Source organism: Enterobacter sp. KB-280D8, from assembly GCF_041399405.1.
Taxonomy (GTDB): Bacteria; Pseudomonadota; Gammaproteobacteria; order Enterobacterales; family Enterobacteriaceae; genus Enterobacter; species Enterobacter cloacae_N.
Genome location: NZ_JBGKEC010000009.1, coordinates 1 through 108151, shown reverse-complemented (window position 1 = coordinate 108151; position 108151 = coordinate 1). Strand labels below are relative to the sequence as shown.

General features: G+C 56.1%; 96 protein-coding genes and 1 riboswitch. Of the genes, 47 read left to right on the top strand and 49 right to left on the bottom strand.

The features are described 5' to 3' along the window. Positions 1–222: 222 nt before the first annotated feature. On the bottom strand, positions 223–1074 hold the full coding sequence (murI, locus tag AB8818_RS19510; RefSeq protein ID WP_116344063.1) for a glutamate racemase: 852 nt from the start codon (positions 1072–1074) through the stop codon (positions 223–225). Continuing rightward, positions 1019–2866: a TonB-dependent vitamin B12 receptor BtuB gene (btuB, locus tag AB8818_RS19505; protein ID WP_192984563.1), complete on the bottom strand. Its 1848-nt coding sequence runs from the start codon at positions 2864–2866 to the stop codon at positions 1019–1021. The genes murI and btuB overlap by 56 nt, the downstream gene beginning before the upstream one ends. Positions 2867–2931: 65 nt before the next feature. Continuing rightward, positions 2932–3108, bottom strand: a riboswitch (cobalamin riboswitch). A 104-nt stretch (positions 3109–3212) separates the two neighbouring features. Between btuB and trmA the strand changes: the two genes are divergently transcribed. Then, positions 3213–4313 carry a tRNA (uridine(54)-C5)-methyltransferase TrmA gene (gene trmA, locus AB8818_RS19500; protein ID WP_192984565.1) on the top strand — a complete coding sequence of 367 codons (1101 nt, stop codon included), beginning with the start codon at positions 3213–3215 and terminating at the stop codon, positions 4311–4313. 90 nt (positions 4314–4403) lie between these two features. Here trmA and AB8818_RS19495 read toward each other — a convergent pair whose 3' ends face one another. Together AB8818_RS19495 and fabR are read right to left on the bottom strand one after the other, a co-directional pair. Next, on the bottom strand, positions 4404–4763 hold the full coding sequence (locus tag AB8818_RS19495; protein WP_008501783.1) for a YijD family membrane protein: 360 nt from the start codon (positions 4761–4763) through the stop codon (positions 4404–4406). Between the two features lie 9 nt (positions 4764–4772). After that, on the bottom strand, positions 4773–5411 hold the full coding sequence (fabR, locus tag AB8818_RS19490) for an HTH-type transcriptional repressor FabR (RefSeq protein WP_008501784.1): 639 nt from the start codon (positions 5409–5411) through the stop codon (positions 4773–4775). A 196-nt stretch (positions 5412–5607) separates the two neighbouring features. Here fabR and sthA point away from each other — a divergent pair, with 196 nt between their 5' ends. Continuing rightward, entirely contained in the window at positions 5608–7008 is a 1401-nt protein-coding gene (sthA, locus tag AB8818_RS19485) for a Si-specific NAD(P)(+) transhydrogenase (protein WP_061096478.1), read from the top strand. On the opposite strand, the gene oxyR is transcribed toward sthA, so the two are convergent. The 4 genes from oxyR to argC form a co-directional block, all read right to left on the bottom strand. Then, on the bottom strand, positions 6991–7908 hold the full coding sequence (gene oxyR / locus AB8818_RS19480; protein ID WP_023309664.1) for a DNA-binding transcriptional regulator OxyR: 918 nt from the start codon (positions 7906–7908) through the stop codon (positions 6991–6993). The genes sthA and oxyR overlap by 18 nt on opposite strands. A gap of 325 nt (positions 7909–8233) precedes the next feature. Then, positions 8234–9607 carry an argininosuccinate lyase gene (gene argH, locus AB8818_RS19475; RefSeq protein WP_116344060.1) on the bottom strand — a complete coding sequence of 458 codons (1374 nt, stop codon included), beginning with the start codon at positions 9605–9607 and terminating at the stop codon, positions 8234–8236. Positions 9608–9684: 77 nt separating this feature from the next. Beyond that, positions 9685–10461 (bottom strand): acetylglutamate kinase, encoded by a 777-nt coding sequence (gene argB, locus AB8818_RS19470; RefSeq protein WP_090420882.1) that lies wholly within the window; start codon positions 10459–10461, stop codon positions 9685–9687. 6 nt (positions 10462–10467) lie between these two features. After that, positions 10468–11472 (bottom strand): N-acetyl-gamma-glutamyl-phosphate reductase, encoded by a 1005-nt coding sequence (gene argC, locus AB8818_RS19465; protein ID WP_192984567.1) that lies wholly within the window; start codon positions 11470–11472, stop codon positions 10468–10470. A gap of 88 nt (positions 11473–11560) precedes the next feature. Here argC and argE point away from each other — a divergent pair, with 88 nt between their 5' ends. The 3 genes from argE (at position 11561) to AB8818_RS19450 (ending at position 16577) form a co-directional block, all read left to right on the top strand. Further along, on the top strand, positions 11561–12712 hold the full coding sequence (gene argE / locus AB8818_RS19460; RefSeq protein ID WP_116344059.1) for an acetylornithine deacetylase: 1152 nt from the start codon (positions 11561–11563) through the stop codon (positions 12710–12712). Between the two features lie 271 nt (positions 12713–12983). Then, positions 12984–15635: a phosphoenolpyruvate carboxylase gene (ppc, locus tag AB8818_RS19455; RefSeq protein ID WP_116344058.1), complete on the top strand. Its 2652-nt coding sequence runs from the start codon at positions 12984–12986 to the stop codon at positions 15633–15635. Positions 15636–15728: 93 nt separating this feature from the next. Further along, positions 15729–16577 (top strand): AraC family transcriptional regulator, encoded by an 849-nt coding sequence (locus AB8818_RS19450; protein WP_116344057.1) that lies wholly within the window; start codon positions 15729–15731, stop codon positions 16575–16577. Here the strand turns inward: AB8818_RS19450 and AB8818_RS19445 are convergent. The 5 genes from AB8818_RS19445 to AB8818_RS19425 are packed head-to-tail and all read right to left on the bottom strand — an operon-like array spanning position 16564 to position 21525. Beyond that, positions 16564–16920 carry a PTS fructose-like transporter subunit IIB gene (locus AB8818_RS19445; RefSeq protein ID WP_116344056.1) on the bottom strand — a complete coding sequence of 119 codons (357 nt, stop codon included), beginning with the start codon at positions 16918–16920 and terminating at the stop codon, positions 16564–16566. The two genes, AB8818_RS19450 and AB8818_RS19445, sit on opposite strands and share 14 nt — an antisense overlap. Before the next feature lie 2 nt (positions 16921–16922). Next, positions 16923–17798 carry a [formate-C-acetyltransferase]-activating enzyme gene (locus AB8818_RS19440; RefSeq protein WP_116344055.1) on the bottom strand — a complete coding sequence of 292 codons (876 nt, stop codon included), beginning with the start codon at positions 17796–17798 and terminating at the stop codon, positions 16923–16925. Beyond that, entirely contained in the window at positions 17764–20058 is a 2295-nt protein-coding gene (locus tag AB8818_RS19435) for a formate C-acetyltransferase (RefSeq protein ID WP_116344054.1), read from the bottom strand. Before AB8818_RS19435 ends, AB8818_RS19440 begins: the two co-directional genes overlap by 35 nt. 52 nt (positions 20059–20110) lie before the next feature. Further along, entirely contained in the window at positions 20111–20431 is a 321-nt protein-coding gene (locus tag AB8818_RS19430; protein ID WP_163330985.1) for a PTS fructose-like transporter subunit IIB, read from the bottom strand. A gap of 14 nt (positions 20432–20445) precedes the next feature. Continuing rightward, positions 20446–21525: a PTS fructose transporter subunit EIIC gene (locus AB8818_RS19425; protein ID WP_166712618.1), complete on the bottom strand. Its 1080-nt coding sequence runs from the start codon at positions 21523–21525 to the stop codon at positions 20446–20448. A 302-nt stretch (positions 21526–21827) separates the two neighbouring features. On the opposite strand from AB8818_RS19425, the gene ptsP reads away from it, so the two are divergent. The 3 genes from ptsP to AB8818_RS19410 are packed head-to-tail and all read left to right on the top strand — an operon-like array spanning position 21828 to position 26122. Beyond that, entirely contained in the window at positions 21828–24329 is a 2502-nt protein-coding gene (gene ptsP, locus AB8818_RS19420; RefSeq protein WP_192984570.1) for a phosphoenolpyruvate--protein phosphotransferase, read from the top strand. A 14-nt stretch (positions 24330–24343) separates the two neighbouring features. Further along, positions 24344–25006: a fructose-6-phosphate aldolase gene (fsa, locus tag AB8818_RS19415; protein ID WP_116344050.1), complete on the top strand. Its 663-nt coding sequence runs from the start codon at positions 24344–24346 to the stop codon at positions 25004–25006. Between the two features lie 12 nt (positions 25007–25018). Continuing rightward, positions 25019–26122 (top strand): glycerol dehydrogenase, encoded by a 1104-nt coding sequence (locus AB8818_RS19410; RefSeq protein WP_192984572.1) that lies wholly within the window; start codon positions 25019–25021, stop codon positions 26120–26122. 79 nt (positions 26123–26201) lie between these two features. Here AB8818_RS19410 and katG read toward each other — a convergent pair whose 3' ends face one another. The 4 genes from katG to metB form a co-directional block, all read right to left on the bottom strand. Further along, a complete protein-coding gene (gene katG, locus AB8818_RS19405) occupies positions 26202–28382 on the bottom strand; it encodes a catalase/peroxidase HPI (protein ID WP_116344049.1) in 2181 nt (726 codons plus the stop codon). A 147-nt stretch (positions 28383–28529) separates the two neighbouring features. Next, a complete protein-coding gene (gene metF / locus AB8818_RS19400; RefSeq protein ID WP_008501796.1) occupies positions 28530–29417 on the bottom strand; it encodes a methylenetetrahydrofolate reductase in 888 nt (295 codons plus the stop codon). Between the two features lie 214 nt (positions 29418–29631). After that, positions 29632–32064: a bifunctional aspartate kinase/homoserine dehydrogenase II gene (locus AB8818_RS19395; RefSeq protein WP_116343780.1), complete on the bottom strand. Its 2433-nt coding sequence runs from the start codon at positions 32062–32064 to the stop codon at positions 29632–29634. A 2-nt stretch (positions 32065–32066) separates the two neighbouring features. Further along, on the bottom strand, positions 32067–33227 hold the full coding sequence (gene metB / locus AB8818_RS19390) for a cystathionine gamma-synthase (RefSeq protein ID WP_045909121.1): 1161 nt from the start codon (positions 33225–33227) through the stop codon (positions 32067–32069). A gap of 275 nt (positions 33228–33502) precedes the next feature. On the opposite strand from metB, the gene metJ reads away from it, so the two are divergent. Next, entirely contained in the window at positions 33503–33820 is a 318-nt protein-coding gene (metJ, locus tag AB8818_RS19385; RefSeq protein WP_003862042.1) for a met regulon transcriptional regulator MetJ, read from the top strand. Positions 33821–33868: 48 nt separating this feature from the next. Here the strand turns inward: metJ and rpmE are convergent, their stop codons facing one another. After that, positions 33869–34081 carry a 50S ribosomal protein L31 gene (gene rpmE, locus AB8818_RS19380; protein ID WP_003862040.1) on the bottom strand — a complete coding sequence of 71 codons (213 nt, stop codon included), beginning with the start codon at positions 34079–34081 and terminating at the stop codon, positions 33869–33871. Between the two features lie 200 nt (positions 34082–34281). Here rpmE and priA point away from each other — a divergent pair, with 200 nt between their 5' ends. The 7 genes from priA to rraA all read left to right on the top strand — a co-directional run bounded on the left by priA (position 34282) and on the right by rraA (position 42238). Further along, a complete protein-coding gene (priA, locus tag AB8818_RS19375) occupies positions 34282–36477 on the top strand; it encodes a primosomal protein N' (RefSeq protein WP_192984575.1) in 2196 nt (731 codons plus the stop codon). A 119-nt stretch (positions 36478–36596) separates the two neighbouring features. Beyond that, positions 36597–37622, top strand: coding sequence for a DNA-binding transcriptional regulator CytR (gene cytR, locus AB8818_RS19370; protein ID WP_080330329.1), 1026 nt, complete (start codon positions 36597–36599; stop codon positions 37620–37622). A 93-nt stretch (positions 37623–37715) separates the two neighbouring features. After that, positions 37716–38702 carry a cell division protein FtsN gene (gene ftsN, locus AB8818_RS19365; protein ID WP_192984578.1) on the top strand — a complete coding sequence of 329 codons (987 nt, stop codon included), beginning with the start codon at positions 37716–37718 and terminating at the stop codon, positions 38700–38702. Positions 38703–38796: 94 nt separating this feature from the next. Beyond that, positions 38797–39327: an ATP-dependent protease subunit HslV gene (gene hslV / locus AB8818_RS19360; protein ID WP_008501802.1), complete on the top strand. Its 531-nt coding sequence runs from the start codon at positions 38797–38799 to the stop codon at positions 39325–39327. Between the two features lie 9 nt (positions 39328–39336). Next, positions 39337–40671 carry an HslU--HslV peptidase ATPase subunit gene (hslU, locus tag AB8818_RS19355; protein WP_116343777.1) on the top strand — a complete coding sequence of 445 codons (1335 nt, stop codon included), beginning with the start codon at positions 39337–39339 and terminating at the stop codon, positions 40669–40671. 62 nt (positions 40672–40733) lie between these two features. Further along, complete coding sequence (gene menA / locus AB8818_RS19350) at positions 40734–41660, top strand: 1,4-dihydroxy-2-naphthoate polyprenyltransferase (RefSeq protein WP_162875001.1); 927 nt, start codon at positions 40734–40736, stop codon at positions 41658–41660. A gap of 92 nt (positions 41661–41752) precedes the next feature. Beyond that, a complete protein-coding gene (gene rraA / locus AB8818_RS19345; RefSeq protein WP_014885702.1) occupies positions 41753–42238 on the top strand; it encodes a ribonuclease E activity regulator RraA in 486 nt (161 codons plus the stop codon). 81 nt (positions 42239–42319) lie between these two features. Here rraA and zapB read toward each other — a convergent pair whose 3' ends face one another. Then, positions 42320–42559, bottom strand: a complete 240-nt coding sequence (gene zapB, locus AB8818_RS19340; protein ID WP_010436935.1) for a septal ring assembly protein ZapB — start codon at positions 42557–42559, stop codon at positions 42320–42322. 398 nt (positions 42560–42957) lie between these two features. On the opposite strand from zapB, the gene AB8818_RS19335 reads away from it, so the two are divergent. From AB8818_RS19335 to fpr, 4 genes are all read left to right on the top strand, one after another. Then, entirely contained in the window at positions 42958–43803 is an 846-nt protein-coding gene (locus AB8818_RS19335; RefSeq protein ID WP_116343775.1) for an MIP/aquaporin family protein, read from the top strand. Positions 43804–43824: 21 nt separating this feature from the next. Next, positions 43825–45333, top strand: a complete 1509-nt coding sequence (gene glpK, locus AB8818_RS19330) for a glycerol kinase GlpK (RefSeq protein ID WP_062936027.1) — start codon at positions 43825–43827, stop codon at positions 45331–45333. Between the two features lie 177 nt (positions 45334–45510). Next, the gene (glpX, locus tag AB8818_RS19325) at positions 45511–46521 is read left to right on the top strand and encodes a class II fructose-bisphosphatase (RefSeq protein WP_192984580.1); all 1011 of its coding nucleotides are present in this window, start codon (positions 45511–45513) and stop codon (positions 46519–46521) included. 96 nt (positions 46522–46617) lie between these two features. Next, the gene (gene fpr / locus AB8818_RS19320) at positions 46618–47364 is read left to right on the top strand and encodes a ferredoxin--NADP(+) reductase (protein WP_192984583.1); all 747 of its coding nucleotides are present in this window, start codon (positions 46618–46620) and stop codon (positions 47362–47364) included. On the opposite strand, the gene AB8818_RS19315 is transcribed toward fpr, so the two are convergent. Next, on the bottom strand, positions 47365–47784 hold the full coding sequence (locus AB8818_RS19315; RefSeq protein ID WP_028014847.1) for a DUF805 domain-containing protein: 420 nt from the start codon (positions 47782–47784) through the stop codon (positions 47365–47367). Between the two features lie 112 nt (positions 47785–47896). Between AB8818_RS19315 and AB8818_RS19310 the strand changes: the two genes are divergently transcribed. Both AB8818_RS19310 and tpiA read left to right on the top strand, forming a co-directional pair. Continuing rightward, positions 47897–48493 carry a DUF1454 family protein gene (locus AB8818_RS19310; protein WP_192984586.1) on the top strand — a complete coding sequence of 199 codons (597 nt, stop codon included), beginning with the start codon at positions 47897–47899 and terminating at the stop codon, positions 48491–48493. Positions 48494–48604: 111 nt separating this feature from the next. Further along, entirely contained in the window at positions 48605–49372 is a 768-nt protein-coding gene (gene tpiA, locus AB8818_RS19305) for a triose-phosphate isomerase (RefSeq protein WP_006808674.1), read from the top strand. 48 nt (positions 49373–49420) lie between these two features. Here the strand turns inward: tpiA and AB8818_RS19300 are convergent, their stop codons facing one another. The 6 genes from AB8818_RS19300 to cpxP form a co-directional block, all read right to left on the bottom strand. Further along, the gene (locus AB8818_RS19300; protein WP_192984588.1) at positions 49421–50725 is read right to left on the bottom strand and encodes an SLC13 family permease; all 1305 of its coding nucleotides are present in this window, start codon (positions 50723–50725) and stop codon (positions 49421–49423) included. 73 nt (positions 50726–50798) lie between these two features. Continuing rightward, complete coding sequence (locus tag AB8818_RS19295; protein ID WP_116343769.1) at positions 50799–51542, bottom strand: CDP-diacylglycerol diphosphatase; 744 nt, start codon at positions 51540–51542, stop codon at positions 50799–50801. 107 nt (positions 51543–51649) lie between these two features. Next, positions 51650–52639 carry a sulfate ABC transporter substrate-binding protein gene (locus tag AB8818_RS19290; RefSeq protein WP_116343768.1) on the bottom strand — a complete coding sequence of 330 codons (990 nt, stop codon included), beginning with the start codon at positions 52637–52639 and terminating at the stop codon, positions 51650–51652. A 134-nt stretch (positions 52640–52773) separates the two neighbouring features. Next, positions 52774–53736 (bottom strand): 6-phosphofructokinase, encoded by a 963-nt coding sequence (gene pfkA / locus AB8818_RS19285; protein WP_028014852.1) that lies wholly within the window; start codon positions 53734–53736, stop codon positions 52774–52776. Between the two features lie 174 nt (positions 53737–53910). Next, entirely contained in the window at positions 53911–54804 is an 894-nt protein-coding gene (fieF, locus tag AB8818_RS19280) for a CDF family cation-efflux transporter FieF (RefSeq protein WP_028014853.1), read from the bottom strand. A gap of 153 nt (positions 54805–54957) precedes the next feature. Continuing rightward, entirely contained in the window at positions 54958–55461 is a 504-nt protein-coding gene (gene cpxP / locus AB8818_RS19275; RefSeq protein ID WP_061096505.1) for a cell-envelope stress modulator CpxP, read from the bottom strand. Positions 55462–55611: 150 nt separating this feature from the next. On the opposite strand from cpxP, the gene cpxR reads away from it, so the two are divergent. Continuing rightward, positions 55612–56310 carry an envelope stress response regulator transcription factor CpxR gene (gene cpxR / locus AB8818_RS19270; RefSeq protein ID WP_006179159.1) on the top strand — a complete coding sequence of 233 codons (699 nt, stop codon included), beginning with the start codon at positions 55612–55614 and terminating at the stop codon, positions 56308–56310. Then, positions 56307–57680, top strand: coding sequence for an envelope stress sensor histidine kinase CpxA (gene cpxA, locus AB8818_RS19265; protein WP_015569937.1), 1374 nt, complete (start codon positions 56307–56309; stop codon positions 57678–57680). The genes cpxR and cpxA overlap by 4 nt, the downstream gene beginning before the upstream one ends. Positions 57681–57785: 105 nt before the next feature. Here the strand turns inward: cpxA and yiiM are convergent, their stop codons facing one another. Next, entirely contained in the window at positions 57786–58460 is a 675-nt protein-coding gene (yiiM, locus tag AB8818_RS19260) for a 6-hydroxyaminopurine reductase (RefSeq protein ID WP_163331010.1), read from the bottom strand. Positions 58461–58531: 71 nt separating this feature from the next. Then, positions 58532–59152, bottom strand: a complete 621-nt coding sequence (sodA, locus tag AB8818_RS19255; RefSeq protein ID WP_192984591.1) for a superoxide dismutase [Mn] — start codon at positions 59150–59152, stop codon at positions 58532–58534. A 287-nt stretch (positions 59153–59439) separates the two neighbouring features. Here sodA and rhaT point away from each other — a divergent pair, with 287 nt between their 5' ends. Next, entirely contained in the window at positions 59440–60474 is a 1035-nt protein-coding gene (rhaT, locus tag AB8818_RS19250) for an L-rhamnose/proton symporter RhaT (RefSeq protein ID WP_163331009.1), read from the top strand. Here rhaT and rhaR read toward each other — a convergent pair whose 3' ends face one another. Continuing rightward, entirely contained in the window at positions 60475–61323 is an 849-nt protein-coding gene (gene rhaR, locus AB8818_RS19245) for an HTH-type transcriptional activator RhaR (RefSeq protein ID WP_116343763.1), read from the bottom strand. Between the two features lie 73 nt (positions 61324–61396). Next, positions 61397–62233 (bottom strand): HTH-type transcriptional activator RhaS, encoded by an 837-nt coding sequence (rhaS, locus tag AB8818_RS19240; RefSeq protein WP_116343762.1) that lies wholly within the window; start codon positions 62231–62233, stop codon positions 61397–61399. A gap of 301 nt (positions 62234–62534) precedes the next feature. Here rhaS and rhaB point away from each other — a divergent pair, with 301 nt between their 5' ends. The 5 genes from rhaB to rhaM all read left to right on the top strand — a co-directional run bounded on the left by rhaB (position 62535) and on the right by rhaM (position 67718). Next, complete coding sequence (rhaB, locus tag AB8818_RS19235) at positions 62535–64004, top strand: rhamnulokinase (RefSeq protein ID WP_192984594.1); 1470 nt, start codon at positions 62535–62537, stop codon at positions 64002–64004. Continuing rightward, positions 64001–65260 carry an L-rhamnose isomerase gene (gene rhaA, locus AB8818_RS19230; protein ID WP_116343760.1) on the top strand — a complete coding sequence of 420 codons (1260 nt, stop codon included), beginning with the start codon at positions 64001–64003 and terminating at the stop codon, positions 65258–65260. The genes rhaB and rhaA overlap by 4 nt, the downstream gene beginning before the upstream one ends. A 121-nt stretch (positions 65261–65381) precedes the next feature. After that, entirely contained in the window at positions 65382–66212 is an 831-nt protein-coding gene (gene rhaD, locus AB8818_RS19225; protein WP_163331005.1) for a rhamnulose-1-phosphate aldolase, read from the top strand. Between the two features lie 46 nt (positions 66213–66258). Continuing rightward, positions 66259–67407: a lactaldehyde reductase gene (gene fucO / locus AB8818_RS19220; protein ID WP_192984596.1), complete on the top strand. Its 1149-nt coding sequence runs from the start codon at positions 66259–66261 to the stop codon at positions 67405–67407. Beyond that, a complete protein-coding gene (rhaM, locus tag AB8818_RS19215) occupies positions 67404–67718 on the top strand; it encodes an L-rhamnose mutarotase (RefSeq protein WP_116343757.1) in 315 nt (104 codons plus the stop codon). Before fucO ends, rhaM begins: the two co-directional genes overlap by 4 nt. Here rhaM and AB8818_RS19210 read toward each other — a convergent pair. From AB8818_RS19210 to AB8818_RS19195, 4 genes are all read right to left on the bottom strand, one after another. After that, positions 67706–68983 carry an MFS transporter gene (locus tag AB8818_RS19210; protein ID WP_192984599.1) on the bottom strand — a complete coding sequence of 426 codons (1278 nt, stop codon included), beginning with the start codon at positions 68981–68983 and terminating at the stop codon, positions 67706–67708. The genes rhaM and AB8818_RS19210 overlap by 13 nt on opposite strands. Positions 68984–69027: 44 nt before the next feature. Further along, positions 69028–71151: an alpha-galactosidase gene (locus AB8818_RS19205; protein WP_192984602.1), complete on the bottom strand. Its 2124-nt coding sequence runs from the start codon at positions 71149–71151 to the stop codon at positions 69028–69030. A gap of 104 nt (positions 71152–71255) precedes the next feature. Next, a complete protein-coding gene (locus tag AB8818_RS19200) occupies positions 71256–72251 on the bottom strand; it encodes a LacI family DNA-binding transcriptional regulator (RefSeq protein WP_192984605.1) in 996 nt (331 codons plus the stop codon). A 17-nt stretch (positions 72252–72268) separates the two neighbouring features. Further along, positions 72269–72817: a helix-turn-helix domain-containing protein gene (locus AB8818_RS19195; protein ID WP_116343753.1), complete on the bottom strand. Its 549-nt coding sequence runs from the start codon at positions 72815–72817 to the stop codon at positions 72269–72271. A 103-nt stretch (positions 72818–72920) separates the two neighbouring features. Here AB8818_RS19195 and AB8818_RS19190 point away from each other — a divergent pair, with 103 nt between their 5' ends. After that, a complete protein-coding gene (locus tag AB8818_RS19190) occupies positions 72921–73580 on the top strand; it encodes an AzlC family ABC transporter permease (protein ID WP_116343752.1) in 660 nt (219 codons plus the stop codon). After that, complete coding sequence (locus AB8818_RS19185; RefSeq protein ID WP_192984607.1) at positions 73580–73903, top strand: AzlD domain-containing protein; 324 nt, start codon at positions 73580–73582, stop codon at positions 73901–73903. The genes AB8818_RS19190 and AB8818_RS19185 overlap by 1 nt, the downstream gene beginning before the upstream one ends. Before the next feature lie 39 nt (positions 73904–73942). Here the strand turns inward: AB8818_RS19185 and AB8818_RS19180 are convergent, their stop codons facing one another. After that, complete coding sequence (locus AB8818_RS19180) at positions 73943–74155, bottom strand: DUF1471 domain-containing protein (RefSeq protein WP_192984610.1); 213 nt, start codon at positions 74153–74155, stop codon at positions 73943–73945. Positions 74156–74268: 113 nt separating this feature from the next. Next, positions 74269–75105: a formate dehydrogenase accessory sulfurtransferase FdhD gene (gene fdhD, locus AB8818_RS19175; protein ID WP_192984612.1), complete on the bottom strand. Its 837-nt coding sequence runs from the start codon at positions 75103–75105 to the stop codon at positions 74269–74271. A gap of 371 nt (positions 75106–75476) precedes the next feature. On the opposite strand from fdhD, the gene fdnG reads away from it, so the two are divergent. The 5 genes from fdnG to AB8818_RS19150 all read left to right on the top strand — a co-directional run bounded on the left by fdnG (position 75477) and on the right by AB8818_RS19150 (position 82236). Next, positions 75477–78527 carry a formate dehydrogenase-N subunit alpha gene (gene fdnG, locus AB8818_RS19170; RefSeq protein ID WP_166712631.1) on the top strand — a complete coding sequence of 1017 codons (3051 nt, stop codon included), beginning with the start codon at positions 75477–75479 and terminating at the stop codon, positions 78525–78527. Between the two features lie 12 nt (positions 78528–78539). After that, positions 78540–79442, top strand: coding sequence for a formate dehydrogenase subunit beta (fdxH, locus tag AB8818_RS19165; protein ID WP_003861960.1), 903 nt, complete (start codon positions 78540–78542; stop codon positions 79440–79442). Continuing rightward, positions 79439–80074, top strand: coding sequence for a formate dehydrogenase cytochrome b556 subunit (gene fdoI / locus AB8818_RS19160; protein WP_008501832.1), 636 nt, complete (start codon positions 79439–79441; stop codon positions 80072–80074). The genes fdxH and fdoI overlap by 4 nt, the downstream gene beginning before the upstream one ends. Next, a complete protein-coding gene (fdhE, locus tag AB8818_RS19155) occupies positions 80071–81000 on the top strand; it encodes a formate dehydrogenase accessory protein FdhE (RefSeq protein WP_116343748.1) in 930 nt (309 codons plus the stop codon). Before fdoI ends, fdhE begins: the two co-directional genes overlap by 4 nt. 315 nt (positions 81001–81315) lie before the next feature. After that, positions 81316–82236, top strand: coding sequence for an alpha/beta hydrolase (locus tag AB8818_RS19150; protein ID WP_192984614.1), 921 nt, complete (start codon positions 81316–81318; stop codon positions 82234–82236). A gap of 8 nt (positions 82237–82244) precedes the next feature. Here the strand turns inward: AB8818_RS19150 and fabY are convergent, their stop codons facing one another. The 6 genes from fabY to AB8818_RS19120 all read right to left on the bottom strand — a co-directional run bounded on the left by fabY (position 82245) and on the right by AB8818_RS19120 (position 86438). Continuing rightward, a complete protein-coding gene (gene fabY, locus AB8818_RS19145; RefSeq protein WP_162875000.1) occupies positions 82245–83186 on the bottom strand; it encodes a fatty acid biosynthesis protein FabY in 942 nt (313 codons plus the stop codon). 44 nt (positions 83187–83230) lie between these two features. After that, positions 83231–83668 carry a D-aminoacyl-tRNA deacylase gene (gene dtd / locus AB8818_RS19140; RefSeq protein WP_008501836.1) on the bottom strand — a complete coding sequence of 146 codons (438 nt, stop codon included), beginning with the start codon at positions 83666–83668 and terminating at the stop codon, positions 83231–83233. Continuing rightward, positions 83665–84546 (bottom strand): virulence factor BrkB family protein, encoded by an 882-nt coding sequence (locus AB8818_RS19135; RefSeq protein ID WP_045260235.1) that lies wholly within the window; start codon positions 84544–84546, stop codon positions 83665–83667. Before AB8818_RS19135 ends, dtd begins: the two co-directional genes overlap by 4 nt. Then, positions 84540–85139, bottom strand: coding sequence for a glucose-1-phosphatase (yihX, locus tag AB8818_RS19130; RefSeq protein WP_116343744.1), 600 nt, complete (start codon positions 85137–85139; stop codon positions 84540–84542). Before yihX ends, AB8818_RS19135 begins: the two co-directional genes overlap by 7 nt. 88 nt (positions 85140–85227) lie before the next feature. Continuing rightward, positions 85228–85698, bottom strand: coding sequence for a hypothetical protein (locus AB8818_RS19125; protein WP_116343743.1), 471 nt, complete (start codon positions 85696–85698; stop codon positions 85228–85230). Further along, positions 85695–86438, bottom strand: coding sequence for a winged helix-turn-helix domain-containing protein (locus tag AB8818_RS19120; RefSeq protein ID WP_192984616.1), 744 nt, complete (start codon positions 86436–86438; stop codon positions 85695–85697). Before AB8818_RS19120 ends, AB8818_RS19125 begins: the two co-directional genes overlap by 4 nt. 547 nt (positions 86439–86985) lie before the next feature. On the opposite strand from AB8818_RS19120, the gene AB8818_RS19115 reads away from it, so the two are divergent. Together AB8818_RS19115 and AB8818_RS19110 are read left to right on the top strand one after the other, a co-directional pair. Next, a complete protein-coding gene (locus tag AB8818_RS19115) occupies positions 86986–87603 on the top strand; it encodes a helix-turn-helix transcriptional regulator (RefSeq protein WP_163330998.1) in 618 nt (205 codons plus the stop codon). A 71-nt stretch (positions 87604–87674) separates the two neighbouring features. Beyond that, a complete protein-coding gene (locus tag AB8818_RS19110) occupies positions 87675–90605 on the top strand; it encodes an autotransporter outer membrane beta-barrel domain-containing protein (RefSeq protein ID WP_192984618.1) in 2931 nt (976 codons plus the stop codon). Between the two features lie 54 nt (positions 90606–90659). Here AB8818_RS19110 and typA read toward each other — a convergent pair whose 3' ends face one another. Then, positions 90660–92483, bottom strand: a complete 1824-nt coding sequence (gene typA, locus AB8818_RS19105; RefSeq protein ID WP_028014891.1) for a ribosome-dependent GTPase TypA — start codon at positions 92481–92483, stop codon at positions 90660–90662. A gap of 378 nt (positions 92484–92861) precedes the next feature. Between typA and glnA the strand changes: the two genes are divergently transcribed. The 4 genes from glnA (at position 92862) to AB8818_RS19085 (ending at position 97135) form a co-directional block, all read left to right on the top strand. Beyond that, positions 92862–94271: a glutamate--ammonia ligase gene (glnA, locus tag AB8818_RS19100; RefSeq protein ID WP_008501856.1), complete on the top strand. Its 1410-nt coding sequence runs from the start codon at positions 92862–92864 to the stop codon at positions 94269–94271. A gap of 169 nt (positions 94272–94440) precedes the next feature. After that, positions 94441–95490 (top strand): nitrogen regulation protein NR(II), encoded by a 1050-nt coding sequence (glnL, locus tag AB8818_RS19095; protein ID WP_116343739.1) that lies wholly within the window; start codon positions 94441–94443, stop codon positions 95488–95490. 11 nt (positions 95491–95501) lie between these two features. Further along, positions 95502–96914, top strand: coding sequence for a nitrogen regulation protein NR(I) (glnG, locus tag AB8818_RS19090; RefSeq protein ID WP_028014893.1), 1413 nt, complete (start codon positions 95502–95504; stop codon positions 96912–96914). Positions 96915–97024: 110 nt separating this feature from the next. Beyond that, positions 97025–97135 (top strand): YshB family small membrane protein, encoded by a 111-nt coding sequence (locus tag AB8818_RS19085; RefSeq protein ID WP_023331639.1) that lies wholly within the window; start codon positions 97025–97027, stop codon positions 97133–97135. A gap of 67 nt (positions 97136–97202) precedes the next feature. Here the strand turns inward: AB8818_RS19085 and hemN are convergent, their stop codons facing one another. Both hemN and yihI read right to left on the bottom strand, forming a co-directional pair. After that, positions 97203–98576: an oxygen-independent coproporphyrinogen III oxidase gene (gene hemN, locus AB8818_RS19080; protein WP_116343737.1), complete on the bottom strand. Its 1374-nt coding sequence runs from the start codon at positions 98574–98576 to the stop codon at positions 97203–97205. A 188-nt stretch (positions 98577–98764) separates the two neighbouring features. Then, positions 98765–99280 (bottom strand): Der GTPase-activating protein YihI, encoded by a 516-nt coding sequence (gene yihI / locus AB8818_RS19075; RefSeq protein ID WP_116343735.1) that lies wholly within the window; start codon positions 99278–99280, stop codon positions 98765–98767. Positions 99281–99857: 577 nt separating this feature from the next. Here yihI and yihA point away from each other — a divergent pair. Next, positions 99858–100487 (top strand): ribosome biogenesis GTP-binding protein YihA/YsxC, encoded by a 630-nt coding sequence (gene yihA, locus AB8818_RS19070; RefSeq protein WP_116343734.1) that lies wholly within the window; start codon positions 99858–99860, stop codon positions 100485–100487. A gap of 312 nt (positions 100488–100799) precedes the next feature. On the opposite strand, the gene polA is transcribed toward yihA, so the two are convergent. Then, a complete protein-coding gene (gene polA, locus AB8818_RS19065; protein ID WP_163330995.1) occupies positions 100800–103592 on the bottom strand; it encodes a DNA polymerase I in 2793 nt (930 codons plus the stop codon). Between the two features lie 440 nt (positions 103593–104032). Here polA and AB8818_RS19060 point away from each other — a divergent pair, with 440 nt between their 5' ends. Next, positions 104033–104941 carry an acyltransferase gene (locus AB8818_RS19060; protein WP_166712640.1) on the top strand — a complete coding sequence of 303 codons (909 nt, stop codon included), beginning with the start codon at positions 104033–104035 and terminating at the stop codon, positions 104939–104941. A 23-nt stretch (positions 104942–104964) separates the two neighbouring features. Here the strand turns inward: AB8818_RS19060 and dsbA are convergent, their stop codons facing one another. The 3 genes from dsbA to AB8818_RS19045 form a co-directional block, all read right to left on the bottom strand. Continuing rightward, positions 104965–105588, bottom strand: coding sequence for a thiol:disulfide interchange protein DsbA (gene dsbA, locus AB8818_RS19055; RefSeq protein WP_028014899.1), 624 nt, complete (start codon positions 105586–105588; stop codon positions 104965–104967). A gap of 27 nt (positions 105589–105615) precedes the next feature. Then, the gene (locus tag AB8818_RS19050; protein ID WP_116343732.1) at positions 105616–106602 is read right to left on the bottom strand and encodes a serine/threonine protein kinase; all 987 of its coding nucleotides are present in this window, start codon (positions 106600–106602) and stop codon (positions 105616–105618) included. Between the two features lie 75 nt (positions 106603–106677). Then, the gene (locus AB8818_RS19045) at positions 106678–106947 is read right to left on the bottom strand and encodes a YihD family protein (protein WP_008501866.1); all 270 of its coding nucleotides are present in this window, start codon (positions 106945–106947) and stop codon (positions 106678–106680) included. 68 nt (positions 106948–107015) lie between these two features. Here AB8818_RS19045 and mobA point away from each other — a divergent pair, with 68 nt between their 5' ends. Together mobA and mobB are read left to right on the top strand one after the other, a co-directional pair. Further along, positions 107016–107600, top strand: coding sequence for a molybdenum cofactor guanylyltransferase MobA (mobA, locus tag AB8818_RS19040; protein WP_192984620.1), 585 nt, complete (start codon positions 107016–107018; stop codon positions 107598–107600). Further along, a complete protein-coding gene (mobB, locus tag AB8818_RS19035) occupies positions 107597–108100 on the top strand; it encodes a molybdopterin-guanine dinucleotide biosynthesis protein MobB (RefSeq protein ID WP_116343729.1) in 504 nt (167 codons plus the stop codon). Before mobA ends, mobB begins: the two co-directional genes overlap by 4 nt. Positions 108101–108151: the final 51 nt, after the last annotated feature.

Sequence of the window (108151 nt, the reverse complement as noted above, 5' to 3'; positions counted from 1 at the left end):
AGCTCACCGTTGCGAGGTCCCGTATATTACGTTTTCCTCATTCAGAGTCAAGCGATTATTTTCACTTTTCTCTGTTGGCGTTCATCTCTGAACTCCGCTAACCCGGCGGCTTGCAAGCCGTTGTTCCGTGTCAGTGGAGGCGCATTATAGGGAGTTCTCAGACGTTGACAACCCCTCTTTAAAAAAAAACTTTCAACCGTCTCTTTTTTGCTCAAAACCGTGCTACAGCGCCAGTTTTTCGAGCGTTTCAAAGCCATAACGGCGTAAAACGGGTAAAAGTTGCTCAGTCTCTTTCGTAATGGCCATGCAAAACGCGATATTCGCATCGGTAGATTTCGCATCCGGCGCTTCATGCTCCAGCAGCCAGGCCGTACGACGGGCGATTGCCGCACCGGAATCCACCAGCCGCGTTCCCTCCGGAAGCACTTCTAATAGCTCTTCCTGCAATAGCGGAAAGTGGGTGCAGCCCAGCACAACCGTATCCGGTGGTTCGGGCATACGCAGCCACGGACGTAGAATACGACGCAGCTCTTCAAGCGATACCGTCTCGCCGTGCAGTTTCGCTTCCGCCATCTCCACCAGCTCTGCGGAGCCAAGCATTGCAATCTGGCATTCGTTAGCAAAACGGTCGATCAGCTCGCGGGTATAAGGACGCTTCACCGTGCCACGCGTGGCCAGTAACCCTACGATGCCGTTAGCCGTGAGGCGCGCGGCAGGCTTTATGGCAGGAACAACGCCCACAACCGGGAACTGGAATTTTTCACGAAGGGCGGGAAGAGAAACGGTGCTCGCCGTATTACAGGCAATGACCGCCAGCGAAAGGGGATAGCGTTTTTGTACCGCGGTGACGATTTCAACCACACGCTCAACGATAAAGTCTTCACTCTTTTCCCCATACGGGAAAGCGACGTTATCGAAGGCGTAGATGTAATGGAGATCCGGCAGGAGATGCCGAATCTCATCATAGACCGAAAGCCCACCGACGCCGGAATCAAACACCAGCACGGTGGGACGCGGATTAGAAGGTGTAGCTGCCAGACAAGGTGTATTCCCGTCCTGCAGTTTGGTAGCCATAAACTGTCTCGTAATCTTTATCGAACAGGTTGGCTATTTTACCACGAACTGTGAGATGTGAGGTGACAGGATATGAAACTGCGACATCCCAAAGGCTCACACCGCCCATTTTCACTTTCTCTGACGGATACGAACCAAAATTAGTGTCGTAACGCGTGCCGAGATAGTGATACGTCAGGCTCCAGTCGAAATCATAGATCTGCGTATCGAGCTGATATTTCACCTGCTGCTTAGCACGACGGTCCAGAAGTTCGTTGGTCGCTGCATTGCGGGCATCCACATAGTCGTAGCCAACGGTATGCGTCAACGGACCCGTATCAAATGAAGCTGTCGCCTCCACACCCTTAATGCGTGCTTTGCCGACGTTGTAATACTGCTGAAGGTTATTATTGAAGTCGATGAGATTTTCAACGTCATTACGATAGCCGGACACGCGCCAGCTCACGCCTGCCGTCAGGCCTTCAAACGCCCCTTCCCACTGCTTGCTCTCTTCTGGATCAAGATGGTCATTGCCATAGAAGCCATAGAGTTGCCCCAGATTCGGTGCTTTATAGGCCGTGCCATAAGAAGCAATGAAGCGGTAACCGTCCACGAACTCCCACGCTGCACTGCTTTGCCAGGTGCCGTGGCGACCAAACTGCGAGTTGTCATCGCTACGAACCGCCCCTTCCAGGGTGAAATCACCCAGCTGCTGCAGTCCGGTCAGGTAGACGCCGGTATTACGCAGGTCGTAGCCGTTGGTAACGTAGTTTGTACCCGGCTCGGTGCTCTGCTTCTGCCAGTCAACGCCCGCGCCAATGTTCCCGTGGCCCACATCAACGGAGTTGAGCCACTGAACGTTGTACTGTTTGATTTCATCCAGTGTGGCCGTTGAATCGTAACGGCCCAAATTTGGATCGTAGTTATAGTCCTTGCTATGGCTATAGCTGGTGAGCAGCTGTGAATGGAAGATGTCACCGTTGAAGCGTAATCCTGCGTCCCAGGTCTGGCTATAGAGCTGGCGGGTATCGACCAGTACGTCAGGGGTAAATGAACTGTAGTAACCGTCGTAGGCCGTACGGTTGCTGTAGCCAAAGCCGCGAACAAATCCGCTCCACTGGTCTGAGAATGCGTGATCCAGTGCGCCGTAGAGCGTTTTATTCATAAAGCCGTCGCGATCGGTCTGGGCAAGGCCGCCATTGTTGCCGTCCGCAACCACATCAAAACCTTTGGTATAAGTGTAATCACCCGCAAGCGTGACGCGCGTGCTGTCGCCCAGCGTTTGCTGGGTACTGCCGCCATAATTCTGATAGCCGTGCGAGCCTACGCCGGCATTCAGCGTCGTACCATCCTTCGCGCGGGTGGTAATAATGTTGACTACACCGCCAATTGCGTCAGAACCGTACACCGCCGAACGCGGTCCACGAACATATTCGATACGCTGCACCAGGGAGATTGGGAACTGGCTGAGATCGGACGACCCCGTGACGCCCGCCTGGTTAAGGCGGACCCCGTCAACGAGAATCAGCACGTGGCTGGAGTTGGTGCCACGAATAAAGAGAGAAGAGAGTTGCCCCATCCCGCCATTTTGCGCCGTATCCACGCCAGGCAGGCGACGCATAACGTCCAGCACCGAGGTTGACTGCCAGCGGTCAATATCGGCACGCGTCACCACCGAGGTTGCTGCCAGAATAGTTTTTTCAGGTTGTTCAAAACGATTTGCCGTCACCACCAACGAGTCAGCGCTATCCTGCGCCCAGCCCGAAAATGCCGTGACGGACAGCGCCGTCAACAGCGATACTTTTTTAATCATTGTTAAAGCATCCACAATATAAGAAGGATGCCGCAGGCCTCATCTATAGCACGCGATGATGAAACCAAATGCGACGTGATCCCGGCAGGTCTTCGGGCTGGGTGGCGTTATACGGATGAAGACTTCCCATTTTCACAGTGTCTACAGCTCTCATCCCGCCAGTCTTTACCGCTGCGCGTCAGCTCCAGATTTTCACTGGATTCCCTTTTCACTCTCAGGAGACCGGAAACAGAATGCTACAATTAGACACGTATAGATGTCCAGACAGCTATTGGCCATTAAATCTGGACATCCACTGCACAATCCCTACAATCCCCGCGTAATTCTTTATCATTCAGGACGCATCATGACCCCCGAACACCTCCCGACAGAACAGTACGACGCGCAGCTTGCAGAGAAAGTTGTCCGCCTGCAAAGTATGATGACGCCTTTCAACGCGCCCGTTCCCGAGGTGTTCCGCTCCCCTGTCAGCCACTACCGCATGCGCGCCGAGTTCCGCATCTGGCACGACGGCGACGACCTGTATCACATCATTTTCGATCAGCAGACCAAATCCCGCATTCGCGTGGACAGCTTCCCGGCAGCGAGCGAGCTCATCAACCAGTTGATGACGCTGATAATTGAAGGCGTGCGCAACAATCCGGTGCTGCGCCACAAGCTGTTCCAGATTGACTATCTGACCACGCAAAGCAATCAGGCGATTGTCTCTCTGCTGTACCACAAAGCGCTGACCGACGAATGGCGCGAGCAGGCCGAAGCCCTGCGCGATGCGCTGCGCGCGCAGAACATCAACGTGCACCTGATTGGCCGCGCGACCAAAACCAAAATCATGCTGGATCAGGATTACGTCGACGAACGTCTGCCGGTGGCGGGTAAAGAGATGATTTACCGTCAGGTGGAGAACAGCTTCACCCAGCCGAACGCGGCGATGAACGTGCAAATGCTGGAGTGGGCGCTGAAGGCGACGGAAGGGTCTAAGGGCGACCTGCTTGAGCTGTACTGCGGTAACGGCAACTTCTCGCTGGCGCTGGCGCGTAACTTCGATCGCGTCCTGGCAACCGAAATCGCCAAACCGTCGGTGGCCGCCGCGCAGTACAACATTGCCGCCAACCATATCGACAACGTGCAAATCATTCGTATGGCCGCAGAAGAGTTCACGCAGGCCATGAATGGCGTGCGGGCGTTTAACCGCCTGGAAGGGATCGATCTCAAGAGCTACCAGTGTGAGACGATTTTTGTCGACCCTCCACGCAGCGGCCTGGACAGCGAAACTGAAAAGATGGTGCAGGCGTACCCGCGCATTCTGTACATCTCCTGCAACCCGGAGACGCTGTGCAAAAACCTGGAAACATTAAGCCAGACGCACAAGGTTGAACGTGTGGCGCTGTTCGATCAGTTCCCGTATACGCACCATATGGAGTGCGGCGTACTGCTCACGGCAAAGTAATGTGGGCCTTGTAGGGTAGGTAAGTGAAGCGCCACCTGCCAAAAAAGCCGGATGGCGCTTCGCTTATCCGGCCTACAATGACAAAACCCTTTACTCCGGCAGTTGGCTCTTACGGCTACGCATGCGCGAGCCAATCCAGAACACCAGCGCCACAGACAGTACCGCAGGGAAGAAGTTAGAGCCGATATCCGGATACTCCGCGCGAACCACGGTGCTATACAGCAATACGCCCAGAATAAAGCAGGCGGCGGCCAGCCCCGGTAACCCCACCGGCATGGTGCGGTTCAGGTAACGTTGATGCAGGCAGTAAACCGTCAGCACCAGCGCAATAAGCGGGAAAATCGAAAATGGAACGATTGAGCTAAAAATAGCGGCAAACGTGCCATTAATGGATAAGCCAGCGATCAATGCCAGCAACAGCGTCCCTTTATCCTGACCTGACTGTTTCATTACTCACCTTCACTCTTCGGTTTGATGTGCCAGTTTCTCTTGTTCACGGCGATACCAGTAATACGCGCCTTTGGAGATCATCCTGAGCTGCAGTACCAGTCGCTCTTCGAGCTGCTTGCGTTGTTCAATGCTGACATCCAGCGCTTCGGCACCCGCGCTGAATACAATCGTCACCATCGCTTCGGCCTGTGCTTCGGTAAACGCACGCGGCATATGGTTTTCGAGTTCAAGATAATCGGCAAGTTCCGCGATGAAGTGCTGAATTTCCCGCGCGACGGCGGCACGAAACGCAGCCGATGTGCCCGAACGTTCGCGCAGAAGCAGACGAAACGCGTTGGGGTTATTGCCGATAAATTCCATAAAGGTCGACACGGAGGTACGGATCACGCTGCCTCCTTTGGCGATACGCTGACGCGCCTGGCGCATCAGCTGGCGCAGCATGAGTCCGCTCTCGTCGACCATGGTCAGGCCCAGTTCATCCACGTCACGAAAGTGACGATAGAAGGACGTTGGCGCAATCCCGGCCTCGCGAGCGACTTCGCGCAGGCTCAAACTGGCAAAACTCCGCTCAGCACTCAGTTGACTGAATGCGGCTTCCACCAGCGAACGCCGGGTTTTCTCTTTTTGTTGTGCTCTTACGCCCATCACAATAGTTGAATCCTTCCAAAGGCCTGATGGCACTATACCAGAGAATAAAATTAATCTGTTTGCCCAGCTTTGTGAATGATTGTTTACGTGCGGTTTGTGCTCCACTGCCGGAAAAAAGCACAACGATAATTGGGTTACCCTGGTAATGATGTTATGATTCTGTTGCTTTTATGTATAAGAACAGGTAAGCCTTACCATGCCACATTCCTACGATTACGACGCAATAGTTATTGGTTCCGGCCCCGGCGGCGAAGGTGCTGCTATGGGTCTGGTGAAACAGGGAGCCAGAGTAGCGGTCATTGAGCGCTACCATAATGTCGGCGGCGGTTGCACCCACTGGGGCACCATCCCTTCGAAAGCCCTCCGCCACGCCGTTAGCCGCATCATCGAATTTAACCAGAACCCTCTTTACAGCGACCACTCCCGACTTCTTCGTTCCTCCTTTGCCGACATCCTGAATCACGCGGATACCGTCATTAACCAGCAGACGCGCATGCGTCAGGGCTTTTATGAGCGTAACCACTGTGAAATTCTGCAGGGCAACGCGCATTTTGTGGATGAACATACCCTGGCACTCGAATGCCACGACGGATCGGTTGAGACAATCACCGCTGAAAAATTTGTTATCGCCTGTGGTTCACGCCCTTACCATCCGGCCGACGTCGACTTCTCGCACCCGCGCGTCTACGACAGCGACTCGATTCTGAGCCTGCACCATGAACCCCGCCACGTCATTATCTATGGCGCAGGGGTCATCGGCTGCGAATATGCGTCGATCTTCCGCGGAATGGATGTGAAAGTAGACCTGATCAACACCCGGGATCGCCTGCTGGCGTTCCTCGATCAGGAGATGTCAGACTCCCTCTCCTACCACTTCTGGAACAGCGGCGTGGTGATTCGCCACAACGAAGAGTACGAGAAGATCGAAGGCTGCGATGACGGCGTGATCATGCACCTGAAGTCTGGTAAAAAGCTGAAGGCAGACTGCCTGCTGTACGCCAACGGCCGTACCGGCAATACCGATTCATTGCGGCTGGAAAATATCGGGCTTGAGACCGACAGCCGCGGCCAGCTGAAGGTCAACAGCATGTACCAGACCGCGCTGCCGCACGTTTACGCGGTCGGCGACGTGATCGGCTACCCGAGCCTGGCATCCGCCGCTTACGATCAGGGCCGCATTGCCGCTCAGGCGCTGGTGAAGGGTGAAGCAACGGCGCACCTGATTGAAGATATCCCGACGGGTATCTACACCATCCCGGAAATCAGTTCCGTGGGGAAAACCGAGCAGCAGCTGACGTCAATGAAGGTGCCTTACGAGGTGGGTCGTGCGCAGTTTAAACATCTGGCGCGGGCGCAAATCGTGGGGATGAGCGTGGGAACGCTGAAGATCCTGTTCCACCGCGAGACGAAAGAGATCCTCGGGATTCACTGCTTTGGTGAACGCGCGGCGGAAATCATTCATATCGGCCAGGCGATAATGGAGCAGAAAGGCGGTGGTAACACCATCGAATACTTCGTTAACACCACCTTTAACTACCCGACCATGGCGGAAGCCTATCGGGTAGCCGCGCTGAACGGCTTAAACCGCCTGTTTTAACGCGCTGTCGAAATGGCCATCCATCGAACCACGGATGGCCTCTGCCAGCTGCTCATAGCGGCTGCGCAGCGGTGAACCCGGACGATACACCAGACCAATAGTGCGACGCGGTTCCGGCTTAATGCACGGCAGGTACACCACGCCATCACGCTTACGCTCGCGCGGCACGGCCAGCGCAGGCAGCAGCGTAATACCGCTTCCCGCCGCCACCATATTACGCAGCGTTTCCAGGCTGGTTGCGCGGAAATGGGTATCTTCATCGGCACCCGCTTCGAAGCAGAAGCCCATCGCCTGATCGCGCAGACAGTGGCCGTCTTCCAGCATCAGCAGCTTTTCCCCGGCCAGATCGGCCATCGGTACGCGATCGCGGTTCGCCCATGGGTGATCTTCATAGATCGCCAGCATCATCGGCTCATCGAACAGCGGCACTTCGATAAAGGCTTCACTCTCTTTTACCAGCGCCAGAATGGCGCAGTCGAGCTTGCCGCTGTCCAGCTGCGCCAGCAGCTGATGGGTTTGCGCTTCATGCAGGTACATTTCGAGTTTCGGGAACGTCTGGTGCAGCATCGGAATGATGTGCGGCAACAGGTACGGGCCAACGGTTGGGATCAGGCCAATATGCAGCGGGCCGGACATCGCCTCCCCCTGCTGGCTTGCCATTTCCTTGAGCACTTTGACCTCGCGCAGCACGGTGCGCGCCTGATCCACCAGCAGCAGACCGGCCTGGGTGAACAGCACCTTACGGCTGGTGCGCTCCAGCAGCATCACGCCCAGCTCGTCTTCCAGCTTGCGGATCTGGCCGCTCAGCGTCGGCTGGCTGACGTGGCAGGAATCTGCCGCGCGGCGAAAGTGACGATGCTCGGCTAACGCTACCAGGTATTCAAGATCACGAATATTCATTATTCATCCTCCGTCGCCACGATAGTTCATGGCGATAGATAGCATAGCAATGAACGATTATCCCTATCAAGCATTCTGTTGAATAATACACCACATAGACGAGGCGGCCCGTGTTTGACCCTTGACGTCCCCGCACCGTCATCGAGTTTCTCTCAAAACTCGAACAACTAAAGCCAACGTGAACTTTTGCGGACCCCGTGGTCCGCTTTTTTTTGCGTAAAAAAGCCCGAGGTAAAAGCAAAATGGCAACCGAAGTTGCCATTTTTAGTGTTTGCTCCCTCTCCTTGTGGGAGAGGGCCGGGGTGAGGGCACCAGCCCGCACGGTTCAAACCAACCGGTTTTTCGCATCCGCAATCGCCTGCTCCACCTGCTTCGGCGACACGCCGCCTTTTGCAGCACGCTTATCCAGGCAAGACTGCAGCGCCAGAATCGGATACACATCATCCCCGATAACCGCGCTGAACTTCTGCAGATCGGCCAGCGCCAGATCTTCCAGCGGTTTACCCTGACGAATGGCTTCCACTACCGCTTCACCCACAATATGGTGCGCTTCACGGAACGGTACGCCTTTCGCGACAAGGTAGTCCGCCAGCTCGGTAGAGTTGGCATAGCCCTGCTGCGCCGCATCCTGGCAGCGCGGACGTTTCACCTGAATGCCGTCCAGCACCAGCGCGCCCATATGCAGACAGTCCAGCCAGGTGTCGAGCGCGTCGAACAGCCCTTCTTTGTCTTCCTGCATGTCTTTGTTGTACGCCAACGGCAGCCCTTTCAGGGTCATCATCATGCCGGTCAGCGCACCCTGCACGCGGCCACACTTGCCGCGGATCAGCTCAAGCGCGTCCGGGTTTTTCTTCTGCGGCATCAGGGATGAGCCTGAGGTCACGCGGTCGGACAGTTCAACGAAACCCGCTTCGCCAGAGTTAAAGAAGATCAGATCCTCGGCAAAGCGCGACAGGTGCACCATTCCGATAGACGCATTGGAGAGCAGCTCCAGCACGTGGTCGCGGTCGGAGACGCTATCCAGGCTGTTACGGGTGGCGGAGGCAAAGCCCAGCCAGCCTGCCAGCTGCTCACGGTCGATTTCATACGCCGTACCGGCCAGCGCGCCGCTGCCCAGCGGGCTGACGTCCAGACGCTTCAGGGTATCCTGCAGACGGCTTTCGTCACGCGCCAGCATCTCAACGTAGGCCAGACACCAGTGCGCAAAAGTCACCGGCTGCGCGCGCTGCAGGTGGGTATAACCCGGCATCACCGCGTCCTGGTTGTTCTGCGCGGTCTCCACCAGCGCGCTCTGCAGCTGACGGTTGGCCGCCAGCAGTTCGCCAACGGTCTCTTTACACCACAGCTTCAGATCGGTCGCGACCTGGTCGTTACGGCTGCGGCCAGTGTGCAGCTTTTTACCCAACTGGCCAACTTTGTCGATCAGCTTGCCTTCCACCCAGCTGTGAATATCTTCGGCATCGCTCTGCAGGATTTGCTGCGGATCCAGACGCACCTCTTCCAGCAGGTTGTTCAGCGCCTCTTCCAGCTGCTGCTGCTCGTCTGCGGTCAGCACGCCAACGGTCACCAGCGCTTTGGACCAGGCCACAGAGCCGACGATATCCTGTTCGGCCAGGCGGTAGTCGAAGCGCAAAGAGTCGTTGAACTGTTTGAACCGCTGATCCGCTGCCTGTGTAAAACGCCCACCCCAAAGTGCCATAACATGCTTCCTTAATATCTTTGAATTTCATTGCCCGGTGGCGCTGTGCTTACCGGGCCTACAAAACATTAAATCGATTACGCTAAAATACGCGTGCCAATCGGCGTGCCGTTAAACAGTGCCGGGAGCTGCTCCGCGTGACGCCAGGAGGCGATATCCACCGGGCGGCCCAGCGTACGTGCGGCATCCAGCGCGGCGTTCACTTTGACGATCATGCCGTCGGTAATAATGCCCTGAGCAATCAGCTGCTCGGCTTTCTCAGCCGTCATTTCCGCAATGCGCTGGCCTTTACCGTCCAGAATGCCGCTCACGTCGGAGAGCAGGATCAGGTCCGCGCCCAGCGTTGCCGCCAGCGCGGTTGCCGCCTGGTCCGCGTTAACGTTCATCAGCTCGCCCTCTTCGGTCACGCCGATAGAGCTCACCACTGGCAGGAACCCCCCTTCCAGCAGCGTGTTAATCAGCTTAGGCGAACCTGGCTGCGCCAGTCCAACGTGGCCGAGCTCTTCGTCGAGCTGGGTCACTTTTACGCTGTCGCCATCGCCCAGATAGAGGCCCACGGACGCGATGTGGTGTTTCTTCGCCCACGCCAGCAGCGTTTTGTTCGCCGTACCCGCCAGTGCGCCGGTAATGATGTCGATCTGGTCAGCAGGCGTCACGCGCAGGCCGTTCTTCTTTTTCACCGGCAGGTTGAGACCTTTCATCAGCTCATCCACCACGCAGCCGCCGCCGTGCACAATCACCAGCGGACGCTGGTGGGATTCGCGATAGTTCACCAGCGCGGTAAACAGACGCTCCAGCGCTTCTTCGCTGTCCAGCAGTACACCACCGAGTTTGATAATTAATGGGTTCATCATCACACCTTAAATAAGAGCCTGCGTTTCAGGGAAGCCGAAACGAATATTTGCACACTGCATTGCCTGTGCGGCAGCGCCTTTGAGTAAGTTATCTTCTGCGGCGACAACGATGAGATGCTCGCCCTGCACAGCAAAGCCGATGTCGCAGAACGGCAGACCAACCACGTTTTTCAGCGCCGGAACGCCTTTGTCGTAAAGTCGCACCAGCGGTTTATCCGCATACGCCTGGGTGAAGGCCTCGTTCACCTGCTCTTTGGTCACGCCAGGCTTCAGGCGGCAGGTGATAGTTTCGAGGATCCCACGCGGGAAGCTGCCCAGGTGCGGGGTGAAAATCACCTCGGCGCCCAGATGCGTCGTGATTTCAGGGTGATGACGGTGATTAAACACGCCATACGGCTGAAGGCTCACTTCGCAGAAGCTGTTTGAGATAGCGGCCTTGCGACCTGCTCCGCTCACGCCGCTGGTGGCGTTGATCACCGGCCACTGGCTCAGATCCAGCAGACCCGCGTCGATCATCGGCTTCAGGGAAAGCTGCGCCGCCGTCGGGTAGCAGCCCGGCACGGCAATCAGGTCCGCTTCCTTTAGCTTGTCTGCGCTCCACTCCGCCAGGCCGTACACCGCTTTTTCAAGCAGATCCGGATGCTGGTGGGTGAAACCGTAATATTTTTCATAGAACGCGCCGTCGTTAACGCGGAACGCGCCGGAGAGGTCGAACACCACGCAGCCGGCAGCCAGAAACTGCGGTGCCAGGTCGTGACTGACCTCGTGCGCTGTGGCTAAAAAGACCACGTCAACGCCGTCGGTAAACTCGCTGATGTCAGACATGGGCTGCAAAGGCAGATCGACAATGCCCTTAAGCTGTGGATGCAAATCGGAAATTAACTTTCCTGCATCATTGCTTTGCGCTGACACGGTCAAAGCGGTTATGGTCATATGTGGATGGCGATTCACGTAGCTTACAAGCTCTGCGCCCGCATAACCGCTAGCGCCTACAATCAGCGTATTCAACATCGGGTTCCTTTATGCTCAACGTTAATGTATTTTTATTCACATTTATTGCATGAATATTGATACTATCACGACCTAAGGTGTGTCAACAATGAAAATGAACTTACCGCCATTTATCGAGATCTACCGCGCCCTGATTGCCACTCCGTCCATCAGCGCAACGGAAGAAGCGCTGGATCAGAGCAATGAGTCTTTAATCAATCTGCTGGCGGGTTGGTTTAGCGATCTTGGGTTTAACGTTGAGGTTCAGCCCGTCCCCGGAACACGCCACAAATTTAACCTGCTCGCCAGCACCGGAAACGGTGCGGGCGGCCTGCTGCTGGCCGGTCATACTGACACCGTACCGTTTGACGATGGCCGCTGGACGCGCGATCCGTTTACCCTGACCGAGCACGACAACAAGCTCTACGGTCTGGGCACCGCCGACATGAAAGGCTTCTTCGCCTTTATCCTCGACGCGCTGCGTGACGTAGACGTGACGAAGCTGAAAAAACCGCTCTACATTCTGGCGACCGCCGATGAAGAAACCAGCATGGCGGGCGCGCGCTACTTCTCTGAAAACACGTCGATTCGCCCGGATTGCGCGATCATCGGCGAGCCAACCTCTCTGCAGCCTATCCGCGCGCACAAAGGTCATATTTCTACCGCCGTGCGCGTGCTGGGCCAGTCCGGCCACTCCAGCGATCCGGCGCGCGGCGTGAACGCCATTGAGCTGATGCATGATGCCATCGGCCGCATCATGACCCTGCGCGACGATCTGAAAGAACGTTATCACTACGAGGCGTTCACCGTGCCGTACCCGACCCTGAACCTGGGCAGCCTGCACGGCGGCGATGCCTCGAACCGTATCTGCGCCTGCTGCGAACTGCATATGGACATCCGCCCGCTGCCGGGAATGACCCTGAGCGATCTCGACGGCCTGCTGAACGAAGCGCTGGCTCCGGTAAGCGAGCGCTGGCCTGGCCGTCTGACGGTCTCCGAACTGCATCCGCCGATCCCGGGTTACGAATGCCCGCCGGACCATCAGCTTGTTGAAGTCGTGGAAAAGCTGCTCGGTGAGAAAACCGACGTGGTGAACTACTGCACCGAAGCGCCGTTTATTCAGACGCTGTGCCCGACGCTGGTCCTTGGCCCTGGCTCCATTAACCAGGCCCACCAGCCGGATGAATATCTGGAAACTCGCTTCATCAAGCCGACCCGCGAACTGATTACCCAGGTTGTGCATCACTTCTGCTGGCATTAAAACCGCACCGAAGAGTCCCCTCTCCCTTTGGGAGAGGGTTAGGGTGAGGGCAACAAATCGCATGATCTCTGTCACATTTCCATAAGCATCTCTTATCTGACGCAATGCGAATTAAATTTCGTAAATTGCCCGCATTTATTCGTTTGCTGAACCGTTTTCGCAGCAATTGACGACGGGGGTTTTACGTGGCTTTATAAAGGGAGATGACAAAATAATGTCCAGAAGATTTTCGCCTGGGCATAAACAAAAATGATGGGGTGACTGGGTTTTTATGAACGAACAATATTCCGCGTTGCGTAGTAATGTCAGTATGCTCGGCAAAGTGCTTGGAGATACCATCAAAGATGCGTTGGGGGAGAACATCCTCGACCGCGTTGAAACCATCCGCAAGCTATCTAAATCTTCCCGTGCCGGTAACGAGGCCAGTCGTCAGGAGCTGCTCACCACCTTGCAGAACCTCTCTAACGATGAGCTGCTGCCCGTTGCACGCGCATTCAGCCAGTTCCTGAACCTGGCCAACACCGCTGAGCAATACCACAGCATTTCGCCAAACGGCGAAGCGGCCAGCAACCCGGAAGTCATTGCCCGCACCCTTCGTAAACTGAAAGACCAGCCAGACCTTAACGAAGCCACCATCAAAAAAGCGGTGGAGTCCCTTTCGCTGGAGCTGGTCCTGACCGCACACCCAACCGAAATTACCCGTCGTACACTGATCCACAAGATGGTGGAGGTGAACAACTGCCTCAAGCAGTTGGATAACAAAGACATTGCCGACTACGAACGCAACCAGCTGATGCGACGTCTGCGCCAGCTGATTGCTCAGTCCTGGCACACCGATGAAATTCGTAAGCATCGCCCAAGCCCGGTCGACGAAGCCAAATGGGGCTTTGCGGTGGTAGAGAACAGTCTGTGGGAAGGGGTGCCTAACTACCTGCGCGAGCTGAACGAACAGCTGGAAGCAAACCTTGGCTACCGCCTGCCGGTCGACTTTGTTCCGGTGCGCTTCACCTCCTGGATGGGCGGCGACCGCGACGGTAACCCGAACGTGACCGCGGAAATCACCCGTCACGTCCTGCTGCTGAGCCGCTGGAAAGCGACCGACCTGTTCCTGAAAGACATTCAGGTGCTGATCTCCGAGCTGTCGATGGTGGAAGCAACGCCGGAACTGCGCGCGCTGGCCGGGGAAGAGGGTGCCAGCGAGCCGTACCGTTTCCTGATGAAAAAACTGCGTGGGCAGCTGATGGCCACCCAAGCCTGGCTGGAAGCGCGCCTTAAAGGCCAGCGCCTGCCGAAGCCGGAAGGCCTGCTGAGCCAGAACGAGCAGCTCTGGGAGCCGCTCTACGCCTGTTATAAATCGCTGCAGGCCTGCGGGATGGGCATCATCGCCAACGGCGAACTGCTCGACACCCTGCGCCGCGTGAAGTGTTTCGGCGTGCCGCTGGTGCGTATCGACGTGCGTCAGGAAAGTACCCGCCATACCGAAGCCCTGGGCGAGCTGACCCGCTATCTCGGCATCGGCGACTATGAAAGCTGGTCCGAAGCCGACAAACAGGCCTTCCTGATCCGCGAGCTGAACTCCAAGCGCCCTCTGCTGCCGCGCAGCTGGGAGCCAAGCAACGAAACCCGCGAAGTGCTCAACACCTGCAAAGCGATCGTTGATGCACCGAAAGGATCGGTGGCCGCCTACGTGATCTCCATGGCGAAGACCCCGTCCGACGTGCTGGGCGTACACCTTCTGCTGAAAGAAGCGGGTATCGACTACGCCCTGCCGGTCGCCCCACTGTTTGAGACCCTCGACGACCTGAATAACGCCAACGACGTCATGACTCAGTTGCTGAATATCGACTGGTACCGCGGCTTTATTCAGGGCAAACAGATGGTGATGATTGGCTATTCCGACTCCGCAAAAGATGCGGGCGTGATGGCGGCATCCTGGGCGCAGTATCAGGCGCAGGACGCGCTGATCAAAACCTGCGAGAAAGCCGGTATTGAGCTGACCTTGTTCCACGGACGTGGCGGCTCCATTGGCCGCGGCGGCGCGCCTGCTCACGCGGCATTGCTGTCACAGCCGCCGGGAAGCCTGAAAGGCGGCCTGCGCGTCACCGAGCAGGGCGAGATGATCCGCTTCAAGTACGGCCTGCCGGAAGTGACCATCAGCAGCCTGTCGCTCTACACCAGCGCGATCCTGGAAGCCAACCTGCTGCCGCCGCCGGAGCCAAAAGCGTCCTGGTGTCATATCATGGACGAGCTGTCTGACATCTCCTGCGATCTGTACCGCGGCTACGTGCGTGAAAACAAAGATTTCGTCCCTTACTTCCGCTCGGCCACGCCTGAGCAGGAGCTGGGTAAACTGCCGCTGGGCTCGCGTCCTGCGAAGCGTCGCCCGACCGGCGGCGTCGAATCTCTGCGCGCCATTCCATGGATCTTCGCCTGGACGCAGAACCGCCTGATGCTGCCCGCCTGGCTGGGTGCCGGTGCCGCGCTGCAAAAAGTGGTGGAAGACGGCAAACAGAACGAACTGGAAACCATGTGCCGCGACTGGCCGTTCTTCTCTACCCGTCTGGGCATGCTGGAGATGGTCTTCTCGAAAGCGGACCTGTGGCTGGCGGAATACTACGACCAGCGTCTGGTGAAACCGGAACTGTGGGCGCTGGGTAAAGAGCTGCGCGAGCTGCTGGAAGGCGACATCAAAGTGGTGCTGGATATCGCCAACGACTCGCATCTGATGGCGGACCTGCCGTGGATTGCCGAGTCTATTCAGCTGCGTAACATCTACACCGACCCGCTGAACGTTCTGCAGGCAGAGCTGCTGCACCGTTCGCGTCTGGCGGAAGAAGAAGGTAAAGAGCCGGATCCGCGCGTCGAACAGGCGTTGATGGTGACGATTGCAGGCGTTGCGGCAGGTATGCGTAACACCGGCTAATGCTTTATGCCCGGCAGCGCTGCGCTTGCACGGGCCTACGTTAAGTAGGCCGGGTAAGCGTTAGCGCCACCCGGCAATACCCTGGTATCCACCATGCACCACGACATTACCCACATCCTGACTGACCTGATCAACGGCACAACGACGCTGCGTCAGGTGCATTTTGCAAACCCAGCCATCTCCGCACCCGACCTTGCCTTAAAAGTTGATTTCCCACGTCTGGAAATCGTGCTCGACGGTTCGGTGAAAGACCAGGCAGCTTCCGTTTTACAGCAGGGTGATGTTTTATACGTCCCGGCTGGCGGCTGGAACGATCCACAATGGCAAACACCCGCGACGACGTTGAGCATCCTGTTTGGCAAACAGCAGCTTGGGTTTAGCCTTTTGCACTGGGATGGTGTTGAAGTGCGTAACCTGGCAAAGCAGCACGTTGCTCGCCGTGGCCCCCGCATTGGCTCCTTCCTGCTACAGACGCTTCATGAAATGCAGATGCAGCCGCACGAGCAGCAAACCGCACGCCTGATCATCGCCAGCCTACTTAGCCATTGCGTCGATTTGCTGGGTAGTCAGATCCAGACCGCCTCACGTAGCCAGGCTCTGTTTGAAGCCATTCGCGTTTATATTGATGAACATTATGCGACCCCGCTAACCCGGGAATCCGTCGCCCAGGCGTTTTATATCTCTCCGAACTATTTATCGCATCTTTTCCAGAAAACAGGCGCGGTAGGTTTTAATGAATACCTGACTCACACCCGGCTGGAGCACGCGCGTCAGTTGCTGAAAGGGTATGATTTAAAGGTGAAGGAGGTGGCGCATGCCTGCGGGTTTGTCGACAGTAATTACTTCTGCCGCTTATTCCGTAAAAATACGGAACGTTCGCCGTCAGAGTACCGTCGCCAGTATCACAGCCAACTGACAGGGAAAGCGGTCAGTCCAGAATGACCTGAGTATGCTGCGGCGCGGATACCATTTTACGTACTGCAGCCATGACCTTGTGCGGATCGCGCAGGAAAGCATTAATCCCGCACTTCACATAGCGGCAGGATTCAAATCGCTCGCTGCCCGCCAGCTCAATATCCGTAATAAGCAATACGACATCAGCGCGCCGGATATCGTCCTCCGTCAATTCACTTTCAATGCCTAACGCCCCCTGAGTCTCAATGCGGGCTGACCATTTCTCCTGCTGGCAAATCCGCTCCAGCCGTTCTGCGGCCATGTAAGTATGCGCCACGCCGCTCACGCATGCGGTTACCGCCACCAGATGACGCACTGCCGTTACTGTCATTTTCAACCTCCCACGGTGACATGAAACCCTTTACGTTCCGCCATACGGCGAAAGACTGCAACTTCGTCAGTTGTCGGAGGTATCACCTCCCGCATCACCCATTGTTGCCCAAGCAGGCGGTATTTTGGTTCGCCATACGCGTGAAACGGTAATAAATGCAGCTGACGTATCCCTGTAGGCAGCAAAAATGCCAGCACGCGCGCCATGTTGGTTTCCGTCAGCGTATAGCCAGGAATAAGCGGTACGCGGGGGATGACGTTTATGCCTTCCGCCACCAGTTGCTTAATGTTATCCAGCACTCTTGGCAGATTCACCGCCGTCACCGAACGCGCCTGCTCTGGATCCATAATCTTCAGGTCAAACAGTACTTCATCGCACTGTCGTGTCAGCGGTAGCAATCGTGACAGGGGCGCATCTCCCGCCGTCTCAATGGCGGTGCGTATACCGTAACGGCGCAAACGCGCAAGCAGCTGCGTCGCAAAAGGTGCCTGCATCAATACTTCCCCGCCCGACAGCGTCACTCCGCCACCCGAAGAGCGGAAGAAAACATCGTCTTTCATCACCTCGCGTTCAAGCTCGTCCAGCGTCACGTCGCGTCCGATGCGCTCAAACGCACCGGAAGGACATTCGTCCGCATCACGCAGGCAGGGCGTGCAGCGCAAACATTTACTCTCCCGGCGAACCGTCTCAATTTTTGGGGAGATCGACTCCGGGTTGGCACACCACGGGCAGCGGTGAGGGCAGCCTTTAAAAAAGACCACCGTGCGAATACCCGCCCCGTCGTTTAACGAATAGCGCTGAATATTGAAAATACGCGCCACGTCGGCGCGTGTTTCAACGACGTCACAGCTGATGCGCGGTGCGGCGGATAATGTCATCCTGGATCTCCTTCGACAGCTCAACAAAGAAGGCGCTGTATCCGGCAACGCGCACCACCAGCCCAGCAAAATCCTGTGGACGCCGCTGCGCTTCACGCAGGGTTTCCGCGTTCACCACGTTGAACTGGATGTGTTGCAACTTAAGCTGCGTGAACGCACGCAGGAAATCTGCCAACTTTTGCAGCCCTGTGTCGCCTTCCAGCGTCGCCGGTGTGAATTTAACGTTTAATAGCGTACCGTTAGATAACAGATAGTTATCCAGCTTACTCACCGATTTGAGTACCGCGGTTGGGCCCTGCATATCTTGCCCAAGCATCGGTGAAAGCCCGCCGTCCGCCAGTTGCTCACCGGCAAAGCGTCCATCCGGTGTTGCCCCCACAACCGCCCCCAACGGCACGTGTGCCGATACGGTATAAGACCCCGGCGTAAATTGCCCGCCGCGCGGGTTACGGTATTTTTCGACCTCTTTGCAGTAGTGGCGCAGCAGTTCAGCGCTGATGTTGTCGACATCATCGATATCATTGCCGTATTTTTCGAAGCGATTGATCAGCCTTGCTCGCACTTTTTCGCCCTCCGGGGTGGCAAAGTTCGCTTTTAACACGGCTAAGAGCTCATCAAAACTTAAGCGTTGCTGTTCAAAGACCAGCCCTTTCAGGGCATGCAGTGAATCGCTCAGGTTGGCTATTCCGATCCCTTGTACACCAGAGAAGTTATAGCGCGCCCCGCCGTCGGTAATGTCTTTCCCAGATGCCAGGCAATCGCTGATAAAAGAAGAGAGCAACGGCACCGGAGCCCAATCACGATGGCCGATATCGCAGATATTGCTCCCCTCAACCATCAGCGCAATGTAGTGATTAATTTTGGCGCGAATATTCTCCAGCAAGCCTTCATAACTCAGCCCTGCGTTGCCTTCGTTCTCGTGCATCGCGATTTCCATCACCTTCAGCAGGTTAAACATGGCAATATCGTGCAGACCGTAGGTTTTACCCGGAATCGACAGCTCAACACAGCCGACGACAGCGTAGTCGCGCGCGTCCTCCAGCGACACGCCGCGATTGAGGAAGGCAGGCACCACCACTTCATCGTTAAAGATCTGCGGAATGCCGGTGCCCAGGCGAATGGTCTCTGCGGTTTTAAGCAGGAAAGGCTGGTCGATAAGTTCATTCACCCGCACGCCGAGGTTCGGCTGAGGAAGCTGAACGCTTTGGTAGGCATCCAGGCACAGGAAGGAGAGCACGTTTACCGCACTACGGCCGCTTTCCGTCAGGCCGCCTAACAGTGCGGTATACCCGGTCGGGAACCCGGCGAAATAGCGGGCGCTGCTGGTCGAGCGTAAAAGCACGACGTCATTGCACTTCACCCACAGCGACTCAAGAATCTCTTTCAGGAACGCGGGCTCATCGCCTTGTGAGAGCGAGGCCTGATAAAACGGCAGCATGTACTGGTCAAAGCGCCCGATAGAGAGCGAACTGGCGTTGGATTCGTACTGCAAAATGATGTTCATGTACCAGAAAAGCTGACACGCCTGCCAGAACGTCTGTGGCTTCTGCTGTGCGTTGTGCCGCGAGATGTCGGCAATTGTCAGCAGTTCCTCTCGCCGCGGCACATCGCTGACCCAGGCCAGCTCTTCAGCCAGCGCCGCGTAGCGCAAAATATGGCGCTGGGAAGCCTCAAGCAGGATCAGTGCCGCTGCATAGAAAGTGTTATGGGGATCGCGGGCGCAGTGTTCACGCAGTTCCTCCACCAGCACACCCAGGCCGTTATTAAGCAGGCGTGGATAATCAATAATGATATGCCCCTGCCCTTTATCCGTCTGGTTGATGCTGAAAATCTGCGTCCCTACCGCGGTTTTCACCTCATCTGTCATCTGGCTGTTGATGAAATCCTTCATTGACCGGTTTTCCCAGTAGGGGTACAGCACGTCACGGTAGGTCTGCTTATCCTCATCGCTGATTTCAAAGCGGTCCTGCGGACGTGTGGCAAACTGATCCAGCTCCTTAAGCAGCCAGTACGGATCCATCTCCGGAGACATAATGCCTGCACGCGGTTTAACGGTGCGGTTCCCGGCAATCAGCTCCTCATCACGAATCGCGATTTTTACATGGTCGAGTATGTACGCCGTCGCTTTCGCGCGCCGGATAATCACCGGCTCACCTTCCGTCTGCTGGTGGCTGGCGGTATAGAGCAAAGCACGCTCAAGCGAGATTTCACGCGGGCTGGCAAAAAGAGCGTCTTTCAAACGCTGGGTACGATTCGTCATGAGGGAACTCCTGTAACGGTAAAACGAGCCCGCCCCGAAGGGCGGGAGAGCATCAGGCGGTTTGTGCCAGGTGGGCATCAATTTTGTTCATGATGGCGTCGGCACGTTTTACCGCGTCGCTGATATTGACGCGTACGATGGTTTTTCCGGCAAAACGCTCTTCAAATTTAATGCCAATATCCTTGGTCAGGATCACCACATCCGCGGCGGCAACGTCTTCTGCCGTCAGCTCATTCTCAAGACCGATCGATCCCTGTGTTTCTACTTTCACTTCCCAGCCTTTCGCTTTTGCGGCGCTTTCCAGCGCTTCAGCAGCCATATAGGTATGGGCAACGCCAGACGGACATGCTGTTACTGCGATAATTCGGGCCATGTTCTCTTCCTCACTCAGTTAATTTCGAAATCCAGATCCAGGTCATCCTCTTTTTCCTCGACCTGTTTTGTATTCTTACGGGCAATACGCTTCAGCACGTTGACGCTGATTGCCGTTACCACTGCGCCCACAGCAACTGCCGCGATATAGCCGAGCTTGCCGTCCACCACGGGAAGCACAATCAACCCACCCCAACCGGCATAGCATTGCGCGCCCATCACGGCAGCCGTGACCGCACCACACGCGGAACCCAGCATGATTGAAGGAATCACGCGCAGAGGGTCAGCAGCGGCAAACGGAATTGCCCCTTCGGTGACGCCAACACAGCCCATCACCAGCGCCGCTTTCCCCGCTTCACGTTCTTCATCGGAAAAATTCTTGCGGCCGACTAACGTTGCCAGGCCTAACCCCAGCGGCGGTATGCAAATAGCCGCGGCGGCAATCGCAACGACGGTATAGACGCCCTGCGCAACGCAAATCAGCATGAAGGCATACGCCACTTTGTTAACCGGGCCGCCCATATCGAACGCCAGCATAAGGCCGAGAATGATGGCAAGTACCACGATGCTGCCCTGCTGCATGCCTTGCAGCCACTGAGTGAGGCTGGTGGTCAGCGCGCCTACAGGCTCGCCAAGACCCCACATCATGATGCCCGCGGTAATAAAGGTGCCGATAATCGGGATGATGAAGATAGGCATGACGGAACGCAGCACTTTCGGGACCGGCAGTTTTTTCAGGTACCAGACGATAATTCCACCGAAAATCCCGGCGATAATCGCGCCGAAGAACCCCGCGCCAAAGCTGTTGCCCACCCAGGCGGCAATGGCACAGGGAGCCAGCGCGGCGCGTTCTGCAATCGAGTAGCCAATGTAAGCCGCCAGGAAGGGCACCATCAGCGTTAAACCCGCCACACCAATATCAAAGAGCTTTTTCAGATTGGGATCGGTTGCGGCATCCGGTACCGCGCCCTTGCCGTATAGCATTACTGAAACCGCCAGCAGAATGCCGCCCGAGACCACGAACGGGATCATATGCGACACCCCGGTCATCAGATGCTGCCGCGTGTTCTTGAGAATGTGCACCAACGCTTTCATATGTCGCTCCAGGCCTAAAACCATAAAGATGTTGTGGCAAACAATAGGCAATCAGAAAGACGGCGGACAGGAGACAAAAAGGCCATTTACTGGATTTTTGTAATATCGAAATAAAAATGCGATCCGCCTCGACATTTCACACCGGCGATGCATTACGCAAAACGTCAGAACCTGTGAGTGAAATCTCATTTTTAGCGTCACATTACATTTGTCCAGCTTTTGGCAGTTTTGTCACATGGCGTGCCTCATCCTCACGCTCGTATGCTCTTTCGCATCATTGACGATTGGTTTCAGGAGTGTGTATGGCTCTGGTAGTGGAATTTACCTGTGAATTGCCCAACGGTGTTCACGCGCGTCCGGCAAGTCATGTGGAAACGCTGTGCAATACGTTTGTCTCGCAAATCGAGTGGCATAACCTGCGTACGGACCGTAAAGGCGATGCCAAAAGCGCGCTGGCATTGATTGGTACCGATACGCTGGCAGGCGATCCCTGCCGTCTGGCAATCTGCGGTGAAGATGAGCAACATGCCCATCAGCGGCTGGAGCAGTGGCTGAGAGAGGAGTTCACGCACTGTGACGCACCGCTTGAAGGAGTTATCAGCACGGAACTGGAGCCCTTACCAGAATCACTGACACGCCTGAACCCGACGCTTTTTCGCGCCACTCCGGTATGCAGCGGCAGTGGGCAGGGCATCCTGACGGTACTGACCTCGCTGGATCTCAACGCCCTGACCGATTTACCCGAAGCACAAAACGTGGAAGCTGAGCAATCGGTGCTGGATACCGGTCTGACGCTGCTGGTCAAACACATTGAGCTGCACGCGCTGGAAGGCGACAGCACCGCCAGCGCCATTCTTGAAGCCCACCGCTCGCTGGCTACAGATACCTCGCTGCGCCAGCATCTCCTGTCAGGGGTCAACCGGGGCTTAAGCTGCGCCCAGGCCATCATCGCCACGGCCAACCATTTCTGCGAGACGTTCTCTCGTTCCAGCAGCGCATATTTGCAGGAACGCGTGCTGGACGTGCGCGACGTCTGCTATCAGCTTTTACAGCATATCTACGGTGAAGCTTGTTTCCCGTCTCCGGGGCAGCTGACGCAACCGACCGTCTGCCTTGCTGACGACCTCACTCCCGGCCAGTTCCTGGAACTGGATAAAACCATGCTCAAAGGGTTGCTGTTAAAAAGCGGCGGAACCACCTCGCACACCGTGATCCTCGCGCGCTCCTTTAATATCCCGACGCTGGTGGGCGTCGACGGTGAAAGCCTGCTGCAATGGCGCAATCAGTCTGTCTTTGTGGATGGCAATGCCGGTGCGGTCGTAGTCAATGCCAGCGATGCGGTGACGCGCTACTACCAACAAGAAGCGCGGGTACAACAGGCGATACGCGAGCAGCAGCGCATCTGGCTCGATCGTGAAGCCAGAACGGCCGACGGTCTGCGCATAGAGATTGCCGCGAACATCGCCCACGCGGTGGAAGCCCAGGGGGCATTTGGCAACGGCGCCGAGGGCGTGGGCCTGTTCCGCACTGAAATGCTTTATATGGATCGCACCAGCGCGCCCGGCGAAAACGAGCTATACAACATCTTCTGTCAGGCGCTGGAGATCGCAAACGGGCGGAGCATTATTGTACGCACCATGGATATTGGCGGTGATAAGCCGGTGGAGTATCTGAATATTCCGGCAGAGAACAATCCGTTCCTCGGTTACCGCGCCGTGCGCATATATGAAGAGTATGCAACCCTTTTCACCACCCAGCTTCGGGCGATCCTGCGCGCCTCTGCTCACGGCAATCTGAAGATCATGATCCCGATGATCTCCTCGATGGAAGAGATCCTGTGGGTCAAAGAGAAACTTGCCGAAGCGAAACAACAGCTTCGCAATGAACATATTCCGTTTGATGAGAAAATCCCGTTCGGCATTATGCTGGAAGTGCCTTCGGTGATGTTCATCATCGATCAGTGCTGCGAAGAGATTGATTTCTTTAGTATTGGCAGCAATGACCTGACGCAGTATCTGCTGGCCGTCGACCGCGACAACGCCAAAGTCACGCGCCACTACAACAGCCTGAATCCGGCCTTCCTGCGCGCGCTGGATTACGCGGTGCAGGCAGTGCATCGCCAGGGGAAATGGATTGGCCTCTGCGGTGAACTGGGCGCGAAAGGGTCAGTGCTGCCGCTACTGGTAGGTCTTGGTCTGGACGAGCTCAGCATGGGCTCACCTGCCATTCCCGCTACCAAAGCGCGCCTGGCCCAGCTTGATAGCCGCGCCTGTCGCCAGCTACTGAACCAGGCTATGGCGTGTCGTACATCGCTCGAAGTGGAGCATCTGCTCGCCCAGTTCCGCATGAATCAGCAGGATACGCCGCTGGTGACGCCACGCTGCATCTCTCTGGATAACGACTGGAATAGCAAAGAAGAGGTCATGAAAGGGATGACTGATAACTTGCTGCTCGCCGGGCGTTGCCGCTATCCGCGCAAGCTGGAAGCCGATCTGTGGGCACGCGAGGCGGTCTTCTCCACCGGGCTGGGTTTTGGTTTCGCCATTCCACACAGCAAATCGGAGCATATTGAGCAATCCACCATCAGCGTTGCACGCCTGAAATCCCCCGTCATGTGGGGAGATGAAGAAGCACAATTCATCATCATGCTGACGCTGAACAAACACGCCGCGGGCGATCAGCATATGCGTATTTTCTCCCGCCTGGCCCGCCGCATCATGCATGACGATTTCCGCAGCGCGCTGGTCAACGCCAGCTCAGAAGAGGCTATCGCCTCCCTGCTACAACACGAATTAGAACTCTGAAACGAGGAAGAGTAATGGAACTGTACCTGGATACCGCCAACGTGGCGGAAGTAGAACGCCTGGCGCGCATTTTTCCCATAGCGGGCGTCACCACAAATCCGAGCATCATTGCCGCCAGCTGCGAATCCATCTGGGACGTGCTGCCGCGTCTGCAAAAAGCCATTGGACCGGAAGGCACGCTGTTTGCTCAAACCATGAGCCGCGACGCCGAAGGCATGGTGGCGGAGGCCAAACGCCTGAGTAACGCCATCCCGGACATCGTGGTGAAAATCCCTGTCACGGCTGAGGGCCTTACCGCGATTAAGGCGCTGCAAAAAGAGGGCATTACCACGCTGGGCACTGCCGTTTATAGCGCCGCACAGGGTTTGCTGGCCGCGCTGGCAGGCGCGAAATATGTGGCCCCCTATGTAAACCGTGTCGACGCACAGGGCGGCGACGGTATTCGCATGGTCCAGGAGCTGCAATCCTTGATGGAAATGCACGCGCCGGAAAGCAGGGTGCTGGCTGCCAGCTTTAAAACGCCACGTCAGGCGCTGGACTGCCTGCTTGCCGGGTGCGAGGCAATCACGCTTCCCTTAGACGTAGCGCAACAAATGCTCGGCACCCCGGCGGTAGAGTCAGCCATAGAGAAGTTCGAGCAGGACTGGAAAAACGCGTTTGGTAACCTCAACCTCTAAGGGAGAAACGTTATGGACCGTATTATTCAATCGCCGGGGAAATATATTCAGGGCGCTGAAGTGCTTACTCGCCTCGGTGACTATCTGAAACCCCTGGCCAATCGCTGGCTGGTGGTCGGAGATAAATTTGTGCTGGGTTTTGCTGAAGAGACCCTACGTCAGAGTTTCAAAAAAGCCGAACTGCACGCTGAAATCGCGCCGTTTGGCGGCGAATGTTCGCAAAATGAAATCGATCGCCTGAAAAAGCTGGCAGACAGTGCCGACTGTCTCGCGGTGCTGGGCATCGGCGGCGGTAAAACGCTGGATACCGCCAAAGCGCTGGCGCATTTCATGGACGTGCCGGTGGCCATTGCGCCGACCATTGCCTCTACCGATGCGCCGTGCAGCGCCCTTTCCGTCATTTACACCGACAGCGGCGAGTTCGATCGCTACCTGATGTTGCCGCACAACCCGAATATGGTCATTGTCGACACCAAAGTGGTGGCGGGTGCGCCTGCGCGCCTGCTGGCCGCCGGGATAGGCGATGCGCTCGCGACCTGGTTTGAAGCACGCGCCTGCTCGCGCAGCGGCGCAACCACCATGGCGGGCGGCAAGTGCACCCAGGCGGCGTTAGCGCTGGCCGAGCTGTGCTACAACACGCTGGTTGAAGAGGGTGAGAAAGCAATGCTGGCTGCGGAACAGCACGTGGTAACGCCAGCGCTGGAACGCATTATCGAAGCCAACACCTATCTCAGCGGCGTGGGCTTTGAAAGCGGCGGGCTGGCGGCGGCACACGCCATTCACAACGGCATGACGGCAGTGCCGGATGCGCATCACTTCTATCACGGTGAAAAAGTGGCGTTTGGCACGCTGACGCAGCTGGTGCTGGAGAACGCCCCGGTTGAAGAAATAGAGACCGTCGCCGCGCTTTGCCACAGCGTGGGGTTGCCGATCACGCTGGCACAGCTGAATATCAAAGAGGATATTCCGGCCAAAATGCGTCTGATCGCGGAAGCGTCCTGTGCCGAAGGGGAGACCATTCACAACATGCCGGGCGGCGTGACCCCGGATCAGGTTTACGCGGCGCTGCTGGTGGCTGACCAGTATGGACAGCGGTTCCTGCGGGAGTGGGAGTAATAAAAAGCCGGGCGGCGGCTGCGCCTTACCCGGCCTGTATTATTGGCAAAAATATCCCCGCCGTGGCGGGGATATTTATTTACCGCAGATCAAAACGATCCAAATCCATCACCTTCGCCCAAGCGGCAACGAAGTCACGGACGAACTTCTCGTGCGCATCGCTGCTGGCGTAAACCTCTGCCAGCGCGCGCAGGACAGCGTTCGAGCCAAAGACCAGGTCGGCGCGGGTCGCGGTATATTTCACTTCACCGCTGGCGCGATCGCTTCCGGCAAACAGTTCATTGGATTCGTCGGTCGCCTTCCACTGAGTGTTCATGTCCAGCAGGTTCACGAAGAAATCGTTGCTCAGCACGCCTTCGCGGTTGGTGAATACGCCATTCTTGCTGCCATCGAAGTTTGTACCCAGCACGCGCAGGCCGCCGATCAGCACCGTCAGTTCAGGCGCGGTCAGGGTCAGCTGCTGGGCCTTATCAATCAGCAGTGACTCCGTCGTGGACACATCCACCTGCGCACGGTAGTTGCGGAAGCCGTCGGCAACCGGCTCGAGCAGGTTGAACATCTCGATATCCGTCTGGTCCTGACGGGCATCCACGCGACCCGGGGTGAACGGTACGTTGACATAAACGCCCGCCGCTTTCGCCGCCTGCTCAACGCCCACGACGCCCGCCAGCACGATAATATCGGCCAGCGAGGCTTTATTGGTGGTGCGCTGGATAGCTTCCAGAGCCGGCAACGCGCGAACCGCCGCGGCGTTCACATCCCAGTCGCGCTGAGGAGCCAGCGCCAGACGCGCGCCGTTGGCACCGCCGCGCTTGTCGCCGCCGCGGAAGGTCGATGCAGACGCCCAGGCAACGGAAACCAGTTCGCTCACGGAGAGGCCGGAGGCCGCGATTTCCGCCTTCAGGCTTTCAATGTCCTCTTTCGACGGATTGAACACCGCCTGCGGCAGCGGATCCTGCCAAATCAGATCTTCTTTCGGCACTTCCGGACCGATGTACCGTGCTTTTGGCCCCATATCGCGGTGGGTCAGTTTGAACCACGCACGCGCGAAGGCTTCGTTAAAGGCCTGCGGATCGTTCAGGAAGCGACGGGAAATTTTCTCGAATTCCGGGTCAAAACGCAGCGTCAAGTCGGTGACCAGCATGGTAGGTTTACGTTTCTTCGACGGGTCGAACGGATCGGGCATGATTTCCGGCGCATCCACGGCTTCAAACTGAATCGCGCCTGCCGGGCTACGGGTCTGCACCCATTCGTATTTGAACAGGTTCTCGAAGAAGTAGTTGCTCCACTGGGTCGGAGTTTGTGACCAGATGACTTCCAGCCCGGAGGTGATAGCATCAGCGCCAATACCGGTGCCGTGCGTGCTTGCCCAGCCTAAGCCCTGCGCTTCAATCGGCGAGGCTTCCGGGTCGGTACCAACGTGCGTGGCTTCACCCGCGCCGTGGGTTTTACCGAGCGTATGGCCGCCTGCAATCAGCGCGACGGTCTCTTCGTCGTTCATCCCCATGTTGCCGAAGGTTGCGCGAATTGCCGCAGCCGCCGACAGCGGTTCACCGCTGGCGTTTGGCCCTTCCGGGTTCACGTAAATCAGGCCCATTTCAGTGGCACCCAGAGGACGCTTCGCCAGCGCTTCCGGGTCACGGTGGGTCAGCCAGGCTTTTTCATCGCCCCAGTTCACGTCCAGATCCGGTTCCCAGACGTCTTCACGACCGGCGCCAAAACCAAAGGTGCGGAAGCCGGAGTTCTCCAGCGCCACGTTACCCGCGAGGATAAACAGGTCGGCCCAGGAGATTTTTTGTCCGTATTTTTGCTTGATTGGCCACAGCAGGCGGCGCGCTTTATCCAGGCTGACGTTATCAGGCCAGGAGTTCAGTGGCGCAAAGCGCTGCTGACCGCGTCCGGCACCGCCGCGTCCGTCAACGGAGCGATAGGTACCGGCACCGTGCCAGGCCATGCGAATAAACAGGCCAGCATAGCTGCCCCAGTCGGCAGGCCACCAGGGTTGAGAGTCGGTTAACAGGGCTTTGAGATCGCCCTTGAGGGCGGAATAGTCGAGCTTGCTGAATTCTTTGCGGTAGTCGAAGTCTTCACCCAGAGGGTTAGAACGGTTGGAATGTTGATTTAGAAGATCGATGCGGAGTTGTTTAGGCCACCACTCTTTACTGCCGGTACCTGCGCCCGCGCTGTGATCGACGCCGCCCTGATGGAACGGACATTTGCCGGCGGATGCCGCGTTATTGGTCTCGTCTGACGTGCTCATCGCTATGCTCCCTTTACAGTGTTACCGTTACGATATACACCACTAGCAATAAGATATAGTTGAATTAATCCACAGATTCGATAGTTAATACCTTTTAACTTTCTACCTGACTAAAAAGCCCTCTATTTCATGAGGGCTTTTTACTGATTATGCCGGACGAACGCCGAGCGTGTGACAAATGGCGTAGCTCATCTCCGCACGGTTCAGCGTGTAGAAGTGGAAATCTTTCACCCCTTCGCGACTTAAAATCTTCACCATGTCCATCGCGATGTTGGCCCCCACCAGCTTGCGGGTTTCCGGGTCATCGTCCAGCCCTTCGTACATTTTGGACATCCACAGCGGAATGCGCACGTTGGTCATATCGGCGAATTTCTTCGCCTGTTTGAAGTTCGAGACCGGCAAAATGCCAGGAATGATTTCGACGTCGATACCAGCCGAGACGCAGCGGTCGCGGAAGCGCAGATAGCTTTCCACGTCAAAGAAGAACTGGGTGATGGCGCGGTTGGCACCGGCCTCCACCTTACGCTTCAGGTTAAGCAGATCCGCCTGGGCGCTTTTCGCTTCCGGATGAACTTCAGGGTAGGCGGCCACGGAGATATCGAAGTCGGCCACCTCTTTCAGCAGCCCGACCAGGTCGGCCGCATACATCTCTGGCTTGCCGCTGCCGGGAGGGAGATCGCCGCGCAGGGCAACGATATGGCGAATACCGTTGTTCCAGTAGTCCTGGGCAATGGCGCGCAGTTCATCGCGAGTGGCGTCGATACAGGTCAGGTGCGGTGCCGCTTCCAGACCGGTTCTGTCCTTAATGCCTTTAATTATGCTGTGCGTACGGTCACGCTCGCCGGAATTCGCACCGTATGTCACGGAGACAAACTTTGGCTTCAGGCTGCTCAGGCGATCGATAGAGCTCCACAGGGTTTGCTCCATTTCACTGGTGCGCGGCGGGAAAAATTCAAAAGAGACGTTAATCTGGCCGTTTACTTCGGCCAGGCTCTGATTCAGTGCTTCCCGCTGGTTGGCGTGAAAAAAGCTCATACCTTACCTCTATCTTTCGCGTGTCGTTGTCTGTTGTGTTGTGAACTTCTATACGTTTAGACGTCCAGATGTAAAAATGACGGAAAAGCGGAGGGACGTCAACATAAATAATCAACAATAACGGTGAGGTTTGCTCAGGGAAGATGAGAGAAGTTCATGATGAGATGGAAAAGCAGTCCCCTCTCCCCTTTGGGGAGAGGGTTAGGGTGAGGGGTTACAGCAGCTTAGCCAGACGGTTAATGTCGGACTGGATCGCCCCGGCGGTGACGTCGCGCCCCGCGCCCGGACCGCGGATCACCAGCGGGTTATCACGGTACCAGCGGCTTTCAATGGCGAAGACGTTATCGCACGGCAGTAGCGCCGCCAGCGGATGGTCAGGACGTACCGCTTCGACACCCACGCGCGCCTTACCGTTCGCCTCGAAACGCGCCACGTAGCGCAACACCAGCCCCATCTCGTTTGCCGCTTCCAGACGCTGCACCATCTGGTCATTCAGCTCGTCACCGTTCTCGAAGAAATGGTCAACGGACCCTTCCTCGCAGCCCGCAGGGACCAGCGACTCGACGCGTACAGAATCCGGCTCGATGTCATAACCGGCTTCGCGCGCCAGGATCACCAGCTTGCGCATCACGTCTTTACCGGAGAGATCAACGCGCGGATCGGGCTCGGTTAAGCCCTGCTGCCAGGCCTGATCCACCAGGTCGGTGAATGGTACAGTGCCGTCAAACTGCAGGAATAGCCAGGAGAGCGTGCCGGAGAAGATCCCGCTCAGCGCCAGAATGCTGTCGCCGCTTTCAATCAGGTCGCGCACGGTGTGGTTAACCGGCAGGCCCGCGCCAACAGTGGCGTTATAGAGCCAGTGGCGGCCCGTTTTTTCGAACGCGTCGTGGATCTGGCGGTATTTATCGGTGCTGCTTGCCCCCGCCAGCTTGTTGGCGCTGATGACGTGGAAACCGTGGCTGGCGAAATCCAGATACTGATCGGCAAGCTGTTCGCTGGCGGTAACGTCCAGCACCACCAGATCGTCATACGGGTGCGCGCGCATCCACAGGAACAGCGCTTCTTCATCCTGCTCTACGGCTTCATCGTTAAAGAAGGCAAGCGCGCGGCTGGCGTCCAGCCCTTCGTAGTTCAGCAGGCTGCGGCGGCTGTCCACCACGCCCGCAAGAATAAATTCAAATCCGGTACGCGCCGAGAGCGTGACCTGCTCGCGGGCAAACAGCTCCAGCCAGCGGGAGCCGATGTTGCCTTTCCCAAACAGTACCAGCCCAATGCGTTTTTCCGCGCGGAACAGGGAGGTGTGCAGGCCCTGAATCAGGCTCTCGGTTGGCCCTTTCCGCAGGACCGCGACCAGGCTGATGCCCTCTTCCGACTGCCAGGTGAACTCCACCGGCTGGCCTTTCAGCTGCTGCCAGAAGCGGTGGCAGTGCAGCGGGTTACGGGTGACGCCCGCGCCCACCATCGCCACCAGCGCCAACCCCTGACGCAGGCGAAGCTCGCCCGGCAGGCCCGCTTCATCCAGAATTTTCAGCGCGCTGTCCGCCACTTCGGCGGTATAGCAGAACTGCAGCAGCTGACGGTCATTGTGAACGCCAACGGCCAGCGGACGCACCTGGGCGCGTTTCAGGATCGTGTCGATATCTTTATGTGCCAGTTTGAAATCCTGACCGGCAGGGACCTGGAACTCAATCAGGCAGATGTCGTCGTGGCTGGTGACAATACGCGCGCCCGTGCCGGACGCCAGCACGCGCTCAATGCGCGTGGAACCCTGGTCCGGCGTATAGCTACAGCGCAGCTGCAGGTCGATATCGCTGCCGGAAACCGGCTGCAGCGTGCGCGCGTGCAGTACCGGCGCAGCCAGCCGTGCCAGCTCGCTGGCTTCGTCGAGACGCAGCAGCGGCAGCAGACAGGCATCTTTCACCTTACGCGGGTCCGCGCTGTAAACACCGGCCACGTCGCTCCAGATGGTGACGCGGGACACGCCCGCCAGGGCACCAATCTGCGTTGCCGAGTAGTCCGAGCCGTTACGGCCCAGCAGCACGGTTTCGCCAGCATTGCTGCGGCTGATAAAGCCGGTGACGACAATACGTTTGCCCGGATGCTGCACCAGCAGCTGCTGTAGCAGCGGGTAGGACAACCCTTCATCCACCTGCGGCTGCGCGGCGCGTTCCGCGCGCAGGAAATCACGCGCGTCGAGCCAGGCCGCTTCCACGCCCAGATGTTGCAGCACGGCGGCCATCAGACGCGCGGACCACACTTCACCGTGGCCCACCACTTCGGCATACACCGCGTCGGTAATCCCGCTGTCCAGCAGGGCTGCCAGACGCTCAAGGTCATGCGTGAAAGCGCTGATCAGCCCGTCCGCCACGTCCGCAGGCAGCAGGCCGGCAATCAGCTCGCTCTGGTAACGACGTAAGGACTGTTGCACCTGATGCGCAGAAAGGCGATCGGTCTGGCTCAGTTTCAGCCAGCTAATCAACTGGTTGGTGGTGCTGCCCGCCGCTGAGACAACCATCATGTCACCCGGCTGTGAATATTCGGTCATGATCCCTGCGACGCGCAGGTAACATTTCACATCAGCAAGACTACTACCACCAAACTTGTGCAGCTGACGACCCTTCGCCCCTGCCTGCGCTATCACACTCATGATTACCCCTTGGCTGCGATCCGGAAGCCATTTTCCAGATCGGCAATTAAATCTTCAGAATCTTCAATGCCGGTTGAGATACGCAGCAGCGTCTCGGAAATCCCGGCGGCGGCACGTGCTTCGGGTGCCATACCTGCGTGCGTCATGGTCGCGGCGTGGGAGATCAAGCTTTCAACCCCACCTAAGGATTCCGCCAGCGTAAACAATGACAGCCCGCTCAGGAAGCGACGCAGCGTTTGCTCGTCACCGTCCAGTTCAAAACTTAACATCGCGCCAAATCCCTTTTGCTGGCGCGCGGCAATCTCGTGTCCCTGGTTTTCCGGCAGCGACGGGTGATAAAGCTTCTTCACCAGCGGCTGGGTTTTCAGGAAATCGACAATCGCCTGGGCATTACGCTGCGCCACGTCCATGCGCGGCGACAGCGTGCGGATGCCGCGCAACAGCAGGTAGCTGTCGAACGCGCCCGCGGTGACGCCAATGTTATTGGCCCACCATGCCAGTTCCGTGACAACGTCGGGATCTTTGGCAATCACCACGCCCGCCACCACGTCAGAATGGCCGTTCAGATATTTAGTACATGAATGCAATACCAGATCCGCACCCAGTGCTAACGGGTTCTGAAGCGCCGGACTGAGGAAGGTATTATCCACTACACTTATCGCTCCCGCATCCCTTGCGAGCTGACAAATTTTCGCAATGTCGACAACGCGCAACAATGGGTTGCTTGGACTTTCCACCAGAACCAGCTTTGGTTTCTCTGCCAGCGCCTGTTTCAGCGCCTGTTCGTCGTTTTGATCGACAAACAGCACGCGGTAGCAGCCGCGCTTTGCCAGGCTATCAAACAGGCGATAGCTCCCGCCGTAGCAGTCGTGCGGCGCAACCAGCAGATCGCCCGGTTTCAGGAAAACTGTCGTCACCAGGTGAATGGCGGACATCCCGGTATTGGTTAATACTGCCCCTGCGCCACCTTCCAGCTCGGCCAGCGCACGCTGGGTCACATCACGCGTAGGATTGCCACGACGCGAATAATCATGCGCGCGGGGTTCATTAAATCCGGTGAAATTGTAGGTACTGGAAAGATGAATGGGCGGGACAACGCAGCCGTACTGCTCGTCATCATTTAATCCGCTACGCACTGCGATAGTGGCCTGTTTACGCGTCATGGTGAGGGCTTCCTGGCGAATGAGGTGAAAAGTCAGGCACCAGAGTAAACATTGAAAGTATGGACGTCAATACATCTGGACATCTAAACTTCTTTGCGTATAGATTGAGCAATGCGCAAATAGCCGTTAAAATTATATGCTTTAGTGCACGCTGCAGCGGCAATATCCGTGCCACGGTATCGTCTCTACGGTAAACTACGCAAGATTACGGTTCAAAACGGGCAGTGACCGGTTTGCACCTTTAGATTAATGACTGAGAGGATTAAAGGTATCTCATGGCTGAATGGAGCGGCGAATATATCAGCCCATACGCTGAGCACGGTAAGAAGAGTGAGCAAGTAAAGAAAATTACGGTTTCCATTCCTCTGAAGGTGTTGAAGATCCTCACCGATGAACGTACGCGTCGTCAGGTGAATAACCTGCGCCACGCGACCAACAGCGAACTGCTGTGCGAAGCGTTCCTGCATGCGTTTACCGGCCAACCGTTGCCGAACGATGACGATCTGCGCAAAGAGCGTAGCGACGAAATCCCGGAAGAGGCGAAGGTGATCATGCGTGAACTGGGTATTGACCCGGAGACGTGGGAATACTGAGAAGCGGATACAAAAAAGGCACCTTGCGGTGCCTTTTTTTCGGGAAACTTATTTAGCGCCCGGGATGCTGAAACGCTTGTTGAAGCGGTCAACACGGCCACCGGTTGCAACATCACGCTGCTTACCAGTGTAGAACGGGTGGCATTTGCCGCACACGTCCAGGTTCAGATCGTGACCCACGGTAGAGCGGATCTGGATAGAGTTACCGCAAGAGCAGTTTGCAGTAATCATTTCGTATTTCGGGTGAATATCTTTTTTCATGGGAGAACCTCAGTTAAGGCCGCGTCGCTCTTCCAGCCCTAACGCCAGACACCACGCGATGTTGAATGTAAGTTCTTTGGCGTAAAGTACACCAAAGGCGGCGAATCATACAGAATTTAACCAACGTATGCAAACTGATCCGCACGCCGCTTTTACTAATGTGTATACTAACGCGCCACTTTTCAAGTCAGGAAGATTCGATGCCCGTCGCTCACGTTGCCCTGCCCGTTCCGCTTCCCCGCACCTTTGACTACCTGCTGCCCGACAGCATGAGTGCCAAAGCGGGCTGTCGCGTGACCGTGCCGTTTGGCAAACAGCAGCGCGTGGGGATCGTCGTCTCCGTCAGCGATAAAAGCGAATTGCCCCTCAATGAACTGAAGTCGGTCGTTGAGGTGCTGGACCTCGAGCCGGTTTTCTCCACCAGCACCTGGCGACTGCTGCTGTGGGCGGCGGATTATTATCACCATCCGATTGGCGACGTCCTCTTCCACGCCCTGCCTATTCTGCTGCGCCAGGGCAAGAGTGCCAGCCACGCCCCGATGTGGTACTGGTTTGCCACCGAACAGGGGCAGGCTGTGGACATTAACAGCCTCAAGCGCTCGCAGAAACAGCAGCAGGCGCTAGCGGCGCTGCGTCAGGGGAAAATCTGGCGGCATCAGGTCAACGAGCTTGAGGTTAGCGAAACCGCGCTACAGGCATTAAGAAAGAAAGGGCTGAGCGAGCTGGCCAGCGAAGCGCCTGCCCTTCACGACTGGCGCGACGGCTTCTCCGTCTCAGGCGATCGCCTGCGTCTGAATACCGAGCAGGCCACCGCGGTAGGCGCCATTCACAGTGCCTCGGACCATTTTTCCGCCTGGCTGCTGGCGGGCGTGACGGGCTCCGGCAAAACGGAAGTCTACCTGAGCGTACTGGAAAACGTGCTCGCGCAGGGTAAACAGGCGCTGGTGATGGTGCCGGAAATCGGCCTGACGCCGCAGACAATCGCCCGATTCCGCGAGCGCTTTAACGCGCCGGTTGAGGTGCTGCACTCGGGGCTTAACGACAGCGAGCGCCTTAGCGCCTGGCTGAAAGCGAAAAACGGCGAAGCGGCGATAGTGATCGGCACCCGCTCGTCGCTGTTTACGCCGTTTAAAAACCTTGGCGTTATCGTGATCGATGAAGAGCACGACAGCTCCTATAAACAGCAGGAAGGCTGGCGCTACCATGCCCGCGATCTGGCGGTCTACCGCGCGCACAGCGAGCAAATTCCCATTATTCTCGGCTCCGCCACGCCGGCGCTCGAAACGCTGCACAACGTGCGCCAGCGTAAATATCACATGCTGCGCCTGACGCGTCGCGCGGGGAACGCCCGTCCGGCCATTCAGCACGTGCTGGATCTCAAAGGCCAGCAGGTGCAGGCAGGGTTAGCGCCCGCATTGATTTCCCGCATGCGCCAGCATTTGCAGGCGGGGAACCAGGTGATCCTGTTCCTGAACCGTCGCGGATTCGCCCCCGCCCTGCTGTGCCACGACTGCGGCTGGATTGCAGAATGCCCGCGCTGTGACCACTACTACACCTTCCATCAGGCCCAGCGTCACCTGCGCTGCCACCACTGCGACAGCCAGCGCCCGGTGCCGCGCCAGTGCCCGTCGTGCGGATCAACGCATATCGTGCCGGTCGGTCTGGGCACGGAACAACTTGAACAGGCGCTTGGCCCCTTCTTCCCGGACGTGCCTATTTCCCGAATCGACCGGGACACCACCAGCCGCAAAGGAGCGCTGGAACAGCAGCTGGCAGAAGTGCATCGCGGCGGCGCGCGCATCCTGATTGGTACTCAGATGCTGGCCAAAGGGCACCACTTCCCGGACGTGACGCTGGTCGCCCTGCTGGACGTGGACGGCGCGCTGTTCTCGGCCGATTTCCGCTCCGCCGAGCGCTTCGCCCAGCTTTATACCCAGGTGGCAGGGCGTGCGGGACGTGCTGGCAAGCAGGGCGAGGTGGTACTGCAAACGCACCACCCTGAGCACCCGCTGCTGCAAACCCTGCTGCATAAAGGCTATGACGCCTTCGCCGAGCAGGCGCTGGCCGAGCGCCAGACCATGCAGCTGCCGCCGTGGACCAGCCACGTCATCATCCGCGCGGAAGATCATAACAACCAGCAGGCCCCGCTTTTCCTGCAACAGCTGAGGAATCTCCTGCAGGCCAGCCCGCTGGTGGATAACCAGCTGTGGATCCTGGGCCCGGTGCCGGCGCTGGCGCCGAAGCGCGGCGGACGTTTTCGCTGGCAAATTTTACTCCAGCACCCCTCGCGTATTCGCCTGCAGCACATCGTCAGCGGCACGCTGGCGCTCATCAACACCCTGCCGGAAGCGCGAAAAGTGAAGTGGGTACTGGACGTCGATCCCATCGAAGGCTGAAGACGGATCGAAAAATTTAACGAGCCTCACACTTTTTATGAAAATTCTGTAACCGATTCCATTAACTATCTGTAAAAATGGTGGTGTCCGCAGTTCGGTGTTCAGGCGAGGAGAAGACATTGAAGTCCAGGAAAGAGGTTGCCACGGCGACCATGAAAGACGTTGCCGAGAAAGCACAAGTCTCAACGGCAACCGTGTCCCGCGCATTAATGAACCCGGATAAAGTCTCCCAGGCGACCCGTAACAAGGTTGAACAGGCGGCGCTGGAAGTGGGTTACTTCCCTCAGGCCATGGGGCGGAACGTCAAGCGCAATGAATCGCGGACCATCCTGGTGATAGTGCCGGACATCTGCGATCCCTTCTTTAGCGAGATCATTCGCGGCATCGAAGTGACGGCTGCGGAGCAGGGCTATCTGGTGCTGATTGGCGACTGCGCCCATCAGAACCAGCAGGAAAAAACCTTTATCGACCTCATTATTACCAAGCAGATTGACGGCATGCTGCTGCTTGGCTCACGCCTGCCGTTTGATGCCAGCATCGAAGAACAGCGCAATTTACCACCGATGGTGATGGCCAACGAGTTTGCCCCCGAGCTGGAGCTGCCGACGGTTCATATCGATAACCTGACGGCCGCGTTCAACGCGGTGAACTATCTTCAGGAGCTGGGGCATAAGCGGATTGGCTGCATTGCCGGGCCGGAAGAGATGCCGCTCTGCCACTATCGCCTGCAGGGCTATGTTCAGGCGCTGCGCCGTACCGGTGCGATTGTCGATCCGCACTACATTGCGCGCGGTGATTTTACTTTCGAAGCGGGCGGACAGGCGCTGGAGAAACTGCTGGCGCTGCCAGAACCGCCGACAGCGGTGTTCTGCCACAGCGACGTGATGGCGCTGGGGGCGCTGTCCCACGCCAAACGCCGTGGCTTACGCGTGCCGAAAGATCTGTCGATTATCGGTTTCGATAACATTTCGCTTTCAGAGTTTTGCGATCCGCCGCTCTCCACCGTGTCACAACCGCGCTATCAGATTGGCCGTGAAGCGATGCTGCTTCTGCTGGATCAGCTGCAGGGTCAAACAGTTAGCAGCGGCTCACGGTTACTGGACTGCGAGCTGATTGTTCGCGGCTCTACCCAGGCATTGACTTAAAGTAAACGCCTTTCGGACACCCTTATCTGGTCAAAGCCCCGCCGCTTAAGTAACATGGCGGGCTGACGAACGAATAAATACAGCGAAACGATAGTGGCACAACGAGATTATGTACGTCGCGGCCAGCCGGCACCTTCGCGACGCAAAAAGAGTAGTTCAAAAAGCAAGCAGCGTAATCTGCCTGCGGTCTCGCCAGCAATGGTCGCTATTGCTGCGGCGGTACTGGTGGCTTTTATTGGCGGCCTGTACTTCATTACGCACCATAAAAAAGAAGAGTCCGAGGCGCTTCAGGGTAACAAAGTGGCGGGAAATGGTCTGCCGCCGAAACCTGAAGAGCGCTGGCGCTATATTAAAGAGCTGGAAAGCCGTCAGCCTGGCGTGCGTGCGCCTACCGAGCCTTCAGCCGGTGGCGAAGTGAAAAATGCCGACCAGCTGACGGACGAGCAGCGCCAGCTGCTGGCACAAATGCAGGCCGATATGCGCCAGCAACCAACGCAGTTGAACGAAGTGCCGTGGAATGAACAGACGCCAGCACAGCGTCAGCAAACGCTGCAGCTGCAGCGTCAGCGCCAGGCACAAATTCAGCAGCAGCAACAGCAGCAGTGGACGCAAACCCAGCCGGTGCAGCAGCCGAAAGCGCAGCCTTACCAGCAACCGCAGCAGCAGGCGCGTACGGTGCAGTCTCAGCCTGTTCAACAGCCAAAAGCGCAGCCGCAAAAACAAGCGGCTCAGCCGTATCAGGATCTGCTCCAGACGCCAGCGCATACCACCGCGCAGCAGCCGAAAACGCAGCAGGCCGCGCCGGTGACCAAAGAGACCGAAGCGCCGAAGCAGACGGCAGAGAAAAAAGACGAGCGCCGCTGGATGGTGCAGTGCGGTTCGTTTAAAGGCGCCGAGCAGGCAGAAACGGTGCGTGCTCAGCTGGCGTTTGAAGGATTTGATTCACGCATTACCACCAACAACGGCTGGAATCGCGTGGTGATTGGCCCGGTCAAAGGCAAAGAAAATGCCGATGGCACCATTTCGCGCCTGAAAGTGGCCGGTCATACAAACTGCATTCGACTCGCCTCCGGGGGTTGAAACCCCCAAAATCTCCCCCATCTATCATTTAATTCAGCCCTGAGCACAGGCTCAGGGCTTCTGTTTCCCGAATTTGTAACCAGGGGGTCTGCTCGTGACAACAATAGTAAGTGTACGCCGTAACGGCCATGTGGTAATCGCCGGTGATGGCCAGGCCACGCTGGGTAATACCGTCATGAAAGGCAACGTGAAGAAAGTGCGTCGTCTCTACAACGACAAAGTGATCGCCGGTTTTGCAGGCGGCACGGCGGATGCCTTCACGCTGTTTGAACTGTTTGAACGCAAACTGGAAATGCACCAGGGTCATCTGGTGAAAGCCGCCGTTGAGCTGGCGAAAGACTGGCGTACCGACCGTATGCTGCGCAAGCTCGAAGCGCTGCTGGCGGTCGCGGATGAAACCGCTTCGCTTATCATTACCGGTAACGGTGACGTGATTCAGCCGGAAAACGACCTGATTGCCATCGGCTCTGGCGGCCCTTATGCCCAGGCTGCAGCCCGCGCGCTGTTGGAAAATACCGACATGAACGCGCGTGATATCGCGGTGAAGGCGTTGGATATTGCAGGTGATATCTGCATCTATACCAACCACAACCACACCATCGAAGAATTGACCTCCAAAGCGTAAGGATCTCCCATGTCTGAAATGACCCCACGCGAAATTGTCAGCGAACTGAACAAACACATTATCGGCCAGGATAACGCCAAGCGCTCCGTGGCCATCGCGCTGCGTAACCGCTGGCGTCGTATGCAGCTTGATGAAGAGCTGCGTCACGAAGTCACGCCGAAAAACATTCTGATGATCGGCCCGACCGGCGTCGGGAAAACCGAAATCGCCCGTCGTCTGGCGAAGCTGGCGAACGCGCCGTTCATCAAAGTTGAAGCCACCAAGTTCACCGAAGTGGGCTATGTGGGTAAAGAAGTGGACTCCATCATCCGCGATCTGACCGACTCGGCGATCAAAATGGTGCGCGTCCAGGCGATTGAAAAAAACCGCTATCGCGCGGAAGAGATGGCCGAAGAGCGCATTCTCGACGTGCTGATCCCACCGGCGAAAAACAACTGGGGCCAGGCTGAACAGCAGTCTGAGCCTTCAGCCGCGCGTCAGGCGTTCCGCAAAAAACTGCGTGAAGGCCAGCTGGACGACAAAGAGATTGAGATCGATCTCGCGGCCGCGCCGATGGGCGTGGAAATCATGGCGCCTCCGGGCATGGAAGAGATGACCAGCCAGCTGCAGTCCATGTTCCAGAACCTGGGCGGCCAGAAGCAGAAAGCGCGTAAGCTGAAAATCAAAGATGCGATGAAGCTGCTGATTGAAGAAGAAGCGGCGAAGCTGGTGAACCCGGAAGAGCTGAAGCAGGACGCTATTGACGCGGTTGAGCAGCACGGCATCGTGTTCATCGACGAAATCGACAAAATTTGTAAGCGCGGCGGCAACAGTTCCGGCCCGGACGTGTCCCGCGAAGGCGTACAGCGCGACCTGCTGCCGCTGGTTGAAGGCTGCACCGTCTCCACCAAGCACGGCATGGTGAAAACGGACCACATCCTGTTTATCGCTTCCGGTGCGTTCCAGGTGGCCAGCCCGTCGGATCTAATCCCGGAACTGCAGGGTCGTCTGCCTATCCGCGTTGAGCTGCAGGCGCTGACCACTGAAGATTTCGAGCGCATCCTAACCGAGCCAAACGCCTCTGCTACCGTACAGTACAAAGCGCTGATGGCGACGGAAGGCGTGAACCTTGAGTTCACCGAGGACGGTATCAAGCGTATCGCCCAGGCCGCATGGCAGGTCAACGAAACCACCGAGAACATCGGTGCGCGTCGTCTGCACACCGTGCTGGAACGCCTGGTGGAAGATATCTCGTATGATGCGAGCGACCTCAACGGTCAAACCATTACCATTGACGCAGAATATGTGAGCAAACATCTGGATGCGTTAGTGGCAGATGAAGATCTGAGCCGTTTTATCCTATAATCGCGGTTACTGCATTCTCATCACTGTTAATGGGGGCTAAGGCCCCCATTTTTATTGGCTAAATTACTATGACTGATATCAGCCGTACTCAGGCGTGGCTCGAAAGCCTGCGCCCTAAAACGCTTCCTCTGGCCTTTGCCGCGATTATCGTCGGTACGGCGCTTGCCTGGTGGCAAGGTTATTTTGATCCGCTGGTCGCCGCGCTGGCATTGATTACCGCCGGCCTGCTGCAAATCCTCTCCAACCTCGCTAACGACTATGGTGATGCGGTGAAGGGCAGCGATAAGCCGGACCGTATCGGGCCGCTGCGCGGGATGCAGAAAGGGGTCATTACCCAGGCACAGATGAAGCGCGCGCTGATTATCACCGTGGTACTGATTTGCCTATCCGGCCTGGCGCTGGTGACGGTCGCCTCGAAAACCACCAGCGATTTCATTGGCTTCCTGGTGCTGGGTCTGCTCGCCATTATCGCGGCCATCACCTACACCGTCGGCACGCGCCCTTACGGCTATATTGGCCTCGGGGATATCTCCGTGCTGGTGTTCTTCGGCTGGCTGAGCGTGATGGGGAGCTGGTACTTACAGGCGCATACGGTGATCCCTGCTCTGTTCCTTCCCGCGACCGCCTGCGGCCTGCTGGCGACGGCAGTGCTGAACATCAATAACCTGCGCGATATCGACAGCGACCGTGAGAACGGCAAGAACACACTGGCGGTGCGTCTGGGGCCGGTGAATGCGCGCCGCTATCATGCCTGCCTGCTCATCGGCGCTTTGGTTTGCCTGGCGCTGTTTAACCTGATTTCCCTGCACAGTCTGTGGGGCTGGCTGTTTGTGCTTGCCGCGCCGCTGCTGGTTAAGCAGGCCCGCTTTGTGATGCGTGAACTCAGCCCGTCCGCTATGCCGCCGATGCTGGAACGTACGGTAAAAGGCGCGCTGCTGACTAACCTGTTGTTCGTCATTGGGATTGTGTTAAGCCAGACGCTCCGTTAGCTGACAAATATCAATTAACAATTGATGATTTTGCCAACAACGCATTTCGCACGATATACTGAACACATTCGCAGCAACTGAGCGTTAAACCTATGAAATACGATACCTCCGAGCTTTGTGACATCTACCAGGAAGATGTCAACGTCGTTGAACCGCTGTTCTCCAACTTTGGTGGGCGGTCGTCGTTTGGCGGTCAAATCGTCACGGTGAAATGTTTCGAGGACAACGGGTTGCTGTACGATCTGCTCGAACAGAACGGCCGTGGTCGCGTTCTGGTGGTCGACGGCGGCGGATCCGTGCGTCGCGCACTGATTGATGCCGAACTGGCCGGAATTGCCGTCCAGAACGAGTGGGAAGGCATCGTGGTGTACGGCTCCGTGCGTCAGGTGGACGATCTCGAAGACCTGGATATCGGAATTCAGGCCATCGCGGCCATTCCGGTAGGCGCTGCGGGTGACGGCATCGGCGAAAGCGACGTTCGCGTTAACTTTGGCGGCGTGACCTTCTTCTCCGGGGACCATCTCTACGCCGATAATACCGGCATTATCCTTTCCGAAGATCCGCTGGATATTGAGTAATAAAAGAGTCAGCGTGAACCATAAAAAAAGCCGGGTGGCGGCTTCGCCTTACCCGGCCTGTTCAGTTCATCCCAATGGGAATTAAACTTCTTCCATACGTCCCAGCAGCGCCTGCAGGCGATCCTGCCAGCCGTTCTGCTGTTCGCGCAGCTGGTTGTTTTCGCGCTCCAGTTCTTCACGGCCGTGCTGAGCGTTCTGAACTTCCTGCGCCAGGCTGTTGTTCTTCTCTTTCAGTTCTTCAATTTCCATCTGCAGCAGCGTGATGGTGTCAATCGCCTGCTGTACTTTCGATTCCAGTTTCTCAAACACTTCTAAAGACATGATCCTACCTCTCCTGAATTGCAAGGCGACGCTTTAACGTAAACGCGCACAACATATGTTCCGATTGTATGGAGCGCAGTCGCCCCTGTCCAGCGGCATGCCACGCAGATCGCGGTTTGCAACACTTTTCGGCCTCGTCCTGGTGCGTTCGCGGCATATACCTCTAAGTTGTTAACCCATTCGTTAAAGAAATGATTCAGCCCACCGTGCGCGACTGATGCAAAAACGCGCTTTATGGCGCGAAAACGCTCATTTTATTGACGCAGACCACACATTTTGATTTCGATATTTCTCGTTTTTGCTCGTTAACGATAAATTAACACTATGTCTACAGGGCATCGTGGCTGTCACGGGCGACCACGCTAACAATAAACATCAATTTCTTCAGGATTCCGATTATGAGTCAGACATCAACCTTAAAAGGCCAGTGCATTGCCGAGTTCCTTGGTACCGGGTTGTTGATATTCTTCGGAGTGGGCTGTGTCGCTGCACTGAAAGTGGCGGGTGCCAGTTTTGGTCAGTGGGAAATCAGTATCATCTGGGGTCTGGGCGTGGCGATGGCCATCTACCTGACTGCAGGGGTTTCTGGTGCACATCTTAACCCGGCGGTGACTATCGCACTGTGGCTGTTCGCGTGCTTCGACGGACGCAAAGTTGTTCCTTTCATTATTTCTCAATTTGCCGGCGCGTTTTGCGCAGCGGCGTTAGTTTACGGGCTTTATTACAATCTTTTCATCGACTTCGAACAGACGCATCATATGGTACGCGGCAGCGTCGAAAGTCTGGATCTGGCAGGCATCTTCTCAACCTACCCTAACCCGCACATCAATTTTGTGCAGGCGTTCGCAGTTGAAATGGTGATTACCGCTATTCTGATGGGCGTTATCCTGGCGCTGACCGACGATGGAAACGGCATTCCGCGCGGCCCGCTGGCACCCCTGCTGATTGGTCTTCTGATTGCGGTGATTGGCGCATCCATGGGCCCGCTGACCGGCTTCGCGATGAATCCGGCGCGTGATATCGGACCAAAAGCGTTCGCCTTTATCGCAGGCTGGGGTGAGGTGGCATTCACGGGTGGTAAAGATATCCCTTACTTCCTGGTGCCGCTGTTTGCGCCGGTTGTTGGGGCTGCGCTGGGCGCATTTAGCTACCGCAAATTAATTGGTCGCCATTTACCGTGCGACACCTGTGTGGACGAGGAGAAGGAAACGACTTCTACCGCACAACAAAAAGCTTCGCTGTAATCTGACTACGGGACACATACCATGACCGAAAAAAAATATATCGTTGCGCTCGACCAGGGCACTACCAGCTCCCGCGCTGTCGTAATGGATCATGACGCGAACATTGTCAGCGTGTCTCAACGTGAATTTGAGCAAATTTATCCTCGTCCAGGCTGGGTAGAGCACGACCCGATGGAGATCTGGGCATCACAAAGCTCCACGCTGGTGGAAGTGCTGGCGAAAGCCGATATCAGTTCCGACGAGATTGCCGCTATCGGCATTACCAACCAGCGTGAAACCACCGTGGTCTGGGAACGCGAAACCGGTAAGCCTATTTACAACGCCATCGTCTGGCAGTGCCGCCGTACGTCAGAGATCTGCGAACAGCTGAAGCGCGACGGGATGGAAGAGTACGTGCGTAGCGCCACCGGTCTGGTGGTTGACCCGTATTTCTCCGGTACCAAAGTGAAGTGGATCCTCGATCACGTGGAAGGTTCACGCGAGCGTGCAAAACGCGGCGAGCTGCTGTTCGGGACCGTCGATACCTGGCTTATCTGGAAGATGACCCAGGGACGCGTCCACGTCACCGACTACACCAACGCCTCGCGTACCATGCTGTTCAACATCAACACCCTGGAGTGGGATGACAAGATGCTGGACGCGCTGGACATCCCGCGCGCGATGCTGCCTGAAGTGCGTAAGTCGTCTGAAGTGTACGGCCAGACCAATATCGGCGGTAAAGGCGGCACCCGTATTCCTATCGCCGGGATCGCCGGTGACCAGCAGGCCGCGCTGTTCGGCCAGCTGTGCGTCAAGGAAGGGATGGCGAAGAACACCTACGGCACCGGCTGCTTTATGCTGATGAACACCGGCGAAAAAGCGGTGAAATCAGAAAACGGTCTGCTGACCACCATTGCCTGCGGCCCGCGCGGCGAAGTGAACTATGCCCTGGAAGGTGCGGTGTTTATGGCGGGCGCATCCATTCAGTGGCTGCGCGACGAGATGAAGCTGATCAGCGACGCGTTTGACTCCGAGTACTTCGCGACCAAAGTGAAAGACACCAACGGCGTGTACGTGGTACCAGCGTTCACCGGTCTGGGCGCACCATACTGGGACCCGTATGCCCGCGGCGCAATTTTCGGCCTGACGCGCGGTGTGAACTCTAACCACATCATCCGTGCCACCCTGGAATCCATCGCCTACCAGACGCGCGACGTGCTGGAAGCGATGCAGGCAGACTCCGGCATTCGTCTGCACGCCCTGCGCGTGGACGGTGGTGCGGTCGCGAATAACTTCCTGATGCAGTTCCAGTCCGACATTCTGGGCACCCGCGTTGAGCGCCCTGAAGTGCGTGAAGTAACGGCGCTGGGCGCGGCGTACCTTGCCGGTCTGGCGGTAGGCTTCTGGCAGAACCTGGACGAGCTGCAGGAGAAAGCGGTCATCGAGCGCGAATTCCGCCCTGGCATCGAAACCACCGAGCGTAACTTCCGCTACAGCGGCTGGAAGAAAGCGGTGAAACGCGCCCTGGCGTGGGAAGAGCACGAAGAGTAAGACAAACTTATCCCCTCCCTCACCCCGGCCCTCTCCCCAAAGGGGAGAGGGTGTTTTAAGTCCCCTCGCCCCTTTGGGGAGAGGGTTAGGGTGAGGGGCTCAGGCCGCACCGGTCCCTCCCCCCTCCTCACTCTGTGATAAACTTCGTGCAATTCCTTTTGATTGTACGAGTCCCTAATGAAACGTGAACTTGCTATCGAGTTTTCCCGCGTCACCGAAGCGGCCGCCCTTGCAGGCTATAAATGGCTTGGCCGTGGCGATAAAAATACCGCAGACGGCGCAGCCGTCCACGCCATGCGCATTGTGCTTAACCAGGTCAACATCGAAGGCACCATCGTGATCGGCGAAGGCGAGATCGACGAAGCGCCAATGCTCTACATCGGTGAAAAAGTCGGTACCGGCAAAGGAGATGCGGTGGATATCGCGGTTGACCCGATCGAAGGCACCCGCATGACGGCGATGGGTCAGGCCAATGCGCTCGCTGTGCTCGCCGTGGGCGATAAAGGCTGCTTCCTCAACGCGCCGGATATGTACATGGAAAAGCTGATTGTCGGCCCTGGCGCGAAAGGCGCAATCGACCTTAGCCTGCCGCTGGAAGAGAACCTGCACAACATCGCCAAAGCCCTGGGTAAACCTCTTAGCGAACTCACCGTGACTATTCTGGCAAAACCGCGCCACGATGCCACCATCGCACAGATGCAAAAGCTCGGCGTGCGCGTGTTTGCCATTCCTGACGGTGACGTTGCCGCCTCGATCCTGACCTGCATGCCGGACAGCGAAGTCGACGTGCTTTATGGCATCGGCGGCGCGCCGGAAGGCGTGGTCTCTGCAGCGGTGATCCGCGCGCTGGACGGCGATATGCAGGCGCGCCTGCTGCCGCGTCATGAGGTGAAAGGCGACAGCGACGAGAACCGTCGTATCGGTGAGAACGAGCTTGCGCGCTGCGCAGCGATGGGCATCGAAGCCAATAAAGTGCTGGCGCTGAACGACATGGCCCGCAGCGATAACGTGGTCTTCTCCGCAACCGGCATCACCAAAGGCGACCTGCTGGACGGCATTACCCGCAAGGGCAACATGGCGACCACTGAAACGCTGCTGATCCGCGGTAAATCACGCACCATCCGACGCATTCAGTCTATTCACTATCTCGACCGCAAAGACCCGGACGTGCAGACGCACATTCTGTGAAACCGTTTGATCGATAGAGCTTTCCGGCCCGAAGGGGCTGGAAATGTTTCCCACAAGTACGGAAGATAGAACAGAGAAACAGCACAGGAGAAGATCATGGCGGACTGGGTAACAGGTAAAGTCACAAAGATAGAATTCTGGACCGATTCGCTATTTAGTCTCACCCTGCATGCTCCCGTTCACCCGTTTAAGGCCGGGCAATTTGCGAAGCTGGGGCTGGATGTCGACGGCGAGCGCGTGCAGCGCGCCTACTCTTACGTTAACGCGCCGGATAACCCGGATCTCGAGTTCTATCTGGTCACCGTTCCGGACGGCAAGCTCAGCCCCCGCCTCGCCGCCCTTAAGCCCGGCGACGATGTGCAAATCGTGAGCGAAGCGGCGGGTTTCTTTGTGCTCGAAGAGATCCCTGACTGTGACACGCTCTGGATGCTGGCAACCGGCACGGCTATCGGTCCCTATCTTTCCATTCTGCAATACGGCAAAGATCTGGAGCGCTTCAAAAACATCGTGCTGGTGCACGCTGCGCGCTACGCTGCAGACCTGAGCTATCTGCCGCAAATGCAGGCGCTGGAACAGCAGTACGGTGGGAAGTTAAAGATTCAGACTGTGGTCAGCCGTGAAACCGTAGCAGGAACGCTTACCGGTCGCGTGCCGGCGCTAATCGAGAGTGGAGCCCTGGAAGACGCAGTGGGTTTACCAATGACGGCCGAAACCAGCCACGTCATGCTGTGCGGTAACCCGCAGATGGTGCGGGACACGCAGCAGCTTCTGAAGGATACCCGGCAGATGACGAAACATCTTCGCCGCCGACCGGGCCATATGACCGCTGAACACTACTGGTGATCAGCGGTATTTCACCTCGACGGTGTCTTTACCGTATTTGTTTTCGCTCTGGGTGCCGATAAACGCGCCCAGATCGACAATCATCATCACGAAGATGACCGACGGCAGCAGTCTGCCCACGACCCACGGAAGGATGGATGGGAGCATCGCCCAGTTTCCTGCCACCAGCATCCACGCCAGAATAATCAGAAACGCCCATGCGCCGGAGCGGCCGCGATCGTGCAGGCGTTTCACCACGACGGCCGCCGTTGGCCATAGCAGGCAGACCAGCGCAAATGCCGCCGTTTGCGTGCTCAGCCAGGCGTTGTAAGCGACGAAAAACAGAAGCAGCATGGCGACAACCCACGTCACCATCCAGACCCAGAAATCACGGCGTCCAATACGCCCTTTGAATGAAAACAGCCACTGCTGTATGGTCATGTAAGGTTCCTTATTATCGTTTAGCCCGCATTTTACCCTGGAGTTGTGACCTTTTGACAAGCCGACCAGATATCGTTTTAATCATGAGCACTTACGGCCAGGTGCAATGTTGATGAAAAATTCGGCACATTCTCTTTTCCTGTGTTTAGCGATGCTCAGCGCGGGTTTTCCGCTGCACGCCGCCGACACCGCGGCCCTCACCACTGCGCCGTATTTGCTGGCAGGCGCGCCGTCTTTCGATCAATCCATCAGCCAGTTTCGCGAAGCCTTCAATCAGGCCAACCCAGCGCTGCCGCTGGATGAATTTCGCGCCATTGATAGCTCCCGCGATACCCCAACCCTGACACGTGCAGCGAGCAAGATTAACGAGAATTTGTATGCTTCCACGGCGCTGGAGCGCGGTACGTTAAAAATCAAAAGCATGCAAATCACCTGGCTGCCGATTCAGGGGCCAGAGCAGAAAACCGCTAAATCGAAGGCGCTTGATTACATGAGCGCGGTGCTGCAGGCGTTTACGCCTGCGCTGACGAAAAAGCAAAGCCAGCAAAAGCTGCAAAAACTGCTGGCCGCCGGTAAAAACAAGCGGTACTACGCCACAACCGAAGGCGCGATCCGCTATGTGGTGGCAGATAATGGCGAAAAAGGACTGACCTTCGCCGTTGAACCGATTAAGCTGGCGCTATCTGACACCCTTGGCGGGGCGAATTAATGACAAAAAGCAAAGCCTTTCGAGGGAAAATCTCTATACTGATTCACAGACCATGCTGCCCGAGAGGGCGGCCATATTCCTTAATTCGCTTATTTAGCGTGGAGAATTGAAATGCGACATCCTTTAGTGATGGGTAACTGGAAACTGAACGGCAGCCGCCACATGGTAAACGAACTGGTTGCGAACCTGCGTAAAGAGCTGGCTGGCGTGACCGGCTGCGCGGTTGCTATCGCTCCGCCGGATATGTACCTGGATCTGGCTAAACGTGCCGCTGACGGCAGCCACATCGTGCTGGGAGCGCAGAACGTTGACGTTAACCTGTCTGGCGCGTTCACCGGTGAAACTTCCGCTGAAATGCTGAAAGATATCGGCGCGAAATACATCATCATCGGCCACTCCGAGCGTCGCACTTACCACAAAGAATCTGACGAGTTCATCGCGAAGAAATTCGCCGTGCTGAAAGAGCAGGGTCTGATCCCAGTTCTGTGCATCGGTGAAACCGAAGCGGAAAACGAAGCGGGCAAAACCGAAGAAGTGTGCGCGCGTCAGATCGACGCCGTGCTGAAAACTCAGGGCGCGGCAGCTTTCGAAGGCGCGGTTATCGCTTACGAGCCAGTCTGGGCGATCGGTACCGGCAAATCTGCAACCCCTGCGCAGGCTCAGGCGGTGCACAAATTCATTCGTGACCACATTGCTAAAGCCGACGCGAAAGTCGCTGAGCAAGTGATCATCCAGTACGGCGGCTCCGTAAACGCCTCCAACGCTGCTGAGCTGTTCACCCAGCCAGACATCGATGGCGCGCTGGTTGGCGGTGCATCCCTGAAAGCTGACGCTTTCGCGGTGATCGTTAAAGCGGCAGAAGCGGCTAAACAGGCGTAATGGCCTTTGCGGCGGGTGGCGCTTGCGCTTACCCGCCCTACAAAAACCCTACAACTTACCTAACACGCTATACCATAGATAATCCAGCGGCAGCAGCACCAGATACGTTGCGATAGCCAGCGCCAGACAAAGCACCATCCCCGCCCTTGCAGGCACCTTCCCGAGCCCCATCGCCACCACAATCGGCGACGCCTGATACGGCAGCAGCGGCGTGGAATAGCCCAGCACCTGAATCATGATCACCGACAGCAGCGGGAAACCGGTCGCGTCCGAGAAGCTCTGAGCCAGGGTGGTGTACAACGCCGGAACGCCGTTAGCGGTCATAATGAAGTTGAGCGCTGTGGTAATACCGGTCAGCGCCAGGAAGCTGGTGAACGGTTTGTCCGCATCCAGCGGCATAATGCGCAGCAGCGCTTCGCCCACGGCCGTTCCGATACCGGTTTGCGTCACGACGATCGCCAGCCCAAGAATACCCGCGACGTAAATGCAGGTACGCATGTTCACGCCCGCAGAAAACTCCTCCCCGGTGATAAAGCCAACGCGCGGCAGCATGACGATGATCGACGCCGCCAGCCCCGTCCACGCGGGCCCTACGCCGTGCCAGCTCTCCGTGACCCACATTCCCAGCACCAGCGCCAGCAGCCAGGCGAGACGCTTTTCGTCCCGCCCCATGGGTTCAGACAGCGCCAGTTCCTTCGGTGGTTTTGGGCTGCCGGGGAACAGCCAGCAGATGAGGCCAATCAGAATCAGGCCTTTGAGAATACCCAGCACCGGCGTATGCAGCAGCATATACGGAACATAGTTCAGGTGAATGCCGTACGAGCCTTCCGCGGCACCGCTCATCACCAGGTTAGGGACGTTTGCAGGCAGGATAGTGGCCGAAAGCTGGAAGGTGCCGAACCCGACGGCCAGCGCCAGACCAAACCAGGCGCGGGAGCCGTCGGCGATACCGGCGCGTTTCGCCATCGCCGCGACAATGGGCATCAGCAGCGCAATACGCCCCATGTTTGACGGCATCACAAACGCCAGCGCGTAGCTGAGCAATACCACGCTCGCCACCATCAGCACCCAGGAGTCGGTGAGCTTTGCCGAAAGCGCCCGGGCGGCCCTGTCCGCCAGCCCGGTTTTACGGATCGCCACGCCCAGTACAAACCCGCTGAATACCAGCCAAAAAGCCGACGAGGCAAAACCGCCGAAGATCGCTTCCGGCGGGGCGATTCTGGCGGCCATCGCCGCCGTAAAGAACAGCAGCGCGGTGATAAATTCCGGCAATAGCGACGTCGCCCACAGCACGATGGTGACGCCGACGATCAGCGAGGGCAGCAGCAGAGGATGCGTTAACCAGAGCGACATACCTGTCTCCTGTAGATTTTTTCAGCAAGTCTACGGTGACAGGCAGCCCGAGTAAACGCGATTTATGGTGGGGTTACTTCAGGATAGCGCATTGATGATCCTGCAATTCCTCTGCCGAGGCGCGGTTGAGCGTGAGCAGGTTACGCTCCGTAGCCAGCAGAATAAAAGATCCATCCGACTGCTGTGCCATTGCCAGCGCGAAACGCCCCATATGGTCGCGCGCTTCCGGTAGCTCTTCCGCCAGCATCATAAACGGGCTGCGCTGGACCAGTTCATTCTCCGTCACCCGGCGAGCGAGATACTCATGCCCTTCCAGCCCGCCCGGGAACGGTAGCCACTGGGTGCTGATTTCTCCCTGCGCCGCGTTAAGCTTCTCGCGCACGTCCGGGCGCAGGCAGGAGATATGGATATGAAAATGGTTCTGCGTACGGCCTGTCGGAGAGTTAATCGTCAGCGAAATGGCGCTGTCCGGCACCTCGGAGCCACGCTTCATGGTCATAAAGCTGCGCGACTGCCACGCCAGCCAGAAGAAGTTCGGCGTGTGAGGCTCGGTCAGGAGCGGGCTTTCGGTGCCATTGATGCGGTACGTTGGCATCAGCAGATACTGCAGCGGCCCGTTGCGGTCTTTAAATACCACATAGCCCGCGTCAGGCTTCACCTGAGCGCAGGGCGCCGGGTTACGGTGTTGCAGTTGATTAGGCAGGCACTGGTCGAGAACGATATGGCGCAACGCATTCGGATTACCCGCTTTTATCCAGTACACGCCGCCTGCGGCAAGGGCGATGACAATCAGGATCAGTAAGATAATTTTTTTCACAACGCGTTCCCTGTTTTCAATAGAGGCAAAAGAGTAACGCAAAATGATGACCAAATAAAAAACCCGGTGGATTTCTCACACCGGGTCGCCGTGTCGTTTGTTGTCGTTTAGCGCTGGCTAATCTGGTCGAAGGTGCCGCCATTAGAGAAATGCTCTTTCTGCGCTTTCGTCCAGCCGCCGAACACATCATCAATGGTGAAGAGCTTCAGTTTCGGGAATTCGCTATCGTATTTCTTCGCGACAGCCGCATCGCGTGGACGATAGAAGTTCTTCGCCGCGATTTCCTGGCCTTCCGGCGAGTAAAGATACTTCAGGTAGGCTTCCGCCACCGCTTTGGTGCCTTTCTTATCAACGACCTTATCGACCACGGAAACGGTCGGCTCAGCGAGGATGGATTCGCTCGGGGTCACGATCTCAAACTTGTCTTTACCCAGCTCGTGGGTCGCCAGCAGGGCTTCGTTTTCCCACGCAATCAGCACGTCGCCAATGCCGCGTTCGACGAAGGTGTTAGTGGCACCGCGTGCGCCGGAGTCCAGCACTTCGACGTTTTTGTACAGGGATTTGACGAATTCCTGCGCTTTAGCCTGGTCACCGTTGTTGTGGTGCAGCGCGTAGCCCCAGGCCGCCAGGTAGTTCCAGCGTGCACCGCCGGAGCTTTTCGGGTTCGGGGTAATCACAGAAACGCCCGGTTTGATCAGGTCGTTCCAGTCCTTAATCTGTTTCGGGTTTCCTTTACGCACCAGGAAGACGATGGTCGAGGTGTATGGCGCGGAGTTATCCGGCAAACGTTTGATCCAGTTTTTGTCGATACGACCACGCTCGGCGATGGCGTCGACATCATAGGCCAGCGCCAGGGTCACCACGTCGGCTTCAATACCGTTAATCACAGACGTCGCCTGCTTACCGGAGCCACCGTGAGACTGACGAATTACCACGTTATCGCCGGTTTCCTGTTTGTAGTGCGCCGCAAAGGCTTTGTTGTATTGATCGTACAGCTCACGCGTCGGGTCATACGACACGTTCAGTAACTGGATGTCCTTTGCCAGAACGCTGGTCGATGCCAGCAATAACGTTAAACCCACGCCCCATTTATTCATCGCCCAGCTCTCTTGTGTAGTGTTTTGATGAATGCAGCGTGCCAGAAAGCGAATCGAGGATTAAAGAATAAAAAAAGATTGGCTATAACGAAGAGGAATAAAAGCCCTCTTCTGAAAGAAGAGGGCTTGAAGGATCAGTACAGTTTTTTGGCGCAGTCCAGCCAGTCACCTTTGAACGGACGCTTCATGTTTTCAATCGCGTCGATGATGTCATGGTGAACCAGCTGTTCGTTCTGAATACCGACGCAGCGGCCGCCGTGGCCCTGCAGCAGCAGCTCGATAGCGTACGCACCCATACGGGATGCCAGGATACGGTCGTACGGGCCTGGGGAACCGCCGCGCTGGATGTGACCCAGAACAGTTGCGCGGGTTTCGCGTTTGGTTTCGGTTTCGATGTACTTCGCCAGCTCGTCAACGTCACAGATGTGCTCGGTGATAGCCACAATCGCGTGTTTCTTACCCTTCGCGATGCCCGCTTTGATTTCAGCGACCAGATCTTCGCGGCTGAACTCCACTTCAGGAACCACGACGAACTCACAGCCACCGGCGATAGCCGCCGCCAGGGTCAGGTCGCCGCAGTAACGGCCCATCACTTCAACGATAGAGATACGCTGGTGAGAAGAAGAGGTGTCACGCAGGCGGTCAATGGCTTCCACAACGGTGCCCAGCGCGGTGAAGTAACCGATGGTGTAGTCAGTGCCTTTGATGTCGTTGTCGATGGTGCCCGGCAGGCCGATGCACGGGAAGCCCATTTCGGTCAGACGTTTTGCACCCATGTACGAGCCGTCACCGCCGATGACCACCAGCGCGTCCAGGCCACGCTTTTTCATGTTCTCGATAGCCACTTCACGGATGTGTTCGTCACGGAATTCCGGGAAGCGCGCAGACCCAAGGAAGGTACCGCCACGGTTGATCATGTCAGACACGCTGTAGCGGTCGAGCTGAACCATACGGTCTTCATACAGACCCAGGTAACCATCATAGATACCAAAAACTTCCAGACCTTCCGTCAGCGCTGCACGGACAACCCCACGAATTGCCGCGTTCATGCCCGGCGCATCACCGCCGCTTGTCAACACACCGATTTTCTTAATCATGACTACCTCTGAACTTAGGAATGCAAAATTGAAATCTGTTGCCGGAAGAAACTTATCGACCAACGAATACTGCAAATAGTATATCAATCCCTTCTGGCTGAATTGATTCAGGTCAGACCAAATGGCGGTAATTTATACACAAAATGCTGGCCTGGCTCACTTTTTTACAACGAATTACGAAAGCCCAACATGTCCGGGTACAACCGAGCAGGGATCCTGGTGAATGATGACGTCTGAACCAGGAAAACGCTGCAAAATCGCCTGCTCGACCTGTTCAGCAATCACGTGAGCCTGAACCAGCGGCAGGTTGTCTTCCATTTCAATATGAATCTGAATAAAGCGGGTCGGCCCTGACTGCCGCGTTCGAAGATCGTGTGCACCGCTGACGCCGGGCCAGGAGGTCACGATGGAAAAAATTTCATTACGTTCCGAGTCCGGAAGAGCGCGATCGAGCAGTGATTGCACCGCGTCATACCCCATCCGCAGGGCGCTATATAAAATATAGATACCAATCCCTAACGCAAACAACGCATCGGCCCGATGCCAGCCATACCAGGCCAGACCGAGCGCAATAAGAATAGCCCCATTCATCATAACATCAGATTGATAATGAAGCATATCCGCCCGTACAGCCTGACTTTGCGTTTTGCGAACGACCCAGCGCTGGAACGTTACCAGAACAAGTGTGCTTATAAGTGCAATTACCGTGACGACCACGCCGACACCGGGATTATTCATCGGTGAAGGCGAAACCAGATGTTGAATACCGGTCAAAAACAGGAACAGTGCCGAGCCAGAAATGAACATACTTTGCGCCAGCGCGGCCAGCGACTCCGCTTTGCCGTGTCCAAACGTGTGCTCTTCATCCGCCGGCTGCAGCGAGTATCGCACCACCAGCAGGTTGGTCAGCGAGGCAGCAATATCCACCAGTGAATCCACCAGCGCCGCCAGAATACTGACCGAGCCGGTGTACCACCAGGCAAAGATTTTAATCAGCAGCAGGCCAGAGGCCATGACGGTGGCCGCAATGGCGGCCCGGCTTACCAGCCTTCCATAGGATTGATTCATAAACGCTCCTGTCATGTCATGCCGCTAGTATAACGGAAGCATGGGGAGGCAAAGGATGAATAAACGGTTAACAAATCAGAATGCGGGGCAAAAAAAACCCCCACATCATGTGGGGGAAGACAGGGATGGTGTCTATGGCAAGGAAAACAGGGTTTACTGGTTACTACGGGTACTGCTATTGCTACTGAAAAACGTTGTTTCTGAGCTTCGCTGCATCCGTGCAACCTCACGCAGCTGGTCCATTCGCTGCTGATGTTTGGTATTCAAAACCGCTTGCTGCTCGGGCGTTAGCAGGTGGAACATCTGGTTGCGGACCTTCGCCATCTCTACCTGGCGGGCAACCTGTTCCTGTGCCATTTTTTCGGCCTGAGCGCGGACAGCGCTTTCGTCAAAATTTTCTGCGGTGACAAGGCGATGCATTGTCTCCATTTCGCTAACATTAACAGGGGGCTGATCGTGTCGTGCCCTCTGCATCAGATCTCGCATCTGTTGACGCTGATGTTCGGTTAAACTTATGCCGTCAAACATATGGCTTTGGCTGCTGTGCGTTGCGCCCTCTTGCGAGGAACCGTTATCGCCGATGATAGCTACAGCAGCCTGGCTAAACGCACTGAACGCCAGCGTTGAGGCCATGACGGCAGCGGTAACTTTGCGCATCACTTGCTCCCAAAATCTTTCGTGTCGCGATTCAACGAGAGACAGTCTACGATTCAGGCTGCAAACATGCGTCAGGGGGTGTAAAACAACGTAAAGTCATGGATTAGATAGCCTTGATGTCGTAATTTCTGCCTCGGAGGTATTTAAACAATGAATAAAATCCTGTTAGTTGATGATGACCGAGAGCTCACATCCCTTTTAAAGGAGTTGCTCGACATGGAAGGTTTCAACGTCCTGGTTGCCCATGATGGCGAGCAGGCGCTGAGTCTCCTTGACGACAGCATCGATCTACTTTTGCTCGACGTAATGATGCCGAAGAAAAACGGTATTGATACGCTGAAAGAGCTTCGCCAGACACACCAGACGCCTGTAATCATGCTGACCGCGCGCGGCAGCGAACTTGACCGCGTTCTCGGCCTTGAGCTGGGTGCGGATGACTATTTACCGAAGCCGTTCAACGACCGTGAACTGGTGGCCCGTATTCGCGCTATCCTGCGCCGTTCCCACTGGAGCGAGCAGCAGCAAAATACCGACAACAGCTCGCCAACGCTGGAAGTGGACTCCCTGAGCCTGAACCCGGGCCGCCAGGAAGCGAGCTTCGACGGCCAGACGCTGGAGCTGACCGGCACCGAGTTCACCCTGCTGTATCTGCTGGCACAGCATCTCGGCCAGGTGGTATCGCGTGAACATTTAAGTCAGGAAGTGCTGGGCAAACGCCTTACCCCGTTTGACCGCGCCATCGACATGCACATCTCTAACCTGCGCCGCAAGCTGCCGGAGCGTAAAGACGGTCACCCATGGTTTAAAACCCTGCGTGGTCGCGGTTATCTGATGGTTTCCGCTTCATGATAGGCAGCTTAACCGCCCGCATCTTCGCCATCTTCTGGCTGACGCTGGCACTGGTTTTAATGCTCGTTTTGATGTTGCCAAAACTCGACTCACGCCAGATGACGGAGCTTCTCGACAGCGAGCAACGTCAGGGCGTGATGATCGAACAGCACGTGGAAGCGGAGCTGGCAAACGATCCGCCGAACGATTTGATGTGGTGGCGCAGGCTTTTTCGCGCTATCGATAAGTGGGCGCCTCCCGGACAACGTCTTTTGCTGGTCACCAGCGAAGGCCGCGTGATTGGAGCCGATCGCAATGAAATGCAGATCATCCGCAACTTTATTGGCCAGGCGGATAACGCCGATCACCCACAGAAGAAGAAATATGGTCGGGTAGAGATGGTCGGTCCTTTCTCGGTACGGGATGGGGAAGACAACTACCAGCTCTATCTGATTCGCCCCGCGAGCAGTTCCCAGTCCGACTTCATCAACCTGCTGTTTGACCGTCCGCTTCTGCTGCTGATTGTCACGATGCTGGTCAGTTCCCCGCTGCTGCTATGGCTGGCGTGGAGCCTGGCAAAACCGGCGCGTAAGCTGAAAAACGCCGCCGATGAAGTGGCGCAGGGTAACCTGCGGCAGCATCCTGAGCTGGAATCCGGGCCGCAGGAGTTCCTGGCCGCAGGAACCAGTTTCAACCAGATGGTGAGCGCGCTGGATCGCATGATGACTGCCCAGCAGCGGCTGCTGTCAGATATCTCGCACGAGCTGCGCACCCCGCTTACGCGCTTGCAGCTGGGCACCGCGCTGCTGCGCCGCCGCAGCGGGGAAAGCAAAGAGCTGGAGCGTATTGAGACGGAAGCCCATCGTCTGGACAGCATGATCAACGATCTGCTGGTGATGTCGCGCAACCAGCAGAAAAACGCGCTGGTTAGCGAAACGGTGAAAGCCAATCACCTGTGGCATGAGGTGCTGGACAACGCGGCGTTCGAAGCTGAACAGATGGGTAAATCGTTCACCGTCAACTTCCCGCCGGGCCCGTGGCCGCTGTACGGTAACCCCAACACGCTGGAAAGCGCGCTGGAGAATATCGTGCGTAACGCCCTGCGCTACTCGCATACGAAGATTGAAGTGGCGTTTTCGGTGGATAAAGACGGGATTACCGTCATTGTCGATGACGACGGCCCTGGCGTCAGCCCGGAAGATCGCGAGCAGATTTTCCGTCCGTTCTACCGCACCGACGAAGCGCGTGACCGCGAGTCTGGCGGCACGGGGCTGGGTCTGGCGATTGTTGAAACCGCCATGCAGCAGCACCGTGGCTGGGTGAAAGCCGACGACAGCCCCCTGGGTGGGCTACGGTTAACGCTGTGGCTACCGTTGTATAAGCGTTCGTAGTTTTCACCCGCCCCTCACCCCGGCCCTCTCCCCAAAGGGGCGAGGGTGTTTTACGTTCCCTCTCCCCTTTGGGGAGAGGGTTAGGGTGAGGGGTAAGGCGTAGCCTTATCTTCCCCACAATCTCCGCGAATTATCCTCGATCTTGCCGCTTAAGCGCCGCTTCTGCATCGTTCTGGTCCAGCTGGTCGATAACCCCGCTGCCGACAGCAGGTGGTGATACTGCTCGTCGTCAAACGGCATATGCCAGGCAATGGCGCAGGCGTCATAAACAGACACATCGCTCAGGCGCGACGCCAGCTCAAGCGGCGCGTCCGCTGAAACCTGCCCAGCCAGCACCACGCGGTACAGCCAGCCGGTTTTACCCGCTTTTTGCAGCTGGGCCGACATATCCTGAATCCCGAAATGGTAGTTGAGCTTGAAGCACGGCGAGCGTGGCTGCGTCACCTGAATCAGGGCATCGCCCCAGCGGTAGATATCGCCGATAAAGACGTTCTTCTCCGTCAGCCCTTCGGTCGAGAGATTTTCGCCAAACGCGGGCGCAACAAAGAGGTCCGCCTGCTCGGGGAATTCCGCTTTCCAGTGCTGGTAGTGCTCGCGAGGATAGTGGCACAGCGCGCGCTCGGGCCCGCCGTGGATTTTCTTTTCGGCCTGTTCGTCACCCGCCAGACCGAGATCGGTTAACGTCAGTTCACCGTCGACCTGCACTTTGGCGATGGCGCTCGGGCGGCTGCCGTCGTACTCCCTGACCTTGCCTGTAAATACGTTCACCGGGTAATGCATTGCTGCCTCCATTACGCAGATACAAAAAAAGCGAGTCATAAGACTCGCTTCTCACAGGCGTCAATGCAACCTTATTTTTTAGCGGCGAAACGCGCTGCTGCTTCGTCCCAGTTCACCACATCCCAGAACGCTTTGATGTAGTCAGGGCGACGGTTCTGGAACTTCAGGTAGTAAGCGTGTTCCCATACGTCCAGACCCAGGATTGGGAAGCCGGATGCGCCAGAGATCGCTTCACCCATCAGCGGGGAGTCCTGGTTAGCAGTAGACACTACCGCCAGCTTGTCGCCTCTCAGAACCAGCCACGCCCAGCCAGAGCCGAAACGGGTCGCAGCGGCTTTTTCGAATTCCGCTTTGAAGTTGTCAACGGAACCGAAGTCGCGCTCGATAGCCGCTTTCAGGTCGCCCTGCAGGGTGGTGCCGGTTTTCAGGCCTTTCCAGAACAGGCTGTGGTTAGCGTGACCGCCAGCGTTGTTACGCAGCACGGTTTTCTTGTCTGCTGGCAGCTGGTCCAGTTTGGTAATCAGCTCTTCAACAGGCAGGTTAGCGAACTCTGGCAGGCTTTCCAGCGCGGCGTTCGCGTTGTTCACATAGGTCTGGTGGTGTTTAGTGTGATGGATTTCCATCGTCTGCTTGTCGAAATGCGGTTCCAGTGCGTCGTAGGCATACGGCAGGGATGGCAGTGTATAACTCATAATCCTCTCCATTATTGTCGGGCGGCACAGCTGTTAATGCCGCGTAAGCAGTTGGTTCATTATAGTTAATTAAATGATATTGAAAATGATTATCAATGCCGTAGTTTTTATAAGGTTATTCAGGTTTTGCCTAAACGCAAAATTGTGAGTCTGCTCACCAGGTTAACGCGCTGATTGCCATCCAAAACCAAAGTGCGGCAACCTTCTGAAGGTTCCTGAACCGCCTAATTTTTACACTCATCAAGTCGGGGGGAGGCCACCGGCTATAAAAACGATGAGGACGTAAAATGAATCATGCGATTACGATGGGTATCTTCTGGCATTTGACAGGCGCAGCCAGTGCAGCCTGTTTCTATGCCCCGTTCAAAAAGGTGAAAGGGTGGTCGTGGGAAACCATGTGGTCGGTTGGCGGTACCGTGTCCTGGCTGATTTTACCATGGACCATTAGCGCCATGCTGCTCCCGGATTTCTGGGGCTACTTCACCTCCTTCAGTGCTTCCACCCTGCTGCCGGTGTTTCTGTTCGGCGCGATGTGGGGCATCGGCAACATTAACTACGGACTGACCATGCGCTACCTCGGGATGTCGATGGGTATCGGCATCGCGATTGGCATTACGCTGATCGTCGGCACGCTGATGACGCCCATTCTTAACGGTAATGTCGACGTGTTGATCAACACCAAAGGCGGGCAGATGACGTTGCTGGGCGTGCTTGTCGCGGTAATCGGCGTGGGTATCGTCACCCGGGCGGGTCAGCTGAAAGAGCGCAAGATGGGCATCAAAGCCGAAGACTTTAACCTGAAGAAAGGGCTGCTGCTGGCAGTGATGTGCGGCATCTTCTCGGCGGGCATGTCGTTCGCCATGAACGCCGCAAAACCCATGCACGAAGCGGCCGCCGCGCTGGGCGTCGACCCGCTGTACGTGGCGCTGCCAAGCTACGTGGTCATCATGGGCGGCGGCGCGTTGGTAAACCTTGGCTTCTGCTTCATTCGTCTGGCAAAAGTGAAGGATCTGTCAGTAAAAGCGGATTTCTCGCTGGCAAAATCCTTAATTATCACCAACGTGCTGCTTTCGATGCTGGGCGGCCTCATGTGGTATCTGCAGTTCTTTTTCTACGCCTGGGGTCACGCCAGCATTCCGCCACAGTACGACTACATAAGCTGGATGCTGCACATGAGCTTCTACGTGCTGTGCGGCGGGCTGGTTGGGCTGGTGCTGAAAGAGTGGAATAACGCCGGGCGTCGTCCGGTGGGCGTTCTGAGCCTGGGTTGCGTGGTGATCATCATCGCCGCTAACATTGTCGGCCTCGGCATGGCGAACTGATTACGCTGCCTTTCGACTGCGATGACGCCACTGAACCGGCGTCATCCCCACCTCGCGATTAAACACTACCGAAAAGTAATTACTGTCCTCAAATCCGCAGCGCATCGCCACTTCACTGACCATCAGCTCCGTATGCTGCAACAGATACTGGGCGTGGCAGATGCGCAGCTGGCGCAGGTAGTGGTTCACCGTCATCCCCGTCTGGGTACGGAACTGCTGGCGCAGTGCGCGCTCGCTGCACTGCTCCTGCTCGCAGAACTTTTCCAGCATGAAACTTTTGTTCAGGCTACCCGCAAGCCGGGCGATCAGCTTGTCCAGCAGCGCTTCCTGGGCGGTCGCGGAGGGGTTGTCGGTGGCATAACGATGGCGTTTAAGGGTCATGACCAACTGGGCGAAAAGCAGCTCCGCCATCGGGTTTGCCACCGAATCGTGCTTTTGGCTCTCCTGCTCCAGCTGGGAGATCGTCTGGCGCACCTGAGCCATGCCGTTGCTGCTTAAGCGCCAGTGGGGTTCGCCTCTGGCATTGAGAAAACCGGGGATATGAGCCGCCCAGTCAACATTCAGTTTGAGCCTGTCCGGGCAGTAGATAACGTTTTGCAAAACCAGATCGTTAACCGAGGCGTAAGCGTGTTTGTCTTCGCCGCGGATGTAAAACAGATCGCCACGCGTGATGCGGTAGGGCCGGTCGTTGAGGATGTGTAAGCCGTTGCCGCGCCAAACGAGCACCAGCTCGCAAAACTCGTGGGTATGCTCGGCAAAGACATTTTGCGGGTAGCGGTCGGCCACCGCGACGGCCTGACTCGCGGAGGCAAAAAAATCATCTTTGCGAAGAATTAACTGAGCGGCCACACCACAACCTCTACGGTGAATAACCGGACATTATTAGCCATTTTGCGGCAATAAAACGGTGATTGCCTTCGCGTTACTGGATCGAAGCATCCTTCCCCTGACGGATATCGCGCGGCGACCAGCTAAACTCGCGACGAAAAAGGGTCGAAAAGTGATTACTGTCGCCGAAACCGCAGCGATACGCGATATCCGTGACGCTTTCGTCGGTGTGACGTAAAAGGTGACGCGCTTTAATCAGGCGCAGGCGGTTGAGGTAGCGCTGCGGCGTGAGCCCGGTGTGCTGCTTGAGCTGACGATGCAGCGTGCGTAACGACAGCGAAAAATCATCCGCCAGCGTTTCCCAGCACACGTCCTCGGCGAAATGGTCCTCCAGCCAGGCCATCAGTTGGTTCAGCCGCGCGTCGTTATTTGCCAGCCCTTCCACCAGGCTGCTGCGACGCAACAGCACCAGCAGCTGCATAAACAGCAGCTCGCGGGTGGCAATGGCATGGGTCTCCTGCCCGTCCTCGCTCTGCTCCATTTGATTCACCAACTGGCGCACCTGCTGCAACGTGGACTGATTCACCCGCCAGTGAGACGGATAGTGTCCATCCTGCTCCTGGGGCAGTAGCTTGTTCAATCCCGACAGAAACTGGAACGCGTCCGGCGAACGATAGAGCACGTTGGTCAGACACAGATTGTCTGTATGTTCATACAAATGCCTGTCGCGATCGCGCACGAAGCACACCATACCGCCACTGATGGTGTATGGCTGGCCGTTGAAGACATGAATGCCTGTCCCATGCTCGACAATCACAATTTCATGAAAATCATGATGATGTTCAGGAAACGCGGCCTGCGGGAGCCGTGGCTCAATCGCGATCGGAGATGTTCCCGACGGGAAAAAATCGACGCTGTGCAGTACGGTCATAGCGGCCCCCACCAATGAGAAAAGTTCTCAAAATAGTAATTAAGGCCTTCCACACTCACCTTAAATTTTTGACAGCAAACGTCGCAAAGACTGTCCGTTTTTCAAGAAACAGACGGAAAAATCGGGAAATGCGGTCAGCGTCACATTGCCCTAAAACCCCGCCCTCACTGGAAATTGTGAACTCCCTCACGTTCATCTTTGCTTCCTTGCCAGCGCGAGATTCGTGCTGTCAGTGACGAGAAGGTGGCCTTTTCTTCCCTTTTTTACACTCAGCACCAATGACTTAAGAAGGGACCTGATCATGACTTTTCGCCATTGTGTAGCTGTCGATTTAGGCGCATCCAGCGGCCGCGTAATGCTCGCCACCTGGGACTGCGGCAAGCGCACACTCACGCTTCGCGAAATGCACCGTTTCGCCAACTGCCTGCAAAAACAGGACGGTTTTGATACCTGGGATATTGATGCCCTGGAAGCGGAGATCCGCACCGGGCTGAACAACGTCTGCAATGACGGCATACGCATCGACAGCATCGGCATTGATACCTGGGGCGTGGACTACGTTCTGCTCGACAGCCACGGCGAACGCATCGGCCTGCCCGTCTCGTATCGAGACAGCCGCACCGACGGGCTGATGGCACAGGCCATAGCCCAGCTTGGCAAACACAACATCTATGGCCGCAGCGGCATTCAGTTTCTGCCGTTTAACACGCTCTATCAGCTGCGCGCGCTGGTTGAGCAGCAGCCGGAGCTGGTCAAAAAGGTGGCGCATGCACTGCTCGTCCCGGACTACTTAAGCTACCGGCTGACCGGCAACATGAACTGGGAATACACCAACGCCACCACCACGCAGCTGGTCAACATCAACACCGATAGCTGGGATGAACACCTGCTGGCCTGGACGGGGGCCTCACCTTCCTGGTTCGGCACGCCGACCCATCCAGGTAATGCGATCGGACAGTGGCTCTGCCCGCAGGGGAACGCCATCCCTGTTGTCGCCGTCGCCAGTCACGATACCGCCAGCGCGGTGATTGCATCCCCGCTGGCCAGCAAAGACGCGGCCTACCTCTCTTCCGGCACCTGGTCGCTGATGGGCTTTGAGAGCAAAACGCCGTACACCAGCGACGCCGCGATGACAGCGAACATCACTAACGAAGGCGGTGCCGAAGGGCGCTACCGCGTGCTGAAGAACATCATGGGACTCTGGCTGCTCCAGCGAATGCTGAAAGAGCAGCATATTTTCGACCTGCCGGCGCTTATCGCCGAAACCGAAAAGCTGCAGGCCTGTACGTTCCTGATCAACCCGAATGACGACCGCTTTATTAACCCGGTGCATATGAGCGCCGAAATCCAGGCCGCCTGTTTCGAGACCGGACAGCCGGTCCCTTCCCGTCCTGCCGAGCTGGCGCGCTGTATTTTTGACAGCCTCGCCCTGCTCTACGCTGATGTTCTGAACGAGCTGGCGAGCCTGCGCGGCAAACCGTTCAGTCAGTTGCATATCGTGGGCGGCGGCTGCCAGAACCAGTTGCTGAACCAGCTCTGCGCCGATGCCTGCGGCATCACCGTGGTGGCGGGTCCGGTGGAGGCCTCGACGCTCGGCAACATCGGTATTCAACTGATGGCCCTGGACGAACTTTCAGACGTCGATGAATTCCGTTCGGTGGTCACCGCGAATACCCGCCTGACTACTTTCATCCCTAATCCCTGCCATGAAATTGCCCGCTACCGGGCGCAGTTTCAGCAAAAACGACTGACTAAGGAGCTTTGCGCATGACCACTCAACTTGAACAAGCCTGGGATCTGGCTAAACAGCGTTTCGCCGCCGTTGGCGTGGATGTCGAAGCAGCGCTGCACCAGCTCGACCGTCTGCCTGTCTCCATGCACTGCTGGCAGGGCGATGACGTCGCTGGCTTCGAGAACCCGGGCGGTTCCCTGACGGGTGGCATTCAGGCGACGGGTAACTACCCGGGTAAAGCGCGCAACGCCACCGAACTGCGTGCAGACCTGGAGCTGGCACTGAGCCTGATCCCGGGGCCAAAACGCCTGAACCTGCACGCGATCTATCTGGAGTCCGACGAGCCGGTGGCGCGTAACGCGATTAAACCGGAACACTTTAAAAACTGGGTGGAATGGGCAAAAGCCAACAGGCTGGGCCTGGACTTCAACCCCTCCTGCTTCTCGCACCCGCTGAGTGCGGACGGTTTTACCCTCTCCCATGCCAACGATGAAATCCGTCAGTTCTGGATCGACCACGTGAAGGCCAGCCGCCGCGTCTCGGCTTATTTTGGTGAACAGCTTGGCACGCCGTCAGTGATGAACATCTGGATCCCGGACGGCATGAAAGACATCACCGTCGACCGCCTGGCCCCGCGTCAGCGTCTGCTGGCCGCGCTGGATGAGGCCATCAGCGAAAAACTGGATCCGGCACACCACATCGATGCGGTGGAGAGCAAGCTGTTCGGCATTGGCGCGGAGAGCTATACCGTCGGCTCGAATGAGTTCTACATGGGTTACGCCACCAGTCGCCAGACCGCGCTGTGCCTGGATGCCGGTCACTTCCACCCGACCGAGGTGATCTCCGACAAAATCTCCGCCGCCATGCTCTTCGTGCCGCGCCTGCTGCTGCACGTCAGCCGTCCGGTGCGCTGGGACAGCGACCACGTGGTGCTGCTGGATGACGAAACCCAGGCGATTGCCAGCGAAATCATCCGTCATGACCTCTTCGACCGCGTGCACATTGGCCTCGACTTCTTTGACGCCTCCATCAACCGCATCGCGGCATGGGTGATCGGCACTCGCAATATGAAGAAAGCCCTGCTGCGCGCGCTGCTGGAGCCAACCGCGGCGCTGAAACAGCTGGAAGCAAACGGCGACTACACCGCGCGCCTGGCGCTGCTGGAAGAGCAAAAATCCCTGCCGTGGCAGGCCGTTTGGGAGATGTACTGCCAGCGTAACGACGTGCCGGCAGGCAGCCAGTGGCTGGAAAACGTGCGGGCGTATGAGAAAGACGTGTTGAGTCAGCGCGGATAGCTGGCCCCTCACCCCTGCCCTCTCCCCAAAGGGGAGAGGGAGCAAACCATCCCCTCGCCCCTTTGGGGAGAGGGTTAGGGTGAGGGGAAACTCTCACCGCGATAACTGGAAAATAAAGACTATGCAGACTATCACCCACTCCTGGTTCGTCCAGGGCATGATCAAAGCCACCTCCGACGCCTGGCTGAAGGGCTGGGACGAGCGCAACGGTGGCAACCTGACGCTGCGCCTGGACGACGCGGATATCGAACCGTTCGCGGCCGATTTCCACCAGAAGCCGCGCTATATAGCGCTGAGTCAGCCGATGCCGCTGCTCGCGAATACACCGTTTATCGTCACCGGCTCCGGCAAGTTCTTCCGCAACGTTCAGCTCGACCCGCAGGCCAACCTCGGCGTGGTGAAAGTGGACAGCGACGGCGCGGGCTACCACATTCTGTGGGGCCTGACCGACGAGGCGGTGCCCACCTCCGAACTGCCGGCGCACTTCCTCTCCCACTGCGAGCGCATCAAGGCGACTAACGGCAAAGACCGCGTGATCATGCACTGCCACGCCACCAACCTGATCGCCCTGACCTACGTGCTGGAAAACAGCGCTGATTTCATCACCCGCAAGCTATGGGAAGGCAGTACCGAGTGTCTGGTGGTCTTCCCGGACGGGGTCGGCATTCTGCCGTGGATGGTGCCGGGTACCGACGAGATCGGCCAGGCGACCGCCAGAGATATGCAAAAACATTCGCTGGTGCTGTGGCCGTTCCACGGTGTCTTTGGCAGCGGTCCAACGCTGGATGAAACCTTCGGTCTGATAGACACCGCCGAGAAATCAGCTGAAGTGCTGGTGAAGGTTTATTCCATGGGCGGTATGAAACAAACCATTACCCGCGAAGAGCTTATTGCGCTAGGCAAGCGCTTCGGCGTGACCCCGCTACGGTCAGCGCTGGAAATATACGCATAAACCCTCGCTGGCCGGACGGTACGGGCGATAGTTAAGGAGAATTATCATGAGCTTTATGTTGGCACTTCCAAAAATCAGCCTGCACGGCGCGAGCGCTATTGGCGACATGGTCAAGCTGATGGCGAACAAAGAGTGGGGCAAAGCGCTGATTGTCACCGATGGCCAGCTGGTGAAGCTGGGTCTGCTGGACAGTCTGTTTACCGCGCTGGATGCGCACCAGATGTCATATCAGCTGTTTGACGCGGTCTTCCCCAACCCAACGGAAACGCTGGTACAGAAGGGATTCGCGGCCTACCGGGAAGCCGCGTGTGATTATCTCATCGCCTTCGGCGGCGGCAGCCCAATTGATACCGCCAAGGCCATTAAAATCCTCACCGCCAATCCGGGTCCGTCCACCGATTATTCCGGCGTCGGCAAGGTGAAAAACCCGGGCGTGCCGCTGGTGGCGATCAACACCACCGCAGGCACGGCGGCGGAGATGACCAGCAACGCGGTGATTATTGACTCCGCACGTCAGGTGAAAGAAGTGATCATCGACCCGAACATCATCCCGGATATCGCCGTGGATGATGCCAGCGTCATGCTGGATATTCCTGCATCCGTCACCGCCGCAACGGGGATGGATGCGTTAACGCACGCCATTGAAGCCTATGTGTCCGTTGGCGCGCACCCGCTAACCGATGCCAACGCGCTGGAAGCGATTCGCCTGATAAGCCTCTGGCTGCCCAAAGCGGTCGACGACGGTCATAACCTGGACGCGCGCGAGCAGATGGCATTTGGTCAGTATCTGGCGGGCATGGCGTTTAACAGCGCTGGTCTCGGCCTCGTGCATGCCCTGGCGCACCAGCCGGGCGCGACGCACAATCTGCCGCACGGCGTTTGCAACGCCATCCTGCTGCCGATCGTCGAAAGCTTTAATCGCCCGAACGCCGTGGCACGGTTTGCTCGCGTGGCGCAGGCGATGGGCGTCGACACGCGCGGCATGAGCGACGAAGCGGCCAGCCTGTCAGCGATTCAGGCGATTCGCGACCTGAGCGCCCGCGTCGGTATTCCGTCCGGCTTCAGCCAGCTTGGCGTCACAGAAGCCGATATCGAAGGCTGGCTGGATAAAGCCCTCGCCGACCCGTGCGCGCCATGCAACCCGCGCACAGCCAGCCGCGATGAGGTTCGCGAGCTATATCTGGAGGCATTATGATCCGTAAAGCCTTTGTCATGCAGGTAAACCCGGACGCGCACGAGGAGTACACGCGTCGCCACAATCCCATCTGGCCCGAGCTGGAAGCGGCACTGAAAGACCACGGCGCGCACCACTATGCCATTTATCTCGACAGAGAACATAGCCTGCTGTTTGCCACCGTAGAGATTGAATCAGAGGAGCGCTGGAACGCGGTCGCGAATACCGACGTCTGCCAGCGCTGGTGGAAACACATGCATGATGTAATGCCGTCGAACCCGGACAACAGCCCGGTGAGTGCGGAGCTTAAAGAGGTCTTTTACCTGGACTGATGTGTTAATGCTGCTGCCCCCGCGGCGGCGGCAATCTCCTGCCTGCTGCTCAGCGTAAACGCCGACACCACCGTGATCGCCAGCACGAAGCAGCCCAGCATCAGATACGTCTCCTGGAAGCCGATCCGGTCATACATATTCCCGGCAAAGGCGGAGAGGAAAATTGCCGCCGACTGTTTGGCAAACTGGAAGCCAATCAGGTAGATAGTGGCCGACAGGCGAGTATCAAACACCCCGGTGATGTACTTGAACGCGCCCACCAGCAGGAACGGCACCTCCAGCGCGTGCAGCATCTTCAGGGCAATCACCTCCACGGCGGTGGTGGCGAACGACGAGCCGATAATGCGCGTCGCCATAATCACCCCGGCGATCAGCAGCGTATTTTTCGCGCCGATGCGGTTAATGATCCACGGCGAGCAGAACATGATGATAGCGTTACAGATTTCTCCGGCAGTGGTAGCAAAACCAAAGGCGCGGGTCCCCTCCTGCGGCGTGGCGAAGAAGGTTTTGAAGAAGGTGGCAAACTGCTGGTCGAAGACGTCATACACACAGGCCACGCCGATCACGTACAGAATGAACATCCACATTCTGCGCTGGCGGAACAGGTTAAAGACGGTTCTGGCGGTGATCTGCGGCTGGTTGGCGCCCAGCGCATTCATCACCTGCGCCGTCTGGTTGGGCTTTGGCTTCGCGACCACCAGCAGCAGCATCAGTAGCAGCGCCGCCGCCGATCCCATCCAGAAGACGTACGACGGATCAATGCCGAACAGGATGCCGCCCGTTGAGGCGCACAGCCCCCAGCCGAGACAGCCAAACATGCGCGCCTTGCCGTATTCAAAGAAGCTGTTGCGGCTCACGCGTTCGATGTAGGCCTCAATCGCCCCCGATCCTGCCGAGAAAACAAAGCCGATATACAGCCCGCCGCTCAGCGCGCCCAGCCAGATATTGGCTTTCAGCAGCGGCGCGAAGACGTACAGGAAGAACGGTGCGAACAGAAACAGCAGCACCGAAATGATCCACAGCAGGTGTTTTTTCAGCCCCAGCTTGTCTGAAATCACCCCCAGCACCGGCTGGAAAGCGATGGCGGACAGCGAGATACAGGAGAAAACAATCCCGGTATGGGTTTTGTTCAGGCCGATGATGTCCGACAGCCAAATCGGCAGGAACGGAAAGCAGGTGGCCATGATGAAGAAGTAGAGAAAGAAGAACAGCCCGAAGATCCAGAAGTTAGGGTTGCCTTTGTGGGTACAGGTTGTTGCGTTCATTATTTTTATCCTCAACGGAGGGCCGGCTGCCCGGCCCGTCACCCTTACACGCGTTCCACGCCAATCAGAATGGCGGTTTCCGGATCCAGAATCGGCAGCGTAATGCCCGCCTGCATCAGCCATTCACCGTTCACCGTTTGCGGCGCGGCCATCCACGCCGGCAGCCTGCGCATGGTGTGCCCACCCTTACCCGTAATCTGAATATTCGGATGATCGAGCAGCGTGATGCGGTACCGGGCTCGGGCGTCCAGCCCCGGCATGCGCAGCGGCATCATCAGGGTGTAATCCGGCATCGCCAGCTGGCTAACCATAAACAGCCCTTGGGTCTTGTCTTCGCTCACTATACCCTGCGCCAGCGTGGTGGCGTCCGGCATATCGATGCGCCACTGGGTACCATGATGGATCACCTCTCGCCACTGCTTGTGTAGTGCGGCGTAATGGCGATAGCCTTCGCGCTCCTGCGCGTCCACGGTGAGCGGATCCAGTTCCAGTCCCATATGGCCAAACAGCGCCGTCAGCCCGCGGAAAGCGATGCTGTGCTGGCGAAAGGTGGCGTGGCATTTATGATGACCGATATGCGCGCCCATCACTTCCGGCGGAAAGAAGTAGCTCATGCCGCGCTGGATGGTGTTGCGCTCCAGCGCGTCGTTGTTATCAGACGCCCAGAAACGGTGGCAGCGGGTCAGCACCTCGTAATCAATACGCCCGCCGCCGGAGGAGCAGGATTCAAACTCGATGTGCGGGAAGCGCTCGCCCAGCACGTCCAGCAGGCGGTAAAACTGGCGGGTCTGGGCATCGGCGGCCGCTTTGCCACTGTGGCCCGGCTGCACCAGCTCGCGGTTCATGTCCCACTTAACGTAGTCGACCGCATGTTCGCCCAGCAGCCAGCTCATGCGTTCCACCAGGTAATCAAAGGCCTCCGGGATGTTGAGATTGAGCACCAGCTGGTGTCGTCCGGTCACCTGGGGATAGCCCGGCAGCGCCAGTACCCAGTCAGGGTGCGCGCGGTAGAGGTCAGAATCGGGGTTGATCATCTCCGGCTCAACCCAGATGCCAAACTCCATCCCGAGCCGTTTGACGTGGTCGATCACCGGCGTCAGGCCTTTCGGGTATTTTTTCTCGTCCAGATACCAGTCACCCAGCGCCGCGTGGTCGTCGTTGCGGCCCTTGAACCAGCCGTCATCGATGATAAAGCGCTCCACGCCCAGCGCGGCGGCCTCGTCCGCCATGCGCATGATGTAGTCCGGGTCGTGGTTGAAGTAGATCCCCTCCCAGGTATTGAGATGCACCGGGCGCGGTTTGTTTTCCGGGAAGCGGATAATGTTGTCACGCAGGTAGCGGTGGAACTGCTGGCTCATACCGTTCAGGCCACGCGGGGAGTAGCTGGCATACAGGCGCGGCGTCCAGAGCGTTTCGCCTTCATCAATCGCCATTTCACCCGGCAGGTAGAGCGCTTCGGCCTGCAGATAGCGGCGACCGTCGGTTTTCGCTTCCGCGCGCAGGCGGTGGTTGCCGCTCCAGCCCAGATGCGCGCCCCAGACGTCACCCTGCATTTCGCTGAACGACGGCGTACCGGCAATCAGCGCCGGGAAGTGTTCGTGGGAGGTTTTACCCCGGCGGTTTTCAATCACAAAGCTGTCGTGATCGAGCTTTACGCGGTGCGGCTGAAATTCTCTGATCCAGCGTCCGTGGAAGGCCATCACCTCCCGGGCGCGCTCGGCCACCGGTAGCGTAACGGCGAAGCGCTCCACCTGCCACGCCTGCGATTTCAGGTTGGTTAAGCCGTGGCGCACTACCAGCACGCCGCTGGCATCCAGCGCCAGTTCGCTGGTCAGGCGCAGGCCCGCATGTTCATCTTCCGCCGTTACCGTCAGGGTTTGCGCCTGCTGCTGTACGTCGGTGGTGCTGAATACCGGGGAACCGTCCAGCCCCTGCCGGTGCCCCTCAATGCCGGGTGAGCCAAACAGACCGTGCCCCAGCTCGGCCATCAGCGTAACCGGGGAGTCCACGTCCAGCCTGCCGTTGGCAACGGGGCGTACGAGCGTCGGAGCATCCTGCGGTGAAAAGTGGTGAAGATGTGGCCCCCAGTAAAGAATTTCGGCAAACGGGCGCGTTTTTATCACCACGTCTACCGTGCTGCTTTCAAGTCGAAATATGGCATCTTGCATAAGACATCTCCTGTCATCGGGATGTCTTGAGTGTTGATCCGAAACGTTTCGGATACAAACCAAAACGTTTCGGATCTGTGATCGGGTTTGGAATTTCGCGCGGTTTAGGCCGTCTGGCCCGGGGAGAATTCCGGCTGCCAGAGCACCTGAAGCTGCTCGATATCGCCGCCGTTAATCAGCTGACGCACCATATCGGCTATCTGTTTGCCGACGCCCTGGCGGGTGGACTGGATCACCGCCGCCACGTCGATATCGACGATGCTATCCTGAGGCAGGCCGTCATAGACCACCAGCGAGACGGCGTTGTCGCCGGATAAACGCCCCAGCTGCGCCAGCGCCATCGCCGCGCCGTCGCCGTGAGTGTTGCAGTCGGTGATGATGGCCGTGGGCGGCTGCGGCAGGGCGAGAAGCTCTTTTGTGGTGGCATACCCGACACGACGCGACGGGGGCATGGCGCGCAGCCACTCGCTGGAAAGCCCGGCCTCACGCAGTGCGTCCAGATAGCCCTGACGGCGCTGGGTAATGAACGCCTGATTATTACTCTCCCCCAGCAAGGCAATACGCTGATGTCCTTTTTCGATCAGCCAGCGGGTGGCCCTGTACGTACCGGCGTGATTGTCAAAATCAAACCACGCGTACGGCTGCGGGAGGTGGCTGCGCCCAAGCGCCAGGAAAGGAAAACCGGCGGCCTGAAGCTGCTCAAGACGCGGATCGTGATCCAGCGTATGCGCCACGATCAGCGCGTCGACGCGGCGGCTTTGTACCATGCGCATGTAGCTGTGCTTATTCGCCAGATCGTCGTCGGCGATGAGCAATAGGTCGATCTCATGTCGCGCCAGTTCGTGGCTAATTTCGCCGACCATGTCCATAAATACGCTGTTATTGAGCGGAACGGGATGAACCGGAAACACCAGCCCGACGGCGTCAATTTTGCCCATCTTCAGGCGGCGGGCGAAGGTATTGGGCCGGTAGCCACGGCGCTGGGCCTCCGCTTCCACGCGGGCGCGCGTCTCGGCGGAGACGTCGTCATATCCGTTGAGGGCGCGGCTGACGGTGGTGACAGACAGCCCCAGTTCTTTGGCAATGGCTTTAAGCGACATGAGTTTCCGTATCTCTGTTAGTTCTGTTCCGCCACCAGCAGCGCGTGCGTATCCGGCTCCAGCGCCTTAAAGATATGCGGCTGGTCAGCGGGGTAACAAATGTAATCCCCGGCGGCGAGTTCTTCCGCCGCGTCGATCAGGCCGACCAGGGCCCGCCCCTGCATCACAATAATATGCTCTACTGAGCCAGGAGGGTGCGGCTGAGAAATACGATCGGCACCCGGCTGGGTCATAAGAAGATAGACATCCCGACGCGCGCCAGGTGGACATGCGGCGAGCAAAATGGCTTCATAATTTGCCTGCCCGGCCACCACTTTCGTGCCTTCACCACGGCGGATCACCTGCGTGGTCGGCTGCTGCGGCTCCAGCAAGCGGGCAAAAGGAATATCCAGCGCCACGCACAGTGACCACAGCGTTTCCAGGCTCGGGTTACCGTTGCCGGATTCCAGCTGGGAAAGCGTGGATTTAGCGATCCCGGCACGGCGGGCAATTTCCGCCAGCGAAAGCCCGGTTCGCAGGCGTTCTCGCACAAGGCTTTTGGCAATCACGCTGATTGGCTGCGTCATAAAAACGGCCTCTGCTTATCTATAACGAACGAATCGTTCGTCTTGTAAAACGGTTTTGATGCGTTCATTATAATGGAAATACGTTCGATATGGCTAAAATGGTATGAAGAATCCTCTCTCTTGCCTGAAAGGCGACACGATAAAAGCAATCATCCTGGTTTGCCTCGCGGTTGGGGTCGTTGGGATGTCCTACGGCTCGCTGGCGATGGCCTACGGTTTCCCGCTCTGGGTGCCGTTTGTCCTCTCCCTCACCGTGCTGGCGGGTGCATCGGAGTTTATGTTTATCGGCATTGTGGCAAGCGGCGGCAATCCGCTGGCGGCAGCGGCCGCCGGTTTGCTGGTTAACGCGCGCCACGTGCCGTTTGGCGTGACGGTGCGTGAACTGGTGGGTAAACGGGGTTTGAGCTATCTCGGCTGTCACATCATGAACGATGAAAGCGTGGTTTTTGGCCTGTCGCAAAAAACGCCCGAGCAGCGTAAGGCAGCCTACTGGCTATGCGGCTTAGGCGTGGCGATTATCTGGCCGGTGGGCGCCCTGCTGGGTGCCATGGTCGGCAAACTGCTGCCGGCCCCGGAAACCATCGGGCTGGATGCGGTATTTCCGGCGATTTTACTGGCGTTAGTGGTACCCGCGTTTAAAAACCGTACCACGCTGATCCGCGCCTGCAGCGGTGCCGCATTATCACTGGCTGCCGTGCCGTTTGCCCCGGTGGGCTTACCGGTTCTGCTCTCGTTACTCGGTCTCGCTGCGAGGAAAAAATAATGGGAAACATGACGTTTTTTATTCTTGGCATCGCCATTTTGTCTGCGGGCACGTATTTAATGCGGCTTGGCGGGGCAAAGCTGGGCAACCGGCTGGCGCTCTCTGAACGGTCTCAGGCGCTGCTTTCGGACGCGGCAACGGTATTGCTGTTTTCCGTCGCGCTGGCGACCACGTTTTACGAAGGAGAACATTTCGCCGGGATGGCGCGCGTGCTGGGCGTGGTGTTTGCGGTGTTTCTCGCCTGGCGCAAAATGCCGTTAATTGTGGTGATCGTAGCGGCGGCAGTGGTGACCGCGCTGCTGCGCGTGGCGGGCATAAACTAAAAAAGCGCCCCGGGGGCGCTCTTTCGACGGTGTGACAGCTTATTTAGTCAGTTCAGCAGTCATGTGTACGCGGTTACCTGAGAACGCCTGGGTAATTTTGTAGGATGACGCGCCGGCTTCCTGAGCCTGAGCCGCGATTTTCGCTTCTGCGCCGTCAATGGTTGACGCGGTTGCGGTCACGGTCTGTGTAGCGAAAGAACCGAAAGAAGTAGCCAGAGCGATTACAGCGACAAAAGTTTTGATGCTTTTCATAATAGAAACCCTTTCATTAAGTTGTTTAGGTAAGGCACCGTGCCTTGATGAGATAATACTAGACCTCATCACGAACAACTAAAAGCGGAAGGATTTGCTATTATCATTCAAAATTACTGATCAACTATTAACCGCTGCGGATGGGTATAAATCGTCGCCCTCCCCGGCTTGCAGAAGCCTACCAGCGTCAGGTTGCAGCGCTCCGCGACATCCACCGCCAGCGTGGTTGCCGCCGACACCGCAAACAGGATCTCCACGCCGCACATGGCGGACTTCTGCACCATCTCATAGCTGGCGCGGCTCGAAACGAGCGCGGCCCCCTGCTGCCAGACATCGCTTTCCCGCGCACGACGGCCTAATAGTTTGTCCAGCGCGACGTGTCGACCCACGTCTTCATGCCCTCCGGCAATATCCCCCGACGGCAGCACCCACGCCGCCGCGTGCGTACAGCCGCTCAGCTGGCCGATGGGCTGTACATCGTTGAGGTGCTCAAGCGCACGGTCGAGATGCGCCAGATTAAAGGTCTGGGTAAACGGCAGTGGCACAACGGGCTTGCCAATATCATTGAGCTGCTCAACGCCACACACGCCGCAGCCGGTACGCCCGGCCAGCGCGCGGCGGCGCTCTTTCAGCCCCATAAAGCGGCGGCTGGAAAGTTCGATTTGCACTTCAAGACCGTTGCAGGCCTGCACCACGTCCATGCCGTAGATCTCCTGCGGGTGCGCAATGATGCCTTCCGAGAGGGAAAAACCGATGGCGAACAGTTCGAGATCTTTCGGCGAAGCCATCATCACCACATGCGAAATACCGTTGTAAACGAGGGCAACGGGCACTTCTTCTGCCAGAAAATCCGGCGTGGCATGGGTAATGTGGGGCGGTCTGCGTACCGACAGTTCCACAATGCCCGCAGGCAATGGCGATGAACGGGTAGCACGGTTTTGTTTAGACACAGCGGTATTCCTGAACAACCACGGAAGTAAGCCTGCTATTGCAGCATAAACCACAGGCCTTACGCATAGTATGGATCAACTTTTCGACACTCATTCTCCTACTCATTAAGAAGGGGCGCAACCCGGCCCCTGCTACACCCCTTTAACATGCAGAGCTTGTAGTGTGATCAGTATCACACTTTATAATCAACACAGTGATAATACGTTCACTTTGTATTAACGCCGTTAGAACAGGTATACCGACATTGTGGTATTCTGATGATATCCCTCGGAGAAATGAGGGATTAACGCAAATTTTTCTCCTTTGCGGTCAATTCTCAACCGCGAAGTTAAAACTACATATATAAGCAATGTCGAACAAGGAGTGACCCATGCAGGTCAGCAGAAGGCAGTTCTTTAAGATCTGCGCTGGCGGTATGGCAGGCACCACGGCAGCGGCACTGGGCTTTGCGCCTGGCGTAGCGCTGGCGGAAACGCGGCAGTACAAACTGCTGCGCACCCGCGAAACCCGTAACACCTGTACGTACTGCTCCGTCGGCTGTGGGCTGTTGATGTATAGCCTCGGCGACGGTGCTAAAAACGCCAAAGCGTCTATTTTCCATATCGAAGGCGACCCGGATCATCCGGTCAACCGCGGCGCATTGTGCCCGAAAGGGGCCGGTCTGGTGGACTTTATCCACTCCGAAAGCCGCCTGAAATTCCCGGAATACCGCGCGCCTGGTTCCGACAAATGGCAGCAAATCAGCTGGGAAGAGGCGTTCGACCGCATCGCAAAACATATCAAAGAAGACCGCGATGCCAACTTTATTGAGAAGAACGCCGACGGCGTCACGGTTAACCGCTGGCTCTCCACCGGGATGCTGTGTGCTTCTGCCTCCAGTAACGAAACCGGTTATTTAACCCAGAAATTTACGCGCGCACTCGGTATGCTCGCGGTCGACAACCAGGCGCGTGTCTGACACGGACCAACGGTAGCAAGTCTTGCTCCAACATTTGGTCGCGGTGCGATGACCAACCACTGGGTCGACATCAAGAACGCCAACCTCATTGTGGTGATGGGCGGTAACGCCGCTGAAGCGCACCCTGTTGGGTTCCGCTGGGCGATGGAAGCCAAAATCCACAACGGTGCGAAACTGATTGTGATCGATCCCCGCTTTACGCGTACTGCGTCAGTGGCGGATTTCTACACCCCTATTCGTTCAGGTACTGACATCACTTTCCTGTCAGGCGTATTGCTGTACCTGATGACCAACGAAAAATATAACCGCGAATACACCGAAGCCTATACCAACGCCAGCCTGATCGTGCGTGAGGATTACCACTTCGAAGATGGCCTGTTCAGCGGTTACGACGCCGAAAAACGCAAATACGACAAAACCAGCTGGAACTACGAGCTGGATGAGAAAGGCTTTGCGAAGCGCGACACCACCCTGCAACACCCGCGCTGCGTGTGGAACCTGCTGAAAGAGCACGTTTCCCGCTATACGCCGGAAGTTGTTGAAAACATCTGCGGTACGCCGAAGGCGGACTTCCTGAAGGTGTGCGAGCTGATCGCCGAAACCAGCGCGAAGGACAAAACCGCGTCGTTCCTGTACGCCCTCGGCTGGACGCAGCACTCCATCGGCGCGCAGAACATCCGTACCATGGCGATGGTTCAGCTGCTGCTCGGCAACATGGGGATGGCAGGCGGCGGCGTGAACGCCCTGCGCGGTCACTCCAACATTCAGGGTCTGACCGACCTCGGCCTGCTGTCTCAAAGCCTGCCGGGTTACATGAACCTGCCAAGCGAGAAACAGACCGACCTGCAGACCTACCTGACGGCCAGCACGCCAAAACCGCTGCTCGAAGGCCAGGTGAACTACTGGGGCAACTATCCGAAGTTCTTCGTCTCGATGATGAAAGCCTTCTTCGGCGACAAAGCGACGGCGGAAAACAGCTGGGGCTTTGACTGGCTGCCTAAGTGGGACAAAGGCTACGACGTTCTGCAGTATTTCGAGATGATGCACCAGGGCAAAGTGAACGGCTATCTGTGCCAGGGCTTTAACCCGGTTGCCTCGTTCCCGAACAAGAACAAGGTTGTTGAGTCTCTGTCGAAGCTGAAGTTCCTGGTGACGATTGACCCGCTCAATACCGAGACCTCAACCTTCTGGCAGAACCACGGTGAATCGAACGACGTCGATCCATCAAAGATTCAGACCGAAGTGTTCCGTCTGCCGTCTACCTGCTTCGCGGAAGAGAACGGTTCTATCGTCAACTCAGGCCGCTGGCTGCAGTGGCACTGGAAAGGCGCGGACGCCCCGGGCATCGCCATGAACGACGGCGAGATCCTGGCCGGTATCTTCTTACGCCTGCGTAAGATGTATGCGGAAGAAGGCGGCGCGAACCCGGAACCAGTGCTCAACATGACCTGGAACTACTCGACGCCGGAAAACCCTGCGCCGGAAGAAGTGGCGATGGAAAGCAACGGTAAGGCGCTGGCGGACGTTATCGACCCGGCCACCGGTACCGTGCTGGCGAAGAAAGGCGATCAGCTCAGCACCTTCGCGCACCTGCGCGATGACGGCACCACGTCAAGCGGCTGCTGGATCTTCGCCGGTAGCTGGACGCCGAAGGGCAACCAGATGGCCAACCGCGATAACGCCGACCCGTCGGGCCTCGGCAATACGCTAGGCTGGGCATGGGCGTGGCCGCTCAACCGCCGTATCCTCTATAACCGCGCATCCGCTGACCCGCAGGGCAACCCGTGGGATCCGAAGCGTCAGCTCCTGAAGTGGGACGGCGCGAAATGGGGCGGCGTGGATATTCCGGACTACAGCACCGCCGCACCGGGTAGTGACGTTGGGCCGTTTATCATGCAGCCTGAAGGGATGGGACGCCTGTTTGCTATCGATAAGATGGCGGAAGGTCCGTTCCCGGAACACTACGAGCCGTTTGAGACGCCGCTGGGCACCAACCCGCTGCACCCGAACGTGGTTTCTAACCCGGCAGCCCGTATCTTCAAGAGCGATTTTGAAGCGCTGGGTAAAAAGGACAAGTTCCCGTACGTGGGCACTACCTACCGTCTGACCGAGCACTTCCACTACTGGACCAAGCACGCGCTGCTCAACGCCATCGCGCAGCCGGAACAGTTTGTGGAGATCGGCGAGAAGCTGGCGAACAAGCTCGGCATCGCCCATGGCGATACCGTGAAGGTCTCCTCTAACCGTGGCTATATCAAAGCCAAGGCGGTGGTGACCAAGCGTATTCGCACGCTGAACGTTCACGGTCAGCAGGTGGATACCATCGGCATCCCAATTCACTGGGGCTATGAGGGCGTGGCGAAGAAAGGGTTCATTGCGAACACCCTGACGCCATTCGTCGGCGATGCGAACACGCAGACGCCGGAGTTTAAGGCCTTCCTCGTGAACGTGGAAAAGGTGTAACGGAGACGACTTATGGCTTATCAATCTCAAGACATTATCCGTCGTTCCGCGACTAACGGTTTCACGCCCGCGCCTCAGGCGCGGGACCACCAGCAGGAAGTGGCGAAGCTTATCGACGTGACCACCTGTATCGGCTGTAAAGCCTGTCAGGTGGCCTGTTCAGAGTGGAACGACATCCGAGACGAAGTGGGTCACAACGTCGGGGTGTACGACAACCCGGCAGACCTGACCGCCAAGTCCTGGACGGTGATGCGTTTCTCTGAAGTGGAGCAGAACGACAAGCTGGAATGGCTTATCCGCAAAGACGGCTGTATGCACTGTGCGGATCCGGGCTGCCTGAAGGCATGTCCGTCAGAAGGAGCTATCATTCAGTATGCCAACGGCATCGTCGACTTCCAGTCCGAACAGTGCATAGGCTGCGGCTACTGCATCGCCGGCTGTCCGTTCGACGTGCCGCGCATGAACCCGGAAGACAACCGCGTCTACAAATGTACGCTGTGCGTTGATCGCGTTAACGTGGGCCAGGAGCCTGCATGCGTGAAGACCTGCCCAACCGGCGCTATCCACTTTGGCTCCAAAGAGGATATGAAAACGCTGGCGGCAGAGCGCGTGGGCGAGCTGAAAACACGTGGTTACGATAACGCGGGCCTGTACGATCCGGCCGGGGTTGGCGGTACGCACGTCATGTACGTGCTGCACCACGCCGACAAGCCGAACCTGTATCATGGCCTGCCGGAGAACCCGGAAATCAGCGCCACCGTGAAGTTCTGGAAAGGCATCTGGAAACCGCTGGCAGCGGTCGGTTTTGCTGCCACCTTCGCAGCGAGCATCTTCCACTACGTCGGCGTTGGTCCGAACCGCGCGGAAGAGGAAGACGACAACCTGCATGAAGAGAAAGACGAGGTGCGCAAATGAGAAAACGTGACACCATCGTGCGCTACACCGCACCAGAACGCATCAACCACTGGGTCACCGCCTTCTGCTTCATGCTGGCGGCGATAAGCGGGCTGGGGTTCTTCTTCCCGTCCTTCAACTGGCTGATGCAGATCATGGGGACACCACAGCTGGCGCGTATTCTGCACCCGTTTGTGGGCGTCATCATGTTCGCGTCGTTTATCATCATGTTTTTCCGCTACTGGCACCATAACCTAATCAATCGGGATGATATCTTTTGGGCGAAGAATATTCGTAAGATCGTCGTCAACGAGGAAGTAGGTGATACCGGGCGTTATAACTTCGGCCAGAAATGCGTATTCTGGGCGGCGATTATCTTCCTGGTCCTGTTGCTGGTGAGCGGCGTGATCATCTGGCGTCCGTACTTTGCGCCTGCTTTCTCAATCCCGGTGATCCGATTCGCGCTGATGCTGCATTCATTTGCCGCAGTGGCGTTAATTGTGGTTATCATGGTGCATATTTACGCCGCCCTCTGGGTGAAAGGCACCATTACCGCGATGGTGGAAGGATGGGTAACCAGCACGTGGGCGAAGAAACATCACCCGCGCTGGTACCGAGAGGTCCGCCAGAAACAGGAAAAGTCATCTGAATGAGTATTCGCATAATCCCGCAAGATGAGCTGGGGTCGAGCGAGAAACGCACGGCGGAGTATATTCCGCCGTTGTTATTCCCCAGACTCAAGAACCTCTACAACCGCCGCGCAGAGCGTCTGCGCGAGCTGGCAGAGAACAACCCGCTGGGCGATTTTCTGCGTTTTGCCGCGCTGGTCGCCCACGCGCAGGAAGTGGTGCTATACGACCACCCGCTGCAAATGGATCTGACCGCGCGCATCAAAGAAGCCAACGCGCAGGGCAAGCCGCCGCTGGACATTCACGTCCTGCCGCGCGACAAGCACTGGCATAAACTGCTGCATTCGCTGATTGCCGAGCTGAAGCCGGAGATGAGCGGCACGGCGCTGGCGGTCATTGAGAATCTGGAAAAAGCCTCTGACCTGGAACTGGAAGAGATGGCGAGCGCGCTGTTTGCCTCCGACTTCTCGCTGGTCAGCAGCGATAAAGCACCGTTTATCTGGGCTGCGCTGTCGCTCTACTGGGCGCAAATGGCGAGCCTGATCCCGGGCAAAGCCCGCGCCGAATACGGCGAGGCGCGCCAGTTCTGCCCAGTCTGCGGCTCCATGCCGGTATCAAGCATGGTGCAAATCGGCACCACTCAGGGGCTGCGCTACCTGCACTGCAACCTGTGTGAAACCGAGTGGCACGTGGTGCGCATCAAGTGCAGCAACTGCGAGCAGACCCGCGACCTGAACTACTGGTCGCTGGAAAATGAAGAAGCGGCGGTGAAAGCGGAAAGCTGCGGCGACTGCGGGACCTACCTGAAGATTCTGTATCAGGAAAAAGACCCGAAAGTCGAAGCGGTGGCCGACGATCTCGCCTCGCTGATTCTGGACGCGAAAATGGAGCAGGAGGGCTTTGCCCGCAGCTCGATTAACCCGTTCCTGTTCCCGGGTGAAGGGGAGTAATCTCCTGTGACAGTGCCGGGCGGCGCGCGCTTGCCCGGCCTACAACTCGACAGCAATACCAGCCATCTTATATGCCAGATGTTCTTCAGCCCGTAGTCCTGGATCCGTCTAAAGACGCGTTATCGCTTTAGCATCGCTTCCACGGCAAATCTCAGGCAACATCCGCACTTTATGTCTGTGACGAAGGCAGATAATAAAAAAGCTCTCGCCTTTGCGAGCCACTTTCCAGGTTGTTGCCCTCAACACTATTCTTGTTTTCTTTTGAATCAAACCAGGCTATAAAACTGTTCATCCATACAGTAAAAGGGAATTTTCATGGCACTGGAACAGGGTATTGCACAGCTGGTTCAGGGATTTATCGCTGCAGGTCGGCCCTCGTCGCGTCGCCAGAGCATTGAGGTGCGACGAGCAGGCTATATTGCCAGCACGGGGCTTGCCGGGGAGACCGAAACGCGCGTTCAGGTGGAAACGCTTGTTCTTGAAGGTCTTACCATTCGGCTATTTTCACCTCTTAATGCGCCTGAAATATTGCCTGCTGCCATCTACTATCACGGTGGATGCTTTATCAGCGGCGGCTTTGATACCCATGACAACCAACTCCGTCAGTTAGCCTGCTACGGCAATTGCCGGGTGGTTGCGATTCAGTACAGGCTGGCGCCGGAGCATACCTTCCCCACCGCACATGACGATGCGGAAAGAGGTGCGGATCTGGTCTGGCAGTATGCAGACGAATTAGGCGTAGATAAGAACCAGCTGACCCTCTGTGGAGACAGCGCAGGAGGGCATCTGGCGCTGGTGACGGCGCTGCGGCTTAAGGCTAAAGGGCTGTGGCAGCCTGTACAGCTTATTCTTATCTACCCCATGCTCGACGCCACGGCCAGTTTTGAAAGCTATACCCTCAACGGCATGGATTACGTGATCACTCGCGATACCCTGCTGAGCGGCTATGAAATATATCTGGCTGGATCCGACCGTAAGCATCCTGAGGTTAGCCCGCTGTGGCGGGAAGACTTCAGCGGCCTGCCAGCTGTCCATATCGTTACCGCTGAGTACGATCCGTTATGCGATGAGGGGGAGGCGCTGTTTCAACGCCTCACGGAGCAAGGGGTGGCGTGTACCGCTCAGCGCTGGCTGGGCGTCATCCATGGCTTCTTTCAGCTTGGCGGCATTAGCCAGTCTGCGCGAGACGTTATGCGGGATATCGCCGGGCGGATTCAGCACGCCCGGGGAGCGTGAACAGGAGATCACTCCTCCTCGTTCCCACCCTCTTCATACGCACCGTACGGCTTCGCAGGGAGAACGATATAGGTGCCTTCAAACACCGCGCCCGGCGTTTCATCGCCGAACAGCTCAACCTGCATCTGCACGCGTGCTTTTCGGCCACGCGCCAGACGGTCAAGATCACCACCCAGCGCGCCAAGGTCCGCCACCGCGCTCGGCTTGCCGCTTATCGGTGCGCTATAGCGAATGTGGGCATCAGCCAGAATAATGGTGCCGCCGAGATGCCGCTCGCGCAGCATTAGCCAGATCAGCCCCCAACCGGTGAGCGTCGCCAGGGAAAACAGACTGCCGGCAAACAGGGTGTGGTGAGGGTTCTGATTGCCGGTTTCCGGCATGGTGGTAATGAATTTTTGCCCGGTGTACTGCTGGATGCGCACGCCCATTTTTTCACTCAGAGGGATGTGTTCATACCAGGCCTGCTGCAGCTGCCCGCACCAGTCCGCGCGATGGAGAATGTCGTCCAGCGTGGCGATGGGTTTGATCATCAAAAAGTGACGAATCGGCGTGGTTTGCGGAGCGGTAATTTCACCCTGGTTAACAAAACCAAGTTTGGCAAAGAACTCTACAGCATCTTCGCGGGCGCTACAGGTGACGCGCTTAACGCCTTCCTGACGGGCGACGGACTCCAGGGTCATCGCCATTAACGTCCCCAGACCTTTGTCCTGCACGGAGGGATGAACCGCCATAAAGCGAATAGAGGCTTCGTTATCGGCGTTGATATACAAACGCCCGACGGCAACAAGGTTGCCCTCTTCGTCCATCACCATCTGATGGTGGGCCATCGCGTCCCAGGCATCGCGTTCAGAGCCTTTTGGCTGATGCAGTGGCTTGCGCAGCATTTCCCAGCGGAACTGGTAATACGCGTCTAACTCTTCTTCCGTTTGCGGTACTCGAAGGTGATACATAGCTGTACTCTCTCTTGTTACCCGCGGCCACGCCGCCAGTTGGCTCATACCTGGAGCCAGAATGTGACGGGGCCATCGTTCACCAGCGAGACCTGCATATCTGCAGCGAATCGTCCGGTTTGCGTATTCATTTCCTGTTGGCGACAACGCTCAACAAAGTACTCGTAAAGTGCTTCTGCACGATCCGGCGCGGCGCCTTTAGAGAAACTCGGGCGCATGCCGCGCTCGGTATCCGCTGCCAGCGTAAACTGGGAAACCACCAGCACGCTCCCGCCCGCCTGCTGGACGTTCAGGTTCATCTTGCCTTCCGCATCGCTGAATATGCGGTAGCCCAGCACGCGCTCGCATAAGCGGTTAGCTTTTTGTTCGTCATCATCCTTTTCGACACCTAACAACACCAAAAGTCCTGGGCCAATTTCACCCGTCACCTCTCCCTCCACGGTGACGCTGGCACGGGTTACGCGCTGTATCAATGCAATCATGGTTGGTCTGCTTCTAATTGTTTTTCAGCTTCTGCTGCTTTTTTAAGTTCGCGGTATACGCCGAGAGTGACAGTTATTTCGGCGCCAAGCAAGACGATACACCAGGTCCAGTAAACCCAGACAAACAAAATGGGGATCACCGCCAGCACGCCGTAAATCAGCTGATAAGAGGGGAACATGGTGATGTAAAGGGCAAACCCTTTTTTACCCAGTTCAAAAAGCACTGCCGCCACCAGCGCCCCAACTACCGCATCTCGGTTAGGCACGCGCGTGGTCGGTACAACGCTATAGAGCAGCCAGAACGAGAGCCATGACAGGATCAGCGGAAAAATACGCAGCACATTATCAATTACGCTGTTTAAATCACTCGCCCAGCGCAAGGAGAGAAGATATGAGCTGATTGCCAGACTCGCCCCGGCCAGCAATGGCCCCAGCGTTAAGATCATCCAGTAAACGGCAAAGGAATAGACCTTAGGACGGATTTTTTTGCTTCGCCAGATGGTGTTAAGCGCGCTGTCGATGGAGTACATCAGCAGCAGCGCGGTAACGATAAGGCCGCACGCCCCCACCGCCGTCATCTTGCTGGAGTTGGCAACAAACTGCTCGATGTAGTTCTGGATAACATCCCCGGTGGCCGGGATGAAGTTCGCGAAGACGAAATGGCGAAGCTGCAGGCTGACGTCCGCAAACATCGGGAAGGCGGAAAAGAGCGCAAAGATAACCGCCACCAGCGGCACTAACGAGAGCAACGACACGTAGGCGAGGTTACCCGCCAGCGTGGTCATGTTGTCCTCATCAATACGGTGCCAGAGCAGCTTCAGCCAGGCCCTCAGTGGGCGAGTATGATGCGTGGCTTTTTGATGAACGGTTTTTAGCATAACTGCTTCGCAAAATAGTTCGGTATCGTCTCTTTTCCGGTCACCAGAATTGACGTGATACCCAACTGGTTAGCTCCCTCTATATTATCGGCGTTGTCGTCGAAAAAGACCGCATCGGCCGCGGTGAATCCTTCTGCCTGCAGAACAGCCTGATAAATTCGCGCTTCAGGCTTACGCATACCCATCTCTTGCGAAAGATAGATTTTATCTGCCGCCGCCTTAACCTCGGGGTATTCCTCCGGCCAGAAGGTGGTGTGCAGGCGGTTGGTGTTCGACAACACCACCACCCGATGCCCCTGCTCGCGCAGTTTGTGCATAATGTCGATCACCTCAGGCCGGATGGCGACAAATACCGCCTGCCAGCCATGGGAAAACTGTTCATAGCTTAACGAAAGCCCCATCTCCTGGCAGAAGCGTTCAGCAAACGCTTCATCGCCGATCTCGCCGCGCTCATGCTGATGGAAGGTCTCACCCATCGCAAAATTCTGCTTTAACGTCGCCAGCGGAACACGGCTAAAGTCGCTCCAGGCACCCAGCACCCGGTTAAAATCGATATCGACGATTACGTTTCCTAAGTCAAAGATATAAAGCATGTTTATCTCCTGCTCGCCGTGGAGAAGTAACTGTAGCGGGAATCACGAGATTTGACTATGCGTGCCGTCTAAGGTGTGCGATCGATTTTTACGGCGCGTTTTTACGACAGTACAGCGAAGGGACGTTTGACGCGGCAAAAAGCCAGGCTCCGCGATACTCATCAATCATCAGGCTCAGATCTCTTCCCGGCGTGCGATAAAAGCCCGGCAGGGTTGCATTGATATCGGTCTCATCCGCCCTATCAGCAAAGGTTTTAACAATACGATCGTTATTTAATACACGCGCATTCTGATGATAGCTGTAGTGGAAATAGATGGTACGGTTAACTTCAGAAACCGCGTGACCAAACAATTTACCGTTAATGACAGCAGTTCCTTCCCTATGCTGCATTCGCCAGGAAACGGTACCTACAAACCGGTTTTTGCCGATCGTCCACTCTACATCTCCTGTACAGCGTATCGGCTTACTTGAAAAATGCGAATACGCTAACCAGCCGCTGGTAATAGCAGCCCCCAGAAACGCCCCCAGCAAAATAATACGATTCCCGAGTATCTTCATTGCTCATGCGCCCAAAAATAATGCGTGGTACATAACGCCGTCGCGTCATGTCGCGCATCGTTATTACAGACAAATGCCGCGATTCGCTCCGTTTTACTATAGCCGATGAGAAAAACGTACCGGTTCTCGGCACACAGGGCAGGATAATTCTTTAACAAGCGCAGGTAATGGTCCTGCATAGGTTCATTAGGTGCATAAAAGGGCTGGCAGGGGCCGACCTTGCTGCCCGTTGAGAGCGGAATATAATTACTGAACGGCATCGTCAGGCGGTGTTTATATAACACCACTCCGTTGATAAGTACGATCAGTAAAAGCACAGTGGTGGTAATGATCAACCAAACCGGTCTCTGTATCACGGTGTCAGCGACTATTTCCTCGTCTTTATTGACTATCACCGCCTCAGTGGTTGGGGTAAATACCTCAACGTGGGTTGTTTTGGAAAGCATCAGCCCACGACGCGAAATCGTTTTAACGGTATCACGCGGTAACCCCACCTCAGCCAGCGCATTGCGCAAAGTCAAAATGGCCTGATAAAAGGTATTTGGGGTAGTAACGTCATTACGCTCCCCCCATCCCACCACCATTAACTGATTTTGCGAAATAATTTCTCCGGGATGGGTAACGAGATAAAGAAAACAGAGATTAGCAGGAAGCTGCAATTGTATCGTGCGCCCGGATATGGGATTCGCCAGGGTTTTGTTTTCCGGATCATACTCGACCAGTTTGTTAATGAGATACAATTTTACTTTCCTCAGCAATAACAATATTTAATCCTAAACACCCTAAACACTTACGAATATTTAACAACAGTATAGGTCACGATGATTAGGGTGCGAGAACATCATACCTAAGATTAAAATCAAACTATTATTTTTCAAACAGTTACATTGATTTTTTCTTAGGTGAGTCTCAGCTAAACCCACATAATGAGATTTCATTACACTTCGCCAGGCCGAATAATTATATTGAGTTCCACATTGAGAAGAGACTGACGTCCATGCAGATTGAGGAGAAGAATCTTTAGCTATTAGTGCTATTCCCTGAATCTTCTTCCAGGCTTTTTTTTGCCGAATAATCTTAAAGGATTGATGAATATTCCTGGATTATGTCTGGCTACTGATGTTATGCCGTTATGGCTACAGCCTGACAAAATAGATACCGCCAGGAATTTATTTTAACTGCCGCTATTTTTTATAAACACGTCAGGATCCCTGGATATGTTTCAAGATTGACACATTTGAAAGGCAGTGAAATATTGACAATGAAAATAAGACAGGAGTGGGCTGGATGATAACGTCGTCGCAAAAGGTTGTCCGCTGCATAAGCTGTGAACTGTCCTGTCAGTTATTCCCGGATAACGCAGTGCGCTCACAATACTGTGGTAACGCTTCGTTTGCAGTTTGGCCGATTGGTAATCATTTCTTGCAACTTGCGGTAGCAAATAAAATATTGCGGGGAAACAAGAATCACTTATTACGTGGGTTTATTTTTGTAGATTTTTCGATGTACAACCTGCGCGTACTTGCCGATCCGCAATGGATTGAGCATCTGGCGATAACTAACATGCACATCGTTCTTATCTCGGACCGCAAGCTGGAGGCATTGGCTAATTACTTATTCGCTCATCATGATGAAATAAAGGGAATTATTTATTCAGATGACAATGACGCTGTATTACAGGAAAAAATTAACCACCTCTTTTCCGGCAGACGTGTGAACAGTAGACGAGGAAACACCCTGAATACTGTTGAATTCACTTTGCTTAACAGATTTATGTCAGGAGTGTGCCTCCAGGAGATAATAAAAAAAGACAGCATTGATGTGAAAAAAATTTATGTTCATAAAATACGATTAGAGAGGAAGTTAGGTACCAGCATTCATAAAATACTCGTTTCTGTTTTGTAATTTCATCTCCTTAACATACCCACATTTAATGGTGTGGAGGATGTTCTACGCCTGAAAGAAAGGGGGCAGTTATGCCATATATAATGAAACATTCACCTGTCGCCGTTGCGATTTCGCTGGCGCTATCGTCAGCGCTATTTACCGCAAATGCAGCAGTTATTGATTTTGCTAATTTACCTGCCTCCGGAGCGGTAACGGATTTGCCTGCAGAAATACAGGCGCTGATTCCTGCAACGGCAAACGCAAACTTTAGCAAAAATACCAGCGATCCTAACTATGTCTACCAGTACAGCCCAGGCAATATTCCCATCTACGGAGATGGGATCACCCTTGACGGGCCGGGAGCGGAAGCCTTCGAGCACTCCGTGACCGTTATTCAGAACTCCACGTCCGGCAGCCCGGGGGTGATATTTGGTGACGACCTGACTATTCGTACCCAGTCAAAAGTGGCCGCCAATAACGGTAAAGATGTCGACGGTATTCGTACCCATGGTATGAACACGCCGAATAACCCGGTGTTTATCATTACCGGCGACCGCACCCACATTTACGTGAATGGCCAAAGCGGCGATGGCATTAATGCAGGGTACAGTTCCTTCAGTCAGGGCTCTCTCGGCTCCGCCAATATTTATGTGGGTGACGATCTTTATATCGAAACCACCGGCAGTACCGGTCGCGGCATTAGCGCCTATGCCTTGAATGACGCTTCTAAGGCAAAAAATAACGTTATCGTCGGCGATCGTGCGCATATTGTGACGCGGGGTACCTATGCTGAGGGCATCCGAACCAATCAGAGCGGATCGTACGTCCGTCTGGGCAATGAAGCCATTCTCGAAACGTACGGCGCATCGGCCTACGGCCTGTATGCGGGCTCGGCGTCAAAAATTGAGCTCGGAAAAAGTGCGAACATTACCACCGACGCGGCCAGTGCCTCCGGCGTGTACTCTACCGGTTCGTCAACCATCACCCTTGATGAAGGCGCAACCATCACCACCAACGGTGCCAGCGCGCATGGCATCTACGCTTACACAGCAGCGGTGAATGTGGGAGATAACGTCACTGTTGCGGTAAATAGCAGCGAGAAAACCAGCAGCTCCGCCCAGGCGCCGCACGGGATGTATGCCTTGTCACGCGGCGTGATAACGCTCGACGGCGGGGCAACCATTACCACCGCAGGCCAGCGCGACAACGGTAGCTATGCCCTGAACGCCAGCAATGGCGGAATTATTGATGCCTCCGCAGGCGGAAAATTCATCCTTAACGGCGATATCCTTGCCGCAGGTGGCGTGGCGGCCAACAGCACCCTTCCGGCACAAAACAGTACCATTACGCTGACAATGGAGAACAGCTCGCTGTGGAACGGAGCGTCTTATATAGAGAGCAACGCCGCCGGCACCGGGACTATCGCGCTTACGATGAATGACGCCGTGTGGAATATGCGCGACAGCTCCACGGTGACCAGCCTGACGCTGAATGCGGGCGGCACGATAAATTTCCAGCACGATGAAGACACGGCCTGGCAAACCCTGACCATCAATGAGGATTACATCGGCAACGGCGGCAAGCTGGTTTTCAATACCGTGCTGTCTGATGATACCTCTGAAACCGACAAGCTGATTGTTGAAGGAAATACGTCCGGTCATACCGCGGTTGACGTGAACAACATTGGCGGTGCTGGCGCACAAACCGTTGAAGGGATTGAAATTGTCAGCGTTGGCGGCAACTCAGCGGGGACGTTTGAGAAGGCCAGCCGTATCGTAGCGGGGGGTTATGACTATAACGTTGTACAGAAAGGTAAGAACTGGTTTCTGACCAGCCTGGTTGAACCCGTTGACCCACCGGTCGACCCGGTAGATCCCCCTGTGGACCCGGTAGACCCACCGGTAGACCCCGTCGACCCGCCTGTTGACCCGGTGGATCCACCTGTCGACCCCGTAGACCCACCAGTCGACCCTGTCGATCCACCCGTCGACCCGGTGATTCCGCCGCAAGAACCGGTACCACCTGCCGCGCCGCCGAAAAGCGAGCATCAGTATCGCCCGGAATTCGGCAGCTATCAGGCGAACAGCTATACGGCAAATACGCTGTTTATGACCCGCCTGCACGATCGCCTGGGTGAAACGCAGTACACCGACATGCTCACCGGCGAGCAAAAAGTGACGAGCCTGTGGATGCGTAACGTCGGCGGACATACGCGCTTCAAAGACGGCAGCGGCCAGCTAAAAACAACGGCCAACCGCTACGTGGTGCAGCTGGGTGGTGATATCGCTCAGTGGAGCAGCGACGGCCTGGATCGGTGGCATCTTGGCCTGATGGCGGGCTACGGCAACAGCCAGAGCCGGAGCGCTTCCAGCCTGACCGGATACCACTCACGCGGCGAAGTAAATGGCTATAGCGCAGGTTTGTACGGTACCTGGTACGCAAACGAAGCCGATAAAAGCGGCACCTACGTTGACAGCTGGGTGCTGTATAACTGGTTTGACAATAAGGTCATGGGGCAGGATCAGGCCACTGAGAATTATCGCTCCAGCGGTGTGACCGCCTCTGTCGAAGCAGGCTACAGCGTTAAGGTGGGTGAAAGCGGCCGCAACAGCTACTGGATCCAGCCGAAGGCGCAGGCCGTTTGGATGGACGTGCAGGCTGACGACCATCGCGAACGTAACGGTACGCGGGTGAAAGACGAAACTCAGGGGAACCTGATGACACGTCTCGGCGTGAAAGCCTACATCAGCGGACATAACGCGATGGATGACGGTAAATCACGCACCTTCCAGCCGTTTATCGAGGCGAACTGGATCCACAATACCCAGACCACGCGCATTCGCATGGATGACGTTAGCAATGAGATGCGCGGTGCACGCAATATTGGTGAGTTAAAGACAGGCGTAGAGGGGCAGATTACGCCGCAGCTTAGCGTCTGGGGCAATGTGGCTCAGCAGATTGGCGACAAAGGCTACAGCGATACGCAGGGGATGCTTGGGGTGAAATACAGCTTCAAGTAACAACAAAAAAGCCGCTGAGGGATCAGCGGCTTTTTTTACTACGGATTGACCGTATTAGTCTTCTTTCGCACCGCGCATAGCACGTTTACGATCGTTCTCGGTCAGGTGACGTTTACGGATACGAATTGACTGTGGCGTCACTTCTACCAGTTCGTCATCATCGATGAATTCCAGAGCCTGCTCCAGCGTCATCTTGATCGGTGGAACCAGAACCGTTGCTTCGTCAGTACCGGACGCACGCATGTTGGTCAGTTTCTTACCGGTCAGGCAGTTTACGGTCAGGTCGTTAGAACGACTGTGAATACCGATGATCTGGCCTTCGTAAACTTCAGCACCGTGACCCAGGAACAGCTTACCGCGATCCTGCAGGCCGAACAGCGCAAACGCAACCGCTTTACCCTGACCGTTGGAGATCAGTACGCCGTTGTTACGCTGGCCCACTTCGCCCGGACGAACGTCGTCGTAGTGGCTGAAGGTGGAGTACAGCAGGCCGGTACCGGAGGTCATGGTCATGAACTCAGAACGGAAGCCGATCAGGCCACGGCTTGGGATCACGTAGTCGAGACGTACGCGGCCTTTGCCATCTGGATTCATGTTTTTCAGGTCGCCTTTACGCTCGCCCAGCGCCTGCATCACAGAACCCTGGTGCTGCTCTTCAACGTCCAGCGTGACGTTTTCGAACGGCTCTTGTTTACGGCCGTCGATTTCGCGGAAGATAACTTTCGGACGGGAAACCGCCATCTCGAAACCTTCACGACGCATGTTTTCGATCAGAACAGACAGGTGCAGCTCACCACGACCAGAAACGCGGAACGCATCAGCGTCTTCGGTTTCTTCAACGCGCAGCGCAACGTTGTGCACCAGCTCTTTGTTCAGGCGGTCAAGGATCTGACGAGAGGTAACGAACTTACCTTCTTTGCCACAGAACGGAGAGGTGTTGACGTTGAAGAACATAGAAACGGTTGGTTCATCAACGGACAGGGCTGGCAGCGCTTCGACGTTCTGCGGATCGCAGATGGTGTCGGAGATGTTCAGTTCACCCAGACCGGTGATCGCGATGATGTCGCCCGCTTCAGCGATGTCGCTCTCGATACGCTCAAGACCCAGGTGAGTCAGTACTTTACCGACTTTACCGTTACGGGTTTTGCCTTCGCTATCGATGATAGTGACCTGCTGGTTAGGCTTCACTTTACCGCGCTTGATACGGCCAATGCCGATAACGCCAACGTAGTTGTTGTAGTCGAGCTGGGAGATCTGCATCTGCAGGGTGCCTTCCAGGTCAACGTTCGGCGCAGGGACACGGTCAACAATCGCCTGATACAGCGGGGTCATGTCTTCAGCCATGTCTTCGTGGTCCAGACCTGCGATACCGTTCAGTGCAGAAGCGTAAACGATAGGGAAGTCCAGCTGCTCGTCGGTCGCATCGAGGTTAACGAACAGGTCGAATACCTGGTCAACAACCCAGTCAGGACGCGCGCCAGGGCGGTCAACTTTGTTGATAACAACGATTGGCTTCAGACCATGGGCAAAAGCTTTTTTGGTCACGAAGCGCGTCTGTGGCATTGGGCCATCCATTGCGTCAACGACCAGCAGAACGGAGTCTACCATGGACATTACACGTTCAACTTCACCACCGAAGTCGGCGTGCCCTGGGGTATCAACGATGTTGATACGGTAGTCATTCCATTTAATCGCGGTGTTTTTCGCGAGGATAGTAATCCCACGCTCTTTCTCCAAATCGTTGGAGTCCATCACGCGTTCTTGGGTTTCGGCACGTGCATCAAACGTACCGGATTGCTGCAGCAGCTTATCAACCAGGGTAGTTTTACCATGGTCAACGTGCGCGATGATGGCGATGTTACGCAAATTTTCGATCACAACTTTGCCTCAGGCATTTAGAAATAGCGCGTTATTGTACACGGATTAATCGCACTACAAAACAGGATCACAAACATCCCCCGCAAACAAGTATTGCAGAGATGCTTTGTGATCGCTTTCACGGAGCGGTAAAAGGGCACTTTAACGTAAATTGCACCAATATGGTGCTCAACGTTCACAATGAAGCACTATACTGGTGCAACAAATCCATCATGGTGCAGCCCTTTTGCACTATGGTGCGCATGATAACGCCTTTTTGGGGTGTTTTAAAAGTTGGCACAGATTTCGCTTTATAAAAAATACATGGCAACAGCCAGTACAAACAGAAATTGAAGACCTCGTTACCACGACGACAATGACCAATCTGGAGAGTTAAGTATGTCCGCTGAACACGTTTTGACGATGCTGAACGAACATGAAGTGAAGTTTGTTGATCTGCGCTTCACCGATACCAAAGGTAAAGAACAGCACGTCACAATCCCTGCTCATCAGGTGAACGCTGAATTCTTTGAAGAAGGCAAAATGTTTGACGGCTCCTCCATTGGTGGCTGGAAAGGCATTAACGAATCCGACATGGTTCTGATGCCAGACGCAACCACTGCGGTCATTGATCCGTTCTTCGAAGAACCAACCCTGATCATCCGCTGCGACATCCTCGAGCCAGGCACGCTGCAGGGCTACGACCGCGACCCACGTTCTATCGCTAAACGCGCTGAAGAATACCTGCGTTCTACCGGCATCGCGGACACCGTTCTGTTCGGGCCAGAGCCAGAGTTCTTCCTGTTCGACGACATCCGCTTCGGTGCCTCTATTTCCGGTTCCCACGTGGCTATCGACGACATCGAAGGTGCATGGAACTCTTCCACCAAATACGAAGGTGGTAACAAAGGTCACCGTCCTGGTGTGAAAGGCGGTTACTTCCCTGTTCCTCCGGTCGACTCTGCACAGGACATCCGTTCCACCATGTGTCTGGTGATGGAAGAGATGGGCCTGGTTGTTGAAGCGCACCACCACGAAGTAGCGACTGCTGGTCAGAACGAAGTGGCAACCCGCTTCAACACCATGACCAAAAAAGCGGACGAAATTCAGATCTACAAATACGTTGTGCACAACGTTGCGCACCGTTTCGGTAAAACCGCGACCTTCATGCCAAAACCAATGTTTGGCGACAACGGTTCCGGTATGCACTGCCACATGTCTCTGTCCAAGAACGGTACCAACCTGTTCTCTGGCGACAAATACGCCGGTCTGTCCGAGCAGGCGCTGTATTACATCGGTGGTGTTATCAAACACGCTAAAGCGATCAACGCCCTGGCGAACCCAACCACCAACTCCTACAAGCGTCTGGTACCGGGGTACGAAGCACCAGTGATGCTGGCCTACTCTGCGCGTAACCGTTCTGCTTCTATCCGTATCCCGGTGGTAGCTTCTCCGAAAGCGCGTCGTATCGAAGTGCGCTTCCCGGACCCAGCAGCTAACCCATACCTGTGCTTCGCAGCACTGCTGATGGCCGGTCTGGACGGTATCAAGAACAAGATCCACCCAGGCGAAGCGATGGACAAAAACCTGTACGACCTGCCGCCAGAAGAAGCGAAAGAGATCCCACAGGTTGCGGGTTCTCTGGAAGAAGCCCTGCAGGCGCTGGACGCAGACCGCGAGTTCCTGACCGCAGGTGGCGTATTCACTGACGACGCTATCGATGCTTACATCGCTCTGCGTACTGAAGAGAACGACCGCGTGCGTATGACTCCGCATCCGGTTGAGTTCGAACTGTACTACAGCGTTTAATTTAGTTGTTTTACCCGGCGTGAAAAGCGCCGGGGGTAGTTGCCGTGGAAACTTTTAGCCCATCTCCGGATGGGCTTTTTTCTCCACCAACAACCTGATCTCACGCGCTTTTTACGCCGAAACCGCTATACTGCACTAAAATAGTGCAACTACTCCAGGAGACTGCTGAATGGCAACTGGCACGCTGCCCGATGCTGGGCAGATCCTCAATTCTTTAATTAACAGTATATTGCTGGTCGACGACGAGCTGGCCGTCCATTACGCCAACCCGGCGGCGCAACAGCTGCTCGCCCAGAGTTCACGCAAACTGTTTGGCACCCCGCTTCCTGAGTTGTTGAGCTATTTTTCGCTGAATATTGGCCTGATGCAGGAAAGCTTGCAGGCCGGCCAGGGGTTTACCGATAACGAAGTGACGCTGGTGATCGACGGGCGCTCGCACATTCTGTCGCTTACCGCGCAACGACTTCCCGAGGGAATGATCCTGCTCGAAATGGCGCCGATGGATAACCAGCGTCGCCTGAGCCAGGAACAGCTGCAGCATGCGCAGCAAATTGCCGCCCGTGACCTGGTGCGAGGTCTGGCGCATGAAATCAAAAATCCGCTGGGTGGGTTACGCGGCGCGGCACAGCTTCTGACCAAAGCGCTGCCCGACCCCGCGCTGGCGGAGTACACCAACGTCATCATTGAGCAGGCGGACCGCCTGCGTAACCTGGTTGATCGTCTTCTTGGGCCGCAGCAACCCGGCATGCACGTTTCAGAAAGCATTCATAAAGTGGCTGAACGGGTGGTGAAGCTTGTCTCCATGGAACTGCCGGAGAACGTCACGCTGGTGCGTGATTACGACCCCAGCCTGCCGGAACTGGCGCATGACCCCGATCAGATTGAGCAGGTCCTGCTGAATATTGTGCGCAATGCCCTGCAGGCGCTGGGGCCGGAAGGCGGCGAGATTATTTTACGCACCCGCACCGCCTTCCAGCTCACGCTGCATGGCGTGCGCTATCGTCTGGCGGCCCGTATCGACGTTGAGGATAACGGTCCCGGTATTCCTGCGCATCTGCAGGACACCCTGTTCTACCCGATGGTAAGCGGGCGCGAAGGCGGTACGGGTCTGGGCTTATCTATCGCCCGCAGCTTGATCGATCAGCACTCCGGAAAAATTGAATTTACCAGTTGGCCGGGACATACCGAGTTTTCGGTTTTCCTGCCGATTAAAAAATAAAGGTGACGTTTATGCAACGAGGGATAGTCTGGGTAGTCGATGACGATAGCTCCATCCGTTGGGTGCTTGAACGCGCGCTCACAGGGGCAGGATTAAGCTGCACGACGTTTGAGAGCGGCAGCGAAGTGCTCGACGCACTCACCACCAAAACGCCAGATGTTCTGCTTTCGGATATCCGTATGCCGGGCATGGACGGGCTGGCGCTGTTAAAGCAGATCAAACAACGCCACCCGATGCTTCCGGTCATCATAATGACCGCGCACTCCGATCTGGATGCCGCGGTGAGCGCCTATCAGCAAGGGGCGTTTGATTACCTGCCCAAACCGTTTGATATCGACGAAGCGGTGGCACTGGTTGAGCGTGCGATTAGCCACTACCAGGAGCAGCAACAGCCGCGCCACGCGCCCGATTTTGGGCCAACGACGGACATCATCGGCGAAGCGCCGGCGATGCAGGACGTGTTTCGCATTATTGGCCGTCTGTCCCGCTCGTCCATCAGCGTATTGATTAACGGTGAATCGGGAACCGGTAAAGAGCTGGTGGCGCATGCATTGCATCGCCATAGCCCACGGGCAAAAGCACCATTCATCGCCCTGAATATGGCGGCGATCCCGAAGGATTTGATTGAGTCCGAGCTGTTCGGCCATGAAAAAGGGGCATTTACCGGCGCGAATACCATTCGCCAGGGGCGCTTTGAGCAGGCTGACGGCGGCACACTGTTCCTGGACGAGATCGGCGATATGCCGCTGGACGTTCAGACCCGCCTGCTGCGCGTGCTGGCCGACGGGCAGTTTTACCGCGTGGGCGGCTATGCGCCGGTGAAGGTGGACGTGCGCATTATCGCCGCGACGCACCAGAACCTTGAGCTGCGCGTGCAGGAGGGGAAATTCCGTGAGGATTTATTCCACCGTCTGAACGTCATTCGCGTTCATCTGCCGCCGCTGCGTGAGCGTCGGGAAGATATTCCCCGCCTGGCGCGTCATTTCCTGCAGGTTGCCGCCCGCGAGCTGGGCGTGGAAGCCAAGCAGCTGCACCCGGAAACCGATGCCGCCCTCACCCGTCTGGCGTGGCCGGGCAACGTCCGTCAGCTGGAAAACACCTGCCGCTGGTTAACCGTGATGGCCGCCGGACAGGAAGTGCTGATTCAGGATTTACCGGCCGAGCTGTTTGAGGCCACCGCGCCAGAAAGCAGTACCGGACACGCGCTGCCGGACAGCTGGGCGACGCTGCTGGCGCAGTGGGCCGACCGCGCGCTGCGTTCCGGTCATCAAAACCTGCTGTCTGAGGCTCAGCCCGAGATGGAGCGTACGCTATTGACCACCGCGCTTCGTCATACGCAGGGCCATAAGCAGGAAGCCGCTCGCCTGCTGGGATGGGGACGTAATACCCTGACGCGCAAGCTTAAAGAGCTGGGAATGGAGTAAGATTCCCCGAAGTGTAAAGGTTATTAATTGAGCGCAAATTGCCGTTATTTTGCGCTTTACTGTTCCGATGAGTTTTGTATGATCGTGCCCGGAAATCGAGGGTGGAGATCATGCTGGAAACATTAGTCAATATGCTCTCTAGCGGAGCAGTTGAAAGCCACACGCCACAAACCGCCGTTGCGGCTGTTTTGTGTGCGGCGCTGGTTGGGCTGTTTAGCTAGCGGGGTTGAACGTAAAAGCCGGGTGGCGGCTTCGCCTTACCCGGCCTACGTTTCGTGCTTTTGCGATTTAAATCACCCGCGAGAACTGCTGCAGTCGCGCTTTCTGGCGCAGATACGCGTCAAAGCACATACAGATGTTACGGATCAACAGACGCCCTTTCGGCGTGACCTCAATTGAACTCTCCGACACATCCACCAGCCCGTCTTTCGCCAGCGGCGCAAGAAGCTCCAGGTCTTGTGCAAAATAATCGCTGAATTTCAGATCCCACTGTGCCTCCACGTCGCTAAAGTCGAGACGGAAGTTGCAGATAAGCGCTTTAATCACATCACGACGAATGCAGTCGTCACGGGTCAGCGCGATGCCGCGCCACAGCGCGTTGCCGGTTTCATCTACCTGCTGGTAGTAGAGCTTCAGCTCTTTCTGGTTCTGCGCGTAGCAGTCACCAATCATGCTGATGGCAGAGACGCCCATGCCGAGCAGATCGGTATCGCCCTGGGTGGTGTAACCCTGGAAGTTGCGGTGCAGTACCCCTTCGCGCTGGGCAATGGCCAGCTCGTCGTCCGGACGGGCAAAGTGATCCATGCCGATAAACTGATAGCCGCTCTCGGTCAGCGAGGTGATGGTTTCCTGCAGGATATCCAGCTTCTGCTGGGCAGAAGGCAGATCCGCATCTTTGATTTTGCGCTGAGCGGCGAATAGCGTCGGCAGGTGCGCGTAGTTAAAGACGCTGAGGCGGTCCGGGCTGAGTTCAGCCACGCGCTTCAGCGTAAAGGCGAAGCTCTCCGGCGTCTGCTTTGGCAGGCCGTAAATGAGGTCGATGTTGGTCGAGGTAAAGCCGATGTCACGTGCGTGGTTGAGTAAGGCGAAGATAAACTCTTCGTCCTGCTCGCGGTTCACCAGACGCTGGACCTCTTTATTGAAATCCTGCACGCCCATGCTCAGCCGGTTGAAGCCTTCCGCGCGTAAATGATCCAGGACATTCAGCTCAATTTCACGCGGATCGACTTCGATCGAGATTTCGGCGTCGTCGTTAAAATTGAAATTTCCGCGCAGCAGCGTCATCAGACGGCTTATTTGCGCCTTATTCAGATAGGTTGGCGTGCCGCCGCCCCAGTGAAGCTGGCTGACGTGACGGCCAGCAAAAAGCGGCGCGCGGTGCACAATTTCCTGTTCGAGCGCATCCAGGTATTGGTCGGCCTTATGCTGCTGACGGGTCACGATTTTATTGCAGCCGCAGAAGTAGCAGAGCTTATGGCAGAACGGAATATGGACGTAGAGCGACAGCGGGCGCTCAGGATAGCGCGCGACGGCCTGCTGAAAATCCGCCTCGCCGAAGGCATCGGAGAACTCCAGCGCGGTGGGGTATGACGTGTAACGCGGCCCGGAATAGTTATACTTCTGGATTAGGGCCAAATCCCAGTCGATAGTTGGTGCTGACATGCTCACTCCTTCCGTTGGTGTCGCGTTCGTATACGGCGGCCCGTTCTGGCCCCATCGCGGGCCATCATTCGGGTGCGCAGCCACTTCTGTCGCCGCGACAACCGCCGTAGTTTAACGAATAACCACACCAGATAACATATAACCGGAAGGGTTATAAGCAGGACTATCGTGCCTGCCGGGTGCAAATGTTAGTTTCCACCTTTCAGAAGACGCATCATATCTTCCTGCTTTTCGTCTTCTTCTTCGTCGTCTTCGTCATCGTAAGACAGACCGAGTTTCTGCATCAGCTCATCAATGCGGTCCAGTTTAGCATCCACCCATGACTGCTCTTCTGCGGTCAGGGTTTCACCCTCTTCAAGACGTTCCAGCAGCGCGTCCAGGCGCTCATCGTTCTCCAGCATATCCAGCTCAGCCTGCGGTGAAAGCATAGGTTTCTCGCTCTTTGGTTTGTGCTGCTTAGTGACCGGGGTGTCTGTCACGCCCAGCGGAATGGGAGTTTTACTGCCGATACGAGGATCTTTCTGCTGTTTGCTTTTTGCAGAAGCGCCCGCTGCACCACCGCCGTTTGCACGGCTACCCGCAGCATGGCCACGATGTTTCTTATCGCGTTTGCGATCGCGCGCTTCCTGGTTCAGTTCTTCGCGCGTTTTGCGGCGTGCTTTTGCAGGGCGTTTAGCACCCGCAGCGGAGGTTGGTTTTTTCATGATGTTTTATCTTTAAGTCGTTTTCTTCAGTATAGAATTGCGGCGAAATCTAGCAGAAAGCAAGCAAAGAAAAAAGGCGACAGAGCAATCTGTCGCCTTTTTTCCTGACTCACAACCCTTAGCGGGTCAGACATTCCATGTTTACCAACAACACACCCTGTTTATCCTTTGGCTGATACCGTCCGTGTATGGTTCCATTTCCTGTTAAAACGCCTCCAGGCGCTGGTCGTCCTGACTGTCCTGCGTCTTCGCCTCCTGGCGCTCCTGACCCTAATCCTTAAGTCAAATTCCTGTTGGCTTCCTCGCCCTGACGCATACTTTACCTTGTTCGCTTAAACTGACAAGCAACGAAACGGTACAAAAAGAGATTTTCAGACAATTACCCGGAAATAAGCTTATGATTTAAAACAGTTTGACTTTTTTGGCACCTGCGAATTCTCTGAAATCTCCCATAGCAACATTAGCCGATCTCTCACAACGCTTCGGGCTTTCGCCTGCAGGCGCCGTGCAATGAGAAAAGCCTTTTGCCCGCATTCGGGTATAATCCCCCCAGATTACGATTTTTGGAGACGACCACGTGACTACCTGGAATTACCAACAGACGCATTTTGTCACCAGTGCGCCCGATATTCGCCACCTGCCTTCTGATACCGGTATTGAAGTGGCATTTGCTGGCCGCTCAAATGCGGGGAAGTCCAGCGCCCTGAATACGCTGACCAATCAGAAGAACCTGGCGCGTACCTCAAAAACACCTGGCCGTACCCAGCTGATTAACCTTTTTGAAGTCGCTGAAGGCAAACGCCTGGTCGACTTGCCGGGATACGGTTATGCGCAGGTGCCAGAAGAGATGAAGATCAAATGGCAGCGTGCGCTGGGCGAATACCTGGAAAAACGCATGTGCCTGAAAGGTCTGGTGGTGTTGATGGATATTCGCCATCCGCTAAAAGATCTCGATCAGCAGATGATCGACTGGGCCGTAGCAAGCGATATTGCCGTGCTGGTGCTGCTGACGAAAGCCGATAAGCTGGCAAGCGGCGCGCGTAAAGCGCAGGTGAATATGGTTCGCGAAGCGGTACTGGCCTTTAATGGCGATGTACAGGTAGAGCCCTTTTCTTCGCTGAAAAAACAGGGCGTTGACAAACTGCGTCAGAAGCTCGATAGCTGGTTTAACGAGCTGGAACCCGCAACAGAAGCGGAAGCAGAGTAAAACCGAGCGCGGCAATGTCCGCGCTTTTTTTTGACGGAACTTTTCTTTGCCGCAATAAAAAACGCCCCAGTCATTACTGACTGGGGCGGCTAAAATATTCAGCCAAATCCGATTACGTGAAGTAAAAGGTCTGAAAGATAGAACATCTTACCTCTGTACCCTACGTCGATAACTCTACCCCTTTTTTTGCTGTAGAAAAAGCACTTTTTGTAGTTTTTTTTCATTCTTTACATAGGGAATTCTAATGATCGTCACAAAACGCGCTTTGTTATGTTGCTAACTTACATAAAAAGCGCGTTATTCATTGAACCTTTAGTGAGCCTGATCCCAGTTTTCACCACTTCCCACTTCCACCAGCAACGGCACGTCTAGCGTCATGCTGCTTTCCATCAGTTCGTGGATCTTTTTCGACACAGTATCGAGATCGTCTTTGTGCACTTCAAACACCAGTTCATCGTGTACCTGCATGATCATTTTCACGCGCGGCTTCTCTTTCTCCAGCCAGGCATCCACGGCAATCATGGCGCGCTTGATGATGTCCGCTGCGGTTCCCTGCATCGGGGCGTTGATCGCCGCACGTTCTGCGCCAGCGCGGCGGGCCGCGTTGCTGGATTTGATGTCCGGGAGATAGAGACGACGGCCATCCAGGGTTTCAACGTAGCCTTTCTCTTTCGCCTGCGCGCGGGTACGTTCCATATATTCCAGCACGCCCGGGTAGCGTTCGAAGTAGAGATCCATATACTTCTGCGACTCTTTACGCGGAATGTTGAGCTGGCGAGAAAGGCCAAACGCGCTCATGCCGTAGATCAAACCGAAGTTGATCGCTTTTGCACTGCGGCGCTGTTCGTTTGTCACGCTCTCCAGCGGTAAACCAAAGACCTCCGCCGCGGTCGCACGATGGATGTCTTTCCCTTCCGCAAATGCCGTCAGCAGACCTTTGTCACGGGACAGGTGCGCCATAATGCGCAGTTCGATTTGCGAGTAGTCAGCCGAGACAATCAGGTAATCCTCCGGGGCGATGAAAGCCTGACGAATGCGGCGCCCTTCTTCATTACGCACCGGGATGTTCTGCAGGTTAGGATCGGTTGAAGAGAGGCGTCCCGTGGCCGCGACAGCCTGATGATACGACGTGTGCACGCGACCCGTTTTCGGGTTGATCATCAGCGGAAGTTTGTCCGTGTAGGTAGACTTAAGCTTCGCGAGACCGCGGTACTCCAGAATCACTTTTGGCAGCGGGTAGTCCAGCGCCAGCTCTTCCAGCACCTCTTCTGAGGTTGACGGTGCGCCGCCAGGGGTTTTCTTCAGCGGCTTGATGCCCTGCTTTTCAAACAGGATGGTTTGCAGCTGCTTCGGTGAAGAAAGGTTAAACGGCTCGCCTGCAAGATCGTGCGCTTTCTGCTCAAGCTCGGTCAGACGCTGCGCCAGCTCCCCGGAGTGGTTATGCAGCACCGTTGGGTCGATTTTCACGCCGTTACGTTCAATCCGTGACAGCACGGGCACCAGCGGCATCTCGATATGCTGGAACACGTTCAGAGGACCTTCATGCTTCTGCAGTTTTGGCCACATCTTCAGGTGCAGCTGCAGCGTGACGTCGGCGTCTTCCGCCGCGTAGCGCCCTGCTTCTTCAAGAGCGATCTGGTTAAATGTGAGCTGATTTTTCCCTTTACCGGCAATCTCTTCAAAAGTGATGGTTTTGTGCTTGAGCCAGCGGTCAGATAAGGAATCCATATCATGACGACCCGCGACGCTGTCCAGAATGTAAGATTCGAGCATAGTGTCGAAGGCAATCCCGCGCAGCTCAATGCCATAGTTCTGCAGAATACCGCGGTCGTACTTGAGGTTTTGCCCGACCTTGAGCGCCTTTTCATCTTCCAGAATCGGCTTCAGCAGCTCAAGCACGCGCTCGCGGGAGATCTGCTCCGGCGCATCCAGGTAGTCGTGCGCCACAGGAACGTAGGCGGCAATACCCGGCTCTGTCGCGAAGGACAATCCCACCATATTGGCTGAGATGTTGTCGAGGCTGTCAGTTTCGGTGTCAAAGGCAAAGACCGGCGCTTTTTTCAGTTTCTCGATCCAGGCGATCAGCTGTGACTCTTCCAGAACGGTTTCGTAGTTGTCGAAGGAGAGCGCTGCGGCTTCTTCTTCCGCCTGCTCTTCGGCATCAACGACAATCGTCTCCTTCGGCTTCGCAGCTGGTTTGGCCCCTTTTGCCTGCAGCCATTTACCGGCTTCCACGTCAGTGGTCCAGCGCTTGAATTCGTATTTCTTAAACAGGCTCAGCAGGTCGTCAGCGGAAGGCTGTTGCACTTCCAGCTGCTCACAGCCCAGCTCCAGTTCCACATCGGTTTTAATCGTTGCCAGCTTATAGGAGAGATAAGCCACCTCTTTGTTCTCTTCCAGCTTCCCGGCCATGGTTTTTGCGCCACGGAAGGAAAGGCTGGCGATTTTGTCTGATTCCGCGTAGAGCGTGTCCAGACCACCCAGCCCCTGGAGCAGCGCCTGCGCGGTTTTTTCACCGACGCCGGGGACGCCAGGGATGTTATCCGAGGAGTCACCCATCAACGCGAGGAAGTCGATAATGAGCTCTGGCGGCACGCCATACTTAGTGACCACTTCTTCCGGCCCCAGAATGGTGTTGGTCATGGTGTTTATCAGGGTGATACCTGGCGTCACCAGCTGGGCCATATCTTTATCGCCGGTGCTGATCAGTACCGGACGGCCCATTTTTTCCGCTTCACGCGCCAGCGTACCGATGACGTCGTCGGCTTCCACGCCAGAGACGGCCAGCAGCGGCAGGCCCATTGCTTTCACCATGGCGTGCAGCGGCTCAATCTGCGCACGCAGATCGTCAGGCATTGGCGGACGATGGGATTTGTAATGCTCAAACAGCTCATCGCGGAAGGTTTTACCTTTCGCATCAAAAACGACAGCCGCATGGGTGGGCTGATACTGAAGGATCAGGCTGCGCAGCATGTTCAGCACGCCGTACATTGCGCCGGTAGGTTCCCCTGCGCTATTGGTCAGAGGAGGAAACGCATGGTACGCCCGATACAGGTAAGAAGAGCCGTCGACGAGAATAAGTGGGTTTTCTGGGATCTGAACCATAATGTCCGTGCCTTTAATCAATTTATGCGTAAAGGATGCCACAGAAGGATGAAAACATCAGTTATTCAGGTTCGATACAGGAAAAGATTTTGCGATCGTGAGGATCGCTCGCAAAACTCAAACTGTGGATAAGTTTGTGAATATTTTCACTTCAAATGAAAAACAGGTGCTAAATGCAGGTATTCGCTGAGAATAAATCATTACATATCAAATTGTTAAACACTAACACTGTATGATAATAGCCTGATGATGACAATTTAGTCTATGTGGATATAAGTCCTGAATAGCGCACAGTATTAGAGAAATCTTCTGCGTCAGGGGAAAAGCCGTCAATTGAAGACATGAAAGCGCCATTATTTTGTCATTTTTCTGATAAAATCAGCGCCCAGCGCCGAATTATCGGCCGCTTCATTACAGCTAACCACCTGAAAAAGCTCATCATGTCGAAATTGCTCGCTGCAATAACATTACCGCTAAGCATCATTTTAACTATTCTGGTGACGATTGCCTGTTCTGTGCCGATCATTATCGCCGGGATCGTTAAACTGCTGCTGCCTGTGCCAGCGGTGTGGCGATCCGTCTCTGCGTTTTGTAATTTCATGATGTATTGCTGGTGTGAAGGACTGGCGATCCTGCTGTGCCTGAACCCGCATCTGAAGTGGGATATCGAAGGGCTGGAGAGCCTGAACAAAAAGAACTGGTACCTGCTGATTTGCAATCACCACAGCTGGGCAGACATCGTGGTGTTATGCGTGCTTTTCCGCAAACATATCCCGATGAACAAATACTTCCTGAAGCAGCAGCTCGCCTGGGTGCCTTTTATCGGGCTGGCCTGCTGGGCCCTCGATATGCCATTTATGAAACGCTATTCGCGCAGCTATTTGATTCGTCATCCGGAGCGTCGCGGTAAGGATGTGGAGACCACGCGCCGTTCCTGTGAAAAGTTTCGCGCGCATCCAACAACCATCGTGAACTTTGTTGAAGGCTCCCGGTTTACGGAAGAGAAGCGTCAACAAACTCGCTCTCCTTATCGGCATTTGCTCCCGCCAAAGGCGGCGGGTATTGCGATGGCGCTTAACGTGCTGGGTGCACAGTTCGATAAACTTCTGAACGTTACGCTCTGCTATCCGGAAAATGACAGGACGCCGTTCTTCGATATGCTCAGCGGCAAGCTGACGCGCATTGTTGTTCGGGTGAATTTAGTACCGATCGATGTCGAGCTGCACGGTGACTACGTTAACGATAAGAATTTCAAACGTGGTTTCCAGCAGTGGCTTAATACGCTCTGGAAAGAGAAAGACCAACAGATAGACAGCATTAAATCCTCATACAAAAACGCCGGTCAGTGACCGGCGTTTTCATATCAACGAAATTACTTCTTCTCAACCAGGTATTTCACGGTATCGGCATACTGCTGTACAAAGATATCCATGCTGCTGGTGTCCATGCCCTGCATGTTCAGCTGATATTTGCCGTTAACAAACATCGCCGGAACGCCCTGAAGCTGCAGGTCCGCGGCCGCTTTTTCCTGCTGAGCCACCAGAGATTTCACCACAAAGCTGTTCCACGCGGCGTCGTACTCTTCACCTTTCACGCCGGCATCAACGAACACTTTACGGATATCCGCAGTGGTCTGAACGGTCTGAGTTTTCTGTACGGCTTCGAACATTGGAGCAGTGATTTTATCTTCCACGCCCAGCGCCATAGCTACCGCCCACGCCTGAGTCAGGTCTTTACCCAACGGGCCCAGGAACTCAACGTGGTACTTGGTCATTTTGGTGCCTTCCGGCAGCTTTTTCTTCACGTTGTCAGAAACATGCAGCACCTCTTCGAATTGATAGCAGTGCGGGCAGTAGAACGAGAAGAATTCCAGAACCTGTGGCTCGCCAGCAACCGGCTTTTCCAGCGTGATGAACTGTTTACCGTCGGTAAACTGCGCAGCAGAAGCGCTAAATGCCAGAATCATACCTGCCAGCGCCAGCCAAATTTTTTTCATGATTAACTCTCTCCTGGGTGTGTCCAATTAATACATCGGCGTTAATTGCAGAGGGGGTTCCTGAAGAACCTTAACCTGCTGAGTGAATGTAGATATCTGGCTACGCCAGTAATCTTCTCCGGTAAGCCACGGGAAATTACGGGGAAATGCGGGATCGTCCCAACGCCTGATTAACCATGCGAGATAATAAACAAAACGCATAGAACGTAAAGGCTCAATCAGGGCAATTTCGTCTGAATTAAACGGGCTAAATTCTTCATAGGCTTCAATAATCGTTTCAAGCTGCATGCGCTGCTCGGCTTTGTCGCCATTGAGCAGCATCCACAGATCCTGAACCGCTGGTCCCATGCGCGCATCGTCGAGATCGACAAACAGCGGGCCATCGCGCCAGAGGATATTTCCGGCGTGACAATCGCCATGCAGGCGCAGAACGGAAATATCATCACGCCAGCAGGCTTTCACCGCAGCAATAAGCTTATCGGTGGCGTTGAGGAAATTATCCTTTAGCGCAGTGGGGATCAGCGCAGACGTTTCAAATACCTGACGTGGTTCGGTGAGATATTCCTGAATCCCGAGCGTTGGTCGGACAGTGAACGCTGTTTTACGTCCCGTCTGATGAATGCGTCCCAGATAGCGAGCAACCCACTCCATCTGATCGATACTATCCGCTTCAAACTGGCGGCCACCCAGACTGGGGAATACGGCGTAGTAAAACCCTTCATGCGTGTGCAGCGTTTGGTTATTGAACTTTATCGGCGCGGCAACAGGGACGTCATCACCCAGCAGATCGTGAGCAAATTGGTGCTCTTCCTGAATTTGCTGTGCAGACCAACGTTCAGGGCGATAGAACTTTACGACGAAGCGCTGACGATCCTCGTCCTGAAATTGATAGACGCGGTTTTCGTAGCTATTTAACGGGGTTAGCCCTGAATCCACACGAATACCCTGTTCAAACAGGGCATCCATAATGGTTTCCGGGTGTAGTGTCTGGAAAGTAAAAGCCTGGTCGTTCATCCGATCATCCGGAAATTATACGAATGATTCAGGATATCATCTTGTGGCGATTTCGGTGGCTCCGCTTACAAGCTTTTACTCTTTAATTACGCCTCGGGCGCGCAGCAGCGCAGTTTTAAAATCTTCCTCATAATCCTTCTGAATACCAGGAATAACAGCATCTTTGGCCGAGTCGCGCATTTTGAGGTGGTAGATCAGGATGTCGTCAGAAAGGTCTGCCAGATCGCCGTCAAAACCTGACTCTTTCGCCAGTTTTTGTAAGAATTGCATCAGATTCAGTTCTGGCTCTTTTTGCCAGGCTGGCTGGAGGAGTTCAATGACTTCATTCAGACGTTTACATTTCATGGTGGTGCTCCTTTCATTTAGAGTGACACGTTAGCAGGGTCAATCCCACAATAAAAGAGGCGATATTAGTGAATGAGAGCCAGAAAATCATCGGTGTCGTTCTGGCCGGTGGCAGAGCGACGCGAATGGGCGGAGAAGATAAGGGGTTACAGCGCCTGAATGGCAAGCCCTTATGGCAGCACGTCGCTGATACGCTTGTCAATCAGGTATCGGCCATGGCGCTCAGCGCTAATCGCCACATTGATATTTACCAACGTAGCGGGTTTCCCGTTTATCAGGATAATCTCGCAGATTATCCGGGACCGCTGGCCGGCATGCTTTCGGTGATGCAGCAGTCGCAGGGCGAGTGGTTTCTCTTTTGTTCGTGTGATACGCCATTTATACCCACTTGCCTGGTAGAGCGAATGGTGCAACAGCGAGGTGAATCGCCCGTGGTTTGGGTGCATGACGGCGAGCGCGACCATCCAACTATCGCGCTCGTTAACAGATCGTTGATTCCGGACATGAGCGGCTATCTGGCTGCTGGTGAACGAAGAGTTATGGTGTTTATGCGCAAGGTTGGCGGACATGCTGTTGATTTTAGCGACATGAAAACATCCTTCGTGAATGTGAACACGACAGGAGATTTACAGGCCATACAGGAGAAGAGATGACACCTGTTTTAGCAATCTCCGCCTGGAGCGGTACGGGAAAAACTACGCTGCTGAAAAAACTGATACCCGCGCTGTGCGCCCGCGGCATCCGTCCTGGCTTGATTAAACACACGCACCATAATATGGATGTCGATAAGCCGGGCAAAGATAGCTATGAACTGCGTAAAGCGGGTGCGGCGCAAACGATGGTGGCAAGCAACCAGCGCTGGGCGTTGATGACAGAAACGCCGGATGAGGCACCGCTGGATCTTGCGTATCTGGTCAGCCGGATGGATCATTCCACCCTGGATCTGGTGCTGGTTGAGGGATTTAAGCATGAGGCCGTACCTAAGATCCTGCTGTTCAGAAGCGATGCCGGGCATGATTTCAGCGAGTTAACGCTGGATGAGCATGTGATTGCGGTGGCCAGTGATGTTGTATTGCCGCTTGAAGTTCCGTTACTGAATTTGAATGATGTGGATGGGATTGCAGAGTTTGTTGTGAAGTGGAGTGCGGTCTGACTTGCCGGGTGGAGGCTTCGCCTTACCCGGCCTACGTTTGTTGTAGTTCAA

Bases quoted from the DNA above. Each gene is read 5' to 3' on its own strand.
- murI (WP_116344063.1), bottom strand. From the start codon at position 1,074: ATGGCTACCAAACTGCAGGACGGGAATACACCTTGTCTGGCAGCTACA.
- btuB (WP_192984563.1), bottom strand. From the start codon at position 2,866: ATGATTAAAAAAGTATCGCTGTTGACGGCGCTGTCCGTCACGGCATTT.
- trmA (WP_192984565.1), top strand. From the start codon at position 3,213: ATGACCCCCGAACACCTCCCGACAGAACAGTACGACGCGCAGCTTGCA.
- AB8818_RS19495 (WP_008501783.1), bottom strand. From the start codon at position 4,763: ATGAAACAGTCAGGTCAGGATAAAGGGACGCTGTTGCTGGCATTGATC.
- sthA (WP_061096478.1), top strand. From the start codon at position 5,608: ATGCCACATTCCTACGATTACGACGCAATAGTTATTGGTTCCGGCCCC.
- oxyR (WP_023309664.1), bottom strand. From the start codon at position 7,908: ATGAATATTCGTGATCTTGAATACCTGGTAGCGTTAGCCGAGCATCGT.
- argH (WP_116344060.1), bottom strand. From the start codon at position 9,607: ATGGCACTTTGGGGTGGGCGTTTTACACAGGCAGCGGATCAGCGGTTC.
- argB (WP_090420882.1), bottom strand. From the start codon at position 10,461: ATGATGAACCCATTAATTATCAAACTCGGTGGTGTACTGCTGGACAGC.
- argC (WP_192984567.1), bottom strand. From the start codon at position 11,472: ATGTTGAATACGCTGATTGTAGGCGCTAGCGGTTATGCGGGCGCAGAG.
- argE (WP_116344059.1), top strand. From the start codon at position 11,561: ATGAAAATGAACTTACCGCCATTTATCGAGATCTACCGCGCCCTGATT.
- ppc (WP_116344058.1), top strand. From the start codon at position 12,984: ATGAACGAACAATATTCCGCGTTGCGTAGTAATGTCAGTATGCTCGGC.
- AB8818_RS19450 (WP_116344057.1), top strand. From the start codon at position 15,729: ATGCACCACGACATTACCCACATCCTGACTGACCTGATCAACGGCACA.
- AB8818_RS19445 (WP_116344056.1), bottom strand. From the start codon at position 16,920: ATGACAGTAACGGCAGTGCGTCATCTGGTGGCGGTAACCGCATGCGTG.
- AB8818_RS19440 (WP_116344055.1), bottom strand. From the start codon at position 17,798: ATGACATTATCCGCCGCACCGCGCATCAGCTGTGACGTCGTTGAAACA.
- AB8818_RS19435 (WP_116344054.1), bottom strand. From the start codon at position 20,058: ATGACGAATCGTACCCAGCGTTTGAAAGACGCTCTTTTTGCCAGCCCG.
- AB8818_RS19430 (WP_163330985.1), bottom strand. From the start codon at position 20,431: ATGGCCCGAATTATCGCAGTAACAGCATGTCCGTCTGGCGTTGCCCAT.
- AB8818_RS19425 (WP_166712618.1), bottom strand. From the start codon at position 21,525: ATGAAAGCGTTGGTGCACATTCTCAAGAACACGCGGCAGCATCTGATG.
- ptsP (WP_192984570.1), top strand. From the start codon at position 21,828: ATGGCTCTGGTAGTGGAATTTACCTGTGAATTGCCCAACGGTGTTCAC.
- fsa (WP_116344050.1), top strand. From the start codon at position 24,344: ATGGAACTGTACCTGGATACCGCCAACGTGGCGGAAGTAGAACGCCTG.
- AB8818_RS19410 (WP_192984572.1), top strand. From the start codon at position 25,019: ATGGACCGTATTATTCAATCGCCGGGGAAATATATTCAGGGCGCTGAA.
- katG (WP_116344049.1), bottom strand. From the start codon at position 28,382: ATGAGCACGTCAGACGAGACCAATAACGCGGCATCCGCCGGCAAATGT.
- metF (WP_008501796.1), bottom strand. From the start codon at position 29,417: ATGAGCTTTTTTCACGCCAACCAGCGGGAAGCACTGAATCAGAGCCTG.
- AB8818_RS19395 (WP_116343780.1), bottom strand. From the start codon at position 32,064: ATGAGTGTGATAGCGCAGGCAGGGGCGAAGGGTCGTCAGCTGCACAAG.
- metB (WP_045909121.1), bottom strand. From the start codon at position 33,227: ATGACGCGTAAACAGGCCACTATCGCAGTGCGTAGCGGATTAAATGAT.
- metJ (WP_003862042.1), top strand. From the start codon at position 33,503: ATGGCTGAATGGAGCGGCGAATATATCAGCCCATACGCTGAGCACGGT.
- rpmE (WP_003862040.1), bottom strand. From the start codon at position 34,081: ATGAAAAAAGATATTCACCCGAAATACGAAATGATTACTGCAAACTGC.
- priA (WP_192984575.1), top strand. From the start codon at position 34,282: ATGCCCGTCGCTCACGTTGCCCTGCCCGTTCCGCTTCCCCGCACCTTT.
- hslU (WP_116343777.1), top strand. From the start codon at position 39,337: ATGTCTGAAATGACCCCACGCGAAATTGTCAGCGAACTGAACAAACAC.
- rraA (WP_014885702.1), top strand. From the start codon at position 41,753: ATGAAATACGATACCTCCGAGCTTTGTGACATCTACCAGGAAGATGTC.
- zapB (WP_010436935.1), bottom strand. From the start codon at position 42,559: ATGTCTTTAGAAGTGTTTGAGAAACTGGAATCGAAAGTACAGCAGGCG.
- AB8818_RS19335 (WP_116343775.1), top strand. From the start codon at position 42,958: ATGAGTCAGACATCAACCTTAAAAGGCCAGTGCATTGCCGAGTTCCTT.
- glpK (WP_062936027.1), top strand. From the start codon at position 43,825: ATGACCGAAAAAAAATATATCGTTGCGCTCGACCAGGGCACTACCAGC.
- glpX (WP_192984580.1), top strand. From the start codon at position 45,511: ATGAAACGTGAACTTGCTATCGAGTTTTCCCGCGTCACCGAAGCGGCC.
- fpr (WP_192984583.1), top strand. From the start codon at position 46,618: ATGGCGGACTGGGTAACAGGTAAAGTCACAAAGATAGAATTCTGGACC.
- AB8818_RS19315 (WP_028014847.1), bottom strand. From the start codon at position 47,784: ATGACCATACAGCAGTGGCTGTTTTCATTCAAAGGGCGTATTGGACGC.
- AB8818_RS19310 (WP_192984586.1), top strand. From the start codon at position 47,897: ATGAAAAATTCGGCACATTCTCTTTTCCTGTGTTTAGCGATGCTCAGC.
- tpiA (WP_006808674.1), top strand. From the start codon at position 48,605: ATGCGACATCCTTTAGTGATGGGTAACTGGAAACTGAACGGCAGCCGC.
- AB8818_RS19300 (WP_192984588.1), bottom strand. From the start codon at position 50,725: ATGTCGCTCTGGTTAACGCATCCTCTGCTGCTGCCCTCGCTGATCGTC.
- AB8818_RS19290 (WP_116343768.1), bottom strand. From the start codon at position 52,639: ATGAATAAATGGGGCGTGGGTTTAACGTTATTGCTGGCATCGACCAGC.
- pfkA (WP_028014852.1), bottom strand. From the start codon at position 53,736: ATGATTAAGAAAATCGGTGTGTTGACAAGCGGCGGTGATGCGCCGGGC.
- fieF (WP_028014853.1), bottom strand. From the start codon at position 54,804: ATGAATCAATCCTATGGAAGGCTGGTAAGCCGGGCCGCCATTGCGGCC.
- cpxP (WP_061096505.1), bottom strand. From the start codon at position 55,461: ATGCGCAAAGTTACCGCTGCCGTCATGGCCTCAACGCTGGCGTTCAGT.
- cpxR (WP_006179159.1), top strand. From the start codon at position 55,612: ATGAATAAAATCCTGTTAGTTGATGATGACCGAGAGCTCACATCCCTT.
- cpxA (WP_015569937.1), top strand. From the start codon at position 56,307: ATGATAGGCAGCTTAACCGCCCGCATCTTCGCCATCTTCTGGCTGACG.
- yiiM (WP_163331010.1), bottom strand. From the start codon at position 58,460: ATGCATTACCCGGTGAACGTATTTACAGGCAAGGTCAGGGAGTACGAC.
- sodA (WP_192984591.1), bottom strand. From the start codon at position 59,152: ATGAGTTATACACTGCCATCCCTGCCGTATGCCTACGACGCACTGGAA.
- rhaT (WP_163331009.1), top strand. From the start codon at position 59,440: ATGAATCATGCGATTACGATGGGTATCTTCTGGCATTTGACAGGCGCA.
- rhaS (WP_116343762.1), bottom strand. From the start codon at position 62,233: ATGACCGTACTGCACAGCGTCGATTTTTTCCCGTCGGGAACATCTCCG.
- rhaB (WP_192984594.1), top strand. From the start codon at position 62,535: ATGACTTTTCGCCATTGTGTAGCTGTCGATTTAGGCGCATCCAGCGGC.
- rhaA (WP_116343760.1), top strand. From the start codon at position 64,001: ATGACCACTCAACTTGAACAAGCCTGGGATCTGGCTAAACAGCGTTTC.
- rhaD (WP_163331005.1), top strand. From the start codon at position 65,382: ATGCAGACTATCACCCACTCCTGGTTCGTCCAGGGCATGATCAAAGCC.
- fucO (WP_192984596.1), top strand. From the start codon at position 66,259: ATGAGCTTTATGTTGGCACTTCCAAAAATCAGCCTGCACGGCGCGAGC.
- rhaM (WP_116343757.1), top strand. From the start codon at position 67,404: ATGATCCGTAAAGCCTTTGTCATGCAGGTAAACCCGGACGCGCACGAG.
- AB8818_RS19210 (WP_192984599.1), bottom strand. From the start codon at position 68,983: ATGAACGCAACAACCTGTACCCACAAAGGCAACCCTAACTTCTGGATC.
- AB8818_RS19205 (WP_192984602.1), bottom strand. From the start codon at position 71,151: ATGCAAGATGCCATATTTCGACTTGAAAGCAGCACGGTAGACGTGGTG.
- AB8818_RS19200 (WP_192984605.1), bottom strand. From the start codon at position 72,251: ATGTCGCTTAAAGCCATTGCCAAAGAACTGGGGCTGTCTGTCACCACC.
- AB8818_RS19195 (WP_116343753.1), bottom strand. From the start codon at position 72,817: ATGACGCAGCCAATCAGCGTGATTGCCAAAAGCCTTGTGCGAGAACGC.
- AB8818_RS19190 (WP_116343752.1), top strand. From the start codon at position 72,921: ATGAAGAATCCTCTCTCTTGCCTGAAAGGCGACACGATAAAAGCAATC.
- AB8818_RS19185 (WP_192984607.1), top strand. From the start codon at position 73,580: ATGGGAAACATGACGTTTTTTATTCTTGGCATCGCCATTTTGTCTGCG.
- AB8818_RS19180 (WP_192984610.1), bottom strand. From the start codon at position 74,155: ATGAAAAGCATCAAAACTTTTGTCGCTGTAATCGCTCTGGCTACTTCT.
- fdxH (WP_003861960.1), top strand. From the start codon at position 78,540: ATGGCTTATCAATCTCAAGACATTATCCGTCGTTCCGCGACTAACGGT.
- fdoI (WP_008501832.1), top strand. From the start codon at position 79,439: ATGAGAAAACGTGACACCATCGTGCGCTACACCGCACCAGAACGCATC.
- fdhE (WP_116343748.1), top strand. From the start codon at position 80,071: ATGAGTATTCGCATAATCCCGCAAGATGAGCTGGGGTCGAGCGAGAAA.
- AB8818_RS19150 (WP_192984614.1), top strand. From the start codon at position 81,316: ATGGCACTGGAACAGGGTATTGCACAGCTGGTTCAGGGATTTATCGCT.
- fabY (WP_162875000.1), bottom strand. From the start codon at position 83,186: ATGTATCACCTTCGAGTACCGCAAACGGAAGAAGAGTTAGACGCGTAT.
- dtd (WP_008501836.1), bottom strand. From the start codon at position 83,668: ATGATTGCATTGATACAGCGCGTAACCCGTGCCAGCGTCACCGTGGAG.
- AB8818_RS19135 (WP_045260235.1), bottom strand. From the start codon at position 84,546: ATGCTAAAAACCGTTCATCAAAAAGCCACGCATCATACTCGCCCACTG.
- yihX (WP_116343744.1), bottom strand. From the start codon at position 85,139: ATGCTTTATATCTTTGACTTAGGAAACGTAATCGTCGATATCGATTTT.
- AB8818_RS19125 (WP_116343743.1), bottom strand. From the start codon at position 85,698: ATGAAGATACTCGGGAATCGTATTATTTTGCTGGGGGCGTTTCTGGGG.
- AB8818_RS19115 (WP_163330998.1), top strand. From the start codon at position 86,986: ATGATAACGTCGTCGCAAAAGGTTGTCCGCTGCATAAGCTGTGAACTG.
- AB8818_RS19110 (WP_192984618.1), top strand. From the start codon at position 87,675: ATGCCATATATAATGAAACATTCACCTGTCGCCGTTGCGATTTCGCTG.
- glnA (WP_008501856.1), top strand. From the start codon at position 92,862: ATGTCCGCTGAACACGTTTTGACGATGCTGAACGAACATGAAGTGAAG.
- glnL (WP_116343739.1), top strand. From the start codon at position 94,441: ATGGCAACTGGCACGCTGCCCGATGCTGGGCAGATCCTCAATTCTTTA.
- glnG (WP_028014893.1), top strand. From the start codon at position 95,502: ATGCAACGAGGGATAGTCTGGGTAGTCGATGACGATAGCTCCATCCGT.
- AB8818_RS19085 (WP_023331639.1), top strand. From the start codon at position 97,025: ATGCTGGAAACATTAGTCAATATGCTCTCTAGCGGAGCAGTTGAAAGC.
- hemN (WP_116343737.1), bottom strand. From the start codon at position 98,576: ATGTCAGCACCAACTATCGACTGGGATTTGGCCCTAATCCAGAAGTAT.
- yihI (WP_116343735.1), bottom strand. From the start codon at position 99,280: ATGAAAAAACCAACCTCCGCTGCGGGTGCTAAACGCCCTGCAAAAGCA.
- polA (WP_163330995.1), bottom strand. From the start codon at position 103,592: ATGGTTCAGATCCCAGAAAACCCACTTATTCTCGTCGACGGCTCTTCT.
- AB8818_RS19060 (WP_166712640.1), top strand. From the start codon at position 104,033: ATGTCGAAATTGCTCGCTGCAATAACATTACCGCTAAGCATCATTTTA.
- dsbA (WP_028014899.1), bottom strand. From the start codon at position 105,588: ATGAAAAAAATTTGGCTGGCGCTGGCAGGTATGATTCTGGCATTTAGC.
- AB8818_RS19050 (WP_116343732.1), bottom strand. From the start codon at position 106,602: ATGAACGACCAGGCTTTTACTTTCCAGACACTACACCCGGAAACCATT.
- AB8818_RS19045 (WP_008501866.1), bottom strand. From the start codon at position 106,947: ATGAAATGTAAACGTCTGAATGAAGTCATTGAACTCCTCCAGCCAGCC.
- mobB (WP_116343729.1), top strand. From the start codon at position 107,597: ATGACACCTGTTTTAGCAATCTCCGCCTGGAGCGGTACGGGAAAAACT.